98 protein-coding genes, 3 tRNA genes and 1 pseudogene (1 of these 102 cut by a window edge) are annotated in these 89,749 nt (G+C 58.4%); 68 read left to right on the plus strand and 34 right to left on the minus strand.

All coding sequences use genetic code 11. The annotated features are described in order from the left end of the window. Positions 1-160 precede the first annotated feature (160 nt). Together A3H92_07305 and A3H92_07310 are read right to left on the minus strand one after the other, a co-directional pair. Positions 161-403, minus strand: a complete 243-nt coding sequence (locus A3H92_07305) for a hypothetical protein (GenBank protein OHC75852.1) — start codon at positions 401-403, stop codon at positions 161-163. Next, positions 400-1,224 carry a hypothetical protein gene (locus A3H92_07310; protein ID OHC75853.1) on the minus strand — a complete coding sequence of 275 codons (825 nt, stop codon included), beginning with the start codon at positions 1,222-1,224 and terminating at the stop codon, positions 400-402. The genes A3H92_07305 and A3H92_07310 overlap by 4 nt, the downstream gene beginning before the upstream one ends. Positions 1,225-1,324: 100 nt before the next feature. Here A3H92_07310 and A3H92_07315 point away from each other — a divergent pair, with 100 nt between their 5' ends. Both A3H92_07315 and A3H92_07320 read left to right on the plus strand, forming a co-directional pair. Beyond that, positions 1,325-1,699, plus strand: a complete 375-nt coding sequence (locus A3H92_07315) for a hypothetical protein (protein OHC75854.1) — start codon at positions 1,325-1,327, stop codon at positions 1,697-1,699. Positions 1,700-1,796: 97 nt separating this feature from the next. Continuing rightward, complete coding sequence (locus A3H92_07320) at positions 1,797-2,222, plus strand: hypothetical protein (protein ID OHC75855.1); 426 nt, start codon at positions 1,797-1,799, stop codon at positions 2,220-2,222. A 27-nt stretch (positions 2,223-2,249) separates the two neighbouring features. Here the strand turns inward: A3H92_07320 and A3H92_07325 are convergent, their stop codons facing one another. The 3 genes from A3H92_07325 to A3H92_07335 form a co-directional block, all read right to left on the minus strand. After that, entirely contained in the window at positions 2,250-3,032 is a 783-nt protein-coding gene (locus tag A3H92_07325) for a hypothetical protein (protein ID OHC75856.1), read from the minus strand. Positions 3,033-3,105: 73 nt separating this feature from the next. Then, a complete protein-coding gene (locus A3H92_07330; protein OHC75857.1) occupies positions 3,106-3,501 on the minus strand; it encodes a phosphoribosyl-AMP cyclohydrolase in 396 nt (131 codons plus the stop codon). A gap of 54 nt (positions 3,502-3,555) precedes the next feature. Next, entirely contained in the window at positions 3,556-4,437 is an 882-nt protein-coding gene (locus A3H92_07335; GenBank protein ID OHC75858.1) for a hypothetical protein, read from the minus strand. A gap of 68 nt (positions 4,438-4,505) precedes the next feature. Here A3H92_07335 and A3H92_07340 point away from each other — a divergent pair, with 68 nt between their 5' ends. Together A3H92_07340 and A3H92_07345 are read left to right on the plus strand one after the other, a co-directional pair. After that, on the plus strand, positions 4,506-5,297 hold the full coding sequence (locus tag A3H92_07340; protein OHC75859.1) for a zinc ABC transporter ATP-binding protein: 792 nt from the start codon (positions 4,506-4,508) through the stop codon (positions 5,295-5,297). Beyond that, positions 5,290-6,075, plus strand: a complete 786-nt coding sequence (locus A3H92_07345; GenBank protein ID OHC75860.1) for a hypothetical protein — start codon at positions 5,290-5,292, stop codon at positions 6,073-6,075. The genes A3H92_07340 and A3H92_07345 overlap by 8 nt, the downstream gene beginning before the upstream one ends. Positions 6,076-6,093: 18 nt before the next feature. Here A3H92_07345 and A3H92_07350 read toward each other — a convergent pair whose 3' ends face one another. From A3H92_07350 to A3H92_07360, 3 genes are read right to left on the minus strand one after another with little or no spacing between them, the layout of a single operon-like run. After that, positions 6,094-6,393: an addiction module antidote protein, HigA family gene (locus A3H92_07350; GenBank protein ID OHC75861.1), complete on the minus strand. Its 300-nt coding sequence runs from the start codon at positions 6,391-6,393 to the stop codon at positions 6,094-6,096. 60 nt (positions 6,394-6,453) lie between these two features. After that, the gene (locus A3H92_07355) at positions 6,454-7,620 is read right to left on the minus strand and encodes a cystathionine beta-lyase (protein OHC75862.1); all 1,167 of its coding nucleotides are present in this window, start codon (positions 7,618-7,620) and stop codon (positions 6,454-6,456) included. A gap of 11 nt (positions 7,621-7,631) precedes the next feature. Next, positions 7,632-8,750 (minus strand): branched chain amino acid ABC transporter substrate-binding protein, encoded by a 1,119-nt coding sequence (locus tag A3H92_07360; protein ID OHC75863.1) that lies wholly within the window; start codon positions 8,748-8,750, stop codon positions 7,632-7,634. Between the two features lie 151 nt (positions 8,751-8,901). Here A3H92_07360 and A3H92_07365 point away from each other — a divergent pair, with 151 nt between their 5' ends. After that, positions 8,902-9,513 carry a carbonic anhydrase gene (locus A3H92_07365; GenBank protein OHC75864.1) on the plus strand — a complete coding sequence of 204 codons (612 nt, stop codon included), beginning with the start codon at positions 8,902-8,904 and terminating at the stop codon, positions 9,511-9,513. Positions 9,514-9,534: 21 nt separating this feature from the next. On the opposite strand, the gene A3H92_07370 is transcribed toward A3H92_07365, so the two are convergent. The 9 genes from A3H92_07370 to A3H92_07410 all read right to left on the minus strand — a co-directional run bounded on the left by A3H92_07370 (position 9,535) and on the right by A3H92_07410 (position 18,041). Continuing rightward, positions 9,535-10,245, minus strand: coding sequence for an ABC transporter ATP-binding protein (locus A3H92_07370; GenBank protein OHC75865.1), 711 nt, complete (start codon positions 10,243-10,245; stop codon positions 9,535-9,537). Continuing rightward, positions 10,238-11,044, minus strand: a complete 807-nt coding sequence (locus tag A3H92_07375) for an ABC transporter ATP-binding protein (GenBank protein ID OHC75866.1) — start codon at positions 11,042-11,044, stop codon at positions 10,238-10,240. Before A3H92_07375 ends, A3H92_07370 begins: the two co-directional genes overlap by 8 nt. Next, positions 11,041-12,480: a hypothetical protein gene (locus A3H92_07380; protein OHC75867.1), complete on the minus strand. Its 1,440-nt coding sequence runs from the start codon at positions 12,478-12,480 to the stop codon at positions 11,041-11,043. The genes A3H92_07375 and A3H92_07380 overlap by 4 nt, the downstream gene beginning before the upstream one ends. A gap of 4 nt (positions 12,481-12,484) precedes the next feature. Next, complete coding sequence (locus tag A3H92_07385; GenBank protein ID OHC75868.1) at positions 12,485-13,399, minus strand: branched-chain amino acid ABC transporter permease LivH; 915 nt, start codon at positions 13,397-13,399, stop codon at positions 12,485-12,487. 595 nt (positions 13,400-13,994) lie between these two features. Beyond that, the gene (locus A3H92_07390; protein OHC75869.1) at positions 13,995-14,300 is read right to left on the minus strand and encodes a plasmid stabilization protein; all 306 of its coding nucleotides are present in this window, start codon (positions 14,298-14,300) and stop codon (positions 13,995-13,997) included. A gap of 71 nt (positions 14,301-14,371) precedes the next feature. After that, positions 14,372-14,824: a hypothetical protein gene (locus A3H92_07395; GenBank protein ID OHC75870.1), complete on the minus strand. Its 453-nt coding sequence runs from the start codon at positions 14,822-14,824 to the stop codon at positions 14,372-14,374. 110 nt (positions 14,825-14,934) lie between these two features. Continuing rightward, complete coding sequence (locus tag A3H92_07400; GenBank protein OHC75985.1) at positions 14,935-15,936, minus strand: cysteine synthase A; 1,002 nt, start codon at positions 15,934-15,936, stop codon at positions 14,935-14,937. A 234-nt stretch (positions 15,937-16,170) separates the two neighbouring features. Next, complete coding sequence (nudF, locus tag A3H92_07405) at positions 16,171-16,803, minus strand: ADP-ribose diphosphatase (protein ID OHC75871.1); 633 nt, start codon at positions 16,801-16,803, stop codon at positions 16,171-16,173. Further along, positions 16,800-18,041 (minus strand): amino acid dehydrogenase, encoded by a 1,242-nt coding sequence (locus A3H92_07410; GenBank protein ID OHC75986.1) that lies wholly within the window; start codon positions 18,039-18,041, stop codon positions 16,800-16,802. Before A3H92_07410 ends, nudF begins: the two co-directional genes overlap by 4 nt. A 315-nt stretch (positions 18,042-18,356) precedes the next feature. Between A3H92_07410 and A3H92_07415 the strand changes: the two genes are divergently transcribed. The 5 genes from A3H92_07415 (at position 18,357) to A3H92_07435 (ending at position 23,861) form a co-directional block, all read left to right on the plus strand. Beyond that, positions 18,357-18,890 carry a hypothetical protein gene (locus tag A3H92_07415; protein ID OHC75872.1) on the plus strand — a complete coding sequence of 178 codons (534 nt, stop codon included), beginning with the start codon at positions 18,357-18,359 and terminating at the stop codon, positions 18,888-18,890. 265 nt (positions 18,891-19,155) lie between these two features. Next, a complete protein-coding gene (locus A3H92_07420; protein ID OHC75987.1) occupies positions 19,156-19,761 on the plus strand; it encodes a (4Fe-4S)-binding protein in 606 nt (201 codons plus the stop codon). Positions 19,762-19,763: 2 nt separating this feature from the next. Continuing rightward, positions 19,764-20,726 carry a hypothetical protein gene (locus A3H92_07425; protein OHC75873.1) on the plus strand — a complete coding sequence of 321 codons (963 nt, stop codon included), beginning with the start codon at positions 19,764-19,766 and terminating at the stop codon, positions 20,724-20,726. A gap of 9 nt (positions 20,727-20,735) precedes the next feature. Next, a complete protein-coding gene (locus A3H92_07430) occupies positions 20,736-23,267 on the plus strand; it encodes a DMSO reductase (protein ID OHC75874.1) in 2,532 nt (843 codons plus the stop codon). 9 nt (positions 23,268-23,276) lie between these two features. Continuing rightward, on the plus strand, positions 23,277-23,861 hold the full coding sequence (locus A3H92_07435; protein OHC75875.1) for a hypothetical protein: 585 nt from the start codon (positions 23,277-23,279) through the stop codon (positions 23,859-23,861). An 11-nt stretch (positions 23,862-23,872) separates the two neighbouring features. Here A3H92_07435 and A3H92_07440 read toward each other — a convergent pair whose 3' ends face one another. Continuing rightward, positions 23,873-24,313: a hypothetical protein gene (locus A3H92_07440; GenBank protein ID OHC75876.1), complete on the minus strand. Its 441-nt coding sequence runs from the start codon at positions 24,311-24,313 to the stop codon at positions 23,873-23,875. A 119-nt stretch (positions 24,314-24,432) separates the two neighbouring features. On the opposite strand from A3H92_07440, the gene A3H92_07445 reads away from it, so the two are divergent. From A3H92_07445 to A3H92_07495, 11 genes are all read left to right on the plus strand, one after another. Continuing rightward, positions 24,433-25,863, plus strand: a complete 1,431-nt coding sequence (locus A3H92_07445) for a bifunctional ADP-dependent (S)-NAD(P)H-hydrate dehydratase/NAD(P)H-hydrate epimerase (protein OHC75988.1) — start codon at positions 24,433-24,435, stop codon at positions 25,861-25,863. Next, a complete protein-coding gene (locus tag A3H92_07450) occupies positions 25,860-26,690 on the plus strand; it encodes a hypothetical protein (GenBank protein OHC75877.1) in 831 nt (276 codons plus the stop codon). Before A3H92_07445 ends, A3H92_07450 begins: the two co-directional genes overlap by 4 nt. A gap of 52 nt (positions 26,691-26,742) precedes the next feature. Continuing rightward, entirely contained in the window at positions 26,743-27,030 is a 288-nt protein-coding gene (locus A3H92_07455; protein OHC75878.1) for a hypothetical protein, read from the plus strand. Continuing rightward, positions 26,999-27,331, plus strand: coding sequence for a transcriptional regulator (locus tag A3H92_07460; GenBank protein OHC75879.1), 333 nt, complete (start codon positions 26,999-27,001; stop codon positions 27,329-27,331). Before A3H92_07455 ends, A3H92_07460 begins: the two co-directional genes overlap by 32 nt. Positions 27,332-27,420: 89 nt before the next feature. Beyond that, positions 27,421-27,505 (plus strand) — tRNA-Leu (locus tag A3H92_07465). A gap of 41 nt (positions 27,506-27,546) precedes the next feature. Then, the gene (locus tag A3H92_07470) at positions 27,547-28,935 is read left to right on the plus strand and encodes a trigger factor (protein ID OHC75880.1); all 1,389 of its coding nucleotides are present in this window, start codon (positions 27,547-27,549) and stop codon (positions 28,933-28,935) included. 20 nt (positions 28,936-28,955) lie between these two features. After that, on the plus strand, positions 28,956-29,588 hold the full coding sequence (locus A3H92_07475) for an ATP-dependent Clp endopeptidase, proteolytic subunit ClpP (protein ID OHC75989.1): 633 nt from the start codon (positions 28,956-28,958) through the stop codon (positions 29,586-29,588). A gap of 141 nt (positions 29,589-29,729) precedes the next feature. Continuing rightward, on the plus strand, positions 29,730-30,995 hold the full coding sequence (locus A3H92_07480; GenBank protein OHC75881.1) for an ATP-dependent protease ATP-binding subunit ClpX: 1,266 nt from the start codon (positions 29,730-29,732) through the stop codon (positions 30,993-30,995). A 27-nt stretch (positions 30,996-31,022) separates the two neighbouring features. Then, a complete protein-coding gene (locus A3H92_07485) occupies positions 31,023-33,440 on the plus strand; it encodes an endopeptidase La (protein OHC75882.1) in 2,418 nt (805 codons plus the stop codon). 130 nt (positions 33,441-33,570) lie between these two features. After that, complete coding sequence (locus A3H92_07490; protein ID OHC75883.1) at positions 33,571-33,843, plus strand: DNA-binding protein HU; 273 nt, start codon at positions 33,571-33,573, stop codon at positions 33,841-33,843. 77 nt (positions 33,844-33,920) lie between these two features. Beyond that, positions 33,921-33,996, plus strand: a tRNA-Val gene (locus A3H92_07495). A gap of 34 nt (positions 33,997-34,030) precedes the next feature. Here A3H92_07495 and A3H92_07500 read toward each other — a convergent pair. After that, complete coding sequence (locus tag A3H92_07500) at positions 34,031-34,321, minus strand: hypothetical protein (protein ID OHC75884.1); 291 nt, start codon at positions 34,319-34,321, stop codon at positions 34,031-34,033. After that, on the minus strand, positions 34,281-34,556 hold the full coding sequence (locus tag A3H92_07505; protein ID OHC75885.1) for a hypothetical protein: 276 nt from the start codon (positions 34,554-34,556) through the stop codon (positions 34,281-34,283). The genes A3H92_07500 and A3H92_07505 overlap by 41 nt, the downstream gene beginning before the upstream one ends. Positions 34,557-34,691: 135 nt before the next feature. Between A3H92_07505 and A3H92_07510 the strand changes: the two genes are divergently transcribed. From A3H92_07510 to A3H92_07700, 39 genes are all read left to right on the plus strand, one after another. Further along, positions 34,692-34,768 (plus strand) — tRNA-Asp (locus A3H92_07510). 44 nt (positions 34,769-34,812) lie between these two features. Next, positions 34,813-35,178, plus strand: coding sequence for an NADH-quinone oxidoreductase subunit A (locus tag A3H92_07515; protein OHC75886.1), 366 nt, complete (start codon positions 34,813-34,815; stop codon positions 35,176-35,178). Then, positions 35,148-35,711, plus strand: a complete 564-nt coding sequence (locus A3H92_07520) for an NADH dehydrogenase (GenBank protein OHC75887.1) — start codon at positions 35,148-35,150, stop codon at positions 35,709-35,711. Before A3H92_07515 ends, A3H92_07520 begins: the two co-directional genes overlap by 31 nt. A gap of 46 nt (positions 35,712-35,757) precedes the next feature. Further along, positions 35,758-36,366 carry an NADH-quinone oxidoreductase subunit C gene (locus A3H92_07525; protein ID OHC75888.1) on the plus strand — a complete coding sequence of 203 codons (609 nt, stop codon included), beginning with the start codon at positions 35,758-35,760 and terminating at the stop codon, positions 36,364-36,366. Then, positions 36,366-37,544, plus strand: a complete 1,179-nt coding sequence (locus A3H92_07530) for an NADH dehydrogenase (protein OHC75889.1) — start codon at positions 36,366-36,368, stop codon at positions 37,542-37,544. The genes A3H92_07525 and A3H92_07530 overlap by 1 nt, the downstream gene beginning before the upstream one ends. Then, positions 37,541-38,119 (plus strand): NADH dehydrogenase, encoded by a 579-nt coding sequence (locus tag A3H92_07535; protein OHC75890.1) that lies wholly within the window; start codon positions 37,541-37,543, stop codon positions 38,117-38,119. The genes A3H92_07530 and A3H92_07535 overlap by 4 nt, the downstream gene beginning before the upstream one ends. Positions 38,120-38,123: 4 nt before the next feature. Further along, complete coding sequence (locus A3H92_07540) at positions 38,124-39,413, plus strand: NADH-quinone oxidoreductase subunit F (GenBank protein ID OHC75891.1); 1,290 nt, start codon at positions 38,124-38,126, stop codon at positions 39,411-39,413. Between the two features lie 11 nt (positions 39,414-39,424). Next, entirely contained in the window at positions 39,425-41,485 is a 2,061-nt protein-coding gene (locus A3H92_07545) for an NADH-quinone oxidoreductase subunit G (GenBank protein ID OHC75892.1), read from the plus strand. Further along, the gene (locus A3H92_07550; protein OHC75893.1) at positions 41,478-42,506 is read left to right on the plus strand and encodes an NADH-quinone oxidoreductase subunit H; all 1,029 of its coding nucleotides are present in this window, start codon (positions 41,478-41,480) and stop codon (positions 42,504-42,506) included. Before A3H92_07545 ends, A3H92_07550 begins: the two co-directional genes overlap by 8 nt. Next, positions 42,503-42,979: an NADH-quinone oxidoreductase subunit I gene (locus A3H92_07555; GenBank protein ID OHC75894.1), complete on the plus strand. Its 477-nt coding sequence runs from the start codon at positions 42,503-42,505 to the stop codon at positions 42,977-42,979. The genes A3H92_07550 and A3H92_07555 overlap by 4 nt, the downstream gene beginning before the upstream one ends. 13 nt (positions 42,980-42,992) lie before the next feature. Beyond that, positions 42,993-43,604 (plus strand): NADH:ubiquinone oxidoreductase subunit J, encoded by a 612-nt coding sequence (locus A3H92_07560; GenBank protein ID OHC75895.1) that lies wholly within the window; start codon positions 42,993-42,995, stop codon positions 43,602-43,604. Continuing rightward, positions 43,604-43,915 (plus strand): NADH-quinone oxidoreductase subunit K, encoded by a 312-nt coding sequence (locus A3H92_07565; protein ID OHC75896.1) that lies wholly within the window; start codon positions 43,604-43,606, stop codon positions 43,913-43,915. Before A3H92_07560 ends, A3H92_07565 begins: the two co-directional genes overlap by 1 nt. Before the next feature lie 88 nt (positions 43,916-44,003). Then, positions 44,004-44,582 carry a hypothetical protein gene (locus A3H92_07570; GenBank protein OHC75897.1) on the plus strand — a complete coding sequence of 193 codons (579 nt, stop codon included), beginning with the start codon at positions 44,004-44,006 and terminating at the stop codon, positions 44,580-44,582. Positions 44,583-44,810: 228 nt separating this feature from the next. Continuing rightward, a complete protein-coding gene (locus A3H92_07575; protein ID OHC75898.1) occupies positions 44,811-46,769 on the plus strand; it encodes an NADH-quinone oxidoreductase subunit L in 1,959 nt (652 codons plus the stop codon). A gap of 7 nt (positions 46,770-46,776) precedes the next feature. After that, positions 46,777-48,291, plus strand: coding sequence for an NADH-quinone oxidoreductase subunit M (locus A3H92_07580; GenBank protein ID OHC75899.1), 1,515 nt, complete (start codon positions 46,777-46,779; stop codon positions 48,289-48,291). A gap of 66 nt (positions 48,292-48,357) precedes the next feature. Further along, positions 48,358-49,785: an NADH-quinone oxidoreductase subunit N gene (locus A3H92_07585; protein ID OHC75990.1), complete on the plus strand. Its 1,428-nt coding sequence runs from the start codon at positions 48,358-48,360 to the stop codon at positions 49,783-49,785. 18 nt (positions 49,786-49,803) lie between these two features. Continuing rightward, positions 49,804-50,574, plus strand: a complete 771-nt coding sequence (locus A3H92_07590) for a biotin--[acetyl-CoA-carboxylase] ligase (protein ID OHC75900.1) — start codon at positions 49,804-49,806, stop codon at positions 50,572-50,574. Beyond that, positions 50,558-51,331 carry a pantothenate kinase gene (locus A3H92_07595; GenBank protein OHC75901.1) on the plus strand — a complete coding sequence of 258 codons (774 nt, stop codon included), beginning with the start codon at positions 50,558-50,560 and terminating at the stop codon, positions 51,329-51,331. The genes A3H92_07590 and A3H92_07595 overlap by 17 nt, the downstream gene beginning before the upstream one ends. 114 nt (positions 51,332-51,445) lie before the next feature. Next, positions 51,446-53,122 (plus strand): hypothetical protein, encoded by a 1,677-nt coding sequence (locus A3H92_07600; GenBank protein ID OHC75902.1) that lies wholly within the window; start codon positions 51,446-51,448, stop codon positions 53,120-53,122. 8 nt (positions 53,123-53,130) lie between these two features. After that, on the plus strand, positions 53,131-53,697 hold the full coding sequence (locus A3H92_07605) for a DNA-3-methyladenine glycosylase (GenBank protein OHC75903.1): 567 nt from the start codon (positions 53,131-53,133) through the stop codon (positions 53,695-53,697). Positions 53,698-53,804: 107 nt separating this feature from the next. Next, positions 53,805-55,001 (plus strand): AAA family ATPase, encoded by a 1,197-nt coding sequence (locus A3H92_07610; protein ID OHC75904.1) that lies wholly within the window; start codon positions 53,805-53,807, stop codon positions 54,999-55,001. Between the two features lie 92 nt (positions 55,002-55,093). Then, positions 55,094-55,537 (plus strand): ribose 5-phosphate isomerase B, encoded by a 444-nt coding sequence (locus tag A3H92_07615; GenBank protein OHC75905.1) that lies wholly within the window; start codon positions 55,094-55,096, stop codon positions 55,535-55,537. Between the two features lie 13 nt (positions 55,538-55,550). Beyond that, positions 55,551-56,849 (plus strand): serine hydroxymethyltransferase, encoded by a 1,299-nt coding sequence (gene glyA, locus A3H92_07620; GenBank protein ID OHC75906.1) that lies wholly within the window; start codon positions 55,551-55,553, stop codon positions 56,847-56,849. A 20-nt stretch (positions 56,850-56,869) separates the two neighbouring features. Next, positions 56,870-57,331 carry a transcriptional regulator NrdR gene (locus tag A3H92_07625; protein OHC75907.1) on the plus strand — a complete coding sequence of 154 codons (462 nt, stop codon included), beginning with the start codon at positions 56,870-56,872 and terminating at the stop codon, positions 57,329-57,331. A 19-nt stretch (positions 57,332-57,350) separates the two neighbouring features. Continuing rightward, a complete protein-coding gene (locus A3H92_07630; GenBank protein ID OHC75991.1) occupies positions 57,351-58,427 on the plus strand; it encodes a riboflavin biosynthesis protein RibD in 1,077 nt (358 codons plus the stop codon). Between the two features lie 345 nt (positions 58,428-58,772). Further along, the gene (locus A3H92_07635) at positions 58,773-60,419 is read left to right on the plus strand and encodes a modification methylase PaeR7I (protein OHC75992.1); all 1,647 of its coding nucleotides are present in this window, start codon (positions 58,773-58,775) and stop codon (positions 60,417-60,419) included. A gap of 7 nt (positions 60,420-60,426) precedes the next feature. Next, complete coding sequence (locus A3H92_07640; GenBank protein OHC75993.1) at positions 60,427-61,152, plus strand: restriction endonuclease; 726 nt, start codon at positions 60,427-60,429, stop codon at positions 61,150-61,152. A gap of 92 nt (positions 61,153-61,244) precedes the next feature. Beyond that, positions 61,245-61,832 (plus strand): riboflavin synthase subunit alpha, encoded by a 588-nt coding sequence (locus A3H92_07645; protein OHC75908.1) that lies wholly within the window; start codon positions 61,245-61,247, stop codon positions 61,830-61,832. A gap of 3 nt (positions 61,833-61,835) precedes the next feature. Next, positions 61,836-62,960, plus strand: coding sequence for a 3,4-dihydroxy-2-butanone-4-phosphate synthase (locus A3H92_07650; protein OHC75909.1), 1,125 nt, complete (start codon positions 61,836-61,838; stop codon positions 62,958-62,960). Beyond that, the gene (locus A3H92_07655; protein OHC75910.1) at positions 62,953-63,411 is read left to right on the plus strand and encodes a 6,7-dimethyl-8-ribityllumazine synthase; all 459 of its coding nucleotides are present in this window, start codon (positions 62,953-62,955) and stop codon (positions 63,409-63,411) included. Before A3H92_07650 ends, A3H92_07655 begins: the two co-directional genes overlap by 8 nt. Then, on the plus strand, positions 63,408-63,941 hold the full coding sequence (locus A3H92_07660) for a transcription antitermination factor NusB (GenBank protein OHC75911.1): 534 nt from the start codon (positions 63,408-63,410) through the stop codon (positions 63,939-63,941). The genes A3H92_07655 and A3H92_07660 overlap by 4 nt, the downstream gene beginning before the upstream one ends. Continuing rightward, positions 63,916-64,917, plus strand: a complete 1,002-nt coding sequence (locus A3H92_07665; protein OHC75912.1) for a thiamine-phosphate kinase — start codon at positions 63,916-63,918, stop codon at positions 64,915-64,917. The genes A3H92_07660 and A3H92_07665 overlap by 26 nt, the downstream gene beginning before the upstream one ends. A 456-nt stretch (positions 64,918-65,373) precedes the next feature. Then, positions 65,374-66,477, plus strand: coding sequence for a cobyrinic acid a,c-diamide synthase (locus A3H92_07670; GenBank protein ID OHC75913.1), 1,104 nt, complete (start codon positions 65,374-65,376; stop codon positions 66,475-66,477). 12 nt (positions 66,478-66,489) lie between these two features. Beyond that, positions 66,490-67,197, plus strand: coding sequence for a (p)ppGpp synthetase (locus A3H92_07675; protein OHC75914.1), 708 nt, complete (start codon positions 66,490-66,492; stop codon positions 67,195-67,197). Positions 67,198-67,230: 33 nt separating this feature from the next. Further along, positions 67,231-67,494 carry a DUF1640 domain-containing protein gene (locus tag A3H92_07680; GenBank protein ID OHC75915.1) on the plus strand — a complete coding sequence of 88 codons (264 nt, stop codon included), beginning with the start codon at positions 67,231-67,233 and terminating at the stop codon, positions 67,492-67,494. Positions 67,495-67,590: 96 nt separating this feature from the next. Continuing rightward, a complete protein-coding gene (locus tag A3H92_07685; protein OHC75916.1) occupies positions 67,591-68,040 on the plus strand; it encodes a hypothetical protein in 450 nt (149 codons plus the stop codon). Between the two features lie 8 nt (positions 68,041-68,048). Beyond that, on the plus strand, positions 68,049-68,894 hold the full coding sequence (locus A3H92_07690; protein ID OHC75917.1) for a methyltransferase FkbM: 846 nt from the start codon (positions 68,049-68,051) through the stop codon (positions 68,892-68,894). Between the two features lie 145 nt (positions 68,895-69,039). After that, positions 69,040-71,130, plus strand: a complete 2,091-nt coding sequence (gene hppA / locus A3H92_07695) for a sodium-translocating pyrophosphatase (GenBank protein OHC75918.1) — start codon at positions 69,040-69,042, stop codon at positions 71,128-71,130. A 139-nt stretch (positions 71,131-71,269) separates the two neighbouring features. After that, on the plus strand, positions 71,270-72,166 hold the full coding sequence (locus tag A3H92_07700; protein OHC75919.1) for a hypothetical protein: 897 nt from the start codon (positions 71,270-71,272) through the stop codon (positions 72,164-72,166). On the opposite strand, the gene A3H92_07705 is transcribed toward A3H92_07700, so the two are convergent. After that, positions 72,163-72,759, minus strand: coding sequence for a hypothetical protein (locus A3H92_07705; protein OHC75920.1), 597 nt, complete (start codon positions 72,757-72,759; stop codon positions 72,163-72,165). The two genes, A3H92_07700 and A3H92_07705, sit on opposite strands and share 4 nt — an antisense overlap. Before the next feature lie 216 nt (positions 72,760-72,975). Here A3H92_07705 and A3H92_07710 point away from each other — a divergent pair, with 216 nt between their 5' ends. Both A3H92_07710 and A3H92_07715 read left to right on the plus strand, forming a co-directional pair. Beyond that, positions 72,976-73,182, plus strand: coding sequence for a hypothetical protein (locus A3H92_07710; GenBank protein OHC75921.1), 207 nt, complete (start codon positions 72,976-72,978; stop codon positions 73,180-73,182). Positions 73,183-73,482: 300 nt separating this feature from the next. Further along, a complete protein-coding gene (locus tag A3H92_07715; protein OHC75922.1) occupies positions 73,483-74,304 on the plus strand; it encodes a hypothetical protein in 822 nt (273 codons plus the stop codon). A 4-nt stretch (positions 74,305-74,308) separates the two neighbouring features. On the opposite strand, the gene A3H92_07720 is transcribed toward A3H92_07715, so the two are convergent. From A3H92_07720 to A3H92_07735, 4 genes are read right to left on the minus strand one after another with little or no spacing between them, the layout of a single operon-like run. Beyond that, positions 74,309-75,055 (minus strand): hypothetical protein, encoded by a 747-nt coding sequence (locus A3H92_07720; GenBank protein ID OHC75923.1) that lies wholly within the window; start codon positions 75,053-75,055, stop codon positions 74,309-74,311. Positions 75,056-75,072: 17 nt separating this feature from the next. Further along, on the minus strand, positions 75,073-75,723 hold the full coding sequence (locus tag A3H92_07725) for a ribulose-phosphate 3-epimerase (protein ID OHC75924.1): 651 nt from the start codon (positions 75,721-75,723) through the stop codon (positions 75,073-75,075). A gap of 20 nt (positions 75,724-75,743) precedes the next feature. Continuing rightward, entirely contained in the window at positions 75,744-76,643 is a 900-nt protein-coding gene (locus tag A3H92_07730; protein OHC75925.1) for a phosphoribulokinase, read from the minus strand. Between the two features lie 23 nt (positions 76,644-76,666). Beyond that, on the minus strand, positions 76,667-78,043 hold the full coding sequence (locus A3H92_07735; protein OHC75926.1) for a ribulose 1,5-bisphosphate carboxylase: 1,377 nt from the start codon (positions 78,041-78,043) through the stop codon (positions 76,667-76,669). 118 nt (positions 78,044-78,161) lie between these two features. On the opposite strand from A3H92_07735, the gene A3H92_07740 reads away from it, so the two are divergent. Continuing rightward, positions 78,162-79,055, plus strand: coding sequence for a transcriptional regulator (locus A3H92_07740; GenBank protein OHC75927.1), 894 nt, complete (start codon positions 78,162-78,164; stop codon positions 79,053-79,055). Between the two features lie 101 nt (positions 79,056-79,156). Here A3H92_07740 and A3H92_07745 read toward each other — a convergent pair whose 3' ends face one another. From A3H92_07745 to A3H92_07785, 9 genes are all read right to left on the minus strand, one after another. Next, complete coding sequence (locus tag A3H92_07745) at positions 79,157-79,480, minus strand: growth inhibitor PemK (protein ID OHC75928.1); 324 nt, start codon at positions 79,478-79,480, stop codon at positions 79,157-79,159. Further along, the gene (locus A3H92_07750) at positions 79,477-79,704 is read right to left on the minus strand and encodes a homoserine O-succinyltransferase (protein ID OHC75929.1); all 228 of its coding nucleotides are present in this window, start codon (positions 79,702-79,704) and stop codon (positions 79,477-79,479) included. Before A3H92_07750 ends, A3H92_07745 begins: the two co-directional genes overlap by 4 nt. Before the next feature lie 76 nt (positions 79,705-79,780). Continuing rightward, on the minus strand, positions 79,781-80,941 hold the full coding sequence (locus A3H92_07755) for a hypothetical protein (GenBank protein OHC75930.1): 1,161 nt from the start codon (positions 80,939-80,941) through the stop codon (positions 79,781-79,783). 258 nt (positions 80,942-81,199) lie between these two features. Further along, positions 81,200-81,676 (minus strand): molybdenum cofactor biosynthesis protein C, encoded by a 477-nt coding sequence (locus A3H92_07760; GenBank protein ID OHC75994.1) that lies wholly within the window; start codon positions 81,674-81,676, stop codon positions 81,200-81,202. Positions 81,677-81,680: 4 nt separating this feature from the next. Continuing rightward, positions 81,681-82,481: an indole-3-glycerol phosphate synthase gene (locus A3H92_07765; GenBank protein ID OHC75931.1), complete on the minus strand. Its 801-nt coding sequence runs from the start codon at positions 82,479-82,481 to the stop codon at positions 81,681-81,683. Further along, positions 82,478-83,491: an anthranilate phosphoribosyltransferase gene (locus A3H92_07770; GenBank protein ID OHC75932.1), complete on the minus strand. Its 1,014-nt coding sequence runs from the start codon at positions 83,489-83,491 to the stop codon at positions 82,478-82,480. Before A3H92_07770 ends, A3H92_07765 begins: the two co-directional genes overlap by 4 nt. Further along, complete coding sequence (locus tag A3H92_07775) at positions 83,488-84,060, minus strand: aminodeoxychorismate/anthranilate synthase component II (GenBank protein ID OHC75933.1); 573 nt, start codon at positions 84,058-84,060, stop codon at positions 83,488-83,490. Before A3H92_07775 ends, A3H92_07770 begins: the two co-directional genes overlap by 4 nt. Before the next feature lie 169 nt (positions 84,061-84,229). Next, entirely contained in the window at positions 84,230-84,439 is a 210-nt protein-coding gene (locus A3H92_07780; GenBank protein ID OHC75934.1) for a hypothetical protein, read from the minus strand. Positions 84,440-84,451: 12 nt separating this feature from the next. Further along, positions 84,452-84,679: a hypothetical protein gene (locus A3H92_07785; protein OHC75935.1), complete on the minus strand. Its 228-nt coding sequence runs from the start codon at positions 84,677-84,679 to the stop codon at positions 84,452-84,454. Between the two features lie 151 nt (positions 84,680-84,830). Here A3H92_07785 and A3H92_07790 point away from each other — a divergent pair, with 151 nt between their 5' ends. The 5 genes and pseudogenes from A3H92_07790 to A3H92_07810 all read left to right on the plus strand — a co-directional run. Further along, complete coding sequence (locus tag A3H92_07790) at positions 84,831-87,035, plus strand: copper-translocating P-type ATPase (protein OHC75936.1); 2,205 nt, start codon at positions 84,831-84,833, stop codon at positions 87,033-87,035. After that, entirely contained in the window at positions 87,032-87,424 is a 393-nt protein-coding gene (locus A3H92_07795) for a Cu(I)-responsive transcriptional regulator (GenBank protein OHC75937.1), read from the plus strand. Before A3H92_07790 ends, A3H92_07795 begins: the two co-directional genes overlap by 4 nt. Further along, positions 87,424-88,443, plus strand: coding sequence for a hypothetical protein (locus A3H92_07800; GenBank protein OHC75938.1), 1,020 nt, complete (start codon positions 87,424-87,426; stop codon positions 88,441-88,443). The genes A3H92_07795 and A3H92_07800 overlap by 1 nt, the downstream gene beginning before the upstream one ends. A gap of 1 nt (position 88,444) precedes the next feature. Further along, the gene (locus A3H92_07805) at positions 88,445-88,891 is read left to right on the plus strand and encodes a hypothetical protein (protein ID OHC75939.1); all 447 of its coding nucleotides are present in this window, start codon (positions 88,445-88,447) and stop codon (positions 88,889-88,891) included. 30 nt (positions 88,892-88,921) lie between these two features. Then, positions 88,922-89,749 (plus strand): annotated as a pseudogene (locus A3H92_07810) (hypothetical protein); it runs 267 nt beyond the window's last position.

The raw sequence follows: 89,749 nt of genomic DNA on the forward strand, positions 1-89,749 counted from the left end.
GTGGCTGAGGGAACTTTTGTACAAAATCATCGCCGCCATATGGGTCGTAATAATGCCTCAATCAGCACTCAACCCGGCTTATTAACGGTCGACGAGATATGCCTGACGCCGGTCGAGGAACTTTCGCCCGACGAGACAGGAATGGCCCACGGTGAAATTTTTAAGCAATAAGCCAGCGGTAGATGCCCAGTATGTCAACGGCTATGTAGGCGACGCACAGGAGCGCCAGCGCCGTGTCGCGCTGGATAGTCGCCGCCGCCAGCCACGCGCCGGAGGATACCAGGAAGGCGATGAACCCCCATCCCGATACGGGCAGGTTGAGGGCAATGATCAGCGCTCCCGCTATGCCGGTGATACTGCCGATCCATTTGAGCCATGGAAGCATGGGGGAAACGTGGTTCATTGCTTTTCCCGCTCCATGTCCCTGATCAGTTCGCGGGCGATTTTAACCGCTTGCCGGCGCGGCGTTCCGGCCGGCATACGCTTGTCATAAAGGACACGCAGAAGAATCTCGTCGTTGGCCGATAATGTCCGCCGCACGCTTTTGTTGTTGAAAACGGACGGCTCGACCAGATCGCTGTCGTTGGGCAGTCCGAGGGCCTGGGTCATTTCTTCAAGAAGGCAGGCGTCAACCTGATTATCGTCAAGCTGGTTGTTGACGACGATCACCGCCAGAATAATGTCGCCGGCGCCGTCGGCGGCGGTCAGGAAATAACAAACTCCCGGCGTCGCCAGTCCGGTGAGCATTTCAGGGGTAACGCCGGTGAAGCCCTTGAACAGGAAAGGCCCGGCCATGGCCATTCTGGGCACGAACTTGATCAGGAAATTGTGGCTTTCCCCGGTCTTCTTGCCGTCTTCGGTCTTGACTCCGGTCAGCTTGACCAGCGTGTTCAGGTGCTTTTGGATGCTCTGCACATGCTCGGGCCGGGGTTTTTGTTGCTCCAGCTTTAATTCCTTGCCGCCGCCCGGCTTGTCGATCATTTCACCGCCGAAGGCCGAGACGTTGATCCGCAGGGCCGAGCGCCATTTCTTGACCATCGTCGATGATTTGGCGATATCCTCATACTCCGCTCCGAAGACTACGGATTCAAAAAATGCGGCAAGGGTGTTCGCGCTCGCCCGCTCATCCCCCGCTACGGCGGCAACAATCCGCAGGCCGAGGACAACCGCCGACAACATAACGACTCTGCAACTGAAGCCGACCCATTTGCGCCATACAATCATGCCTGAGACGATACACCGGACTGTCGCGAATAAAAACCATAGAGAAATTATTGAACTATAATTTTATGATATTAAACTCATCAAAGACATGGCATTTACAATGAATAAAGTCTTTCGGATTTTATTGATCGCCGCGTCGGCGGCATGGATTCCCGGCGCCGTCTTGGCGGGGGATTTCGGTTTTAAGAGCGATGTCTTTCCCGTCCTCAGGATGAAGTGTCTGGAATGTCATCAACCGGGCGGCGCCGGACATGAAAAGAGCGGCCTGGACATGACCACTTATGAAAGCCTCATGAAGGGGACCAAAAACGGGCCGGCGGTCATTCCCGGCGATCCGCTCACCAGCACCCTGATGATGGTTCTCGACAAGCGCACCCATAAGGAAATCAGAATGCCCTTCAAAAGGCTGCCCTTAACCAAGGAGGAAAGAGGCGTGATCCGAAAATGGATTGCGCGGGGCGCAAAGAACGATTGAACGCGCACGGGCCGGAACCGGGCGCTTCTGGCTTTTATGACGACGATGTGGGATAATAAAGGACGTTCCGGCTCCATGATGGAAAAGAGGAGGTTCGATGAAACGTCCAACTCTCGAATGGTCGGACAAGTTCCTGATCGGCATCGAGGAACTCGACTATGAACACCACTGCCTGGTTGACGACATCAACAAGCTGCATCGGGAGTTGGCCGGGCGTAAGGGCGCGGACAAAGATATTGAGCTGATCAAGGATACCCTCGGCGAAATCCACGCCCGCATGCAGGCCCACTTTGCTCTTGAGGAACATGTCATGGAGGCCGACGCCTATCCTCACTATTGGGAGCACAAGGCGGAACACGAAAAACTTCTCGACGACTATACGGAATTCATGACCAAATTCGAGAGAGACCCCAACATGGACGATCAGGAAGCCATGGAAGACACCCTGCGCCTGTGGATCGTTGATCACATCATCGCCAGCGATAAAAAGATGAGCCGAATGATCAAGGATGCAAACAAGTAGGAAAACGCCGCCGCCGGAGGGAATCCGTTATTGCAGGGCTTTTCCGATGGCGCCTTCGAGCGCTTCCCGGGTGAAGGGCTTTTTGAGGGTGGCGTCGGCGCCGACGATGCCGGCGGCCTTCAGCGTCTGCTCCCCGGCCATTGCGTCCGACCATCCTCCGGACATGGCGATAACGCGGATGTTGGGCCAAATGTTGCGAATTTTCCCTATGCCTACCAGACCGCCTTCGCCGGGCATGAAAATATCCGTCACCAGGAGATCGACGCCGATGATGTCGGAAGATTCGAGAGCCGCCTCCATGGTTTCCGCGTCGTAAACCTCATAGCCGCAAGACTCGATCATGCGGGAAATCACCTTGCGCTGTACGCCGCTGTCCTCAACGACCAGCACGCGCAATCTTTGACCTTGCGCGGCGCTTCGCTTTTGCAGCAGGTAGTTGATTTTTTCCACCAGCCGCTCGATCTTGAAAGGTTTCTGAAGGACCACGTCGGCGCCGCACCTGCGGGCCTTGATCAGCGTGTCGTCGCGTCCGACGCCGTTAAAGCCTCCGGACATGGCGATAACCGAGACGTTCTTCCAGCGGCGACGAATCTCGGCTATCCCCTCGAACCCGTCCATGTCGGGCATGAAGATATCCGTCAGAACGACATGAATCTGGTCGCCGTTAAGAAGCAGGGCGTCCTTCATGCTGAGAGCGTTAATGGCTTGAAATCCCTCGTCCGACAGCCCCGCTGAAATGAAATTGCAGACGGTCGAGCTGTCGTCGACGACGAGGATTCGCTTGATGCCGCCTGATGGTCCTACCAACACAATCCCCCCGGATGCCGTTTGGTAACGTCCGCAGGTATAAGCCTTTTACCGAAAGGGCGCAATACCCGCGAGTTTAGCGATAAAGGTCGTCGGGGTTGATCTTGACATCGGCGATGACTGTCGCCTTGCCGTCCCTGACGGCGTTGTAAAAGCAGTTGTTGCGTCCGGTGTGGCAGGCCACGCCTTTTTGATCGACCATGACGAGAATTGTGTCGGCGTCGCAGTCCCAGCGGAAGTCCTTCAAGGTCTGCACCTGACCGGATTCCTCGCCCTTGCGCCACAGCTTGCTGCGGGAGCGCGACCAATAGCAGACCCTGCCGGTTTTGAGGGTTTCGGCGACCGAGTCCCGGTTCATCCAGGCCATCATCAACACCTCTTTGCTGTCGTATTGCTGGGCGATGGCTGGGACCAGACCGTCCGCGTTGTATTTAAGGGCGTCAAGCACCGCGTTTATTGCATCGTCATTCATTAAATCGTCTCCGTGAAACTGTGCGCCCTGTATTCGGACTTCACGGCGATTCTGTCAAGGGGGGCCGAGGCATTCGGAGAGAGATTCGGCGTTCGCCGACATCATCTTGAAATAGAGATCGGGGCCGGCTTCCATGTCGCTGCCGAGGGGATCAAGGACGCCGATCCTGACCGCCGACCCCTCGGCCAGCGTCGCCGTCAGCCTGGAGTCAAATTGCGGTTCGCGGAATATGCAGCGCACGCCGAGCCGGCTGATCCTGTGGCGCAACTCGGCGAGTTTGCGTGGTCCCGGATTCACTTCAGGGTTAAAGGCGACAACCCCGGCGACGTTTAGCTCGTAGGCCGCCGCCAGATGACTGTAGGCGTTGTGAAAAACGATAAAGGGGATGTTTGTCAACTTGTCCAGCTTGAGCCTCATCTCCGCGTCAAGGTTGTCGAGGCGTTGCGAAACGCGCAGGCCGTTGGCGCGGTAATGAAATATGTTCGGCGGGTCGGCGGCGCTCAACGCGGCGACGGCGACGGCGACCATGGCGCGGGCCTTGCCGGGATCGAGCCAAAGGTGGAGGTCCGGTTCTTCCGCTTCGTGTTCATGCCCCGACGCCGTGACATTGATGGGGATATCGGCGGCGAGTTCAATGATGCGGGCATTTTCCGCCAGGGCTTGCAACGGCTTGGTCAGGAAGGCTTCCATAGCCGGGCCGATCCAGAACACCAGTTGCGCCTGACCAAGCTGTCGGCTGTCCGACGGCTTGAGGGCGTAGGTGTGGGGCGAGTCGCCTCCCTTGACGATCAGGTAGGGAACGCCGACGCCTTCCATGACGCCGGCGATCAGGGAATGGACGGGCTTGATGCTGACGGCGACCCTGGGCGTTTCCGCCGAAGCGGGAAGCGCCGCAAACAGGGCGATGACGATTAAAAGCGTAACCCGCTCGAACAAGGCGTTGTCTCCGAATTATCTGTGTTTCGGCAATAGCGGCATTATAATAACCGTTTTTGATTGGAAGTATGATCTTGGATAATTCCCTGCTGATAGAGGCGTCCGGCATCGGCGTAGCTTTCGGCGGCAGGGCGGTGCTGAACGATGTCGGCATTGCCGTTCCCTCGGGCGGGATCGTTACCCTGATCGGCCCCAACGGCGCCGGCAAGACGACGCTGGTGCGGGTGATGTTGGGGCTACAGAGGCCCGACCGGGGAAAGGTTGCGCGCCGCCCCGGACTCACCGTCGGCTACATGCCGCAAAGCCTGGAGCCGAACCCGTCCCTGCCGATGACGGTGGGGCGGTTCATGGCGATCAGCGTGCCCCGCGTCCATGCCGAAAAGGGAAAGCGCATGGCCGCCCTTGACGAGGTGGGGGCCGCTCACATCCATGACAGCCCTCTTGCCGGGATATCGGGCGGAGAACTGCGCCGGGTGATGCTGGCCCGCGCCCTGCTGCGCAATCCCGACCTTCTGGTGCTGGACGAACCGGCGCAAGGCGTTGACATCGGCGGCCAGGCCGACCTCTACCGCCTGATCGGGCGTATCCGCGACGACAGGGGGTGCGGGGTGCTGATGGTGTCTCATGACCTGCATCTGGTGATGGCGGCCACCGATCATGTGATTTGCCTCAACCACCATGTCTGTTGCGCCGGACACCCGGAAACGGTGTCCCGCGATCCCGCTTTTATTACTATCTTCGGGGAACGCGCCGCCGTTAATTTTGCCGTCTACCATCACCATCACGATCACGGCCACGACGCCGACGGAAAGGTGGTTTCTCTGAATGAGGCGGCGGGCGGGGAGGGGGAGCATGGATGATTTCCTGATCCGCGCCCTGATCGGCGGTTTCGGCGTCGCCGCCGTCGCCGGCCCGTTCGGCGTCTTCATGGTGTGGCGGCGGCTGGCCTATTTCGGCGACACCCTCGCTCACGCCGCGTTGCTGGGGGTGGCGCTGGGGTTCCTGCTGGGCATCGGCCCCGATATCGGCGTGGCCGTCGTCTGCCTGATCGTCGCCGCGCTGCTGACTCAATTACAGCGTATGCGAAGCCTGGCCGGCGACACCCTGCTCGGCATACTTTCCCACGGGGCGCTGGCCTTCGGGGTGATCGCCCTGTCGCTGATCGAAGGCCCCCGCGCCGGCCTGATGTCTTATTTGTTCGGCGACATTCTGGCGGTGAGCGGCGGCGACATCGCCCGGATTTACGGCGGCGGAGCCGTAGCGGCGGCGTCCCTGTTTTTCCTGTGGAGGCCGCTGTTGGCCGCCGCCGTCCACGAGGAACTGGCCATTGTCGAAGGAGCGCCGGTGGCCGGAGCGCGTCTGGCCTTTATGCTGCTGCTGGCGGTGGTGGTGGCCCTGGCGATGAAGGTTGTCGGCATCCTGCTGGTGACGGCGTTGCTGATTATTCCCGCCGCCGCCGCCCGCTCATTGGCCTCATCGCCCGAGCAGATGGCGGCGCTGGCCTCCGTCGCCGGTTGCGTCGCCGTCGCTTCCGGTCTGTGGGGATCGTTCGTCTTCGACGCGCCGAGCGGGCCGTCGATCATCGTCGCGGCGCTGGGACTGTTCGCGCTGAGTCTGATGTTTACTAAAAAGCGCTGAAACTTGCGCCTCGCCAGATCAAGCCGTCCTCGGATGGACGCCGGCCTCGATCTCGGCTCCTGACCGGTCGCGGGCCAGTTCTAGATCGTAGGTCGCCTGCATGCCGATCCAGAACTCGGCTGAAGCGCCGAAATAGCGGGCCAGTCTGAGCGCCGTGTCCGGCGTCACCGCCCGCTTGGCATTGACGATCTCGCTGATGCGTATCTGCGGCACGCTGATCGCCTTGGCCAGCGCATACTGGCTCAAGCCCAACGGCTTGAGAAAGTCCTCCCGCAGCACTTCGCCGGGATGGGTTGGAGCAAAATCGGCCATGGTCAAAGACTCCTCAACGGTAATTGCATCTCGTTAGCTAACGCAAAGGATAAGTAATCGCGGCGTTCAAAAAGCGTTGAGTCGCTCAAGGCCCTGTTCCAGATCGCTGATCAGATCGTCCTGGTCTTCCAGTCCGGCGTGGATGCGGAGGTAACGGCCCTTGTGCGGCCATGCGGCAGCGGTGCGGGACCGGGCCGGGTCGAGGGGCAGGATCAGGCTCTCGAAGCCGCCCCAACTGAAGCCCATGGCGTATAGCTTCAGGCCGTCCAGCATGGCCGCCACCGCCTGTTCGGCGTAGCCCTCCTTGAGAACCACCCCGAACAAGCCGGAGGCGCCGGTGAAATCCCGTCGCCACAGGTCATGACCGGGACATCCCGCCAGCGCCGGGTGCAGCACCAGACCGACTTCCGGGCGCTCGGCCAGCCAACGGGCCAGCGCCAGCGCCGTCTGCTGGTGACGGGCGAGGCGAACGCTCAACGAGCGCAGGCCGCGCAGCCCCAGGTAGCAGTCATCGGGACCGGCGCATGAGCCGATGGCGACAGCCGCCGTCTTGACCTTCTTGTACAGCTCATGGGTGGTGGTGACGATACCCAGCATGGCGTCGGCATGACCGACGATATACTTGGTGGCCGCTTGAACCGATACATCAACGCCGTGTCCGAAGGCGTTGAAATATAACCCTGAACTCCAGGTGTTGTCCATGATAACAACGGCCCCGCAGGCGTGGGCGGCCAAGGCTATGGCCGGGATGTCCTGGACCTCGAAGCCGAGCGAGCCGGGGGATTCGACGAACACCGCCCTGGTGTCGGGCCTGATCAATTCGGCGATGCCGCCGCCGATCATCGGATCGTAGTAGGTGGTCTCGACGCCGAAGCCCCTCAACATGCCGTCGCACAGCTTGCGGGTGGGATTGTAGACGCTGTCGGTCATCAGAAGATGGTCGCCGGCTTCGAGGAAGGCCATCAGCGCGACGGTGACGGCTCCCAGCCCCGACGGCAGGGAGATCGCCCGGTCGCCGCCTTCCAGCGCCGCCACCGCTTCTTCGAGGGCGAACGTGGTCGGCGTGCCGAAACGTCCGTAGTAGACCTGGTCGAACGGCGTCCTTATCGCCGCTTCCAGCGCCGCCACGGTGGGAAAGGTGACGGTGGACGCATGGTAGACCGGCGGATTGACGATGCCGTGGTTGTCTTCGGGGCGGCGTCCGGCGTTAGCGAGGATAGTGTCTTTTTTCATGTTATTTCATCTTACTCGGCGTAGTCGTATTTGCCCTTGCTCCACTTGTAAAACACATAGCCCGGCGCCGTTATATCGCCTTTTTTGTCGAAGCCGAAGGTTCCGATCACGGTGTCGAACCGTCCTGAATGCAGGGCGGGAATAACCTTGGCGGGGGCGGCGGAGCCGGCGGTTTCCGCCGCTTGCGCCCAGGCCTGGATGGCGGCGTAGGTGTAAAGCGTATAGCCCTCCGGCTCGTAGCCGCCCTTGCGCAGCTTCTCGACCACGGGAACGGCGGCAGGGTTGCGGCGCGGATCGGGGCCGAAGGTCATCAGCGTTCCCTCGCCGGCGTCGCCGGATATCTGCCAGTACTCGCTGACGATCAGGGCGTCGCCGGAAACCAGTTGCGGCTTGTAGCCCTGCTCATGGGCCTGGCGGATGATCAGCCCGGCCTCGGTATGGTAGCCGCCGATGTACAAAACATCAATAGCCGCCGCTTTCAGTTTGGTGACGATGGCCGAGTAATCCTTTTCGCCGGCGGCGTAGGCCTCGTACATGGCCTCTTTTACGCCGCGTTTCGCCAACTGTTTTCCGGTCTCGTCGGCCAGTCCCTTGCCGTAGGTGGTCTTGTCGTGAAGGATGGCGATCTTTTTGCCGGGAAACTTGTCGGCCAGATAGTCGCCGGCGACGGCGCCTTGCCGGTCGTCGCGGCCGCAGGTGCGAAAGACGTTGGGGTTGCCTTCATCGGTCAGCGCCGGGTTGGTCGAGGCCGGGGATATCTGCAAAATGCCTTCCTCGGCGTAGACCTTGGACGCCGGTATCGACGAGCCGGAGCAGAAATGACCGGCGACGAAGACAACGCCGTCGCTGGCCATCTTGTTGGCGACGGCCACCGCCTGTTTCGGATCGCAGGCGTCATCGCCGACGATCAGCTTCAGTTGTCGGCCCAGCACCCCGCCCTTGGCGTTGAGGTCGGCGACCGCCGTTTCGGCGCCCTTGTACATCTGTTCGCCGAACGAGGCGTACTGGCCGGTTATCGGGCCGGCGACGGCGATGGCGATATCCGCCTCCGCCTTGGCCGGGGAAAAGCCGGTTACGGCGCCGGCGACGGCAATAGCGGCGGCGATAAGCCGGCGGCGCCTTTTGTTCATGTCACCCTCCGCACAGATTCATTCGTCATCATTTATCGCCACCACCTCCTTGCGAAGGAGGGGGCAGGGGGAGGTTAGCTCATAATCGGATATGCCTCCACATCTGATTAAATTATGGCGCACCGGCAGGGTTTGGACCATAAGGAACCGCATGGAGGAACTGATCGAAGGGTATCGTCGTTTCCGCGCCGAGGTGTGGCCGCGTGAGCGTGAGCGTTTCCGCTCCCTGAGCCGGCAAGGCCAGCAACCGCGCACCCTCGTCATCGCCTGTTCGGACAGCCGCGTTGACCCGCAGATGATTTTCAGCGCGGCGCCGGGAACGTTGTTCGTCATCCGCAATGTGGCTAATCTGGTTCCGCCCTACGTTCCCGACGCGGCTTACCACGGCACCAGCGCGGCGCTGGAATTCGGGGTGCGGGTGCTCGGCGTCAGGCGAATCATCGTCATGGGCCACGCGCTTTGCGGCGGCGTACATGCGCTGCTGGACGGAACGCCGTCTCACATTCACGACTTCGTCAGGCCGTGGGTTCAAATCGCCGAGACGGCGCGACTGCGCGCGCTCCGGCACGAAACGGCGGAGGCGCGTCAGGAAGCCTGCGAGCATGAGACGGTGCGGCTGTCGCTTGATAACCTGAGGACGTTTCCGTGGATCATGGAGGCCGTCGCCGCCCGCCGCCTTGCCCTGCACGGTTGTTATTTCGATATCCGCACCGGAGAACTTTCGCAGATAGGGGCGGACGGAGCCTTCGCGCCGGTTGCCTGACCGGGAATTACAGGGATGCGCTCATCGTCCGCCTTCCAGGTACGAGGCGCGGATTTCCGGGTCGGCCAGCAGTTCCTCGCCGCTTCCGCTTAGGGCAATCCTGCCGTTGACCATGACATAGCCCCGGTGGGCCAATTTCAGGGCGTGGCAGGCGTTCTGCTCGACCATGAAGATGGTGACGTTCTCGTGTCGGTTGATCTCTTTTATCACCCGGAATATCTGCTTCACCAGCATCGGCGCCAGCCCCAGCGACGGCTCGTCCAGCAGCAGTAGCTTGGGGCGGCTCATCAGGGCGCGGCCGATGGCCAGCATCTGCTGCTCGCCGCCCGACAGGTTGCCGCCGTTCTGGCTCTGGCGCTGCATGAGGATGGGGAACAGGCAAAACACCCTGTCCAGGTCCTTGTCGAAATGCTCCGGATCGCCGGCGACGGCGCCCATTTGCAGGTTTTCCAGCACCGTCATGCGGGGAAATATCCGCCGCCCCTCCGGCGCCTGGGCCAGGCCCAAGCGGGCGATTTCGAAGGTGGGCAGCGCCGTGATGTCCTTGCCTGCGAAGGTTATGCGCCCGTGTTTGGCGCGGGGGCTGCCGAAGATGGTCATCAGCAGCGTCGATTTGCCGGCGCCGTTGGCCCCGATCAGGGTGACGATCTCGCCCTCGTTGACCTTCACATCGACGCCGCGCAGGGCCTCGATGTTGCCGTAGAAGGCGTGAACCCGCGAGACGTCAAGCATCGTCGGCGTCCTCGCCCAGGTAAGCGCGGATGACGGCGGGGTTGTTGCGGATGTAATGAGGCGCGCCCTCGGCGATCTTTCGACCATAGTCGAGCACCACGATGTGGTCGGAAATCTCCATGACCACGCTCATGTCGTGCTCGATCAGCAGCACGCCGATGCCGCGCTCGTCGCGGATGAAGGCGATCAATCGGTTGAGGTCGGCGGATTCCCTGGGGTTCAGACCCGCCGCCGGCTCGTCCAGGCACAGCAGCACCGGGTCAATGCACATGGCGCGGGCGATTTCGAGGCGGCGTCCGCCGCCGTAGGGCAGGGCGCCGGCCATGATGTCGGCGTGCGCGGTCAGTCCCACCTTGTCCAGCCAGTAGCGGGCGGCGTCGATAGCCTGCTTCTCGGCGTGATCATAACGCGCCGGCCGGAACAGCCCGCCCAGCGTGTAGGCCGAGGCCTTCATCAGGGCGTTGTGCTGGGCGACGATCAGGTTTTCGAGAACCGTCATGTTGGGGAACAGGCGAATGTTCTGGAAGGTGCGCGCCACCCCGGCCTGCCGGGCGATGCGAAAGCTCTCCATCCCTTCCAGACGCATGTCGCCGTGGCGCGGATGGTTCAGTCGCAGACTGCCGGCGCTCGGCGCGTAGAAGCCGGTCAGGCAGTTGAACAGCGTGGTTTTGCCGGCGCCGTTGGGGCCGATGACGGCGGTGATCTTTTTGCCGGCGGCCTTAAAGGAGACATCATCGACAGCCGTCAGGCCGCCGAAACGCATGGTCAGGCCCTCCACCGACAGCAGGGGGGCGTTCATCGCTTTTTGCCCGGCAGGCGGGGGTGCAGGCGGATGGTCGGCTCGCGGTGAGCGAGAAGCCCCGACGGCCGCAAGACCATGATCAGCATCATGGCGCCGCCGAAAACCAACATGCGGTACTGTTGAAGCTCCCGAAAGAACTCAGGCACGCCGATCAGCAGGATGGCGGCGATCGCCACCCCGATCTGGCTGCCCATGCCGCCGAGGACGACAATCGCCAGAATGATCGCCGATTCCAGGAAGGTAAAGCTCTCCGGGCTGATGAACCCCTGGCGGGTGGCGAAGAACGAGCCGCCGAACCCGGCGAACATGGCGCCGACGGCGAACGCCGTCAGCTTGGCGTTGCGCGGGTTGATGCCCAGCGAGCGGCAGGCGATTTCGTCCTCGCGCAGCGCCTCCCAGGCGCGTCCCACCGGCAGTTTGCGGACGCGCATGGTGAAAGCGTTGGCGGTCAGCGCCAGCGCCAGAATTACATAGTAAAGAAAAATAATCCGGTCGATGGGCGAATAACTCAGTCCGAAGAAGCTATGGAAGGTCTGTTCGCCTTCCGCCGGATACTGCTTGAACGGCAGTCCGAAGAAGCCGGGCCGAGGAATGCCGGAGATGCCGTTGGGGCCGTTGGTGAGTTGCTGCCAGTTGAGCAGCAAGACATGCACCATCTCGCCGAAGCCGAGGGTGACGATGGCGAGATAATCCCCTCTCAGCCTCAGCACCGGAAAGCCGAGAAGAATGCCGGCGAAGGCGGCCATGATCCCGGCCAGCGGCAGGCAGACCCAGAATCCCCAGCCGAAATTCTGGGCCAGCAGGGCGTAGCTGTAAGCGCCTACCGCGTAGAAGGCGACATAGCCGAGGTCGAGCAGGCCGGCCAGCCCGACCACGATGTTGAGGCCCCAGCCGAGCATGACGTAGGTGATCACCAGGGTGGCGATATCGATCAGGCGGCGATCGGCGAACGGCAGCAGGGGCAGGATCAGGGCGACGGCGATCAACAGGGGACCTAGATAGACGGTAACTTGGTGTATCCCGGCAAAAGCGTCGGCGCTAAACTTGGCGCGGCGGATCGTCAACGCGGCGCGTAAAGCCATGATCAGGCCGCAAACGGCGACAAGGGCGTCGATAACCGGAACGCCGAACGGTTGCAACGACTCAACTCCGCCGACGACTCCGATCAAGGCGGCAAGGGCGACGGCGGCGCTGATGAACAACGCCGGCCAACCTCTGTTCCGGCGCAGCAGAGCCGCCGCTAGGCGTCCGATAAAGGCGAGGGCGACGGCCATGGCCACGGCATCGAAGCGGGTGGCTATTTCCAGGCCGCCGGGCCTGTCCTTGGTCTCAAAACCGACCAGTATGAAGGTAAGGCCGAGAACTACCATGGCAGTAAGCGCCGCCTCTTTGATTACGGCTGAGACATTGAAGTTTTGCGTTTTGGCGGTCATCGCCTCACACCTTTTCGAGGTCGGGTTTGCCGAGCAGTCCGGTGGGCCGGAAGATCAGCGCCATGACCAGAATTGAAAAGACGGCGACATCCTTGTAGGCGACTGAAAAATAGCCCGACCACAGGACTTCGATAAGGCCGATCAGCACTCCGCCCAGCATCGCTCCCGGCAGCGAACCGATGCCGCCGAGAACCGCCGCCGTGAACGCCTTGATGCCGGCCGTGAAGCCGATATAGAAGTCGATCACTCCATAGTGCAGAAGGAAAACCAGACCGGACACCGAAGCCAGCGCCGCGCCCATGATGAATGTCAGCGAGATGGTCCTGTTGACATTAACCCCCAGCAGGGCGGCCATGGCCATATCCTGTTCGCAGGCGCGTTGGGCGCGACCCAGCGGCGTGCGGGCGATAATCAGCGAAAGCGCCGCCATCAGCGCCGTCGTCAGCGCGACAATAATGATTTGCAGATAACTGACGGTGACGCCGAAGTCGCCCGCTCTCATGATCTCGAAGCCACCGCTGATCATCGGCGGCAGGGGCTTGACCCTGGCGCCCTGAAGAAGCTGGGCGTAGTTCTGGAGGAAAATGGACATGCCGATGGCGGTAATCAGGGCGGCCAGCCGGGGCGCTCCCCGCAACGGGCGGTAGGCTATCCGCTCCAGCGCCCAGCCGTAGACGGCGGTCAACGCCATGGTGACCAACAGCGCAATGAGCAGGGCCGCAGGCGCCCAGGCGATGCCCAGACTCGTTAAAACCAGGATGGTAATCAACGAAATGAAGGCGCCGATCATGAATATCTCGCCGTGGGCGAAATTGATCATGCCGATAATGCCGTAGACCATGGTGTAGCCGATGGCGATCAGGCCGTAGACGGCCCCCAGCGTCAGTCCGTTAAGCAACTGCTGAACGAAATACTCCATCCGTCCGGCTTACCTTAGAGCACTATCTGACCAAATTGAACCGCCTGCGCCGGAGGTATTTTTCGACGCAGGCAGGAAAAGGGCGCGGCTCGTAGCGTACACTACGGGCAAGCCCTTTGACAAACCCGCGTCGGAAAAGACCCCGGCCCTTCGGGTTGCGCCTTGGCGGACGCCCGCTTCGTTGCGCCGTTTGACCGATGCTTTTGCATCGCTCTTCGCGTCGCGTCTTGCGGATCGCCTCGCCAATGCGCAACGCAGATGATTCAATTTGGTCGGATAGTGCTCTAGAAATCATGTTTTCGTAAGTTGTTCTTTTCTCAAAGACCAAAATAGGTTACCCTTCGGGTGAGTTTCATGGCGGTTACGTTTAGGCGCCTGGATTGATTCTTTTGTAAAAGAAGGGGAAGTCGATGACTGAAGCCACGCATGAAAAGCCGACTGTTTCCAACATCGCCGGCATCGCCGTTGCGGTAATTCTTATCGGCATGACGACCGTTATAGTCTCGCAACAAAACGATTTGAAAGACGCGGTGAAAGCATTGGCGATTGTTTCCGCCAAGTGCTCAAAATAAGATTGTCGAGAGCAAAAACGGTTCTAGGAACGGGCTGGTTTGCGCTTTGCTTGCGCCAAGGTTGGTTTTGCTGACGACATTTGTTGTGTCGCGTGTTTCATTCTTAAAATCTGCACTGTGCGGCCCTCGTCCGGCACACGATAAAAAACGATGTAGTTAGGATGTGCAACAAGCTCTCGGACGCCGGGCAGGCGACCGGGTCGGCCAAGCTCGGGATGCCGGGTCAGCAGTTTCGTCTTGTCGCGTAGTTCCTTGCCGAAGTTCTTGGCGCGCGTCGGGTTGTCCTTGCCGATGTATTGAATGATGGAGCGTAAGTCTTCGCGGGCCATAGGTCGCCATTCAACGCGGTAGGTCTTGGTTGTCACTCTTCGTTTCCATCACGCATGTGATCTGTGGTGACTCATGCGTGTTTTCTCTTGGCGACCGGCAAGGCGGCAATGTCGGCGTCCATCTCGGCCATGACTTCATCATGGGGAATGTTTGACCGGGGGTCGTCGATGGATTCCTGAATCTCGGCGGCCAGCCGCTTGTTATAGGCGGCGGCCTCATGCGCCTCGCGCATGGCTTGGGCGCGTTTTTGCCGGCTCCGGCTCATGTCTTTTTGGCCGGGATTCCAGTGGGTTGCGTCGAGTCGGGCAACGGCGATGCCGATATTATGCAGCACGACAAGCGCGGACGTGGGATTGCCGAAGCGGCGCGGCTCAACGCTGCGTGCTTTGGATAAAACGGCGTTTTGGCCGCTGCGGGTGGCGATTTCCAAAAAGAAACCGGCGCCTTCCCCTTTCAGGGTGACGCCGACAACGCCGCCGGCGCTGACAGCAGCGCGTAACTGCTCCATGGTCATGCTTTGCATGGGTCGTTCCTCTATCGGTTAAGTTACAAGATGCATCATAATTGTGTATGACCTATAGAAAACATGCAAGTTTTCCATGGATTTGCTTGACCGGGGCGCAGTCCATCAAATCACGCCATCCACTCCGGGAACGGCAGGTTTTTGCCGCGCAGGAAGGCCGGGTTGAACAGCTTGCTTTGGTAGCGGTTGCCGAAGTCGCCGAGGATGGTGACGATAGTGTGGCCGGGGCCGAGGGTTTTCGCCAGCCGGATGGCTCCGGCGACGTTGACGCCGCTTGATCCTCCCAGACACAGCCCTTCGTGTTTTAACAGGTCGAAGATGATCGGCAGCGCTTCCTCGTCGGGGATTTGATAAGGCTCGTCGATTTTGAGGCCTTCCAGATTTTTGGTAATGCGGCCTTGGCCGATGCCTTCGGTAATCGACGAGCCTTCGGCCTTCAACTCGCCGTGCTTGTAGTAATGGTAGAGCGCCGCTCCCATCGGGTCGGCAAGTCCGATAACCACGTCCTTGTTGCGTTCGCGCAGAGCCATGGCGACTCCGGCCAGCGTTCCCCCGGTGCCGACGGAACAAATAAAGCCGTCAACCGCGCCTTCGGTCTGCCTCCAGATTTCCGGGCCGGTGGTTTCGTAGTGGGCGCGGCGGTTGGCGATATTGTCGAACTGGTTGGCCCAGACGGCGCCGTTAGGTTCGCTTTTTGCCATTTCCTCGGCCAGCCGAGCGGAGTAACGCACATAGTTGTCGGGGTTCTTGTAGGGCACGGCGGGCACCTGGCGCAGATCGGCGCCGCACAGACGCAGCATGTCCTTCTTTTCCTGACTCTGGGTATCGGGGATGACGATGACGCTGCGGTAGCCCAGCGCGTTGCCGACCAGGGCGAGGCCGATGCCGGTGTTGCCGGCGGTGCCTTCGACGATCACGCCGCCGGGCCTGAGTTCGCCGCGCTCCTCGGCGTCGCGCACGATGTACAGGGCGGCGCGGTCCTTGACCGAACTGCCGGGATTGGCGAACTCGGCCTTGCCCAGAATGTTGCAGCCGGTAACTTCGGAAGCCCGGCGCAGACGGATCAGCGGGGTATTGCCGATGGCTTCGAGGAAACCGTCGCGGATGTCCATAGGGGAGAACCTTGTGGCAAGAAAAAACGCAAGACTAACGACGGCCCCGGCCCCGATCAAGCATCCTTAACCTCCCCCAACCCCTCCTTGGTAAGGAGGGGAGGTTGCCGCCCGCTAAACGCGAAGCAAAGATTTCAAACATGGATAGACATGTGTATTCGGGATTTTTACTTCATTTTTATCCTGTCCATCCTGTTCATCCATGTGAATAAATGAATCGCCTGTTGCCGGCGATCAAGCATCCTTGCGCCATTGTTTGCGGACTTTTTGGCGGTTGATCCTGAACCATTGCAGGGCGATGATGGTCATGGCGTTGCAGATTTTCCCGCTGTCCAGCCACTGGTAGGCCTCGCTCGGCGTGGCTGCTATGACCCGCAGGTTTTCGTGTTCGTCGCCCAGGCCGTGGATGCCGCCGGCGGCGGCGGCGTCTATCCGGCCGCAGAAGATGAAAACCGACTCGGAGGAGCCGCCGGGGCTGACCAGATAGCGGCAGACCGGAATGATCTCCCTGATTTCGCAGTTTGATTCTTCCATCGCCTCGCGCCGGGCGACGCCTTCGGGAGTTTCGCCGTCCTCGATGATGCCGGCGATGATTTCGATCAGCCACGGCGATCCGTCGTCGCCGAACCGGGGCGATAAAAAGGCGGCGAAGGCGCCGGGGCGGAATTGCTCGATGAACGCCAGCTTGTCGAGGTCGGGGTCATAAAGGATGGCGGCGGCGGCGTGGCCCCGCTCGAATACCTCGCGCACCATCTCGCCGCTCCACCCGCCCTCGAACAGGCGGTGCCTCAGCCGGTAGCGGTCAACGCGGAAATAGCCGGTGAAAGGGGTTTGTTTCTCAATGATTTCAACGTCGTCCATATTCATCGTTCTAATCCTAAGCCGCTGATGTCGATTTCGGGTCGCCGGCCGCTTACCAGGTCGGCCAGCACCCGGCCGGAGCCGCAGGCCAGGGTCCAGCCGAGGGCGCCGTGGCCGGTGTTGAAAAACAGGTTGGGATACTTCGCCGGTCCGATGATGGGCGCGCCGTCCGGGGTGGCGGGGCGCAGCCCGGCCCAGAACTCCGCCTGGGCGGCGTCGCCGCAGCCGGGGAACAGCTCCAGCGCCGCGTCAAGGATAGAGCGGGCGCGGGTTTTGTTGACGGATGTATCGTAACCGGCGAACTCCGCCGTTCCCGCCGCCCGCAGACGGTCTCCGAGACGGCTGTAGACCAGTTTCAGTTCGTCATGGGTGATGCTGAGCATGGGCGCTCTGCTCCGGTCGTTAACGGGGATGGTGACCGAGTAGCCTTTGACCGGATAGACGGGAAGGCGGATGCCCAGCGGCCTGACCAACAAGGCGCCGTAGCTGCCAATGGCCAAAACGAAGACATCGGCCCGGTACATTCCCTTGTCGGTCTCGACGCCGGAGATTCTGCCGCCGTCGGCATGGATGCGCTTTACCGTGACGCCGTGCAGGAAGTTGACGCCGAGTCCGGCGCTGATTTCGGCCAGCCTCGCCGTGAACTTGTAGGCGTCGCCGCTTTCGTCGCCGGGGATATGGATGCCGCCGGCAAGGGCGGGGGCGACGGCCAACGCCGGCTCCAACGCTACGCAGCCGGCGGCGTCCACCGGAAGGCGTTCACATCCCGCCCCGCTCATCAGTTCCGCCTGCTTCAGGGCGCGACGATATTCACGCGCCTCCCGATAGACATGCAGGATGCCGCCCGTCAGTTGATCATAGGCGATGGCGGTCTCCGCCCTCAGTTCGGCCAGCGCCTTGCGGCTGTAAAGGGCGAGGCGCAACGTGCGGGCGGCGTTGAGGCGCGTCCTGCCGGGCAGGCACTCGGCGAGAAAGCGCAGACTCCACGACCACAGGGCCGGATCGGCGTGCAGACGGTAAAGCAGCGGCGCATCGTCCCGCCCCAGCCATTTCAGCGCCTTCAAAGGAGTCGATGGATTTGCCCAAGGCTCGTGGCCGGTCGAAATCTGGCCGCCGTTGGCGAAACTGGTTTCCAGGCCGACGCCCTCCTGACGGTCGATTACCGTGACCTGATGGCCGCGACGAGCGAGGTAATAGGCGGCGGCGACGCCGACCACGCCGGCGCCCAGCACCAGGATTTCTATTTTATTTTTGTTCTCGGCAACAGACATGACAAACCATATACAAGACTATCGGCGTAAAAACAGCTACACTGGAAGGCATGATCTTGTTTTCATGGTCGTGGAGCATAACGGGCAATGGTCAAGGAAAAGAATACAGAACCCCGCGTGAGTTGCTTCACCTGCCAAATGAGGAATCATTCCGAGTGGAGCGTTTTGACTCTACGGGAGCTTGAGTTTCTCGACTCGAAGAAAGTCTGTCGACAGTACGCCCGTGGCGAGTTTGTTTTTCACGAAGGCGATCCCTGCCGGGGAATTTACTGCGTTGAGAGAGGCCTGGTGGGAATTCGCAAGGCTGACGCCGAAGGCAATTCCGTTCTGTTGGGGCAGTTGGCCGAGTCGGGCAGCACGCTCGGCTACCGACCCCTCCTTGCCGGAGAGAACCACCGGGCCGGCGCCGAGGTTCTGAAAGAAAGCACGATCTGCTTTATAGACAAATCATCGGTATGGGAGCTTATCGGCCACAATCCGAACCTGGGAGTTCAGTTCCTGCGCGTCGCCTCAAAGGCTCTCGGCGAGGCCGAGGAGGAAATCCTTAAGTTGATCACGCTCGATCTGCGCACCCGACTCGTTCACCTGCTGCTGATCTTCATCAAGCATTACGGAACGATCCTGGAAAGCGGCGCCGTGATGCTGGAGCTTCCTTTGTCGCGCCCGGATATGGCGGCGATGGTCGGCGCCCGCCCCGAATCCGTCTCACGCATTATTCGCAAAATGGAGAATGACGGCGTCGCCGTCTTTTCAGGCCGCATGGTAAACATTCCCGAGATCGAAAGGCTCCGGCGGGAAATTTGGCGCGATCACCATATTTGATTCGTTATCAGCCGGGAGTTAATTTTCAAAAATTAACCCAGGTCATTGTCCCGGTTCGGATAAAGCCCCAAACTCGCGAACCGGTAGTTCTGTAAGTGCATCCGTTTAACCACTGCGAAAAGGGGGGTCCGTCATGAATGGTTCCCAACTCGACCTGACCCGCAGGGATATCGTGAAGAGTCTGGGCGCGGGAGCGGTGGCGGTAGCGGCGGCTCTGCCGTCGTCCGCCGGAGCGGCGACGGCGGCCAAGTCTCCCCGTTACGGCATGGTCATCGACACCCGGCGCTGCTCCGGGTGTCATGCCTGCTCCGTCGCCTGCAAGAGCGAGTTTAATGTCCCTCTGGGTTTAACCCGATCCTGGGTCGAATATATCGAAAAGGGCGATTTCCCCAATGTCAGCGTCAGCTTCCTGCCGCGTCTGTGCAACCAGTGTCGGCATGCGGCCTGCGCCGATGTCTGTCCTACCGGGGCGACGTACAAGCGCCAAGACGGCATCGTCGCCATCGATCCCGACATCTGCATAGGCTGCAAATACTGCCTTCAGGCCTGCCCCTATGACGCCCGTTTCATCAACCCGGTCACCGGGGCGGCGGATAAATGTGACTTCTGCCTGCACAGGATAGAGAAAGGCATTGAGCCGTCTTGCGTCAACACCTGCCCCGGCAGGGCGCGTATCTTCGGCGATCTCAACGATCCCGGCAGCGAGATATCGAAGGTGATCAGTAGAAATCCGGTGACGGTGCTGCGCAAGGGCATGGGGACGGAGCCTTTTGTTTTCTACATCGCCGCCGATCATGCCGACGAGCATGACCGCAAGCGCGGCTGGAACATGCGCGTGACGACCCATCGTCGCCAAAAAGAGAGGAGGTAGTCATGACCGAATATCTGAATTGGGGACTACCTATTATCGGCTATTTTTTTCTGGCGGGAACGGGGGCGGGCGCGGCGACGGTCAGCGCCTCGGTGTTGCTCCGGGGCGGCGGCGGCGGGTTCGGCGGTCAACACTTCAGGCTGGCGCGTTACGGCGCCATGATCGCGCCGCTTCCGGTAATGATCGGTTCGGCGCTGCTGATTCTGGAACTCGGGTCTTTTGAGGCGGGGAGCTACTTCAAATTTCTCTATCTTTTCTCTACCATCAACCTGTCGCCGATGTCGGTCGGCTCATGGCTGCTGATGGCGTTCATCGCCGTCAGCCTTGCCTATGCTTATACTTTCCTCGACAATGACGCCTCCCCGAATGACAGGATGGCGGGCCGGAGGAGGGCCTTGGCCTGGATTACCGTTCCCTTCGGCATTGCGGTGGCGATCTATACCGGCGTCCTGCTCGGCGCCATGCCGGCAAGGCCGTTCTGGAACTCGCCGATCATAGCCATGTTATTCATGATTTCGTCCCTATCGACGGGCGTAGCGGCGATTCTTCTCGCCAGGGCGTTGCTCCATGCGGAGGCGCCGGCTTCCGAAGCCAAGAATATTCAGTTCGGTGGTTATCTGCTGACCGCTTCCGATCTCATGCTGATCGGGTTCGAGGCGGCGATTGTCTTCCTGTTCGTCATGTTCGGCTACCTTACGGTCGGCGATGTCGGCTACGCGGTGGACGTGATCATGCCGGGGGGTAGTCTGGCCGCCCTGTTCTGGGTCGGTTTCGTACTTATCGGTCTGCTGCTGCCGGCGCTGGTCGAGCTGAGGTACGTTCTTCCGAAACTTCTTTACCACAAGGATTTCTCACCGTCGCGCAGCACGGAGATGCTGGTGTCGACGGTGGTTCTGCTCGGCGGCTTCATGCTCCGCTATGTGGTGGTGATTGCGGGTCAGATCACCGGCCCGGTTGGAATATAGGAGGGTGCGATGCTTAACCGTCGGAAATTCCTGGAACTGGGCGCCGCCGTCGCCGCCGCAGCGACGGTTTTATCCGGTGGAACGGCCCTCGCCGCGCCGCAAGGCGTGACGTTCAAGGGCGGCAAGGATTTTTCGCCGAAAACAGGGAAAGAACGCACCGCCATACCCTCCGCCTGCTGGGGCTGCGTAACCCGTTGTCCGATGATCGGCTATGTGGAGGACGGCAAGATAGTCAAGATCGAAGGCCAGCCCAAATCTATCCGTACCGAGGGCGTCATGTGCGCCAAGGGGCAGGCAGGCGTCAATCAGGCCAACGATCCTGATCGCATCCTCTACCCCATGAAGCGCGTCGGCAAGCGCGGCGAGGGGCAATGGAAGAGAATATCCTGGGACGAGGCCATGGGTGAGTTGACGGCGCGTTTGAAGAAGCTCAGGGATGAAGGAACGCCGGAAAAATTCGCCTTCCATTACGGACGGATGAAGTCCTCGTCCGGCAAGCTGATCAAGGATGTCTTTCTGGCCGCCTACGGAACGGGCACTATCGGCGACCACACCAGCATCTGCGAGGGCGGTAAATGGACGGCCCAGGAGCTGACCTGGGGCGTCTCGTATGATAACTGGGACTTCGACAATGCCCGCTATATCCTCAACTTCGGTTCCAATGTTCTGGAAGCCCATACCAACCACACCCCGACGGCGCACCGCCTGTTGCGGGCGATGGCGGACAGAAAAATCAAGATGGTGACTTTTGACGTGCGCATGTCCAATACCGCCGCCAAATCGACAGAGTGGATGCCGATCAGGCCGGGAACCGACATGGCCGTGGCCCTGGCCATGTGCAGCGTGGTCATGGAAAAAGACCTTTACAAAGGCGAGGGCGAGGAGCTTTTCAAGTTCTGCAAGGTTGCTTCCGGCTTCGGCGCCTCCACCGAGGAAAAGGTGGCGGCGCTGAAAGCGCATCTGGCTCCCTATACGCCGGAATGGGCGGAGAAAATCAGCGGCGTTCCCGCCGTCAAGATCAGGGAAATCGCCGTCGCCTTCGCCGCCGCCAAGCCGGCGTGCGTCATCAGCTATCGCGGGGCCGTTGCTCACTATAACGGCAATGATACCGAACGGGCGATCCAGATGCTGGCCACGATCACCGGCAACATCGACAACCCCGGCGGTCGCTGCAAAGCCGTTGACGCCAAATGGAAATACCATAAGGGACCGAAAGACAAGCCGAAGGCCAGGAAACTGAATATCCTGGACGGCTTCAAGGGCGACGCGGCGCTGCCCACGCACCATGTAAGCCACCGCCTGCTCAAGATGATCAAGGACGGCAAAGCCGGACGGCCCGACGTTTATATGTGGTACTGCTATACGCCGGTGTACGCCAACGGCGAGGTTCAGGAGAATATAGACATCCTGAAAGACGAAACCTTGATCCCGTATACGGTATGCGTCAACCCGTTCTATGATGAGTCGGCGGCGCTGGCCGACCTTATCCTTCCCGACGCCACTTACCTTGAAAGGTGGGATACCGAGGACATGGTGTCCCCTAATCAGATCGCCGAATACGCCATCCGTCAGCCTTTGATCAAGCCGATGGGCGAAGCCAGGAACTTCGCCGATGTCTGCTGCGAAATGGCCGAGAGGATGGGGTTCCCGCTCGGCTTTGCTTCGATGGAGGAGTTCGTCAAGATCGCCTGCAACGAGACGCCGGGCGTCAAGGAAGCCGGCGGATTCGAGTATATGAAACAGCAGGGCGTCTGGCATGACCCGGAGGCCAAGCCTAAATACTTCTCGTACAAAAAGGCGATCAAGCCGGAAGAGTATGAGGCCGAGGGCGTTATCCTTGACGAGGCTACGGGGGTCTATTGGGAGTGGAAGAAGGCCGAGGCGGAAAGCGCCGAAGAGGCCCGCGCCAAGGGTTACTCCCACACCAAGAAATCCTATTCCGGGTACGTCGGCCAGAAGATCGGCGGCGCCGTCTACTATGGCTTCAAGCCCGACAAACTCAACAAGTCTGGATATATGGAACTCTACTCAACCATCATGGAGGAAAACGGGTTCCCGCCGCTGCCGACATGGACCGCCATTCCCGAACACGGCAAGATGAAAGCGGGCGATATGATCCTCACCACCTACAAGGCGGCGCCGCAGACTCAATCGCGATCACAGAACTGCAAGTGGCTGACCGAGATTTATCACGACAATCCGGCCCTGATCAACCCGGCCACGGCCAAGGAAAAGAACATCGCCGACGGTGACCGCATCAAGGTCAAGTCAAAGATCGGCGAGATCGTAACCATGGCCAGAGTGACCGCCTGCGTAGTCCCCGGCGTGGTTGCCATCGCGCATCACTGCGGGCATTGGGAATATGGCCGTTACGCCAGCGGCAAGAAGGCGCCGGAAGGAGTCGACGATGCTGATTTTGCCGGGATGTGGTGGAAGGGGAGTCATGGCGTCCACCCCAACTGGATCATCCCCAACGACCCTGATCCGGTCAATGGACAGATCACGGTCATGGATACGGTTGTCTCCGTTACCAAGGCTTGAGGAGCGTTGATGGGCTTTCCCTTGCGGCTGCTGATTTTGTCAGCGTCGGCGTTGGCGCTTTACTCGCTCGTTACGGCTTCCTCCCGCCCCGCCAATCCTTGCGGGTGGTGGGGCGACGGCGAGGTGGACCTGACCGGACGGGAAATCACCTACGGCAATCCGGAAGATGCCTCTCCTGCTTCGTCTTACTCGTCGGCGGCCATGACGGGCCACGGCATCGCCATTTTCCGCCCGGATCACGCGGTGCCGTATTTACGCGCCGTAGCCGGACGAAATATCTCCGGCATTAACCGGCTTAAGCCCGCCGGGTTTGTTTTTGTCATTGATCTCGGCATGCCGACGGCGACAGCCGCGCTGCACAGGGCCGAGGCCGAGGGAGCGGGCATGGGCTATATCGGCATGGCGGTGGAGGGAGAAACGCCGTCGGCGGAACAAGTAAAGCAATTCTCGGCGGCGGTTGACGATCCAGCCAATCGGCCGATGGTTGTCTTCGCCCCGACATCCGAACTGCTGGGGACGATATGGACGCTCCATCGCCTGGGCCAGGGAGAACTTCAGGGTACCGCCGTCGGCGAAGGTCGGGCGTTACAATAGGGTGAGCAATATCATGCTTCGTCGTAATCGACGGTCAGGCCGGCCTCACGGAACATAGTGTCGGAGATTCTTGCCTGCTCGCCCCACTTTATCTGCTCGAAGTCGGGCTTGGGCGCCACCACCCGGACGATTCCGGCCTGGATAATGATCACCGCGCAGCGGGCGCAGGGGGCCAGAGGGGTGACATAGAGGGTGCATCCGTCGGCCTGTCGTCCGGCGAAGAGAATGGCGTTCTGCTCGGCGTGAACCACCATCTCGTACTTGACGGCGCGGTCTCCCAGACGCTCCTCGCTGTCCTCGATGCCGGCGGGAAAGCCGTTGAAGCCCACCGAGATGACGCGCCGCTTCTCAGTGTGGGTGAGAACCGCCCCGACCTTGGTCGAGGGGTCCTTGGACCAGGTGGAGATATGTTCGGCGAGGTCCAGGAATCTGCGGTCCCAGCGGTCAATCATTGCGTTTCCCTTCGTTAATTCAGGTATCTTGGCATGATAATTTAGAACATATTAGTGTTGATTGAGAATTAAGGAAAGCCGCGCCCGTGACCGATAGCGTCCTGCTGACCGTGGAAGAGATGGCTGAGGCCGATAAGATCGCCGTGGCTACCGGCGTTCCGAGTCTTGAGTTGATGGAAGCGGCGGGAACCGCCGTCGCCGATGAAATTTGCCGCCGTTGGCAACCTCGTCCGGTGACCGTGCTTTGCGGTCCCGGCAACAACGGCGGCGACGGGTTCGTAGCGGCGCGGCTATTGTCCGAGGCGGGATGGCCGGTGAAATTAGCTCTGTCCGGTGAACGTGACCGCTTGCGGGGGGACGCCGCCGTCAATGCCGGTCGGTGGACGGGCGCGGCGGAGCCTCTTGACGTGAACGTCCTTGACGGGTGCGAATTGGTTATCGACGCCCTGTTCGGCGCCGGATTGGCGAGGCCGTTGTCGGGCGCCGCCCTAAAAGTCGTCGAGGCGGTCAATGAAAGATCATTGCCGTGCGTCGCCGTGGACATTCCCAGCGGCGTTGACGGCAACAGCGGGCAGGTTCTCGGCGCCGCCGTTCATGCCTGCCTGACCGTTACTTTTTTTCGCCGCAAGCCGGGGCATTTGCTTTTTCCCGGCGGCGGGCCGGCCGGGGAGGTCGTGGTCGCCGATATCGGCATTCCCGAATCCGTATTGCTGAAAATCAAGCCGCTGACTTTCGCCAACGCTCCCCTCTTGTGGCTGGATCGCTATCCGTGGCCCGAAGCGGCCTCCAACAAGTACGCCCGTGGTCACGGTGTAGTGGTCGGCGGCGGCGAAATGACCGGCGCGGCGCGGCTGGCGTCAACGGCGGCGCGGCGCGTGGGGGCCGGTCTGGTGACCATCGCCGCCCCCGCCGAGGCCATGGTCGTCTATGCGGCGGGAGCGCCGGGAACCCTGTTCAGGCCGGCAGCCGACGACAAGGAGTTGGCCGTCCTGCTGTCTGACCCGCGCAAGAACGCCGTCCTGATCGGGCCGGGGAGCGGCGTTTCCGAGACGACGCGGCTGATGACGCTCGAAGCCCTCAGGACGGGAAGGCCGTGCGTTCTCGACGCCGACGCCCTGACCGTCTTTCAGGATGACCCGCAGTCATTGTTTTCCGCTATTGCCGGGCCTTGCGTGCTGACTCCTCACGAGGGGGAATACGCCCGCCTGTTCGGCTGCTCCGGCGACAAGTTGTTCCGCGCCCGCGCCGCCGCCCGGCAAAGCGGCGCGACGGTTCTTATAAAAGGAGCGGACACGGTGATCGCCTCGCCCGACGGCCGCGCCGCAATCAGCGTCAACGGGCCGCCCGAACTGGCGACGGCCGGAACCGGCGACGTGCTGGCCGGGTTTATTCTCGGCTTGCTGGCCCAGGGCATGGACGCTTTTGACGCCGCTTGCGCCGCTTCCTGGCTGCATGGCGCGGCGGCGGCGCAGTTCGGCCCCGGCCTGATCGCCGAGGATATCGCAAAAACCCTGCCGACGGTCCTGCGCGACCTTAAAAGAATGCCATGAAAATCGAGGTATCTCTCCCCGAGGCGGCGATGACGTTGAGTCCGCTGATTGTTACGGCGCCGGTCGAGCGTTCGGGGACGACCCTGATCCAGCGCCTGATCTGCTCGTCAAACAACGGCATTTGTTACGGCGAGAATCTGTTCGTCGAGTTTCTCGACATGCTCGCCTATACCGTTTCCAAGATTCAATACCACTCAAACAACAAGGTTTCCGAAGAGGAGGGGTTGAAAAGCGTCCTCGAAGGCAGGGCCGACAGGTGGATTCCCGATCTTTCTCCGGGACACGGCGATTACCTGTACGCGATCATCAATATTTTCTATGTGCTGCCCCGTTTTGCCGACCAATACTCGAACAGCGTCGGCCGGCCGGTTTGGGGGGTGAAAAGGCCGGCGCTCAGTCACGGCGCCGTTGTTCAGTTGTTGTCGCTGCTGCCCAAGGCCAAGGTTGTTTACGTTTATCGTGATATTTTTGCCTGTGCGCGTTCCGCCAAGGCCAGGAAGTTCATCGAGAACGAAGACGGCGCCGCCAAAATGGCCGAAGAATGGCGCCGCAACCTGTCGGAAATCATCAATAAGCCGGACCACGGCGGAATATGCCTGATCAAGTACGAAGACTTGGTTGCCGACCCCGGACGGGAAATAGCCCGCCTGGAGGAGGCGACCGGCGTCCGGGGGATCAATCCGGCGGTGATGAAGGTCAGGGTGAACGCCTGGGAGGGCGAAGGCGACGCCGTGAACCAGTATATCCCGCCGTCCGACCTCAGCGGCGGCGAGCGGGAGGTTATCAGGAAAATCGCCGGCGACCTGATCGACAGACTCTATCCGTGAGGGGGATCAAGATGGTCTTGGAAAATGTCATTCTCCGGCCTATACTGGCGGCATGGAGTTCGTGTGGGACGAAGCTAAGAGCGAGGCCTGTTACTTGGAGCGCGGCTTTGACTTCGCCCATGTGGTCCGGGTTTTTCTCGATGCGGATCGTCTCATCGAACCCGATAACCGCCTCGATTACGGCGAGCCGCGCTACCGCGTTCTGGGGCGCATAGATGGTCGCGTTTTCGTTGTCATATACACGCCGCGCGGCAAGCGGTTTCGTCTCATTTCGGCTCGTAAGGCAAACAAAAGGGAGACCCAGCGATATGTCGCAAGTCCATGTGACAACGACGCCTGACGGCAAATCGCCTACGGGACGGATCAATACGGCGAAGGTCGATGCGACGACCGAGGCCGAGATCAATCGTCAAGCCGCCGACGACGAGGCCGAGGCGAGGCGCGATGCGGCGGCCTATGCGCGGCGCGTACGCAAACGCACCGGCTTGACGCAAGCCGCATTTGCCGCACGGATCGGCGTGTCTCTCGACACGATCCATAACTGGGAACAGGGCAAGCGCTCGCCCGCCGGTCCCGCAAAGGCGCTCCTGAAGGTGCTCGACCGCGCCCCGGAGACGGCTCTCGCAGCCCTTAAGGCGTGAGCGGCCTCGAATCTGATCCCTTGACGTGATTGACAGGTTCTATCAATCGTATAAAGTCGCGCACCCGCCCGGAAAAGCCGGGTTTGGCGGCGGGCGTGGTGGAACTGGTAGACACGCTTGGTTTAGGTCCAAGTGCCGAAAGGTTTGGGGGTTCGAGTCCCTTCGCCCGCACCAGCTCATCTTGCAACTTTGTCAACGATATTACTGGGTTTCCAATGCAGGTTAATGAAACAAAAGCCGAGGGACTGAAGCGGGAATTCGCGATTGCCGTTCCCGGCGCCGAAATCGAGGAAAGCGTCACCAACCGCCTCAAGGAATTGGCGCGAACCGCCCATTTGCCGGGCTTTCGTCCCGGAAAGGCCCCGGTGTCGCTGTTGCGCAAGAAATACGGCTCAGCGGTTATCGGCGAGGTGCTGGAAAGCACTCTCAACGAGGCGTCAAAGAAGATCATGGCCGAGCGCGATCTGCGTCCCGCCGTGCGGCCGAAAATCGAGATCACCAAATTCGAGGAAGGCTCGGACCTGGAGTACACCATGGCTATCGAGGTGTTGCCCAAGATTGAGCCGCTCGACGCCTCCAGGATCACGCTGGAGCGTCTGGTCGCCGATCCCGAAGAGACCGAAATCGAAAAGGTGCTTGCGCGTCTGGCCGAGGCCAACACGACCTCCAAGCCGGTAGTCGGCGATCGCAGGTCCAAGAACGGCGATGTGTTGGTTATCGATTTTGCCGGCAAGCTGGACGGAGTGGAATTCCCCGGCGGCAAGGCTGACGGCTATTCGCTGGAGTTGGGGTCCGGCAGCTTCATTCCCGGCTTCGAGGACCAGCTTGTCGGGGCCAAGGCCGGCGATCATGTGACGGTCAAGGTCTCCTTCCCGGAAAAGTATCAGGCCGCCGGTCTCGCCGGCAAGGACGCGGTTTTCGAGGTCGATGTCAAGGAACTGCGCGAGACGGCGCCGGCTCAGGTTGATGAAGAACTGGCCAAGGCCCTGGGCGTGAAAAGCCTTGACGTTCTCAAGGAAAATATCCGCGAGGAGCATCGCAAGGAGTTCAGGGAACATTCACGCCGTCGCCTCAAGCGCTCTCTTCTGGATGCCCTGTCCGACGATCACGATTTTGAAGTACCCGAGAGCTTGCTGGAAGGCGAGTTTGAAAGCATTTGGGATCAGTTCGAAAAATTCCGCAAATCTTCCCCGCAGGAGTTCGAGAACGAGGACAAGTCCAAAAGCGATGATGACTACAAGGCCGAATTCCGCGTAATCGCCGAGCGCCGCGTTCGTCTGGCCCTGTTGATGGCCGACGTCGGTCGCCTCAATAACATCAAGGTAAACCCGGAAGACGTCCGCAAGGCGATGATGGCCGAAGCCAAACGCTTTCCCGGCCAGGAAAAAAGCATAGTCGAGTATTTCGAGAAAACTCCCGGCGCCAGGGAGGGGCTTTCCGCGACCGTTCACGAGGACAAGGTCGTCGATTTCATCATCGAAATGGCCAAGGTCACCGACAAAAAGGTTTCCGTCGAAGAACTGATGAAAGAACCCGACGAAGCGGAAGCCTCCAAGGCTAAGGGCGAGGCCAAGAAAAAAGGCAAGAAGGCGGCAAAGAAATGAAAGGCCCGGTAGAGACAAACATGAGTTATCTTATCCCCATGGTCGTGGAAACGACCAACCGTGGCGAGCGTTCCTATGACATCTATTCCCGGCTGCTCAGGGAGCGCATTATTTTCATTACCGGCGCTATTGACGATTCCGTTTCCAGCGTTGTTTGCGCGCAGTTATTGTTCCTGGAGTCCGAGAATCCCAACAAGGACATCTCGTTTTACATCAATTCGCCGGGCGGCATCGTCACTTCCGGCCTCGCTATTTATGACACCATGCGCTACATCCGGCCCGAAGTCTCCACGGTGTGCCTGGGTCAGGCGGCGTCGATGGGATCGTTGTTGCTGGCCGCCGGAAGCAAGGGCAAGCGCTACGCTCTTCCCAATTCGCGGATCATGATTCACCAGCCTTCCGGCGGCGCCCACGGTCAAGCCACCGATATCGAAATCCAGGCCAGGGAAATCCTCGCCCTGAGAAGCCGGCTGAACGCCATCTATGCGGAACATACCGGCCAACCCATTGATGTTATTGAGACGGCTCTTGAACGTGACCGTTACATGACTCCCGATGACGCCCTGAAATTCGGCCTCATTGATGAAGTCGTCACCAGCCGCCCGATGCCGGAAGATGAGGACAACGGCAAGGATGGGGTGAAAAATAACTAACGGCGCACCATATAAATGATTGGTTAAGGTTTGCCGGGTAGTTTTGCCGTCTGAGGCTTTGCTGATAAGGGGTTGTGCGCCATGCCCCCATGCAGGTAGAGTAATATCATTGAGTGAGCCGGCCACTTTAACGGTGTATCCATGAGCAAATCATCCGGCAGCGATTCGAAGAATACCCTTTACTGCTCCTTCTGCGGAAAGAGTCAGCATGAGGTCCGCAAACTGATTGCCGGGCCGACCGTGTTCATCTGTGATGAATGCGTCGAACTTTGCATGGACATTATCCGCGAGGAACACAAGGGCAGCCTGACCAAGGCAAGCGACGGCGTTCCCGCTCCGCGTGAAATTTATTCCGTTCTTGATGATTATGTAATCGGTCAGGACCACGCCAAGCGGGTGCTGGCCGTCGCCGTCCATAATCACTACAAGCGGATCAGCCACAGCACCAAGAAAAACGACGTGGAGCTGGCCAAGTCCAATATCCTGCTTATCGGGCCGACCGGCTGCGGCAAGACATTGCTGGCGCAGACCTTGGCCCGCATCCTTGATGTTCCCTTTACCATGGCCGACGCCACGACCCTTACCGAGGCCGGTTATGTAGGCGAGGACGTGGAAAACATCATCCTCAAACTGCTTCAGTCGGCGGATTACAACGTCGAGAGGACCCAGCGCGGCATCGTTTATATCGACGAAGTGGACAAAATATCGCGCAAGTCCGACAACCCGTCGATCACGCGGGACGTTTCCGGTGAGGGCGTCCAGCAGGCCTTGTTGAAAATCATGGAAGGCACGGTGGCCAGCGTGCCGCCCCAGGGCGGACGCAAACATCCTCAACAGGAATTCCTGCAAGTAGACACCACCAATATCCTGTTTATTTGCGGCGGCGCCTTTTCCGGCCTGGACAAGATCATCACGGCGCGGGGCAAGGGCACCACCATCGGTTTCGGCGCGGATGTCCGCGCCGCCGACGAGCGCAGCACCGGCGATATCCTTTGCGATGTGGAACCCGAAGACCTTTTGAAGTTCGGGCTTATTCCCGAATTTGTCGGGCGCCTGCCGATCCTTGCCACCCTTGAAGACCTTGATGAAGAGGCGCTTGTGGAAATTCTGACCAAGCCCAAGAACGCGCTGGTAAAGCAGTATCAGCGCCTGTTCGAGATGGAGGATGTGCGCCTTACTTTCTCCGACGGCGCGTTGGACACTATCGCCAGAAAGGCCGTCGTAAGAAAGACCGGCGCTCGCGGCCTGCGCTCGATCATGGAAAACATTTTGCTGGACACCATGTTCGATCTTCCGGCGTTCAAGGGCGTGGAAGAGGTCGTCATCAACCAGGAAGTTGCCGAAGATAACGCCAAGCCGCTCTATATCTATTCGGATCGGCGCGACAGCATGGAAACCAGCGCGTAGCGTCATCACTGAAGAACAAGAGGTTTTATGACTTTAATTCCCGGCGGCGAGCTTTACCCAGTTCTTCCATTGCGCGACATCGTGGTGTTCCCGCACATGATCGTTCCCTTGTTCGTCGGGCGCGAGAAGTCGGTCAGCGCCCTTGAAGACGTAATGAAGGAAGACAAGCAAATCCTGCTGCTGGCCCAGAAAAACGCCGCCCAGGACGATCCCTCCACGGATGATATTTATTCCGTCGGCACTGTTTCCACGGTGTTGCAACTGCTCAAGCTGCCTGACGGCACCGTCAAGGTGCTGGTCGAGGGCGGGCGGCGCGCCCGCGTCAATCATTACACCGACAACGAGGCTTTCTTCCAGGCCACGGCGACGCTGATCGAGGAAAAGGAAGCCGACCACCGTGAACTGGTCGCCCTGTCCCGTTCCGTGGTCGCGCAGTTCGAGCAGTATATAAAGCTCAACAAGAAAATCCCTCCCGAGGCGCTGGTTTCAATCAACCAGATCGAAGACGCAAGCAAGCTTGCCGATACGGTGGCTTCCCATTTGGCGCTGAAGATTTCGGAAAAACAGGAAGTTCTTGAAATCGAGTCAATCGTTGCGCGCCTTGAGAAAGTCTATTCCTATATGGAATCCGAAATCGGCGTTCTCCAGGTGGAAAAGAAGATACGCAACCGGGTCAAGCGGCAGATGGAAAAGACCCAGCGCGAGTATTACCTGAATGAGCAACTCAAGGCGATTCAGAAGGAACTGGGCGAGACCGAAGACGGTCGTGACGAAACCCAGGAATTCGAAGATCGCATCAAGGGAACCAAATTCAGCGCCGAGGCCCGCGATAAAGCCATGGCCGAACTGAAAAAGCTGCGTTCGATGAGTCCTATGTCAGCCGAATCAACGGTCGTTCGGAATTATCTGGAATGGATTCTCAGCATCCCCTGGAAGAAACGGAGCAGGGTCAACAAGGACATCAAACATGCCCATGAGATACTGGACGCCGACCATTACGGCCTGGATAAGGTTAAGGAACGGATACTTGAATATTTAGCCGTTCAGCAGCGCACCAACAAGATCAAGGGACCGATACTCTGTCTGGTCGGACCTCCCGGCGTCGGCAAAACATCTCTCGGCAAGTCGATCGCCCGAGCGACGGGGCGCAACTTCGTGCGGATGTCGCTCGGCGGAGTGCGTGATGAGTCCGAAATTCGCGGCCACCGGCGCACCTATATCGGCTCCATGCCCGGCAAGGTCATTCAAAGCATGAAGAAGGCCAAGGCTTCCAACCCGCTGTTTCTTCTCGACGAGGTGGACAAGATCGGCCAGGACTGGCGCGGAGACCCGGCCTCGGCGCTGCTGGAGGTTCTCGATCCGGAGCAGAATTCCGCCTTCAACGATCATTACCTGGAAGTGGATTACGACCTCTCCGACGTGATGTTTGTCACCACCGCCAACACCATGAATATCCCGATGCCCTTGCTTGACCGCATGGAGATCATCCGCATTTCCGGCTATACCGAGGATGAAAAGATCGAAATCGCCAAGCGCCATCTGATCAGCAAGCAGATGAAGCAGCACGGGCTGAAGGACAGCGAATGGTCGATCTCGGATTCCGCCTTGCGCGACATCATTCGCTATTACACCCGCGAGGCCGGCGTCAGAAATCTGGAGCGCGAAATCGCCGGTCTGACCCGCAAGGCAATCCGGCAGATACTGATGGGCGAGTGTAAAAGCATCGCGGTCACGCGGCGCAACCTGGGGAAATTCGCCGGCGTGCGCCGCTATCGTTTCGGCGAGATCGAGTTGGAAGACATGGTCGGCGTCACCACCGGGCTGGCGTGGACGGAAGTCGGCGGCGAACTGTTGTCAATCGAGGCGTTAATGGTGCCCGGCAAGGGCAAGATGACCATCACCGGCAAGCTCGGCGACGTTATGCAGGAGTCTATCCAGGCCGCCAAGTCCTTCGTGCAGTCGCGTTCGCTGGCGTTCGGCGTCAAGCCGACGGTGTATCAAACCAATGACATCCACGTCCATGTTCCCGAAGGGGCGACCCCGAAAGACGGCCCTTCGGCCGGGGTCGGCATGGTGACCTCGATCGTTTCCGTCCTCACCGGCATTGCGGTTCGCCGGGATGTGGCGATGACCGGCGAGATCACCCTGCGGGGCAGGGTGCTTCCCATCGGAGGACTTAAGGAAAAAATGCTGGCGGCCCTGCGCGGCGGCATCAAAACGGTGTTGATCCCCAAGGATAATGAAAAGGACTTGGCCGAGATACCCGACAATGTGAAACGGGGCCTGGAAATCATCACGGTTTCCAATGTGCAGGAAGTCCTTGAAAACGCGCTTGTTTCTCCTTTGGCGCCGATTGAGTGGGACGAAAAGGAAGAACTCAAGGCCGCTACCCTCGCCAAATCCCAGTCCGAAGAAGAAGACGCCGGCGGCATAATAAAACACTAAGGCTATGATCGGATCGCTATCAAAATCCCCTAAATAATTGTGGATAACAGGAGTTCTCCGATTGACGCTCTTGCCGGCGGCGATTTAGACTTCGCGCCATAACTTAATAAATCAGAGGGGGGACCAAGACTTGAATAAAAGCGATCTCGTTGCCGCCGTCGCCGACAGCGCCGGCCTGTCGAAGTCCGATGCAGCGAAGGCCGTTGATGGTGTTTTTGACGCCATCACCAAATCTCTCAAGCATGGAAAAAAAGCCTGCTTTGTAGGTTTCGGCACTTTCAGCGTGACGAAACGCGCCGCAAGCAAGGGGCGTAATCCGCGCACCGGCGCCGCCATCAACATCCCGGCCAGGAAACAGCCTAAGTTCAAGGCGGGCAAGGGATTGAAGGACGCCGTAAACTAAGTTGCCGTTCTACAATCGGCGTCAATAGCCTTTCCGGGGGGCGGCGTTTGTTCGGGCGCCGTCCGTTCGGGATTCCGGGGCGGTTAGCTCAGCTGGAAGAGCGTCACGTTTACACCGTGAATGTCGGCGGTTCGATCCCGTCACCGCCCACCATTCCTTGCTGCTTGATCATGCTTGTGACCCCATCTTATGCTGCGTCGTGCAGGGCCTCAGACACCGTATCGGGCATACGGGCAATAACACGCAGATAGCTTTGTGTGGCGGCGTCCGGCGCCCGTCGCCCCTGCTCCCAATCCCGAAGCGTGGCAGCAGGAATGCCGAAGCGCTTGGCGAAGGCGTTTTGCGACAAGCCGGTGACGGCGCGGGCGCGGCGCGCCAACATGGCCCCATGACCGCGCTCGAACTCGGCATCGGTCAGGGGGAAATCCGCATTCGGATCATCGCGGCGTTTTATTGTAGCGGTGCTTTTCTTTGTCATTGGCTTTCCTTACGCTGATTATGCGGCACACCCTGTCGCGCTGGGTAAATACGCAGACCCAAACCCGGCCATCGACCATCCCGTAGGAAACGAATCGCTCTTCGGAATAGTCGAACCGCACATCCAGAATGTCCAATCGCCGAGTGTCGGCCAGAATCCTGGCGCCGAAGGTCAGAGAAATCCCGTGCCTTCCCCGGTTGACCGCATCCTTGCTGGGGTCAAAATCGATCTGCATAGCATGGATTATACGGCAATACCGTATAGCACTGCAAGCGCCAACTCGCTCCTTGTCGATTGCCTTGGGGCGGATGTCTTGACACCTGTCATGGCACTAGATTACATCATCCCGAGAATCAGACCGGATTTCGATGGGGGTGTAGCTCAGTTGGTTAGAGCGCCGGCCTGTCACGCCGGAGGCCGCGGGTTCGAGTCCCGTCACTCCCGCCATCTTCTCCGCGCCAGACAAGGGATTCAGAACCGGGAACGGCCTTATGGATGTGATGCTTCAGCAATATTTCCCGATATTGGTATTTCTCGGCATCGCCGTCGCCATCGCCATAGCGGCGGTGGGAGCGTCTTATCTGATTGCCCGCCAGCTTCCGGACATCGAGAAGAACTCGGCCTATGAGTGCGGTTTCGAGCCGTTCGAGGATTCCCGGCAGAAGTTTGATGTACGGTTTTATCTGGTGGCTATTTTGTTTATTATCTTTGATCTTGAAGTGGCTTTCCTGTTTCCGTGGGCGATATCGCTGGGGAAAATAGGCGTTTTCGGCTTCTGGTCGATGATGATTTTCCTTGGGGTTCTCACCATCGGCTTCATCTACGAATGGAAAAAGGGAGCCTTGGAGTGGGAGTAATATCCGAAGCCGCCGCGCCGCTTTCTTCCGGGAGCGACCAGGACCTCTTGTTGAACAGGATCGCCGGTGAATTAGGCGACAAGGGGTTTGTCACCGCAAGTCTGGATGGCCTGGTCAACTGGGTGCGCACCGGATCGTTGTGGCCGATGACCTTCGGCCTCGCTTGCTGCGCTGTGGAAATGATGCACGCCGCCGTCAGCCGTTATGACATGGATCGCTTCGGGGTCGTCTTCAGGCCCAGTCCGCGCCAGTCGGATGTCATCATTGTCGCCGGCACGCTGACCAACAAGATGGCGCCGGCCTTACGCAAGGTCTATGACCAGATGGCCGAGCCGCGCTATGTGATTTCCATGGGTTCGTGCGCCAACGGCGGCGGCTATTACCATTACTCATATTCCGTGGTCAGGGGTTGCGACCGGATCGTGCCGGTGGATGTCTATGTTCCCGGCTGTCCGCCGACGGCGGAAGCGTTGATTTACGGGATCATGCAGTTGCAGAAGAAAATAAAAGGGACCGGCGCGCTTTTTCGCTGACAAATAACAATAACTATAATAATGCCGACCCGAGACAGGGGGGGGGATGGATCAGGCACTCAAGGATCTCGATGAATTTATCGCAGGCGCGCTTTCCAAGGAAGTGGTGCGCTCCGAGATCGTCAACAACGAACTGATCGTGCTGGTGCGCGCAGAGAAGATCGTCAAAGTCCTGACTTTCCTGCGCGATGACGTCAACTGCCAATTCAAGCAGTTGATGGACCTTTGCGGCGTCGATTATCCTGAACGCGAGGAACGCTTCGAGGTGGTCTATAATCTGCTCAGCCTGACCCATAACCGCCGCCTGCGCATCAAGATTCAAATCGCCGACGGCGTCCCGGCGCCTTCGGTCAGCGGCGTGTTCAGCTCCGCCAATTGGTTTGAGCGCGAGGCGTGGGATCTCTTCGGCATCTATTTCTCCGAGCATCCTGATCTTCGCCGCATCCTTACCGACTACGGCTTTGAGGGTCATCCGTTACGCAAGGATTTCCCCCTCAGCGGCTATGTGGAGGTGCGCTACGACGACGAGAAGAAGCGGGTGGCGTACGAGCCGGTCAAGATGACCCAGGAATTACGCAATTTTGATTTCCTCAGTCCCTGGGAGGGGGCCAAGGCGGAGCTTCCCGTCGGCAAGAAGGCGGAAGGGCAAGCCTGATGGCCGGCGTCGATATCAAGAACTATACCCTTAACTTCGGGCCGCAGCATCCGGCGGCCCATGGAGTTCTGCGGTTGGTGCTGGAGATGGACGGCGAGGTCGTTGAGCGGGCCGACCCTCATATCGGCCTTCTGCATCGCGGCACCGAGAAACTTATCGAGAGCAAGACCTACGTTCGGGCGGTTCCTTATTTCGACCGCCTTGATTATGTCTCGCCGCAAAATCAGGAACACGCCTACGCCCTGGCCGTCGAGAAGCTGCTGGGCATCGAGGCGCCGCCCAGGGGACAGTACATCCGGGTGCTTTACGCCGAGATCGGACGCCTGCTCAATCACATCTTCACCGTTTGCGCCTACGCCATGGATATCGGCGCCATGACGCCGATGCTCTGGGGCTTCGAGGAGCGCGAGCGCCTGATGGAGTTCTGCGAACGGGTAAGCGGCGCCCGCATGCATATGGCCTATTTCCGGCCCGGCGGCGTCGCTTTCGACATGCCTGACGGGCTGGCCGAGGATATCGCTGCCTGGTGTGAGCGCTTCCCTAAAGTGATGGATGATATTGAATCCCTGCTTACCGAAAACCGCATCTTCAAGCAGCGCTCCGTTGATATCGGCGCCGTCACCGCCGAGCAGGCTCTTGATTGGGGATTCAGCGGCCCCAATCTGCGCGCCGCCGGCGTTCCCTGGGACTTGCGTAAGTCTCAGCCCTACGACGTATATGAAAAGATGGATTTTGACATCGCCGTCGGAACTCACGGCGACTGCTATGATCGTTATCTGGTGCGCCTTCTGGAAATCCGCGAGAGCATCAAGATCGTCAAGCAGTGCCTGGAAAAGATGCCGTCCGGGCCGGTCAAGACGGATAACCGCAAGATTTCGCCGCCGCCGCGCGCCGAGATGAAAACCTCCATGGAATCGATGATCCATCACTTCAAGCTGTCCTCTGAGGGCTATCATGTGCAAAAAGGCGAAACCTATACCGCCGTCGAGGCGCCCAAGGGCGAGTTCGCCGTTTATCTGATTTCCGACGGCTCCAACCGCCCGTACCGCTGTAAAATACGCACTCCGGGGTTCGCCCACTTGCAGAGCATGGATATGCTTTCAAAAGGCCATATGCTGGCCGATGTGGTCGCCAACCTCGGCTCGCTTGACATTGTTTTCGGCGAGGTTGACCGATGAGAGATATCAAACAGCCCGCCGGCTTCGCCTTCACCGAGGAAAACGTCAAAAAGGCCGACGAGTATGTAGCCAAGTACCCGAAAGGCCGTCAGGCCAGCGCGGTCATGCCGCTGCTTTACCTTGCACAGCGCCAGAACGATAACTGGTTGCCGCCGGCGGCTATGGATTACGTCGCCGAATTCCTCGGCATGGAGCCGATCCGCGTCTACGAGATCGCCAACTTCTACACCATGTACAATCTCAAGCCGGTGGGCCGTTACCATATTCAGGTATGCACCAGCATCTGCTGCATGTTGCGCGGCTCCGACGATATTGTCGCCTCGTGCAAAAAGGTGACGGGGGTTGAATTCGGCGGAACCTCCGACGACGGCATGTTCACCTTGAGCGAGATGGAATGCCTCGGCGCCTGCGTCAACGCGCCGATGATGCAGATCAACGATGATTGCTACGAGGATTTGGACCAGGGCAGCGCCGAGTCCGTTCTCAATACGCTGAGAATCGGCGGCGCTCCGAAGGTCGGGCCGCAGAGCGCCCGCAAGGGAAGCGAACCCGGCCCCCTGAAGGGGAAGGGGTGATTTGATGCTGAAAGACAAGGATCGCATCTTCACCAATATCTACGGCTTCGAGGACATCGGCCTGACCGGCGCCCGCTCTCGCGGAACTTGGGACGGAACCAGGGAGATCATGGCCAAGGGCCGCGACTGGATGGTCAATGAGGTCAAGGTGTCCGGCCTTCGCGGTCGCGGCGGCGCCGGTTTCAGCACAGGCATGAAATGGTCGTTCATGCCCAAGGAAATCGGCGAGCGCCCCCATTACCTTGTGATCAACGCCGATGAGAGCGAACCCGGCACCTGCAAGGACCGGGAAATCCTTCGTCATGAGCCTCACAAGCTGGTGGAAGGCGCTCTACTGGCCGCTTTCGCCATGGGCGCTCACGTTGCCTACATCTATGTGCGCGGCGAGTTTTGCCGTGAAGCCGAAGTCTTGCAGCGGGCTATTGACGAAGCCCGCGAGGCCGGTCTTATCGGCAACAACGCCTGCGGGTCGGGTTGGGATTTCGAGCTGCATATCCATCGCGGCATGGGCGCCTATGTTTGCGGCGAAGAGGGGGCGCTTCTTCAGAGCCTGGAAGGCAAAAAAGGCCAGCCCCGGATGAAGCCGCCGTTCCCCGCCAATGTCGGCGTCTACGGCTGTCCGACTACGGTCAACAACGTCGAGTCGATCGCCGTTACCCCTGATATAATGCGTCGGGGCGCCGCCTGGTTCGCCGCGCTGGGGCGTCCCAACAACACCGGCATCAAGCTGTTTTGCATCTCCGGTCACGTCAATAATCCGTGTACCGTCGAAGAAGAGATGAGCATTCCCTTGAAGGAACTGATTGAAAGACACTGCGGCGGGGTGCGCGGCGGCTGGAATAACCTGATGGCGGTAATCCCCGGCGGCAGCTCGACGCCGAATATCACCAAGGAGGTGTGCGACACCGTGCTGATGGACTTTGATTCGCTGAAAGAGGCCAAGACCGGCCTCGGCACGGCGGCGGTGATCGTCATGGACAAGTCCACCGATATTTGCCGCGTAATCGCCCGTCTCTCCAAGTTCTACGCTCATGAAAGCTGCGGCCAATGCACGCCGTGCCGCGAGGGAACCGGATGGATGGCGCGAATGATGGCGCGGATAGCCGTGGGCAACGCCGCCATCGACGAAATCGATCTGCTTGAGAAGGTCTCCCGCCAGATTGAGGGACACACCATCTGCGCCCTCGGCGATGCGTCGGCGTGGCCGATTCAAGGGCTGATCCGCAATTTCCGTCCTGAAATCGAGAAACGCATAAAAGAATACCAGGCGGCGCAAGCCGTCCAGGCGGCCTAGAGGTTTTACAGATGCCTAAACTGACTATTGACGGCAGGGAAATCGAAGTCGCGGCCGGCCTGACGGTGATGCAGGCCTGCGACCAGATCGGCATTGAGCTTCCCCGCTTCTGCTACCATGAGCGCCTGTCGATCTCCGGCAACTGCCGCATGTGTCTGGTGGAGATGGAGAGGGCGCCGAGGGCGATTGCCGCCTGCGCCATGCCTGTGGGCGACGGCATGGTGATTCATACCAACACCGAGAAGGTCAAGAATATGCGCCGGGCGGTGCTGGAGTTCCTGCTTATCAACCACCCCCTTGACTGCCCGGTCTGTGATCAGGGCGGCGAGTGCGATCTTCAGGATATTACCGTCAATTACGGCATGGATCGCGGTCGCTTCCGGGAGAAAAAGCGGGCGGTGCGGGAAAAGAACTACGGCCCGCTGATCAAGCCGACGATGACCCGCTGCATCCATTGCACCCGCTGTATCCGTTTCTGTAGGGAAGTGGCCGGGGTTCCCGAACTGGGAGGGATCGGTCGCGGCGAACGCATGGAAGTGGGAACATATGTGGAAAAGGTGCTTAGTTCCGAGCTTTCCGGCAATATTATCGACCTGTGTCCGGTCGGGGCGCTGACCTCCAGACCCTATTCCTTCGCCGCCCGCCCCTGGGAGTTGAAGAAGACCGAATCTGTTGACGTGATGGACGCCGTCGGCAGCAATATCCGCGTTGACAGTCGTGGTCCGGCGGTGATGCGGGTGCTGCCCAGGATCAATGAGGATATCAACGAGGAATGGATTTCCGACAAGACCCGCTTTGCTTATGACGGCCTCAAGCGTCAACGTCTCGACACCCCTTATGTCCGGAAAAACGGCAAGCTGACGCCCGCGACCTGGGACGAGGCCCTCGCCGCCGTCGCCAAGGGCCTCAAGGGCCTCAAGGCCGGGGAGATCGCCGCCATCGCCGGCGACATGGCCGATGGCGAGTCAATGACGGCGCTGAAGGATTTGCTGGACTCGCCCAACATTGACTGCCGTCAGGACGGTGCCGCCCTGGATGGATCGAGGCGCGTCGGCTATATCTTCAACACCACCATCGCCGGCATCGAACAGGCCGGCGCCTGCCTGCTTATCGGAACCAATCCCCGCCTTGAAGCGCCGATCATCAACGCCCGCATCAGAAAACGCTCCAGGAAGGGCGGATTCGCCATTGCATCGGTTGGGCCTGATGTTGATTTAACGTATAAATACAAACACTTGGGCAACGACACTAATGTTTTGAATGAGATTGCCTCCGGTTCTCACCTCTTTGCCGAAGCGCTGAAAAAAGCCGTCCGCCCGATGCTGATCGTCGGCATGGGGGCGCTGACCAGGCCCGACGGCGGGGCCGTCCTGTCGGCGGCGCGCAAGATCGCCGAGGATTGCGGCATGATCCGCGACAACGGCGGCTGGAACGGCTTCAACATTCTGCACACGGCGGCGGCGCGGGTCGGCGGCCTTGATCTCGGCTTCCTGCCGGGCAAGGGCGGACTGGATGCCGCCGGCATTATCGACGGCGCCGCCAACGGCGTGGTGAAGGCGGTCTATCTGCTGGGCGCCGATGAAATCGACATGAGCCGTCTGGGCGACGCTTTCGTTATTTATCAGGGGCATCACGGCGACGCCGGAGCCTCGCGGGCCGATGTAATTCTTCCCGGCGCCGCCTACACCGAGAAGAACGCCACCTACGTCAACACCGAGGGCAGGGTGCAGCGGACGAGCCTTGCCGTTTTCCCGCCCGGCGAAGCGCGTGAAGACTGGAAAATCATCCGGGCGCTGTCCGAAGTTCTCGGCAAAACGCTTCCCTTTGACACCCTTTCGCAGGTGCGCGAGCGGATGGCCGAGGTAAATCCCGTCTTTGCCGCCCTGAATGAGACCAAGCCGGCGGCCTGGGGCGCTTTCGGCGGGGACGGCAAGCTTGACGCCGCGCCTTTCGTATCGCCCATTGTCAATTTTTACATGACCGATCCCATAAGCAGAGCGTCAGCCACCATGGCCGCCTGCACCGATGTGTTCGCAGCGTCTAAACGCGGAAAGACCGGAACCGATGGCTGAACTTTGGGACGGATATATCTGGCCGACGCTGTGGATCGTCATCAAGATCCTCGCCATCGTCGTGCCTCTGCTGATCGGGGTGGCTTATCTTACCTACGCCGAGCGCAAGGTGATCGGCGCCATGCAGCTTCGCCGGGGGCCGAACGTGGTCGGGCCGTTCGGCCTTCTTCAGCCGCTGGCCGACGGCGTCAAGCTGCTGCTGAAAGAGACCATAATTCCGTCCCGGTCCAACCCCGCCATCTTTATTCTGGCCCCGGCCATAACCTTTGTTTTGTCGCTGGTGGCGTGGGCGGTGGTTCCTTTCGGCGAGGGGATGGTGCTGGCCGATATCAATGTCGGCATTCTCTATCTTTTCGCCATTTCGTCGCTCAGCGTTTACGGCATTATGATGGCCGGTTGGGCCAGTAACTCACGCTATGCTTTCCTTGGGGCGCTGCGTTCGGCGGCGCAGATGGTTTCCTACGAGGTCGCCATGGGCTTCGTCATCGTTACCGTGCTGCTGTGCGCCGGTTCCATGAATCTCAGCGATATAGTCATGGCCCAGAAGGGTATGTGGTTCGTGATTCCGCTGTTTCCGATGGCGGTGATTTTCCTGATCTCGATCCTGGCCGAGACCAACCGTCACCCCTTTGATTTGCCGGAGGCCGAGGCCGAGTTGGTGGCCGGCTATAACGTCGAGTATTCGGCGATGACCTTCGCCCTGTTCTTCCTCGGCGAATATGCCTTCATGATCCTGATGTCGGCGATGACCGCCATTCTCTTCCTCGGCGGCTGGCTGCCGCCGTTTGACATGGCGCCGTTCACCTGGATACCCGGCCCGGCGTGGTTCGCCTTGAAGATCGCCTTTGTGCTGTTCGTTTTCCTGTGGGTGCGGGCCACCTTCCCGCGTTACCGCTATGACCAGTTGATGCGGCTGGGCTGGAAAGTCTTTCTGCCGCTGTCGCTGGCGGGAGTGGTGATCGTCGCCGGCGTTCTCGTCGCCTTCGGGTTGACGCCGGTGGCGGGTCAGGGGGGTATATGAGCTTTATTCGCACCGTATTCCTGACGGAGTTGGTCTCGGGCATGGCGCTGACCCTGCGTTATTTTTTCCGCGCCAAGATAACCATCAACTATCCTTATGAGAAAGGTCCGCTCAGCCCGCGCTTTCGCGGCGAACACGCGCTTCGCCGCTATGCGAACGGCGAGGAGCGTTGTATCGCCTGCAAACTGTGCGAAGCGGCGTGTCCGGCCCAGGCCATCACTATCGAGGCCGAGCCTCGCAATGACGGCAGCCGCCGCACCACGCGCTACGACATCGACATGACCAAGTGCATTTTCTGCGGCTATTGCCAGGAAGCCTGCCCGGTTGACGCTATCGTCGAAGGGCCGAATTTTGAATATGCCACCGAAAGCCGCGAGGAACTGATATACGACAAGGCTAAACTGCTGGCTAACGGCGAACGGTGGGAAACGGAACTGGCCGACCGCATCGCGGTCGAAGCCCGATACCGTTAAGGATAATGGAACGATGATCGAAGCACTGGTGTTTTACATGTTCGCCTTTGTAACCGTGGCCTCCGGGGTCATGGTTATCTCTTCGCGCAATCCGGTGCATTCGGTGTTGTTTCTAATTCTCGCTTTCTTCAATGCGGCCGGACTGTTCCTGTTGCTGGGCGCCGAGTTTCTGGCGATGATCCTGGTTATCGTCTACGTCGGAGCGGTAGCGGTGCTGTTCCTGTTCGTGGTGATGATGCTGGATATCAATTTTGTCGAAATACGCCAGGGGTTCCTTCATTATCTGCCGATAGGCGGCTTGATCGGAGTGGTGCTGATCGCCGAACTGCTGACCGTCATCGGCAGTCGGGTCATGGTTCCTGATGCTGCGGAAAAAGGAGCGGCGCCGATGCCGTCTCTTGAGGCTACTGCCAATACCAATGCGTTGGGCGAATTGATCTACACCCATTACATTTATTTATTCCAGGCGGCGGGACTCATTCTGCTGGTGGCGATGATCGGCGCCATTGTCCTCTCTCACCGCAGCCGCAAGGGCGTCCGCAGGCAGAATATTTCAGACCAGATAGCGCGTCGCGCCGAGGAATCGGTCAAAACCCGCAAGGTCGAGTCGGGGAGGGGCATCTGATGTCGGTAATCGGCCTGTCCCATTACCTGAGCGTCGCCGCCATCCTGTTTGTGCTGGGGATTTTCGGGATTTTTCTCAATCGCAAAAACGTAGTCATCATCCTGATGTCAATCGAGTTGATGCTGTTGGCGGTCAATATCAATCTGGTGGCCTTCTCCGCCGAGATGCACGACCTTGTCGGTCAGGTTTTCGCCATGTTCATTCTGACCGTCGCCGCCGCCGAGACCGCCATCGGGCTGGCTATTCTGATGGCCTTTTTCCGTAATCGCGGCACCATCGCCGTCGAAGACATCAACTCGATGAAGGGCTGAGAAATTGCCGACAACCCTTGAAGCGATAATAATTCTGGTTCTTCTGGTTGTTCCGGGCTTTTTGTGCTGGCAGTTAATTTCATCCAGGATGCCGAGTACGTTTGTATCCGATGCGCATTCAGTATTAACTTTTTTGTTTTTCAGCACGTTAATCCATGTCTTGGCCTCGCCGGTTACTATTTGTTTATCAAGTCAAATCGTGGCGTTCAGCAGCTCCTTGAAAAGCATAGACGCAAATAATCAAGTTTTTTGGGATTGGGCTGTTTTTGCCTGGGTAATATTTGTTTTATTTGTTATGCCCATAGTGGTGGCTTGGTTTGTTTCTTGGTTATGGAAAAAGAATCGGCTTCAATGGATTCTTGGTAAATTTGGCCTTTCCCTTGTTCAAAAAACGCCAAAGGCTTGGGATTGGTTTTTTCTCACTCATAACAAAGAAGGGTATTGGGTTGTTGCTGAAATGGACGATGGCGCATTGGTCGGCGGAGAGTTCGGCGGGGAATCATTTTCATCACTTTCTCCACATAAAGAAGACCTATATCTAGAAAGCGCTTACTATGTGGATGAAAATCATATTTTTCTTGGCCTGATACCAAATAATGCCGGCGTCTGGATAAACGGAGACAAGGTTAAGGCATTATTTTTCTACAGTGTTAGCAAAGGAGATTAAAAATGAGTCAGCATCGAATTATTGATTTATCAGGCAATAATGTCGGCAGGGGAGTCAGGCCATCTTCGGATGCCGGCCCAATGCCGGAAATGAAACCTCACCCATCCGGTGTCAAGCCTGTGACCATGAGAGGCCTATCCGCAACCCGTTGGGCTTCTGTCCGTCCCGGTGATCAGAAACCGCAAGCGGCGCCCACGCCGGACAAAAAAAAGAAATAAGTAGAATTCCGTGTACACAGCTATCGTCTTCCTGCCGCTTTTCGGAGCGATGATCGCCGGGGCCATGGCCTTTTCCTCGCCCGAGGACGAGAAGGCCATGGCGCGTATCGACAAGACGGCGCAGTGGGTCGCCTGCGGCGCCATGATGCTGTCCGCCCTGCTGGCGATAAATATGTTTGCGGACGTGGCCTTCGGCGGCAAAGCCGGCGTCATTCATTTGCTTGCCTGGATCGATTCCGGAACCCTGGAGGTTTCGTGGGCGCTCAGACTGGATACGCTGTCGGCGGTGATGCTGCTGACCGTTTCCATCACCTCGACGGTAATCCACGTTTATTCAATCGGTTACATGGGCCATGATTCGTCGGTTCCGCGCTTTATGTCGTATCTCAGCCTGTTCACTTTCTGCATGTATATGCTGGTGACTTCGGACAATCTGGTACAGCTTTTCTTCGGCTGGGAGGGCGTCGGCCTGATGTCCTACCTGCTGATCGGCTTCTGGTATGACAAGCCCTCGGCCAATGCCGCCGCCATCAAGGCTTTCGTCGTCAACCGGGTCGGCGATTTCGGCTTCGCATTGGGCATTTTCGCCACCTTCGTGTTGTTTGACTCGGTGAACTTCGACACCATTTTCGCCGTGGCTCCCGGCAAGGCCGCCGCCGTGATGAACGTCTTTGGAATCGAGTTCCACGCCCTGACCGTGATCTGTCTGCTGCTGTTCGTCGGCGCCATGGGCAAGTCGGCTCAATTAGGGCTGCACACATGGCTTCCCGACGCTATGGAAGGCCCGACGCCGGTTTCCGCCCTGATTCACGCCGCCACCATGGTCACCGCCGGCGTTTTCATGGTGGCGCGACTGTCGCCGCTGTTTGAGTACTCGGACACGGCGTTAGCGGTGGTCACCGTCGTCGGCGGCTCGACCGCCATCTTCGCCGCCACCATCGGCTGCGTGCAGAATGACATCAAGCGGGTAATCGCCTATTCCACCTGCTCGCAGTTGGGTTATATGTTTTTCGCCATCGGCGTTTCGGCCTATTCGGCGGGCGTATTCCATCTGATGACCCACGCCTATTTCAAGGCGCTGTTGTTCCTCGGCTCCGGGTCGGTAATTCACGCCATGTCGGACGAGCAGGATATGCGCCGGATGGGAGGCATCTGGAAGTCGATCCCCGTCACCTACGCCATGATGTGGATCGGCAGTCTGGCGCTGGTGGGCATCCCGCCGTTCGCCGGCTTCTATTCCAAGGATATCGTTCTTGAGGCGGCCTACGCCGCCCATACCGGCGTCGGCGCTTATGCCTTCTGGATGGGGATCGCCGCCGCTACCTTAACCGCGTTTTATTCGGGACGGCTGTTGTTCATGACCTTCCACGGCAAACCCAGGGCCGATGCCGAGACAATGTCTCATATTCACGAATCGCCCAAGGTGATGCTGATCCCGCTGCTGGTGCTTTCGGTGGGCGCCATGTTCGCCGGAAAGATCGGCTATGATTACTTCGTCGGCCACAACGCGGCCGATTTCTGGGGCGCTTCAATCCTGATCCTGCCCGTCCATGACGCTCTTGAGGCGGCTCACCATGTGCCGACATGGGTGAAATACCTGCCGCTGGCAGTCGGCGGCGGCGGCATTTTTGCGGCCTTCGTCATGTATGTGGTCGCGCCGGGCATTCCGGGGGCTTTGGCCGGAACTTTCAGCGGCGTGTACAAATTCCTGCTCAACAAGTGGTACTTTGACGAGCTTTACGACTTCCTGTTCGTGCGGCCGGCGTTCATGCTGGGCAGGGGCTTCTGGAAGTCGGGCGACGGCGCCCTGATCGACGGCGTCGGTCCCGACGGCGTTGCCGCCGCGACCTTGAATTTGGCCAAAAGGGCGTCGCAATTTCAGTCCGGCTACCTTTATCACTACGCCTTCGCCATGTTGGCCGGGGTCGTCGTGTTGATAACCTGGTATCTGTTCATGGCGATGGGGTGAGGGGAGCATGAGCGATTTTCCACTCCTCTCGGTGGTGGCCTTCCTGCCTTTGGTCGGGGCGGCCTTCATTTTGTTCATACGCGGCAGCGACGAGATCGTGGCGCGTAATTGCCGGAACGTGGCGTTGTTAACGTCTATGTTCACTTTCCTGGTGTCGCTGGCCGTCTGGATCAACTTCGACAACACGACGGCCGACTTCCAGTTCGTCGAGAAACTGGCGTGGATGCCCTACTACAAGATTTCCTATTACCTCGGCGTCGATGGTATTTCGATGCTGTTCGTCATGCTGACCACTGTGTTGACGCCGATAGCGGTGGGGGTCAGTTGGCAATCCGTCACCAGCCGCGTCAAGGAATACATGATCGCCTTCCTGGCCCTGGAAACGATGATGATCGGCATGTTTTGCGCTCTTGACATCGTTCTCTTCTACATTTTCTTCGAGGCGGTGCTGATTCCCATGTTTCTGATCATTGGCGTATGGGGCGGACCTCGTCGCGTCTATGCCGCCTTCAAGTTCTTTTTGTATACGCTACTCGGCTCGGTGCTGATGCTGCTGGCGTTGCTGGTTATGTATTATACGGCCGGCACCGCCGAGATTCCGCTGCTGATGCAGTACAAGTTCCCGGTTCACCTGCAGGTCTGGCTGTGGCTGGCTTTCTTCGCCTCCTTCGCCGTCAAGGTGCCGATGTGGCCGGTGCATACCTGGCTGCCCGACGCCCATGTCGAGGCGCCGACGGCCGGCTCGGTAATTCTGGCGGCGGTATTGTTGAAGTTCGGCGGCTATGGATTCCTGCGTTTTTCGCTGCCCATGTTCCCCGACGCTACGATTGAATTCGCGCCGCTGATCTTCACCCTCAGCATTATCGCCGTGATCTACACCTCGCTGGTGGCGCTGGTCCAGGAGGACATGAAAAAGCTGATCGCCTATTCCTCGGTGGCTCACATGGGGTTTGTCACGGCGGGAACCTTCTCCCTGACCCTGCACGGCATCGAGGGCGCCATCTACACCATGCTCAGTCACGGCGTCGTCTCCGCCGCCTTGTTCATGATCGTCGGCGTCGTCTATGACCGCATACATTCACGCGATATCGCCGCCTACGGCGGTCTGGTGCATCGCATGCCGATCTATGCGTGGACTTTCATGCTGTTCATGCTGGCGTCGGTCGGGCTTCCGGGGACCGGAGGCTTTGTCGGTGAATTCCTGGTGCTGCTGGGAGTCTTCGAGGTCAATACCGTGGTGGCGGCGCTGGCTTCCACCGGCGTCGTTCTGGGCGTCGCTTATATGCTGTACCTTTACCGACGGGTCGTTTTCGGCAAGCTGACCAAGGAAGACCTTATGAACATCGCCGACATGAACGGTCGTGAAATCCTGGTTTTCGCGCCGCTGGTAGCGCTGGTCCTGTGGATGGGCGTCTATCCGACGCCGTTCCTCGACGTTATGCATGTTTCGGTGAGCAATCTGGTCAATCATGTCAATGAGACGCGAGCGTTGACCGGCTTCGCCGAAATGATTGGACATTAGGAGAGGACTGAAGTGACGCCTTTAGCGGAAATTCCGAACCTGATCCCGGCCTTGCCGGAAATTTTCATGGCCTTGGCGGCGATGGCGCTGCTGATGCTCGGCGTCTCCCACAAGGAGGACGCCGTTGACGCCGTCGCCGCCCTCAAACACACCCGCCTTATTTCGTATTTGGCGGTTATCACCTTGTTTTTGGCTTTGCTGCTGGTGACGACCGTGGCCGGCGGCGGACGCATGACTTCGTTCAACGGCATGTTTATCGGCGATCCCTTTGCCGCCTTCTTCAAGGTTTTGGTATTGATCGCCTCGGCGCTGGCTATCGTCATCTCCCAAAGTTATCTGGAGCGCCAAGGCTCCGTCCGCTTCGAGTTCGCCGTGCTGGTCCTGTTCGCCACCATCGGCATGATGATGATGATTTCGGCCAACGATCTTATCTCGCTTTATGTGGGGCTTGAGATGCAGAGTTTGTCGCTTTATGTGCTGGCGGCTTTCCAGCGCGATGACGGGCGCTCGACGGAGGCCGGGCTTAAATATTTTGTTCTCGGCGCGCTGGCCTCGGGAATGCTGCTGTACGGATCATCGCTGATCTACGGCTTCACCGGGACCACCAATTTCGAGACGCTGGCCGGGTTGTTGCACAGTGGGCATGGGACCGTGTCGTCGGGCGTCGTCTTCGGCATCGTGTTTATTCTCGCCGGCTTGGCCTTTAAGGTCTCGGCGGTTCCGTTCCATATGTGGACGCCCGACGTCTACGAGGGCGCGCCGACGCCGGTCACCGCCTTCTTTTCGGTGGGACCGAAACTGGCGGCGATGGCGTTGTTCATCCGGGTGATGATCGGCCCCTTCGGCGATCTGGTGAGCGAATGGCAACAGATCGTGGTGCTGGTTTCCATGGCGTCGATGGTCCTCGGAGCCTTTGCCGCCGTCAATCAGACCAATATCAAAAGGCTGATGGCGTACAGCTCCATCGGTCACGTCGGATACGCGCTGATCGGTCTGGCGGTCGGCAACGAAGCGGGAATTCGCGGAATTCTGATCTATCTGGCTATCTATCTGTTCATGAATATCGGCGCCTTTGCCTGTATTTTGTGCATGCGCCGGGGTGATCGCATGGTCGAGAACATCTCAGACCTCGCCGGACTGTCCAAGAGCCACCCGATGGTGGCGCTGGCCTTCACCATTTTCATGTTCTCAATGGCGGGAATTCCGCCGTTGGCCGGGTTCTTCGGCAAATTCTATATCTTCCTGGCGGCGATGGAGGCGGAGCTTTACGCGCTGGCCGTCATCGGCGTGCTGGCCAGCGTGGTCTCCGCCTTCTATTACCTGAGGATCGTCAAGATCATGTACTTTGACGATCTCGGCGAGACCCTTGAAAAATCCATCGGCGCGGATATCTCCGTGGTATTGCTGGGGGCCGGTCTGCTGATTATGTTCTTTATCCTTTACCCTTCTCCCGTTCTTTCCGCCGCCGCCGCCGCCACCGCCGCGCTGTTTTGATCGTTGCCGTTGTTGACTATGGCCGGCCTTCCCGATTTCTTCCGTTTGACGGCGTTGGACCGCGTTGACGGAACCAACGCCGAGGCCAAGCGCATGGCGGAGTCCGGCGCCGCCGAAGGCGCGGTCGTAATGGCCATGGAGCAAAGCGCCGGGCGCGGCAGACAGGGCCGGTCATGGCAGTCTCCGCCCGGCAATCTTTATTGTTCCATACTGCTGCGTCCCGACTATCCGGCATCCATGGCCATGCAGTTGACCTTCGTCGCCGCCGTCAGTCTGGCCGAGGCGGTGGCGGCGGCGTTGCCCCAGGGGACGGTGGTGACCTGCAAGTGGCCCAACGACATTCTGGTAGAGGGCCGCAAGGTCGCCGGCATCCTGCTGGAAACGTCGTCCGTCGGCATTACCGGCATGCTTGAGTGGCTGGTGGTGGGAGTCGGCGTTAATATCGCCCGGCATCCGGCGGATGTTGAGTTCCCGGCGACCTCGTTGTGCGCCGAAGGAGCTGCGGACATCGCCCCGGCGGCGCTTCTCGCCGGTTTCTGCCGTTGTTTTCTGTCGTCCATGACGACATGGCGGAGCCTTGGATTCGCCGCCGTCCGCGCCGCCTGGCTCAAGCGCGCTTATGGGCTGGGGGAAGCGATAGAGGTGCGGCTGGCGGGCGAAACCTTGCGCGGATCATTCCAAACTATCGACAAGAACGGAGCGCTGGTGTTGCGCCGGAACGGCCAAGAGCGCAGGATTACTGCCGGAGATGTGTTTATGAGCGGAGAAACCGATGCTGCTGGCTATTGATTCCGGCAACACCAATATCGTCTTTGCCGTTTTCGGCGACGAAGGGGCGCTCCTTGGCGAGTGGCGTTCTTCGTCCGCCGCTGATCGCACCGCCGACGAACATGGGGTGTGGCTCAAGCAGTTGTTCGAGATGAAGGGGATCGACGCTGCGGGCATCGACGCGGCCATTATCGCCACCGTGGTGCCGGCCACGCTTTTTGACCTCAAGACCTTGTGCCGCAGGTATTTCGATTGTGAACCCATGGTGGTCGGCGAAGCCGACGTCAAACTGGGGCTGAAAATCCTCATGAACCATCCGGAGGAGGTGGGCGCCGACCGCCTGCTCAACGCCATCGCCGCCCACAAGCGTTACCACGGCCCGCTGATCGTTGTCGATTTCGGCACCGCCACCACCTTCGACGTGGTTGACGGCGACGGCAACTACTGCGGCGGCGCCATCTCGCCGGGCATCAACTTGTCGCTGGAGGCCCTGCATCTGGCCGCCGCCAAGCTTCCGCGCGTCGCCATCGAGCGTCCCGACAAGGTAATCGGCAAGGGCACCATCAGCGCCATGCAGTCCGGCATCTTCTGGGGCTATGTCGGCATGATCGAGGGACTGACGGCGCGCATCAGCGAGGAATTCGGCGCCGACATGACCGTCATCGCCACCGGCGGGCTGGCGACGCTATTCGCCCCGTCCGTAAAGTGCATCGGGCATGTTGACCCGCACCTTACCCTGGATGGCCTTTTCGCCGTTCACCGGCTTAATACAAAATGAAAAAACCACGGATGAACGCATGGCGGTCCTTGCGCTTTCCCCTCCTTACCAAGGAGGGGTCAACCCCCTCTAACTCCCCCTTGAAGCAAGGGGGAGGATTTTTCAGAACAGATCATGACGAATAACCCCGGCGACGAATTGCTGTTCGTCCCTCTCGGCGGAGCGGGGGAGATCGGCATGAACTTCACCCTCTACGGCTTCGGTGCGCCTGACCGCCATCGCTGGCTGGCGGTCGATCTGGGGATCACCTTCGCCAACGGCACAATCCCCGGCGTTGACGTGATCATGCCCGACCCCGCTTTCATCGTTGAGCGCCGCCACAGCCTTGACGGACTGGTGCTGACCCACGGCCACGAGGACCATATGGGGGCTGTCGCCTACCTGTGGGACAGGCTCAAGTGTCCCCTCTACGCGACGCCGTTCACCGCCTCTCTCCTTAGGCGCAAGCTGCGCGAGGCGGGGCTGGAGGACAGGGCGCCGATAACCGAAGTCCCCCTCGGCAAGCGCTTCCGGGTAGGACCGTTCGACCTGCAATTGATCGCCATTACCCATTCCATACCCGAAGCCGGCTCGCTCGCCGTCCGTACCCCATTGGGAACGGTTCTGCACAGCGGCGACTGGAAGTTTGACTCCGGCCCGGTAATCGGCCCCACCACCGACGAGGAAGCCTTTCGCCGCCTCGGCGACGAGGGGGTGCTGGCCATGGTCAGTGATTCAACCAACGCTTTTTCTCCGGGCAGTTCCGGTTCCGAAGCCGACCTGCTGAAAAGTTTCACCGCTTTGATCAGAGCCTGTAAAAAGCGCGTCGTCATTACCTGCTTCGCCACCAATGTCGCACGGCTGCAAACCATTGCCGCCGCCGCCCGCGCCAATAAGCGCGACGTAGTGCTGGTCGGACGCTCTCTCGTGCGCATCAACGAGGCGGCGCGTGAGAACGGCTACCTCGCCGCCACGCCGGCGTTCCTGGACGAAGACGACGCCGGTTACATGCCCCGCGACAAGGTGTTGATTATCTGTACGGGTAGCCAGGGAGAAGTACGCTCGGCGCTGGTCCGCATAGCCGAACGCAATCACAGAAATATCGTTCTTGAACAAGGTGATACGGTAATCTTCTCATCTAAAATCATACCCGGCAATGATATCGCCATCGGTCGTCTGCAAAACCAGTTGGTGCGCCAGGGGATCGAGGTGATGACCGAGAGGGATCATTTTGTCCATGTCTCCGGCCATCCCGCCCGCGACGAGTTGGCCCGCATGTACGGGCATATACGCCCGACCGTTTGCCTCCCGGTCCATGGCGAGCTGCGCCACATGGAGACGAACGCCGGTCTGGCCCGCGCCTGCGGCGTCGGCAAAACGCTGATTGCCGAAAACGGGTCGATAGTGCGTCTGGCGCCGGGTGAAATCACTATCACCGGCGAGGCGCCGTCCGGTCGCCTGGTGGTGGAGGGAAGGCGGGTCGTCTCCCTGAACGGCGCTCTGGTGCGCGGACGCAACAAGGCCGTCTATAACGGCTCGGCGGTGATCACGGTGGTTGTTGACTACGAGGGCAACCTGTTTGACGATCCGCAAATGGTCACCATGGGCCTGATCGACGGCGAAAACGGGGAGGAAGAGGCAATGGACGACCTGATCTATGACGCCATCGCCGATGCTCTTGAGGGCATGACGAAAAGCAAGCGCCGCGACGATGACAAGGTGCGCCATGACTTGCGGATTGCCGCCCGCCGCGTTTTCAATCATGCCTTGGGCAAGAAGCCGGTGACCACCATCCATCTGGTAAGGGTGTAACCCCGCTGATGTCGTGGTATTGCGCCTACGCCGCCGCCCGCCCCCACCACCACGCCTACCACGACAACGAATACGGTTTGCCGCTGAATGACGAGCGGGCGCTGTTTGAGCTTCTGTCGATAGAGATATTCCAGGCCGGGCTGTCGTGGGACCTGATCCTCAAAAAACGGGCTTCCACCGTCGCCGCCTTTGACGGCTTTGACGTGGATGCCGTGGCCGCCTACGGGGAACATGACGTAGTCCGGCTGCTGGCCGACCCCGGCATTATCCGCAATCGCCTGAAGGTGGAATCGATCATCAATAACGCCAATACGGTAATCGCCCTGCGCGAATCCGACGGCGGGTTCGCCGCCTGGATCGCCGCCCGTCACCCGCAAAACCGCGCCGGATGGACCAAGTCGTTCAAGCGGACTTTCAAGTTCATGGGGCCGGAGATCGTCAACGAGTTCCTGATGTGCATAGGCTATCTTCCCGGCGCTCACCACCGGCAATGCGAGGCCTATAACCGCATCGCAAAAATCGGCCCGCCGTGGATGAAAGCGGACCCCAAGGTGTACGAAGACGGGGAAGAGTAGAGAGGCTTCGCTTGTTGAAACCGCAAATATAATTGCGTTTATACTGATTTATTATCCATATCGTGTATAAATGGATATAAATGGATATAAACAGATATAGCCAGACCATGGATCCTATCAAAAATCCTTTTTCTCCCGGTGCCGGTTCGCCGCCCCCTGAGTTGGTGGGGCGAGACCCCGTTCTTGAACAGGCGCGAATTTTGTTGGGCAGAGTAAAGCAGAAAAAATCCGAAAAAAGCATGCTGTTGACCGGTTTGCGGGGGGTGGGCAAGACGGTGCTGTTAAACGAAATCAAACGCATGGCGGACAGCGCCGGATACCGCACCATTTCTATCGAAGCGCACGAAGGCAAAGCATTGGCCCCGCTGATTGCTCCGCACTTGCGGAGCCTTCTCTATGATCTGGACCGGATTGCCGGAACCGGAAACAAGGTCAAGCGCGGTCTGGCTGTACTTCGCAGCTTTATCGGCGCTCTCAAGCTTACGATGGGCGATGTCAGCATCGGATTGGACATTGACCCGGAAAGGGGGTCGGCTGACAGCGGCGATTTGGAAATTGACCTGCCCAATCTCTTCATCGCAATCGGCGAAGCGGCGGAGGATCGCAAGAGCGCAGTGGCTATCTTTATTGATGAGATTCAATACTTCAGCAAGAATGAATTGAGCGCATTGATCATGGCGATGCACAAGATTCAACAGCTTCAACTGCCCCTGGTATTGCTGGGCGCAGGGCTACCTATCCTTCCCGGTCTGGCGGGCGAATCAAAATCGTATGCCGAGCATCTCTTCAGCTTCCCGAATATTGGCGCACTCTCGCAAGACGATAGTGCGAAAGCGTTGCAGGAGCCTGCACAAAAAGTTGGGGTTACTTTTGAGAATGCAGTGTTGGATGAGGTTTTTAATCTGACGAAGGGGTATCCGTATTTTCTTCAGGAATGGGGCTACATAGCTTGGAACTTAGCAACAGCGAGTCCGATTACCTTGCAGGTTGTTCGTGATGCAAAAAATACAGTTATTGCACGTCTCGACGAGAACTTTTTTCGGGTGCGTTATGATCGACTAACGCCAAGTGAAAAGAATTTTCTACGAGCAACAGCAGAGCTTGGGCCGAGGGCGCATCGCACCGGTGATATCGCTGAGATTCTGGTGGTTAAGATTACCAGTCTCGGCCCCGTTCGCGCCAAGTTGATCAACAAAGGGATGATCTATAGCCCTGCGCACGGTGACTTGGATTTCACGGTCCCTCTCTTTGATGATTTCATGATCCGCACGATACCCACATTCAAACGGCAGTCAGCAGCTTGATAATACCGTATGTTGTCATAGCGATTCAATATATGGTATCTAACCGATATTGGTTTTACGTTCCCGCAACTTCAGTGAATAGCCGTTAGATAATGACTTCTCATATCATTGCCATCGCCGGCGACCACGGCGGCTTCCAATTAAAAGCCGATCTGAAAGTCTTTATCGGCGAGATGGGCCACGAGGTTATCGACCTCGGCTGCGACGGCCCCGAGTCGGTCGATTACCCTGATTTCAGCTATGCCCTAGCTGCCGCCATCAGGGAGGGCCGGGCCGGGCGCGGCGTTCTGATCTGCGGAAGCGGCATCGGCGTCAGCATCGCCGCCAACCGTTATCCTGAAATCCGGGCGGCGCTGATTCATGACGCTCTGGGCGCCCGCCTGTGCCGCCTCCATAACGACGCCAACGTCATCTGCTTCGGCGGACGGATGATCGGCGTCGATTTGGCGCGTGATTGCCTAAAGATTTTCCTTGAAACCGGGTTTGAAGGCGGACGTCACGCCCGCCGCGTCGAAAAACTTTCCCATCCTCAGTGAAGGTGTTTTTTTAATGTCCGTAAACTCTACCGAATACAACAGCCGCTTCTTCGGCGAATCCCTGGCGGAAAGGGACCATGACATCTACCGCGCCATCCGTGACGAACTTTCGCGCCAGCAAAATCAAATCGAGTTGATCGCCTCCGAAAACATCGTTTCCCGCGCCGTGCTTGAAGCCATGGGGTCGGTGATGACTAACAAGTACGCCGAAGGTTATCCCGGCCGCCGCTATTACGGAGGCTGCGAGTATGTCGATGTGGCCGAGGCGCTGGCTATTGAGCGGGCCAGGAAACTTTTTAACTGCGAGTTCGCCAACGTCCAGCCTCATTCCGGCGCCCAGGCCAACGGCGCGGTTTATCAGGCGCTGCTGAAACCCGGCGCGACTTTAATGGGCATGTCGCTGGCGGCGGGCGGGCATCTTACCCATGGCGCCGCCCCGGCCCAGTCGGGGAAATGGTTCAACGCCGTGCAATACGGCGTTCGGCGCGAAGACGCCCGCATTGATTTTGATGAAGTCGAACGGCTCGCCATGGAAAACAAGCCGGAGTTGATCGTCGCCGGCGGTTCGGCCTATCCGCGAATCATTGATTTTGAGCGTTTCCGCGCCATCGCCGACAAGGTAGGGGCCTATCTGATGGTCGATATGGCCCACTTCGCCGGACTGGTCGCCGCCGGTGTCCATCCCAGCCCGCTGCCCCACGCCCATATAGTGACCACCACCACTCACAAGACCCTGCGCGGCCCTCGCGGCGGCATGATCCTGTCCAATGATCCCGAGTTAGGAAAAAAGATCAATTCCGCCGTCTTTCCCGGACTCCAGGGAGGGCCGCTGATGCACATCATCGCCGCCAAGGCGGTGGCCTTCGGCGAGGCCCTGCAACCGGAGTTCAAGACCTATGCCGCCAATGTCGTCGACAACGCCAAGGTTCTCGCCGCGACTCTTGTCGAGCGCGGTCTCGATATCGTTTCCGGCGGCACCGACACCCACTTGATGTTGGTCGATCTCAGGCCGATGAAGCTGACCGGAAGGGACGCCGAAGTCAGTCTGGAGCGCGCCCATATGACCTGTAACAAAAACGGCATTCCCTTTGACCCCGAAAAACCGATGGTGACCTCCGGGGTGCGGCTGGGAACGCCGGTGGGGACCACGCGGGGCTTCGGGCCGAAGGAATTTCGTCGGGTCGGCGAACTGATCGGCGATGTGCTGGCCGGTCTTTGCCGTAATCACGATGACAACGGCGCCGCCGAGGGCAAGGCGCGCGCCGAGGTTGCCGAATTATGCAACAGATTTCCGGTTTATTCAGGTTTATAACTAGGGGGAGGGGATAATTCATGCGCTGTCCGTTTTGCGGTCATGGAGATACGCAGGTCAAGGATTCACGTCCGACCGAGGAAAACGCAACCATTCGCCGGCGGCGTTTTTGTCCCTCGTGCGGATCGCGGTTTACCACTTTCGAGCGGGTTCAGCTTCGTGAACTGTCGGTGGTCAAGAAAGACGGCGCCAAAGCGCCGTTCGACCGCGACAAAGTGTTGCGTTCGCTCAAAATCGCCTTGCGCAAGAGGCCGGTTGAAGACGACCAGATCGAGCGCATCGTCAACGGCATCCAAAGACGTCTGGAAACTCTCGGCGAGAGCGAAATTCCCACCAAGGTCATCGGCGAGATGATTATGGAAAACCTCGCCAATATGGATCAGGTGGCCTATGTGCGCTTTGCTTCGGTCTACCGTAACTTCCACGAGGCCAAGGACTTCAAGGACTTCGTCGGAACGCTGGATGGCTACGAAAAAGACTGAGAACAGCGACGCCGACAACATGCGCGCCGCTTTGGCGCTGGCGCGTCGGGGCTTGGGAAACGCATGGCCCAACCCGGCGGTCGGTTGCGTGCTGGTGCGCGAGGACTTGCAGGGAATGGTGGTCGGGCGGGGCTGGACCCGACCGGGAGGCCGTCCTCACGCCGAGGCCGAGGCGCTCCGCCGCGCCGGCGACAAGGCCCGTGGCGCCGCCGCCTACGTCAGTCTGGAGCCGTGCGATCATCATGGGCAAACCCCTCCCTGTTCCCAGGCACTGATCGACGCCGGCATTGTCCGCGCCGTAATCGCCATAGAAGACCCCGATCCGCGAGTCTCGGGAAAGGGAATCGCCCGCCTGCGGGCCGCCGGCGTCAAGGTTGTAGAAGGCGTATTGGAAGACGAGGCGCGGCAAGCCAACCTGGGATTTATCCTTAAGATAACAAAGCAACGCCCGCTGTTCGCCCTCAAACTGGCGACCGACGGCGTTGGGCGCATTCCGGCGCCGGGCGACGCGGAAAAAGGGATCACCGGGTCTCTCGCCCGTCAACGGGGACACCTGCTGCGCGCTTGCCATGACGGGGTTCTGTTCGGCGTCGGCACCGTGCTGGATGACGATCCTGAATACACTTGCCGTTTGCCGGGGATGAGTGAACACTCGCCTGTCCGGGTGCTTTTGGACCCGCAATTACGTCTGCCGGTTAATGCCAAGCTGTTGCAAACGCTGGATAAAGCTCCGTTATGGGTGATCGTCGGGACAAAACCGGCGATCAACCGCGACATCTATCCCGACTCGAAAAATCTGGAATTTATCGTCGCCGGGGAGGTGGATGAGAATGACCGTCCGACGCCGCGCTGGGTGGCAGGCGAACTTGCCCGTCGCGGCTTGACCCGGATACTGATCGAGGCAGGCCCCAAGGTGACGGCGGCGTTTTTGCGCGATGATCTGGTTGACCGGATTTTTTGGTTCAAGACGAAGCAGCCGCTGAAAGACGCCGGCGTCGCCGCCTTCGACGCCTTGACCGCCGCCCGGCAATTCGTCAAAACAGCGGTCCACGATCTGGGCGACGATATTCTCGAAATCTATCAGCGGACGGGTTAGTAGAGCGGGTTGCGACCGGATGGACAGCGGAAAATCGGCTCGGCCCAGGGCCGATAAGTCCGCTTTTGCCGATTCTCCTTGCTCCTCAGTCATTTTGATGGCACAGAATTTCATGAGTTTAATGAGTCCTGACCATGGGCTATAGTGTCTCTGCTCAGAGTTGCAATGAGGTCCAGGGAACGGCAATGCCCCCGCCATCGCGAATCGAACGGCTGTACAATCAAAAGAAGATGAAGATGACGGGCCGGCAAAACGCACGTCAAACTGATTATGGCTGAAACCGTTCGTGTTTATCGGCAGATATCTCTGCCCGGACTCTGCCCTGTCGAGACGGCTGTACAAGCATTGTCCGAAGGCGGCGCTGAGAAACGGGGAGCGATCTCTACTCGGCGTGAAGTGGTTGACTTCATTCTCGATTTGATCGGCTACACGGCTGACCGTCCTCTTTATGAGAAAAAGCTGCTCGAACCATCATTCGGCAATGGTGATTTTCTCTTGGCGGCAATCGAAAGGCTAATTGCGGCATACCAATACGGAAGAAAACAGAAACCACTTGAAGTCGCCTCCCTCATGTCGTGCATATGCAGCGTGGAACTTCATCGCGACACATTTATCGCAACGGGCAATCGCATTGATGCATTACTCGATACAAGCGGATTCAAGAAAAATGACCGTCGCGCTCTTCTTGACGCATGGCTCACGCATGGAGATTTTCTCCTTACGTCCTTACCCGGCGATTTTGACTATGTAGCAGGCAACCCTCCATACATTAGACAAGAACTCATCCCCGATGCCTTGATGGCTGAGTACCGGCGCCGTTTCCGGACAATATATGACCGCGCCGATATCTATGTGCCATTCATCGAAAAATCGCTTTCGCTGCTTCGCGAAAGAGGTACGCTGGGGTTTATTTGTGCTGATCGCTGGATGAAGAATCGTTATGGGGGGCCATTGCGACGCCTCGTGGCAGAGAAATATCACCTTAAATTCTTTATCGACATGGTGGATACGCCGGCCTTCCACTCTGACGTGATTGCTTATCCGGCGATCACAATAATTGCAAACGAACCGCCGGGACCGACGCGACTGGCCCATCGCCCGGAAATTAATGAAAAGGCGCTTTCCTCGCTTGCCGAGACGATGTTAAACGGCAGTGGAACGCTGAACGGGACAGTGGAGGTAATAGAGCAGGTCAGCGCCGGGAAAGAACCTTGGATACTCGAATCTTTCGACCGACTTGCCGTCGTGCGACGGCTTGAACGTGAGTTTCCAACGCTGAAAGAAGCCGGGTGTAAAGTCGGAATTGGCGTCGCCACGGGCGCCGACCAAGTGTTCATCGCGCCCTTTGACGCCCTTGATGTAGAGTCTGATCGCAAGCTGCCGCTGGTTATGACGCGGGATATTCTATCCGGCGCGGTACAGTGGCGAGGTTTCGGTGTGATAAATCCGTTTAATGACGAGGGTGGCCTCGTCGCCCTGGATAAGTATCCGAGGCTCTACGCTTATCTCAAAGAGCATGACGAAAAGATCAAGAAGCGCCACGTTTCACAGAAAAACCCGAACAATTGGTATAGAACCATTGACCGCATTTATCCGGCATTGGCGAGACGACCAAAATTGTTGATCCCTGACATTAAGGGTGAAGCGCATGTCGTCTATGAAGACGGACACTTCTACCCTCACCATAACCTGTACTTCATCACATCCGACGAATGGGACTTACGGGCGTTACAAGCGGTATTGCTGTCGGGCATTGCCAAGTTGTTTGTGGCCATATACTCGACCAAAATGCGTGGTGGCTACCTGCGCTTCCAGGCGCAGCATCTCCGGCGCATCCGTGTGCCGCTCTGGCAGAACGTTCCCGGCGACTTAAAGTTCGATCTGGCCGCCGCAGCCGGAAGCGGCGATATCGCAAGCTGCAACGAAGCTACGTTCAGGCTATACCGCATGAGCAAAGCCGAGCGCACCATTCTTGCCGGCAATGGAAGTTGAATCGCCGATGGCGCTTGACCTTGCAAATTACGAAGCTAAAGCGCGAAACGCCGTAAGATTATTCTGGGGCAAACGAGAAGCCGCCCGGCAGAAGCAGCTCAAATCAGGCAAGGCTGATCAGGGCGAACGATCCGGTGTCACCGGCGGCAAGAATATGAACGGCTTCCCGGATTTGGTTGTCGATCTGGTTAAAGCAAACGGATTGGCGGACGCAGCTATTCTACAAGATGGTCGGGTGCTGACGTTGCCGGGATATTTCCGGCCCACAAAACTTTGGGATTTGCTGATCCTTCGGAAGGGCTGCTTGATTGCGGCGTTGGAATTCAAGTCCCAGGTCGGACCATCATTCGGCAACAACTTCAACAACCGCGCCGAGGAAGCCATAGGCACAGCAGTTGATCTTTGGACTGCCTACCGTGAAGGCGCCTTCGGCGAGCAACCTCGCCCGTTTATCGGCTGGTTGATGCTGCTGGAGGATGCTCCTGCTTCTTGTTCGCCGGTGCGGGATAGGTCACCGCATTTCCCCGTATTTCCCGACTTCCATAACGCCTCCTATGCAGAACGTTATAATGCCCTCTGCAAGAAGCTCGTTCAAGAGCAGATGTACACTGCGGCGTGCATTCTTACCTCGCCGCGAAATACGGGCAATTACTCGGAAATGAGCGATATGACCGGCCTGAAGACTTTTGTAACGGCATTTGCCGGACACATTGCGGTCGAAGCTGCGCGGTAGCCTCATAATTAAAGCAAGGAAATTCCCAAATGGACAACGAACTACAGTTTGACTTGTCGAATTTAGCTCCAGGTGTTGATTAGGTAAAAACCATGTTCACAGGAATCATCACCGATATCGGTCAAGTCCGATCCGTCCTGCGCGGCGGCGACGCCCGCATCGAAATAGCAACCTCCTATGACGCCGGGACAATCGCCGTCGGCGCCTCCATCTGTTGTTCGGGGGCCTGCATGACGGTGATCGACAAGGGCAGGGGCTGGTTCGCCGTCTCCGCCTCGGAAGAAACCCTGTCCTGCACCACCATGGGCGGCTGGGCGCAAGGTAGTAGAATTAATCTTGAACGATCCCTGAAAGTGGGAGACGAATTAGGCGGCCATATCGTTTCCGGGCATGTTGACGGCGTTGCCCGCCTTGAAAGCGTAACGCCGCAAGGGGATTCGTTGCGTCTCGTTTTTCAGGCTCCGGAAACCTTGAAATTATTCATCGCCGCCAAAGGGTCAGTCGCCGTTGACGGCGTATCGCTGACCATAAATGAAGTTGACGGGAGAAACTTCGGCGTCAACATTATCCCCCACACTCGCGAACACACTACGCTCGGCCGTTTGGCGGCGGGCGACAAGGTGAACCTGGAAATCGACATGCTGGCGCGTTATGTTGCGCGTCTTCTTGATAGGAAATAACCGGTGCCTCACAGCAAGAATCTGTCCTCGATCGAGGAAATCATCAACGACGCCCGCAACGGACGCATGTTCATCCTCATTGACGACGAGGACCGGGAAAACGAAGGCGATCTGGTGGTCCCCGCTCAGATGGCGACGCCTGACGCCGTCAACTTCATGGCCAAATACGGGCGCGGCCTGATCTGTCTGGCGCTTACGTCAAGGCGGGTGGAAGAACTGGAACTGCCGCTGATGGCGCGGAAAAACGCCTCGCGCCACGACACCGCCTTCACCGTCTCGATTGAGGCGCGTGAGGGAGTAAGCACAGGCATATCGGCATCGGACAGGGCGCGGACCATCGCCGTCGCCATTGACCCGACAATCGACAAAGGCGATATCGTCAGCCCCGGTCACGTCTTTCCGCTGGCGGCGCGGGAAGGCGGCGTTCTGGTTCGCGCCGGCCATACCGAAGCGGCGGTGGATATTGCCCGTCTGGCCGGGCTGAACCCATCGGGCGTGATTTGCGAGATCATGAACGACGACGGCGCCATGTCGCGGACGCCGGAGCTGATCGAGTTCGCCAAAACCCACGGCATCAGGATCGCCACCATCTCCGATCTTATCGCCTACCGCCTGCGCCATGACCGGATTGTCGAGCGCGTCATGGAAACGACTTTCGACAGCCTTTACGGCGGCGAGTTCCAGATGTTCGTCTACATTAACCGCATCGCCTATGCCGAGCATGTCGCCCTGGTGAAAGGCGACATCTCATCGTGCGGGGGGCCGGTTCCGGTGCGGATGCATTCCCTTAACGTGCTTGAAGACGTTCTCGGCGACAAAAGCGCGGGCAGGGAGGAAGAGCTTCATCAGGCGATGCGGATGATCGGCGATTTAGGGCGCGGCATAGCGGTTCTTATCCGCGAACCGTACCGCTCCGGTCTTTCCGACCGCGTGCGCTCGAAACTTGATGACGGGGGAAAACGACCGGAACAATTGCGTGATTACGGCGTCGGCGCCCAGATTCTGCTTGATCTCGGCATCAGCGAAATGATCTTGCTATCCAATACCAAGCACACCATCATCGGCCTTGAAGGATACGGCCTGACCGTGACCGAGCAACGTCCCATAAAAGGCCCGCTGAATGTCTGAAAAGCCGCGAGTCCTCATCATTGAGGCAAGATTTTACGAGGACATCGCCGATGAATTGGCGAAGGGCGCCGCAGCCGTTCTGGATGAAGCCGGAATAGCCTATGAGCGCCACGCCGTTCCCGGCGTTTTCGAGACTCCGGCGGCGGTCCATTTCGCCATCCGTTCGATGGAGATGGGAGCGGTGAAATATTCCGGCGTCATCGTCCTCGGCTGTGTCATTCGCGGCGAGACCGATCACTACGAATACATCAGCAGCAGCGCCGTTCAGGCGTTGATGAACCTGACCGTCTCCTACAGCATCGCGCTGGGGTTCGGCGTGCTTACCTGCGAAAACTACGAACAGGCCCGGGAACGCGCCGCCGTTGACCGCAAAAACATCGGCGCCAGGGCCGCTATGACATGTCTCAGGATGATGGACCTCAAAAAAGATTTTCATCTGGTGATTCGATGAACGCCGAAACCGGGACAGCAACCAAAAAACGCAAGGCGGGACCGCGCCGTCGCACCGCCCGCCTGTCCGCCGTGCAAGCCCTCTATGAGATGGAGGTAAGCGGCGCGGCGGTCGATTCGGTGCTTGAGGAGTTCCTCAAAAACCGCTGGAAAGAAGCGGAGAGGGAGGGAGGCGCCGAAAACGCCTTGGCCAAACCAAGTCCGGCGCTGCTTTCCGAGCTTGTTCACAGCGTGGCGGAACGCGGGCCGGAACTGGACGAGGCGATCAAGCCCGCTCTTTCCGGGGATTTATGCATTGAGCGGATAGAACCTCTGCTGAAGGTAATCATGAGGGCCGCCGTCCACGAGCTGATGAACCCATGTCATGATGTCTCGGCCGCCGTCATCATCAGCGAGTATGTTGACATCACTCACGCCTTTTTTTCCGGTAATGAAATAAATCTGGTCAACGGCGTGCTCGGCAATCTGGCCCGCCGGTTGCGTCCCGGAGAAAAGGAAGCTAAAAGTGGGGAGAAGCAGGAAAAGCTCTGAATTCGGGATTATCTCCCGTTTCTTCGCCCCCCTGGCCGAGGGCGAGCCGGGAGCTTTCGGGCTTACCGACGACGCCGCGCTGATCCCCGCCGGACCGGGTCGTCTGGTCATCACCACCGACGCCATAGTCGCCGGTATCCATTTCCCGGAAGCGACGGCGGCGGATTTGATCGCCGCCAAGATGCTGGGGGTGAATCTCTCCGATATGGCGGCCATGGGCGCAACGCCGGAGGTCTATACGCTTTCGTTGGCCCTGTCCGAAGACGTTGACGACGATTGGCTGGAGTTGTTTTCGTCCTCCCTGGCGGCGGAACAGGAGATTTACCGGATAACCTTGATCGGCGGCGACACGGTGGCGACGACCGGGCCGCTTACCTTCGCCGTAAGCATGGTGGGCAGGGTGGAGGAGGGGAGAGAATTGCGGCGTTCGGGCGCTCGTCCCGGCGACATTATTTATGTTTCGGGAGCAATCGGCGACGCCGCCCTCGGCCTGAAAGTAATTAACGGCGAACTTCCGTGGTTGGCCGACGGCTTTGGCGAAGACCTGGCGGATCGCTACTACAGACCGCAGCCGCGAGTGGAATTGGGACGGCGGCTTGCCGGACTCGCTCATGCCGCCATCGACGTTTCGGACGGGTTGGCGGCTGACCTCAGACATGTATGCGCGGCGTCGGGCGTTGCCGCTACTTTAGCGGCGCATAAAGTCCCTTTATCGCCGGCGGGCCGGGCGGCGGTTGAACACGCCCCGGAATTGATTTCAAGCGTCCTCGGCGGGGGAGACGATTACGAACTCCTCTTTACCGCTCCCCCCGAAGCCGCCGATGCGCTTGCTCGTTTGTCGCGGGACCTGAACCTGCCCCTGACCGCCGTTGGAAGCATTGCCGGAATGACCGGGGAAACGCACGGAGTCACAATCATTGATAAAAACGGCGATGAAATCAAACTGACCGCCGACGGCTACCTGCATTTTGCGTGAAAGGCGGAACTTGGCGATGGGCGCGGTGCGCCACAGATAACCAAAAAGTTACTGCTATATTTGACAGGGGAGGGAGCGGAAAAGGCTTATCCCGTTGTCCCAGGTGACGAGGATGAACTTAGCAAAGCCGTTGGCGCAGATGGACGCCATAGTCAAAACTCTTCCCAACTCATCCTCAATCACGGTATTCCGCACCCCAAACAGAGCAAAAATGGCCCAGAATTACCAAGGCTCTCACCATCGTTCGGGTATGCCGGGCCGAACCTGGGACAACGAGATAAGCCTTGAGCGGAACCTCAGGTAGTGTAGGAAATGATGAGAAAAATATTCTTATTAATTTCCGTGTGCGGCTGGATGATGTAGCTACAATGCAGCAAACATAGTAGTATCAGTTCTTATATCTTGGAAATGTGTATTGCATGTCTCGGTAGGTCTGGCTACTCCATTAGGTGAACAATGAAAACCATATCAATATTTAACAATAAGGGCGGTGTTGGTAAAACAACGCTGACTTTTCACTTGGCACATGCTTTAGCTGAAATGAAGCACAAAACGCTTGTCGTCGATTTAGATCCCCAATGTAACCTAACTATTCTCGGTATGGATGAAGAAGAACTTCATGAAATATGGTCTGTTGAGGATTCATTTATTGATGATTTCCAAGGGGCAAGAGAAAAATGTACGCCCGTTGATTTTGATAAGATAATTTCTGAACCTAGATCGGTTCACTTCCTTTTAAAGCCAGCTGAGGATGGTGCTGCAGAAATAGGAAAGTTGCCACCACCATATAAATTAGCAACTAATTTGGACCTTATCCCAGGTCGTCTCACCATGCATTTATATGAAGATAAGATTGCTGGTCGTTGGAGCGACGTATATCAGGGAGACCCCCTCGCGATCCGTACTGTTACCAAACCACGAGAACTTGCCGAGTCTTATGCCAAACAGCATGGGTATGAATATATTATTATGGATACATCGCCAAGCCTAGGCACTTTGAACAAGGTAATTATTTCTACAGCAGACGGCTTTCTCATTCCATGTATGCCCGACATGTTTTCTCTATATGGGGTTCAGAACATTGGGAATGCATTAAGTGTCTGGAAAAAACAATTTGATACAATTTACCATTTACTTTCCTCTGAGAAACGTAAATCCTTTCCGGCCAATTATGTGAGACTTCTTGGTTTTACTATTTATAATGCTAAAAAATATTCTGGTAAAGAAAAGCCGTGGAATCTCGCAACAGCGCATTACAATTACGCAAAAAAGATTCCTGATGCGATCAATCAATTTATACCATCAGGTGTTAGGGATAGGTTGGAAGAAAAAGCGTTATCGTCCCCTGTAGGCGAAACCGCAATTATGCACACTCACAATACCCTCCCCAGTATGGCACAACGCTATCATTTGCCAATGTGGAAAGTCCCATCATGTGATAGTTTGGATAATACCGATGTCTCCACGATAAAAGGAAACAGAGGTATTTATGAGGATACAAAAAGTAAATACGCCGTGTTTGCGACGGCTCTTTTAACGCGCCTCAAAACTTTAGAATAGGGCGTATGCCCAATGAAACAGGAAGATTCGAAAGCGATTAGTGCCGTTGCTGCTTTTATTGAGAAGAGGCACGAATTCCAGATTTTCATGGATGGCATCAGCCAGTGGTTTTTAACTCATCCAAAACTACGACATCCAGATTTTCCCTTTGTTCATTCGGTTAAGGCGCGTCTCAAAAACAATGAACACTTAAAGGAAAAAATTATCCGCAAATCTAAGGAGAATATCGAAATTACCAAGGATAATATTTTCGATGAGATTACGGATTTAGCTGGTGTACGGGTTCTTCACTTATATCAAGATCAATTTCGAACAATCCATGAAGAATTTCTCGTTAAGGTAAATAAACTGCATGACTGGTATCTACCTGAACATCCAAAGGCGTACACTTGGGATCCAGAGTCGATACAATTTTTTGAGAACCAAAATATAAAGGTTGAGATTAAGGAAAGTTTCTACACGAGCGTTCATTACCTCGTGAAACCGAGAGAAGATTCGCTCATATGCTGTGAAATTCAGGTGCGTACATTGTTTGAAGAAATTTGGGGCGAAATTGATCATGTCCTGAACTACCCTCGACAATCACTCAACTTATCATGCCGTGAACAGCTGTTGGTTTTGGCAAAACTTGTGGGTGCGGGAAGCCGCCTTGCTGATTCTATTTTCAGAAGCTCTACGGAAAACAACAATTCAAAACATTGGGGCGACCCCGCCTCTTGACGCCGGGAGTCAACCGGCGTTACCCTCTCCTTCATGACGGCAATCACCTTTGATACCCTGAAGTTCGTGGAGCGGCTGAAGGCGGCGGGCATTCCCGAAGCTCACGCTAAAGCCGAGGCTGAGGCGCTAATCGAGGCCCTGTCCGAGTCGGCGACTAATTCTCTGGCCACCAAACGGGATGTCAGCCGCATCGAAGTAAAGCTTGTGGAACACGACGGCGAGTTCAAACTCATCAAGTGGATGCTGGGCATCCTCATGGCGGGCGTGATGTCGCTGATCATTAAGTCCTTTTTCTAGAATATCCGTCATAGATTCGGAATCTTTGCAGACGATGCTTGATCATCGGCCCATTCAACCGTGATAATGAGCGGGTAGCGGACACATGGGAATCCGATGAAAAGCCTCGTCATTGCCTTTGCCATCCTGATGATGATCGCCGGCGGTACGGTAAGCGTACTGAAATGGCTTAAAATCGGCCCGTTCGCAGTCCAGGAGGAAGTGGTCGAGCAGGCGCCTCCCGAGCCGCCGGTTTTTATCGATATCGACCCGCTGACCATTCCCGTTTTTCAGGGAGACAAGGTAGCGGTCACTTTCCAGGTGCAAATCAAGCTTGAAACCGTGGGCGCCGCCAATGACGCCGTCATCCGCAGGCAGATTCCCCGCATCAGCGACGCTTTTTTGCGTGAACTTTATTCTTTTATCCCGGTCCACCTCAAAAAAAATGAGCAGCTCGATTTCGAGGCCATCAGGCAGCGCCTGCTGAGAGTCAGCGACAAGGTGGCGGGGAAAGGAGTAATCACCAACGTCCTCATTCAATCGGCAACCGCCACCCCCGGCCGCTGATATGCTCCATGAACCGTAAACGTTTTTCGCTCGTAAAAACCATCGGATTCAAAAGCTGTCTGGATGTCGTTGACATCGGGGCCAATCCCATAGACGGCGAGGCTCCTTACAAGCGGCTTCTTGATTCGGGACATGCGCTGGTCGTCGGCTTTGAGCCGAATCCTGACGCCATGAAGATACTGAACGAAAAGAAGGGCCGGAACGAAACCTATCTGCCTTATGCCGTATTTGACGGAAACGTACATCAGTTCCGTGTTTGCCAATCGCCCGGAATGTCGTCGTTGCTGGAGCCTGACCGGGATATTCTCCGGTATTTCCACGGATTTCCCGATTGGGGGACCGTAAATGAACGTCGTGAAATTAAAACCGTGCGCCTTGACGACATCAAAGAAATAAAGAGCATTGATTACCTGAAAATTGATATTCAAGGCGGAGAACTGGAGGTTTTCAGGAACGGCGTCGGGCAATTGGCGAATTGTCTGGTTATCCATGCCGAGGTCGAATTCCTTCCCATGTACGAAAACCAGCCGCTTTTCTCGGAGGTTGAGATATTCCTTCGCGGACAAGGATTTCTATTCCACCGCTTCGCGCCGTTGGCAAGTCGGGCGGTTCAACCGATGCTCGTAGATAACGATATCCATAAGGGATTGGGCCAAATATTCTGGGCGGACGCTGTTTTTATCCGTGATTTCACCAAGCTGGACGCGCTAAGTCCGTTACGGCTCAAAAAAATGGCGCTAATTCTCCATGATATCTACGGCTCCTGCGATCTGGCGCTTCGCTGCCTCATGGCTTGCGACGGCAAGATGCAAAACGGACTTGCGGAAAAATATATGAAAGCTTTGTCCGATTAATCCTGATGCGTTTAACATATATTGCTTTATCATAACGGTTCTGGCATTTTCCCCGCTGCTTTTAGCGGCAATATGAGGATATTTTGCCGTCTTTCCCGGTCGCCGATTCTCGGCGAAATACCCCAAAAGTAAAAGGTTTATAGACATGTCGATTTTGTTTTTAGTTATTGGCTGTAGCTTGTTGGCGCTTCTCTACGGCGCTTATGCGACTAATTCCGTATTATCGGCGCCGGCCGGCAATGATCGTATGCAGCAGATTTCCGCCGCCATCCAGGAAGGCGCGCGCGCCTACCTTAACCGTCAGTACAGCACCATCGCCATGGTCGGCGTCGGCGTCGGCATTCTTCTCGGCCTCACCCTCGGAGTAACGGCGGCCGGCGGCTTCTTCATCGGCGCCGTTCTTTCGGGAGCCACCGGATATATCGGCATGAACGTCTCCGTCCGCGCCAATGTCCGCACCGCCGAAGCGTCCCGCATCGTCGGCCTCGCCGGAGGGCTGGAGATCGCCTTCAAATCGGGCGCCATCACCGGCATGCTGGTCGTCGGCCTGGCCCTGTTCGGGGTGGCCGGATACTACGCGATCCTGCTCAATATCTTTGACAGCGACACGCCGGAAGGCCTGCGCCACATTCTTGAAGCCTTGCTGGCTCTCGGCTTCGGCGGCTCCCTGATTTCAATCTTTGCCCGTCTCGGCGGCGGCATCTTCACCAAGGGCGCCGACGTCGGCACCGATCTGGTCGGCAAGATCGAAGCCGGAATTCCTGAAGACGACCCCCGCAATCCCGGCGTCATCGCCGACAACGTCGGCGACAACGTCGGCGACTGCGCCGGCATGGCCGCCGACTTGTTCGAGACCTACGCGGTGACGATTGTCGCCACCATGCTGCTCGGCGCCATTTTCTTTACCGGCGACGCCCAAAAGACTCTGATGATGCTGCCGCTGCTTATCGGCGGCGTGTGCATCATCGGCTCGGTGATCGCCACCTTTTTCGTCAAGCTCGGGCCTTCCAACAACATCATGGGGGCGCTGTACAAGGGCTTTATCGCCAGCGCCGTGATCTCGGCCATCCTGATTACCGGCGTGGTCGCCTCATTCCTCGGCTACCACACGACATTCAAAGCCGATGGAATATCCTTCACCGGCATCGACCTGCTGATCTGCGCCTTTACCGGGCTGGTCGTGACCGGCCTGATCGTCTGGATCACCGAATACTACACCGGCACCCATCACCGCCCGGTGCAGAGCCTGGCCGCCGCCTCAAGGACCGGCGACGCCACCAACATCATCCAGGGATTGGCTATCTCCATGGAATCGACGGCGCTGCCGGTGCTGGTGATCAGCGGCGGCATTATAATTTCCCATCTTACCGCCGGCCTTTACGGCATTTCCATCGCCGCCACCACCATGCTGGCCCTGGCCGGCATAGTCGTTGCGCTTGACGCCTTCGGGCCGGTGACCGACAACGCCGGCGGCATCGCCGAGATGGCGAACCTGCCGGAAGAGGTGCGCAAAGTAACCGACGCCCTGGACGCAGTCGGCAACACCACCAAAGCGGTCACCAAGGGCTACGCCATCGGTTCCGCCGGCCTTGCCGCCCTGGTCCTGTTCGCCGCCTATACCGAGGACCTGAAGCACTATTTCCCGAATCTGGAAGTGACCTTCAAACTTCAAGACCCGTTCGTCGTCGTCGGTCTTTTCATCGGCGGCATGTTGCCCTTCCTGTTCGGCTCCATGGGTATGATGGCCGTGGGCCGCGCCGGCGGGGAACTGGTGGTTGAAATCCGTCGCCAGTTCAAGGAAATACCGGGCATCATGGAAGGCACAGGAAAGCCCGAATACGGGACTTGCGTCGATATGCTGACCAGGACGGCGATCAGGGAGATGATCGTTCCCTCCCTGCTGCCGGTTCTGGCCCCCGTGGCGATGTACTTCGTGGTCAACCTCATCGCCGGTCAGGCGGCGGCTTTTTCGGCCTTGGGCGCGATGCTTCTCGGAACCATCGTCACCGGCCTGTTCGTCGCCATCTCGATGACGTCCGGCGGCGGCGCCTGGGATAACGCCAAGAAATACATCGAAGACGGCAACTACGGCGGCAAAGGCTCCGCCGCCCACAAGGCGGCAGTTACCGGCGACACCGTCGGCGACCCTTACAAGGACACCGCCGGTCCCGCCATCAACCCGATGATCAAGATCATCAACATCGTCGCCATTCTGCTGCTGGCCATCCTCGCCTGAGCATGACTTGCCGAACGGCTGAAAACCCCGGAAGACAGGTTCTTCCGGGGTTTTTTATACACAGTCAATTCAATTCCTGTTGAGCGCCGGGCCGAAATAGAACAAACTTGACGGGTCAAGCCGAACCCGCACGGGAAACATGAGAAAGATGCAGGCCCAGGCCGCGATATCAATGAGGCGTTTTGTCGCCGTCGTGGCGGTTGCTTCGGCGTTTATCCACGTTGCCTCCGGCGCACGGGCCGGCTCGGCGCCGGAAAGAAGCTCAATCGTCAGTTCCATACACAAGCTCTTATCCGACCGGGGCGGCGAAGAGGCCGTAAGGCTGAACAGGGAAACCGCCAGATCATACTATCTGGAGGGATTGAATCAGCGCAAAGGAACGGACGGCTCCGTCCTGTGCATCAATGACGGCAAGGATTTGCTGGTCCCGGAAACCTCCGTTCCCGTTACTTCGTACAAGGGCATTCCCATTCTGGGCAGCCCGTACCCGGCAAGCGCCCCCCGCAAGGAGGCGGCCAACATCAACGACGCCTACCTGAAGGAGACCATAAAGGCCTTGAAGGTCATCGAAACCCATACCCCGAAAATATTTGAAGACATATCGGCGGTCTTCAAAAATTCCGGCGGATACATAACTTTTCAGAATTTTTGCACCAGTGACGGCCTGACCCTGGCGAGATTCAACGCCCTGTCCGACGGCAAGAACAAGTTCTTCACGGTAATGCTGTCGTCGTCGCTGATTTTTTTTCCGGAATTTTTCAATGAATTCGATATCGCCTCGGCGCTGGTCCATGAGGCCTATGGCCATGCCTGGGAATACTACGAAACAGGATCGACCAACGAGGACAAGGCGTTCACCGCCCAGATGAGGTTCGCCGAATTGGTCGGCGACGACAAATTTCTGGACACCCGCCACACTTCCGAGAACCTGAAGTACAAGATCAAAATGTCTTTGACCACATCCGGCAATTATGTGAACAAGCCCGACAAGTCCCTCAACCAATCAAGAAACTACTCGGGCAACGGCGCTCGCTAATGGGCAACGGCGCCGCTTTCAACGGCCATGCCGTCTTTATCGACGACCCGAAGATCAAGGTTCCAGCCGGCTTTTGACGTTACCTCCACCAGCAGATGGCAAAAGGCGTGAAACAGCTTTTCATCGAGAAAAAGATGAAACGATTTTCCGTTCTGCAAATTAAACACCAGCCCCAGCCTGCCGTCCTTATGCATGCCGCCGGATACTCCGATAATAAGATTGATCGTCGCATCGTCGTGCGCGACTTCGGCGGCGGGGCTGTTTTCACGCGGCGGCGAAGGGGTTTGCCGGGCGGGGCCGGGGGCATCGGCAGGGGGAGCCGCCGTTTTCAGCAATTCCTCCTTGAATGATTCGGTCGAGAACGCGCTCTTTTCCAGAGCATCCTGATGGCGCATGGAGAGAACGGCTTTCCTGATCTGGCCGTCCAGGTGTTTTCTTATGTCGGGGAAATTTTCGAGGTTTACGACCAGCGGCTTCCATATAATCCGGACAAAACGACGGGTCATCCAGAAACGATGTTTTCCCTGCGCGGTGAAAACGATCAACAGCACCCGATCATCGATCTGCGAATAAACCATCGAGATCTTCTGCATGGCGATCTGCTGTTGTTTCGGGTGTAACTGTGTCAAGGCGATCCCTTTACGTTGCCGGTCCCAAGCTTCTCCTGCGCCGCGTCTCCATAGTATCAAAACATCATAAAAGGTCAAAAAAGCTTATGCCGCGAAAGACATTATCGACTTGTTCGGCAACCGTAAACGACCTACGATCTTTTCTACCTTCTTGATGATGCCGATGTAGTGGAGGCGCGGATGAAATGGCTGCTGGTAATCGTCCTTGCTTCATCGGCGGGAGATATCGGGCACGAGCCGGTCTTGTTCAAAACCCGATCCGAGTGCGTTGCCGCCGCCGAGGCGTTTGTAGGGAAATATCCCGCTTTTGAATTGCGTGATAATCAAACGGTGGAAGCCCCCGTTATTCGCTCGTATGTAGAATGCGTCCCTGAAACTTCCGACTAGATCGCATCAGGATTGATTGGAATCGCCGCTGTGGGCCACGCCTAACCGTCTTTGCGAGGATTGCAAGAAGCGAAGCGACGAAGCAAGACGAAGCAATCCAGAGAGCATCCACCACCACTGGATTGCTTCCCGCGTCGCTGATGCTCGCGGTCGCAATGACGCCGATATGCACCGCAGGTGATCCTGATCAATCCTGACGCGCTCTAAGTTCCGTGTATGAGAAGCAGGATTTTACCTGCTATGCTATTGTCAGGTTGTTCGGCATTTTGTCATCAATTGATGCAATGGAGTGCGACCGCGATGGGGACGTTGGTTGATGACAAGGACGGGCTTCCGGCTGCGGAAGTCGGAGAATGGGCCAAACAAAAGCACGATTACCTGTGCCGCTACCTGAACATCTCTCGTTATACCCGCACCATGTTCCTCAAAGGCCATTCAAAGTCGGCGACGTTCATCGACTTGTTCTGTGGCCCCGGCAGGGCCATGGTAAAAGAGACCGGCGAGTGGATCGACGGTAGCGCCGTCGCCGCCTGGAAGGTCAGCCAGAAAGGTAGTGCGCCGTTTTCGGATATCTACGTCGCCGACATCGACGATGAACGGCGTGCGGCCACGGTCGAGCGTCTTAAGCGGCTCAAGGCACCTGTACGGGAACTCAAGGGATCAGCCGTCGATGCCGCAGCCGAAGTGGCGGGAACCATCAATCCTTATGGCCTACATTTCGCCTTCATTGATCCATTCAGCCTGGGTGCTCTGGATTTCAAGATCATCCAATCGCTCGCGCTCTTGAAACGCATCGACATGCTGATCCATGTGAACGCCATGGACCTTCAGCGAAACTGGAAAATTAATCTTGGGCCGGACGGGTCAGCCTTTGACATCTTTGCACCGGGATGGCGCAAGAAGGTTGACCTTGCCCGCCCGCCAAAAGAAATCCGTCGCCAGTTGATTGAATATTGGAGGGACTTGGTCGCCGACCTCGGCAAACGTCCATCAACCCGTATGAAACTGATTACGGGAAGCAACGAACAGCGCCTGTATTGGCTACTGCTCGCGGCAGAAAACGATCTGGCGCACAAGTTCTGGAATGTCGCCACAGACAACGGCCAGGGATCGTTGTTCTAACCGGTCAACAAGCGGAGTGAGTCTCCGGATAGGCGTTCCACGTCCGTCCCTTGAATACCCGGCCATTCGCCTTTTTGTGTCGCTTGACGCCATCGACTCCCCAGCCGCCCCACTGCTTGAAAAAGAAGGCGACGCCGGCCTTGTCGGCTTGGCGCTTGACGTTTTCGACCCAAGCTTCCTCCATCGGTCGGGCCTTGTGGCCGGATTCTCCGCCGACGATCACCCAATGCATGCCGGCAAGATCGAAATAGCCGAGGTCTTCCAACTGCGGCTCGATTGAAAGAAATCTGACCTTTGCATCGACCCGGCGCAAATGATTGATGCGCGGTAGCCCATAGGCGCGGTCTTCCACCGATACGCCCAACCAGACGTTCGGCGGACAACGGCGATCAGCAAAATACTCAGGTAGCCGCTCCGCTCGCTTGGTCAGAATCTGGTAGGTGTGCTGGGGGGTCTGGCCGATCACCGCGAACACTTCATCCAGAAACGCATCCGGGATATCGCAGTGGAACAGGTCGCTCATCGAATTAACGAAATAGACTGTCGGCTTGCGGCGCGCCAATGGCTGAGCTATGCGCTTAGGGTGCAGCGCGAGATTAAAACCGTTTTCATAACCGGCGGCCCCCATGACATGAAGACGGCGCGCCATTGTTTCAGCGTAGCAGTGTTTACAACCGGGAGAAATCTTCGTGCAGCCGGTCGTCGGGTTCCACGTCTGTTCCGTCCATTCGATCTTCGAGTTCGCGCTCACATGCTTTCTCCGCCCGGCTACTTCAGCGCGTTGCGCAGTTCGCCGATGGTCGCCTTGTAGTCGTCGCCGCGAAAGACGGCGCTGCCGGCGACCACCGCGTCGGCGCCGGCGTCAACCACCGACTTGATGTTCTTGGCGTTGATGCCGCCGTCAACCATCAAATCAATGTTGCGCCGCCCGATCATCGAGCGGATACGTTGGATTTTCGCTAATTGGGACTCGATGAAACTCTGGCCGCCGAAGCCGGGGTTGACCGACATCACCAGGATCAGGTCCAGCCTGTCGATGACGTACTCGATCACTGATTCCGGCGTCGAGGGGTTGAGGGATACTCCCGCCTTCTTGCCGATCGATTTGATCAACTGGAGGCTGCGGTCTAAATGCACGTCGGCCTCGGCGTGGACGGTGATGATGTCGGCGCCGGCGTCGGCATAGCTCTGAATGAACGGCTGGGCCGGGTTGATCATCAAATGGACATCGAAAACCTTGTCGGTGCAATGCCTTATGCACTTGATCACCGGCGGGCCGAAGGTCAGGTTGGGAACGAAATGGCCGTCCATGACGTCGATGTGGATATAGTCGCACCCGGCAGCATCGACGGCGCGCACTTCCTCGCCCAGCCGGGAAAAATCCGATGACAGAATGGAAGGGGCGATCTTGACGTGCATAGGTTCCTCCGGGATGGAATTTAAGCCTTGAGCCTTTTGCTCTCTTTCAGCAAAAGGCGGAGAATGGGGGTCAGGATCAACTCCATGGCCAGGCCCATCTTGCCGGCGGGAACGACGATGGAGTTGCGGCGCGACATCCAGGAATTATGCAGCATGCGCAGCAGGTAGGGGAAGTCCACCTCGAACTTCTCGGGATCGCTGAAGCGGATCACCACCAGACTCTCGTCGGCGGTGGGGATGTCGCGGGCGATGATCGGGTCGGAAGTATCGACCACAGGCACCCGCTGGAAGTTGATGTCGCTGTGCTTGAACTGGGGCATGATGTAGTGAACGTAGTCGTGCATGCGCCTCAGTATCGTTTCCATCACCGCTTCTTCCGAGTAGCCGCGCTGGCTGGTGTCGCGGTGGATTTTCTGTATCCATTCCAGATTGATTACCGGCACCACGCCGATCTTCAGGTCCACATAGCGGGATATGTCGATATTTTCGTTCTTCACCGTTATGCAGCCGTGCAGACCCTCGTAGAACAGCAGGTCGGTGCCCGCCGCGAACTCCTCCCACGGGGTGAACTGACCGGAACCGAGACCGAGGGCGGCGTAAGGCTCGGCCTCCTCGGCGTTGTGCAGGTACAGGCGGCGCTTGCCTTTCCCGGTCTCGCCGTAGGTTTTGAACAGGGTTTCAAGTTCCTTGAACAGGTTGGCCTCGGGGCCGAAGTGGCTGAAATTGGGGTTACCCTTGCCCGCCGCCTCCGCCACCGCCTGTTTCATGGCGACCCGGTCATAGCGGTGGAAGCTGTCGCCCTCGATCACCACCGGAGTCAGGCCCTCGCGGCGGAACATATGCTCGAAGGCCACCTTGACCGTGCTGGTGCCGGCGCCCGACGAGCCGGTAACGGCGATGACGGGATGCTTGATCGACAAATCGGCTCCCTCCCTGAATCACTTTAACCGATGTTGAACGCCTTGCGCCAGCCGGGATAGAACTTGTCGGCGTCGGCGGGAAAACTTGTGAAGGCGCGGGCCAGTTCCTTGTGATCCCCGGCGTAATCAATCAGGTTCACGCCCGCCTTCCACGCCTCATGGCTTTGGCGCAGCGAAAGGGCGCCGGCGACCGCTCCGTCGATATGGCCGAAAGCGCCGCCGCCGGAGGTCTGGATAACGTTGGAATGACCAAGATTAGTGAAAAAACCGGGAAGGCGCAGCGCGTTCATGCCGCCGGAAATGATCGGCGTCGTCGCCTTCATGCCTCCCCATTCCTGACGATAGAAGGGACCGTCAGCAGCGTCCCGCTCCAGCATGTAGGCGATCTTTTTGTCGGACGGATCGCCTTCCATCTTGCCGAAGCCCATGGTGCCGGTGTGGATGCCGGACGCCCCCAGCAGGCGCGACATCTTGCAGTGGACAAAGGCGGTGTAGCCGCGCCTGGACTGAGGCGAGGTGACGGCGCCGTGGCCGGCCCGGTGATAATGCAGGAACTGTCCGGGGAAGTTGCGCCGGCAGGTGGTCACCGCCGTCGATCCGGCGACATAGCCGTCAACCAGAAAGGCCACATGCGAGGCGTTGTCGCCGAAGGTCTTGAGAATGTACTCGCCCCGGGCGATCATCTCCGCCGGGTCGTCGGCGGTGATATTGGCGGAAAACAGCTTGGCGGCGCCGGTTTCCTGTTGCGCCCGCTCCATGGCGTCGGCGACCAGGGCGATGGTCTCCTTGAGGGGCGCAAACACCTGATTGCCCTGGGGTTCGTCGTTCTTGATGAAGTCGCCGCCCAGCCAGAACTGGTGACAGGCGTCGGCAAAAGGCCGGGGCCGAAGGCCGAGCTTGGGCTTGATGATGGTGCCGGCGATCATGCCGCCGTCCTTGAGGGGACGGCCCAGCACCCGCCACATGTCCTCGATGTTCATCGCCGGGCCGTCGAACAGGGCCAAATAATCAGGCGGAAAGTAAAAATCATGCATCTTGGCGTATTCGATGTCGCTCATGCCCTGGTTGTTGCCGATGGTCAGCGTCAGAAACGACGCCATCATCGCCCGGCCGTCGATGATGTTGAGATCGAACAAAGCGACGGGGTAGGCGATCTTCATGATCTCCTCGGCCTCGTTGATCTCATAGACCAGGGCATCGACGCCTCTGGTGAAGTCGTCGGTGGTGCAGACCTCGACGTTGGTGCCTGTGGAGGACTCCGCCGAAAAATGAGCCGCCGCCGCAAGATAGCCGTGTCCGGCCTTGGGCTTCATGATGTAGGCGCAAAGAACATGCTTGCCGCCCGCAATCAGCTCCGCCTCCTTAAGGCTCAGGTCCGCGTAGCGTTCCGATTGGTCCATCCCGATAAACTCCCCGACTGACGAAAAAATAAGACTGGAAGCATAGAGGCGTTACATATATAAGATAATTAACGATTATTGATTGTTTGCATAACTAATGCTTATGGTGTTGCCGCCAATGAATATCACCCTGCGCCAACTCAAGATATTCGCCGCCGTCGCCAAAAACAACAGTTTCACCCGCGCCGCCGAGGAGCTTAACTTGACCCAGCCGGCGGTCTCCATGCAGGTAAAACAGCTTGAAGACCAAGCCGGGATACCCCTGTTTGAACAGGTCGGCAAGAAAATTTTTCTCACCGAGGCGGGAGAGGAAGTCCTCCATTACAGCCGCGCCGTCGCCGGTCAACTGGACGAGATGGCGTCAACGCTGAACAGCCTCAAGGGACTGGCCGGCGGTCGGCTGCGCATCGCTATCGTCGCCACCGCCAACTATTTCGCGCCCCGGCTGCTCGGCGCTTTCGGCAAGCTGTTTCCCGGCATCGGCATCAGCCTGGACGTTCACAACCGTCAATCCCTGCTCGACAGACTCAAGGATAACGACGTGGATATGGCGATCATGGGGCGGGCGCCCGCCGATCTGGAGCTGGAGGCGGAAAGCTTTATGGAAAACCCCCTGGTGATTATCGCCCCGCCTGACCATCGGTTAGCCGGCGAGGCCGACATTCCCCTGAAACGGCTGGAGGAAGAAGTGTTCCTGGCGCGTGAGAGCGGTTCGGGAACCCGCAAGGCGATGGAGGAGTTTTTTGACCAGCACGGGATAACCATCGCCAACGGCATGGAGGTAAGCAGCGTCGAGGCCATCAAGCAATGCGTTCAGGCCGGTCTGGGGCTGGGCCTGATGTCCCGCGACGCGATACGGATGGAGTTGACGCTGGGCAGTCTGGTGGTTCTTGACGTAAGCCGCTTTCCGATCATGCGTCACTGGTTCCTGGTTCACCGCAAGAGCAAGCGGCTGTCGGCGCCGGCGGAGGCCTTCAAGCGCTTCGTGCTTGCGAATACTACCCCCTCCTGACCTCCCCCTTGAAGCAAGGGGGAGGAATTTTTTCCCCCTCCTTACCAAGGAGGGGGCAGAGGGAGGTTGCCGCACGGGCGTTGAAAGCCCCCAATGTTTTCCTACGCCAACCCGAGAAAGACCATGATCGCACGGTCCATCCGCACCACGTCCGCGTCGTCGAGGCATCCGATCCGCTCACCCAGCCGTTCCCTGGAAACCGTCGTGAGCTTATCGACCATCAACCGCGACGCGGAGCGCAGGCCATTGCTTTCGCTCGGCGTAACCGATATGCGAAACAAGGGAGCATCCGTATCATCTGTGGTGAATACGCAGATCGTGACGGAAGCGGTGACGTCAAACCGATTGTCCTGAACAATGACGGCGGGACGGGGCTTGCCGGCATAGCCGGAACCTGAAACCGTCCATATCTCTCCACGGTTCATGCCTTGTCGTGGTCCGTGACGGCGTCAATGAAGGCTTGATCCTTGCGCTCACATGCGCTTTTCGCCACGGCGAGAGACTGACGATGGGCTTCCTTGGCGAAATTCGCCGTGCGGGTGTCAGGAACCCAAATCTGAACAGGCCTCAATCCGCGAGCGCGCATGCGTTCGCGATAGTTACACACCTTCTTACGCGAACTTTGTTTCCGGTCTGACGTTGCCGCCATCCGCCCGCCTCCTCAAAAAGGTTACATGTAACCTATCGGAATAAAGGCCCGAATGCAAGGCTTTCGCAAGGAGAGATTATTTCAGTTCCACGGACCAGCAGTCGAAACCGTGGCGTTTCAGGCTGCCGCACATCAGTTGGGCAGACTTGAAGCGGTCGAATTCACCGACAATGACTCTGATGAACTTGGTTTGTCCGCCCTTGGGGAAGTACTCCTGGTAGAGCGGATTGAAGCCGCCCAGTTGATCGGGTGATCGGTTGACAAATTCTCCCCACGCCGACTTGGCGCCGTTGCGGGAGCTGAAAGCCCCCAACTGGACGCCGTACATGGCCTGCCCGGAGCCTTCTTTTCCCCATGTTCCGGTTTCGGTCTTGAATTTTTCCGCCTGCAAACTAACGCGCCGCAGCAATTCTTTTTTATCTACGGCGACCGTGGGCGCCGCCTTGGGAGGGGGCATGTTTCTCATCGCGGCCGGCGACGCCTTGATTTTTTCCGCCGGAACGGCCTGCTTGGCTTCCTTCAGCGGAGTCTTCTTTTCCGCCGCCGCCGTTTGCCGTTCGGCCTTGTTGACGGCGACAGGCTCGTCCGGCGTCTCTTGTGTTTTTTCTTCGGGAGCGGGTTCAGGGAAGGAGGCGGCGTCACCCTTGAAAGAAACCAGCTCCTTGATTTTCTTGTTAAAAAGGCCGCCGCTGATGCGAAGGACGGTATGATGGACTTTCGGCGAGTAATAGAAGGTTTCAAAGCTGCCTTTAGTGGCGCAATGGGTTTCAAAAGTATCAAACGTTCCCGCCCGCACATATACATCGACCTCCGAGACTACCTCGCATTCGATGTCGTTCTTGGCGATATCGTCGATTCCCGCAGTCCTTTCCGAAACGGAAAATCTGATGCGCTTGCCCACCATCAGGGGAAAGAACTCGGCGGCGGCCTTGGAGAACTGCCGTTCGATTTTCAGCGCCCCGGAATGGGCGGAATAATCATTCGGCTTAAGGAAAGGATTGGAAGTTGATGTCCAGGCGGCGCCCTCGCCGTCGGTCCATGACACCTTTTCGGGGGAGGCGCTGACCACCGCTTCGGTAAGACTATGTCCGTCTTCATCGAAAACGTAGGTGTCGCCGTCGCTGTAAACCGGCGAAGGCACCGGCACGATGGGGCTTTTCTCTTTCCAGTAGGCGAAGTCGCCGGCTTTATCGCAGGCGGCAAGGCTTGCCGCCGATACAATCACCGCCGCCATCATTATCCGTTTTAAGGCGATTCTCTCTCTCATTTTATTTTTGTAGCATTTTCGGATAAGCCGCAGTGAAAAAAATATGGGCGTTTTTCCCAATGTTATCCACAGGTTATCACCAACAGGGAGGTATTATTCCATACCCCCTCCTGACCTCCCCCTTGTTAAGGGGGAGGAATAACAGGAAGACCTCCCCCTTGAAGCAAGGGGGAGGAATTTTTCTTCTTTTCCCCTCCTTGCTTCAAGGAGGGGGCAGGGGGAGGTTTTCTATTCCCCCTCGAAGACGCCGGATTTGCCGCCGGACTTATGGACCAGACGGATGTTCTCGATGCGCATGCCTCGATCCACCGCCTTGCACATGTCGTAGACGGTGAGCGCCGCCACCGCCACCGCCGTCAACGCCTCCATCTCGACGCCGGTGCGGCCGTCAAGGCTGCATACGGCGCTGATATCGACGGCGCTGCGCTCTTTGTCGCAGGTCAGGTTCACCTTGACCGAGGTCAGTTCAAGAGGATGGCACAGCGGAATAAGATCGGGTGTGCGCTTGGCCCCCATGATCCCGGCCAGTTGGGCGACGCTCAACACGTCGCCCTTTTTCACCCCGCCTTTTATGATCAGGTCCATGGTTTCAGGCTTCATGATTACCGAACCCTTGGCGGCGGCGGTGCGCGTGGTGGCGTCCTTGCCGGAGACGTCCACCATTACGGCGTTGCCTTCGGCGTCAAAGTGAGTGAATTCGGCCATGGTTTTAGCGTCCAAACTCCGAGAGAAGGTTGCGAAGGGCGGCCTGCGCGTCGTTTCGGCTCATAATTGCCTCGCCGATGAGAAAGCAATTAACGCCGCATCTTGACATGCGGGCCAGATCGGCGGAGGTAGAAAGCCCGCTTTCGCTGACAACAATGCGGTCCTTGGGAACCAGCGGGGCCAGGCGTTCGGTGACGGCGAGGTCGGTCTTGAAGGTATCAAGGTCGCGATTGTTGATGCCGATCAGGCGGGCGTCAAGACGGAGCGCCCGCTCCAGTTCGGCTTCGTCGTGGACTTCGACCAGGACATCCATGCCCGATTTCACGGCGACGGCCGCCAGTTCCCCGGCCTTTGCGTCATCAAGGACAGCCATGATCAGCAGCACGCAGTCGGCGCCGAGGGCGCGGGATTCAACGATCTGGTAGGGGTCGATCATGAAGTCCTTGCGTAACGCCGGAAGGTTGCCGGCCGTTTGCGCTTTTACCAGGAAATCATCCGATCCCTGAAAATAGGGAACGTCGGTAAGCACGGACAGGCAGGCGGCGCCCCCGGCTTCCAGGGCTACGGCCAGTTCTGCCGGGTTGAAATCAGCGCGGATCACCCCCCTGGACGGCGAAGCGCGTTTGATTTCGGCGATCAGGCCATAGCCGCCGCCGCGAACGGCTTTGTCAAGGGCGGCGGCAAATCCACGAGCCGGGGCCATGGCCTCGGCGGCGGCGTAAAGATCGTCAAGGCTGCGCTCTTTCTTGCAACGCGCAACGTGTTCGGCCTTATCGGCGCAAATTCCGGTCAAAATGCCGGTCATCGGTTGGTGATTTCCACCAGCTCGGCAAGCGCCGCCTTGGCCTTGCCGCTATCAATAGCGCTGGCCGCCAGCGCCGCTCCGCTTCGCAAATTATCCGCCTTGCCGGCGACGATCAGGGCGGCGGCGGCGTTATAGATCACGATATCGCGGTATGCTCCCGCCTTGCCGTCCAGCATAACCCTGACGGCTTGAGCATTGATTTCAGGAGAGCCGCCCTTGAGGTCGGCGGGGTCGGCCCTCGGCAGACCGGCGTCCTCGGGGTTTACCGTAAAGCAGTTGACCCGACCATCCTTGAGTTCGGCGACGAAGGAGGGGCCGGTAGTGGTCAACTCGTCAAGGCCGTCCGCGCCGTGCGCCACCCAGGCCCGCTCGCAGCCCAGATTTCCCAATGCCTTGGCTATCGGCTCTATCCAGTCGCGGGAATAAACGCCGGTGAACTGGCGTTTGACCCCGGCCGGGTTGGACAGCGGCCCCAGCAGGTTGAAAATGGTGCGCACTCCCAATTCGAGGCGCGACGGGCCGACATGACGCATGGCGTCGTGGTAACGAGTAGCCATCAGGAAGCCGATGCCGGCTTCGGCAATGGCCCGCTCCACCAGCGTCAAATCGGCGTCAAGGTTGACCCCCAACGCCGCCAGCACATCCGCCGCCCCCGATCTGGACGACAGCGCCCGGTTGCCGTGCTTGGCCACCGGAACGCCGCAGCCGGCGACGACCAGGGCCGCGCCGGTGGAAATGTTGAAGGCGCCCAAGCCGTCGCCGCCGGTGCCGACGATGTCGATAGCGTTATCCGGGGCCTTGACCGGCAAGGCCTTGGCCCGCATGGCCCTGACGGCGCCGGTTATTTCCTCGACGGTCTCGCCGCGCACCCTCAGGCCCATCAGGAAAGCGCCGATCTGGCTCGGCGTCGCCTCCCCCGACATGATAATATTAAAGGCGGCTTCGGCCTCGTCCTCGCTGAGGGATCGGGCGTCGGCGATCTTCGCCAGCAGGGGCTTGATGCCGCTCATTTAACAGACATCTCCAGGAAGTTGCGCAGCAGGCGATGGCCGTGTTCGGAGGCAATGCTTTCCGGGTGGAACTGCACTCCGTGGACGGGAAGGGCGCGATGGACCAGCCCCTGGATAACGCCGTCGTCGCTGTCCGCCGTCGCCTCCAGGCAGTCGGGAAGGGACTCCCGCTCCACCGCCAGCGAGTGATAGCGGGCCGAGATGAAGGGCGAGGGAATGCCAGCGAAAACGCCGGAGCCGTTGTGGCGAATGGCGCTGACCTTGCCGTGCATGGGCTTGGGCGCCCGCACGATCCTGCCGCCGAAGGCCTGGCCGATGCACTGGTGGCCCAGGCATACCCCGAGGATGGGGACCGCGCCCGCCGCCTTGCCGATCAACTCCAGGCAGACGCCGGCCTTGTCGGGGTCGCACGGTCCCGGAGAAATAACGATGCCCTGCGGCTTGAGGGCCAGAGCCTGCTCGGCGCTCAGCGTATCGTTGCGCCGCACCTCAACCTCCGCCCCCAGCTCCCCCAGATAGTGGAGCAGATTGTAGGTAAAGCTGTCATAGTTGTCGATTAATAAATACATATCAATAGGTTATGTTGGTTTTCTAATGTTTGACACAAGGAAACAATAAGGCTTCCGGCAATCCCGACGCAACAATGCCTCCGGCTCTCGCCACGGTCAAGCGCGGGAGAGTTTGACGATTACCGCTTAATCGTACGTTTGAAAGTCGGCGTCTGAAGGATGCGCACCGTCATTCAAAGACGTACTCTTCCTTCGCGTTCTCCTTGCGAGCGATCATAATGTCCTTGATCATGAAAAACGTCAGATCCGGATTTTCCTCGGCAATCTTCCCCATGCAGGACCAGTACTCGATCTGTTTGGGCAGTGAGCGATGATAAATGCCGCCGTAACGCTTCGCTTCAGCAACCAGTTCTTCAGACAGTTTAACATTCACGGCCATGAGTGGCTGATTTCATTCTTCAGGGGCGTCGGACGGATCGTAAGGCAAGGTTTCTCCACGAGCGATTTGCCCGCGCACCTTCGCCGCAATCGCATCGAGCCTGTCTGCGTCGCGTGCGAACTTCTGCTGCCACAAGGCTTCATCGTGTAATTCATCAAGCACGATGCCGGCAATAAGCGTCTGTTCGTCGTCAGGACGACCGGCGGCTTCCGCAAACGCTTTTTCGAGTAGTTTATTCATCTGTTCCCACCTCAGTCGGCGACTTCCCCGGCACCTTCGCCGTTATTCTAATCCTTTCTCCCGCCGAATTCCATTCCCTAAAGCTGTCGCCCCTTGACCTTCCAGTCTCTGGAACCTTTATATATGGTTACAGCGTACTGAAAGGTTGGTCATGAACACCGTCATTTTGCGCATCAAGGGGATGACCTGCGCCACCTGCTCGGGAAGGGTGGAAAAGGTGCTGGGCAAGGTTCCGGGGGTCGTTGCCGCCGAGGTCAACCTCGCCAGCGAGCGGGCTTTAATAAGCGTCCGGGAAGGAACCGCCGGCCTCGCCGATCTGATCGCGGCGGTGGAAGGGGCCGGTTACGGCGCCCGGGCCGTTGACGACTCCTCCTCCGCCGGCGCCGACGAGGAAGAAGAATTGGCCCGCAAAGGCCGCGCCGATTTCAGGACATTCGCCGTCGCCGCCGCCTTTACCCTGCCCCTGGCGGCGCAGATGGCGTGGCAAGTAGCGGGGGTGGAATGGATGATTCCGGCGTTGGCCCAGCTTGCCTTGGCGACGCCGGTGCAGTTGTGGGCGGGGCGGCGCTTTTACCGCGCCGCCTGGGGGGCGCTCAAGGCGTTTTCCGGCAACATGGATTTGCTGGTGGCCATCGGCACCTCGGCGGCCTACGGGATCAGCCTGTTTAACACCCTGGCGCCCGAGATCGGCGGCGGCGTCCTGTATTACGAGGCCGGAGCCGTCGTCGTCACCCTGGTGTTGCTGGGTAAATGGTTGGAAAGCCGGGCCAAGCACGGCACCACGGCGGCCATCCGCGCCCTGATGAACCTGCGGCCGGAGACGGCGCGGGTGGAGCGCAAAGACCGCGTGATTGAGATTCCGATCAACGAGGTCGTCAGCGGCGACATGGTCGTCGTCAAACCCGGCGAGCGCCTGCCCGTCGACGGCATTGTAGTCAACGGCGAAAGCCATATCGACGAGTCTCTTATCACCGGCGAGAGTCTGCCGGTAGCGAAGGGAGCGGGGGATACGGTCACCGGCGGCGCCATCAACGGCGAGGGATTGTTGCGCATACGCGCCACCACCGTCGGCGCCGCGTCCGTCCTGTCGCGCATTATCGCCCTGGTGCAGGGCGCCCAGGGGTCCAAGGCGCCGGTGCAGAGGTTGGTTGATCACATCTCCGCTATTTTTGTGCCTGTGGTGATGTCTATCTCAGCCCTGACCTTTACCGGCTGGTGGTTTGCCTCGGGCGACGTTGCGACGGCCATTATCAACGCCGTCGCCGTGCTGGTTATCGCCTGTCCCTGCGCCCTGGGCCTGGCGACGCCGACGGCGATCATGGTCGGCACAGGCTCCGCCGCCTCCGCCGGCATCCTGATCAAGGACGCCGAAGCCCTTGAGCGGGCGCACCGGATAACTACCGTCGTCTTCGACAAGACCGGCACCCTCACCGAAGGCCGCCCCCGGGTCAGCGGCGTGATGTCGGTCGTCGACGGCGGGGAAGGGGAGTTAGTGCGCCTCGCCGCCTCGGCCCAACAGGGCAGCGAGCATCCTCTGGCCCACGCCCTATTGGTTTATGCCGGAGATAAAGCCGTGAAGCTGGCGCCCGTCGGGGGCTTTCGCGCCATGGCCGGACGGGGGCTTATGGCAACGGTGGAGGGCAGGGTTCTGGTTATCGGCAGTCGCCGCCTGATGGACGAGGAGGGCATGATAACCGGCCCCCTTGAAGCGTCGGCGCAAAGTTTTGAGGAGCGCGGCCAGACGGTAATGTGGGCGGCAGAGAAGACTCCATCAAGACGGTTGCTGGGCTTTATCGCCGTCGGCGACGCCATCAAGCCTAACGCCGCCAAGGCGGTGGCCTTGCTTAAAGAGGCCGGCATCGACACCTTCATGCTGACCGGCGACAACGCCCGCAGCGCCCAAGCCATCGCCGCCGAATCCGGCGTCGGCAAGGTGATTGCCGAGGTTCTGCCCGAAGACAAAGCCGATATGGTGAAGCGTCTGAAAGGAGAGAGGCGTTGCGTGGCCATGGTCGGCGACGGCATCAACGACGCGCCGGCCCTGGCCGAGGCCGACATCGGTTTCGCCATGGGTGCCGGCGCCGATGTGGCCATGCATACGGCGGGGATCACCCTGATGCGCGGCGAGCCGACATTGGTTGCCGACGCCATTGATATCTCCCGGGCCACCTACGCCAAGATCAAGCAGAACCTGTTCTGGGCCTTTATTTACAACCTTATCGCCCTGCCGCTGGCGGCGCTGGGCTACCTGAGTCCGGTCATCGCCGGCGCCGCCATGGCGATGAGCAGTCTTTCCGTAGTCTACAATTCGTTGCTGCTCAAGCGCTGGCGGCCCACCACCGGAGGAAAATCATGAATATCAGCGACGTTGCCGAACAGTCGGGCGTTCCTGTCAAAACCATCCGTTACTACGAGGAGATCGGCCTGATTCCGCCGGCCGTGCGCGCCGCGAACGGCTATCGCCGCTACGCCGCGACGGATGCGGAAACCCTGCACTTCATCTATCGCGCCCGCCGTCTGGGATTTCCGGTGAAAGACGTGAGCAATTTACTGACTCTCCGGCATGACAAGAATCGAGCCAGCGCCGATGTCAAGGCCTTGGCGCTACGCCATATCAAGGAGGTGGAAGAGCGTATCGCCGAACTTGAAGCCATCCGTCGCGCTTTGCTTCACCTCACCGACCGCTGCCACGGCGATAACCGGCCCGACTGTCCCATCCTGGAGGGAATGAACAAGGCTGATTAATGCAAACGCAAATTTTACATATCTCCGGCATGCGCTGCGAAGCCTGCGTCACGCTGGTAAAAAGAGAGATGCTGAACATTCCCGGCGTCAGTCACGCAAAGGTATCGCTTAAACATCGCAATATCGAAATCGGCGGGGAGATTGCGAACAATCCGCCCCAAGCCGTAATTCATGCGTTGGAGCCTTGCCTTAAGAAATACGGCTACGACATTTCTCTCAAAAAGCCGCGCCATGTGGTTGCATGGCGGGAATTTCTTGTCGCGGCGCCCGTTGCCCTCGTTTTTCTGGCTTTATACGTCTGGCTGCAAAAACTCGGCATCGTCAGCCTTGTCAACACGGACGGCATCAACTACGCCGTCGCCTTTATCATCGGCCTGATCGCTTCGGTTTCCACCTGCATGGTTATTGTCGGCGGCCTGACGCTGTCGGTCTCCGCCAACTTCGCCAAGGAAGGCGACAAGACAACGCCGCAGCTTCTGTTTCACGGCGGACGGCTGGTCTCGTTTTTTGCGCTGGGGGGCATTATCGGCGCCCTGGGCGTACAATTTGAGTTGGGTCAGACCGGAATGTTGACGCTCACCATTGCCGTCGGCGTAGTGATGTTGGCGCTGGGCATTAATCTGCTTGACATATTTCCTGTCGTCAAAAGTCTGCAACCGACTTTGCCGCAATTCATTTCCCGTCATCTTCTTGAATTCAGGCGGCTCAATCATACCCTGACCCCGGCCTTGCTGGGAGCGATTACCTTTTTCCTGCCGTGCAGCTTCACCCAGTCCATGCAATTCTACGCGCTTTCGGCAGGCGGCTTCATGAAAGGCGGCCTTACCATGCTGATTTTCGCGCTCGGCACCTTGCCGGTGCTGGCGCTGTTGAGCTTTTCCGCGCTCGGCATTCATTCTCCGAAAGCCTCCGGCATCTTTTTCAAAACATCGGGCCTCGTCGTCATCGCTTTTGCCGTGGTTAATTTGATGAATGCCATGGTGATCGCCGGTTTGATTAATCCTGTCATGAGCATATGAGATGGAAAAGAAAGCATTCATCGCCCTTGTCGTCGCGGCAAGTTTAGCCACCATCGGCATTATGATTGTGTTGACCGGGAAGCCTGCCGTCGAACCACGGCAGATGGTTATTGAACCGCAGCAGGATGCCGGGCAACAAGCGTCAACCCTCAGCGGCAATGTCCATATTGAAAACGAACGGCAGACCATTGAAATGAATGTTAACGGCAACTATTCGCCGCAACTGACGATTGCAAAGGCGAACATGCCGACCGTTCTGAAAATAATCACGAAAAACGCCTTCGGTTGCAGCAATGTGCTGGTGATCCCCGGCCTTGATTATCGTGTGCGTCTGCCGCTGAACGGCGTGACGGAGGTGGAGGCGCCGCCTCAGCAATTAAACTCGGAATTAACGGGACAATGCAGTATGGGAATGTACGGCTTCAAAATCAGGTTTATCATGCCCTAAAGATTCGCCCATAATTCAAAGGCATGACGAGTGACCGGCGTTCGCAAAAACCGACCGAAAAAAACAACGCAAACCGCCCGGAAAACAAAGTCCGGTTACGGTCGTCGGGCGGTATATCTTGCCGTGATTTCTATCGGTTTGTTCGGCGGCTATATGCTGGGAGGACTGTTCAAGGGGAAGGAAATCCCGCAAAAATTCGCCGAAACGAATCCGGTTGAGTCAAAGACCGCTCCCGGCCCCTGGTATCGTTCCCAGTCGCCGCCGCCGGCTATGGTCACGGCTTCGGCTCTTCCCCTGTTTCCCGATCCCATGGACGATTATAAAGAACCGCCGCTGGCCTACGAAGAATCCCTGCCCCACGGAATTTATGAAATCCCGACGGTAAGCATGCCGATGCCGCCGCCTCCGGCGCCGGAACCGGAACCGCTTCCTATGGCGACGCCCGAACCGGCCCCGGAGGCGGCGCCCGCCGAGCCTTTATCATGGCGGCGCTTCGCCGTAGCGACGCCGACAAAGACCGGCAAGCCGAAGATTATTCTGGTCATCGACGACATGGGAGTGGATCGCAAACGCACGGCGCAGATTATTGCCATAAAGGGGCCGCTGACTTTGTCTTTCCTGACCTATGCCGACAATCTGGAAGCCCAAACCAGGGCGGCGCGCGCCGCCGGTCACGAGTTGCTTTTGCACGTCACCATGGAGCCGGGGTCCAGGACCATAGACCCCGGCCCCAATGTGCTGCTGACCGAACATGACCCGCAGGAAATCCTCAAGCGGCTCAGGTGGGGGCTTTCGCGCTTTGACTCTTTTATCGGCATCAACAATCACATGGGCAGCAAGTTCACCGCCGATATCGGC

Source organism: Rhodospirillales bacterium RIFCSPLOWO2_02_FULL_58_16 (genome assembly GCA_001830425.1).
Classification (GTDB): domain Bacteria; phylum Pseudomonadota; class Alphaproteobacteria; order Rhodospirillales; family 2-02-FULL-58-16; genus 2-02-FULL-58-16.

Bases quoted from the DNA above. Each gene is read 5' to 3' on its own strand.
- A3H92_07305 (OHC75852.1), bottom strand. From the start codon at position 403: ATGAACCACGTTTCCCCCATGCTTCCATGGCTCAAATGGATCGGCAGT.
- A3H92_07310 (OHC75853.1), bottom strand. From the start codon at position 1,224: ATGATTGTATGGCGCAAATGGGTCGGCTTCAGTTGCAGAGTCGTTATG.
- A3H92_07315 (OHC75854.1), top strand. From the start codon at position 1,325: ATGAATAAAGTCTTTCGGATTTTATTGATCGCCGCGTCGGCGGCATGG.
- A3H92_07320 (OHC75855.1), top strand. From the start codon at position 1,797: ATGAAACGTCCAACTCTCGAATGGTCGGACAAGTTCCTGATCGGCATC.
- A3H92_07330 (OHC75857.1), bottom strand. From the start codon at position 3,501: ATGAATGACGATGCAATAAACGCGGTGCTTGACGCCCTTAAATACAAC.
- A3H92_07340 (OHC75859.1), top strand. From the start codon at position 4,506: ATGATCTTGGATAATTCCCTGCTGATAGAGGCGTCCGGCATCGGCGTA.
- A3H92_07345 (OHC75860.1), top strand. From the start codon at position 5,290: ATGGATGATTTCCTGATCCGCGCCCTGATCGGCGGTTTCGGCGTCGCC.
- A3H92_07355 (OHC75862.1), bottom strand. From the start codon at position 7,620: ATGAAAAAAGACACTATCCTCGCTAACGCCGGACGCCGCCCCGAAGAC.
- A3H92_07360 (OHC75863.1), bottom strand. From the start codon at position 8,750: ATGAACAAAAGGCGCCGCCGGCTTATCGCCGCCGCTATTGCCGTCGCC.
- A3H92_07365 (OHC75864.1), top strand. From the start codon at position 8,902: ATGGAGGAACTGATCGAAGGGTATCGTCGTTTCCGCGCCGAGGTGTGG.
- A3H92_07370 (OHC75865.1), bottom strand. From the start codon at position 10,245: ATGCTTGACGTCTCGCGGGTTCACGCCTTCTACGGCAACATCGAGGCC.
- A3H92_07375 (OHC75866.1), bottom strand. From the start codon at position 11,044: ATGAACGCCCCCCTGCTGTCGGTGGAGGGCCTGACCATGCGTTTCGGC.
- A3H92_07380 (OHC75867.1), bottom strand. From the start codon at position 12,480: ATGACCGCCAAAACGCAAAACTTCAATGTCTCAGCCGTAATCAAAGAG.
- A3H92_07385 (OHC75868.1), bottom strand. From the start codon at position 13,399: ATGGAGTATTTCGTTCAGCAGTTGCTTAACGGACTGACGCTGGGGGCC.
- A3H92_07390 (OHC75869.1), bottom strand. From the start codon at position 14,300: ATGGCCCGCGAAGACTTACGCTCCATCATTCAATACATCGGCAAGGAC.
- A3H92_07395 (OHC75870.1), bottom strand. From the start codon at position 14,824: ATGCAAAGCATGACCATGGAGCAGTTACGCGCTGCTGTCAGCGCCGGC.
- A3H92_07400 (OHC75985.1), bottom strand. From the start codon at position 15,936: ATGGACATCCGCGACGGTTTCCTCGAAGCCATCGGCAATACCCCGCTG.
- nudF (OHC75871.1), bottom strand. From the start codon at position 16,803: ATGAATATGGACGACGTTGAAATCATTGAGAAACAAACCCCTTTCACC.
- A3H92_07420 (OHC75987.1), top strand. From the start codon at position 19,156: ATGGTCATCGACACCCGGCGCTGCTCCGGGTGTCATGCCTGCTCCGTC.
- A3H92_07425 (OHC75873.1), top strand. From the start codon at position 19,764: ATGACCGAATATCTGAATTGGGGACTACCTATTATCGGCTATTTTTTT.
- A3H92_07430 (OHC75874.1), top strand. From the start codon at position 20,736: ATGCTTAACCGTCGGAAATTCCTGGAACTGGGCGCCGCCGTCGCCGCC.
- A3H92_07435 (OHC75875.1), top strand. From the start codon at position 23,277: ATGGGCTTTCCCTTGCGGCTGCTGATTTTGTCAGCGTCGGCGTTGGCG.
- A3H92_07440 (OHC75876.1), bottom strand. From the start codon at position 24,313: ATGATTGACCGCTGGGACCGCAGATTCCTGGACCTCGCCGAACATATC.
- A3H92_07445 (OHC75988.1), top strand. From the start codon at position 24,433: ATGGCTGAGGCCGATAAGATCGCCGTGGCTACCGGCGTTCCGAGTCTT.
- A3H92_07450 (OHC75877.1), top strand. From the start codon at position 25,860: ATGAAAATCGAGGTATCTCTCCCCGAGGCGGCGATGACGTTGAGTCCG.
- A3H92_07455 (OHC75878.1), top strand. From the start codon at position 26,743: ATGGAGTTCGTGTGGGACGAAGCTAAGAGCGAGGCCTGTTACTTGGAG.
- A3H92_07460 (OHC75879.1), top strand. From the start codon at position 26,999: ATGTCGCAAGTCCATGTGACAACGACGCCTGACGGCAAATCGCCTACG.
- A3H92_07470 (OHC75880.1), top strand. From the start codon at position 27,547: ATGCAGGTTAATGAAACAAAAGCCGAGGGACTGAAGCGGGAATTCGCG.
- A3H92_07475 (OHC75989.1), top strand. From the start codon at position 28,956: ATGAGTTATCTTATCCCCATGGTCGTGGAAACGACCAACCGTGGCGAG.
- A3H92_07480 (OHC75881.1), top strand. From the start codon at position 29,730: ATGAGCAAATCATCCGGCAGCGATTCGAAGAATACCCTTTACTGCTCC.
- A3H92_07485 (OHC75882.1), top strand. From the start codon at position 31,023: ATGACTTTAATTCCCGGCGGCGAGCTTTACCCAGTTCTTCCATTGCGC.
- A3H92_07500 (OHC75884.1), bottom strand. From the start codon at position 34,321: ATGACAAAGAAAAGCACCGCTACAATAAAACGCCGCGATGATCCGAAT.
- A3H92_07505 (OHC75885.1), bottom strand. From the start codon at position 34,556: ATGCAGATCGATTTTGACCCCAGCAAGGATGCGGTCAACCGGGGAAGG.
- A3H92_07515 (OHC75886.1), top strand. From the start codon at position 34,813: ATGGATGTGATGCTTCAGCAATATTTCCCGATATTGGTATTTCTCGGC.
- A3H92_07520 (OHC75887.1), top strand. From the start codon at position 35,148: ATGGAAAAAGGGAGCCTTGGAGTGGGAGTAATATCCGAAGCCGCCGCG.
- A3H92_07525 (OHC75888.1), top strand. From the start codon at position 35,758: ATGGATCAGGCACTCAAGGATCTCGATGAATTTATCGCAGGCGCGCTT.
- A3H92_07530 (OHC75889.1), top strand. From the start codon at position 36,366: ATGGCCGGCGTCGATATCAAGAACTATACCCTTAACTTCGGGCCGCAG.
- A3H92_07535 (OHC75890.1), top strand. From the start codon at position 37,541: ATGAGAGATATCAAACAGCCCGCCGGCTTCGCCTTCACCGAGGAAAAC.
- A3H92_07540 (OHC75891.1), top strand. From the start codon at position 38,124: ATGCTGAAAGACAAGGATCGCATCTTCACCAATATCTACGGCTTCGAG.
- A3H92_07545 (OHC75892.1), top strand. From the start codon at position 39,425: ATGCCTAAACTGACTATTGACGGCAGGGAAATCGAAGTCGCGGCCGGC.
- A3H92_07550 (OHC75893.1), top strand. From the start codon at position 41,478: ATGGCTGAACTTTGGGACGGATATATCTGGCCGACGCTGTGGATCGTC.
- A3H92_07555 (OHC75894.1), top strand. From the start codon at position 42,503: ATGAGCTTTATTCGCACCGTATTCCTGACGGAGTTGGTCTCGGGCATG.
- A3H92_07560 (OHC75895.1), top strand. From the start codon at position 42,993: ATGATCGAAGCACTGGTGTTTTACATGTTCGCCTTTGTAACCGTGGCC.
- A3H92_07565 (OHC75896.1), top strand. From the start codon at position 43,604: ATGTCGGTAATCGGCCTGTCCCATTACCTGAGCGTCGCCGCCATCCTG.
- A3H92_07570 (OHC75897.1), top strand. From the start codon at position 44,004: ATGCCGAGTACGTTTGTATCCGATGCGCATTCAGTATTAACTTTTTTG.
- A3H92_07580 (OHC75899.1), top strand. From the start codon at position 46,777: ATGAGCGATTTTCCACTCCTCTCGGTGGTGGCCTTCCTGCCTTTGGTC.
- A3H92_07585 (OHC75990.1), top strand. From the start codon at position 48,358: ATGGCCTTGGCGGCGATGGCGCTGCTGATGCTCGGCGTCTCCCACAAG.
- A3H92_07590 (OHC75900.1), top strand. From the start codon at position 49,804: ATGGCCGGCCTTCCCGATTTCTTCCGTTTGACGGCGTTGGACCGCGTT.
- A3H92_07595 (OHC75901.1), top strand. From the start codon at position 50,558: ATGCTGCTGGCTATTGATTCCGGCAACACCAATATCGTCTTTGCCGTT.
- A3H92_07600 (OHC75902.1), top strand. From the start codon at position 51,446: ATGACGAATAACCCCGGCGACGAATTGCTGTTCGTCCCTCTCGGCGGA.
- A3H92_07605 (OHC75903.1), top strand. From the start codon at position 53,131: ATGTCGTGGTATTGCGCCTACGCCGCCGCCCGCCCCCACCACCACGCC.
- A3H92_07610 (OHC75904.1), top strand. From the start codon at position 53,805: ATGGATCCTATCAAAAATCCTTTTTCTCCCGGTGCCGGTTCGCCGCCC.
- A3H92_07615 (OHC75905.1), top strand. From the start codon at position 55,094: ATGACTTCTCATATCATTGCCATCGCCGGCGACCACGGCGGCTTCCAA.
- glyA (OHC75906.1), top strand. From the start codon at position 55,551: ATGTCCGTAAACTCTACCGAATACAACAGCCGCTTCTTCGGCGAATCC.
- A3H92_07625 (OHC75907.1), top strand. From the start codon at position 56,870: ATGCGCTGTCCGTTTTGCGGTCATGGAGATACGCAGGTCAAGGATTCA.
- A3H92_07630 (OHC75991.1), top strand. From the start codon at position 57,351: ATGCGCGCCGCTTTGGCGCTGGCGCGTCGGGGCTTGGGAAACGCATGG.
- A3H92_07640 (OHC75993.1), top strand. From the start codon at position 60,427: ATGGCGCTTGACCTTGCAAATTACGAAGCTAAAGCGCGAAACGCCGTA.
- A3H92_07645 (OHC75908.1), top strand. From the start codon at position 61,245: ATGTTCACAGGAATCATCACCGATATCGGTCAAGTCCGATCCGTCCTG.
- A3H92_07655 (OHC75910.1), top strand. From the start codon at position 62,953: ATGTCTGAAAAGCCGCGAGTCCTCATCATTGAGGCAAGATTTTACGAG.
- A3H92_07660 (OHC75911.1), top strand. From the start codon at position 63,408: ATGAACGCCGAAACCGGGACAGCAACCAAAAAACGCAAGGCGGGACCG.
- A3H92_07670 (OHC75913.1), top strand. From the start codon at position 65,374: ATGAAAACCATATCAATATTTAACAATAAGGGCGGTGTTGGTAAAACA.
- A3H92_07675 (OHC75914.1), top strand. From the start codon at position 66,490: ATGAAACAGGAAGATTCGAAAGCGATTAGTGCCGTTGCTGCTTTTATT.
- A3H92_07680 (OHC75915.1), top strand. From the start codon at position 67,231: ATGACGGCAATCACCTTTGATACCCTGAAGTTCGTGGAGCGGCTGAAG.
- A3H92_07685 (OHC75916.1), top strand. From the start codon at position 67,591: ATGAAAAGCCTCGTCATTGCCTTTGCCATCCTGATGATGATCGCCGGC.
- A3H92_07690 (OHC75917.1), top strand. From the start codon at position 68,049: ATGAACCGTAAACGTTTTTCGCTCGTAAAAACCATCGGATTCAAAAGC.
- hppA (OHC75918.1), top strand. From the start codon at position 69,040: ATGTCGATTTTGTTTTTAGTTATTGGCTGTAGCTTGTTGGCGCTTCTC.
- A3H92_07700 (OHC75919.1), top strand. From the start codon at position 71,270: ATGAGAAAGATGCAGGCCCAGGCCGCGATATCAATGAGGCGTTTTGTC.
- A3H92_07705 (OHC75920.1), bottom strand. From the start codon at position 72,759: ATGCAGAAGATCTCGATGGTTTATTCGCAGATCGATGATCGGGTGCTG.
- A3H92_07710 (OHC75921.1), top strand. From the start codon at position 72,976: ATGAAATGGCTGCTGGTAATCGTCCTTGCTTCATCGGCGGGAGATATC.
- A3H92_07715 (OHC75922.1), top strand. From the start codon at position 73,483: ATGGGGACGTTGGTTGATGACAAGGACGGGCTTCCGGCTGCGGAAGTC.
- A3H92_07725 (OHC75924.1), bottom strand. From the start codon at position 75,723: ATGCACGTCAAGATCGCCCCTTCCATTCTGTCATCGGATTTTTCCCGG.
- A3H92_07735 (OHC75926.1), bottom strand. From the start codon at position 78,043: ATGGACCAATCGGAACGCTACGCGGACCTGAGCCTTAAGGAGGCGGAG.
- A3H92_07740 (OHC75927.1), top strand. From the start codon at position 78,162: ATGAATATCACCCTGCGCCAACTCAAGATATTCGCCGCCGTCGCCAAA.
- A3H92_07745 (OHC75928.1), bottom strand. From the start codon at position 79,480: ATGAACCGTGGAGAGATATGGACGGTTTCAGGTTCCGGCTATGCCGGC.
- A3H92_07750 (OHC75929.1), bottom strand. From the start codon at position 79,704: ATGGCGGCAACGTCAGACCGGAAACAAAGTTCGCGTAAGAAGGTGTGT.
- A3H92_07755 (OHC75930.1), bottom strand. From the start codon at position 80,941: ATGATGGCGGCGGTGATTGTATCGGCGGCAAGCCTTGCCGCCTGCGAT.
- A3H92_07760 (OHC75994.1), bottom strand. From the start codon at position 81,676: ATGGCCGAATTCACTCACTTTGACGCCGAAGGCAACGCCGTAATGGTG.
- A3H92_07765 (OHC75931.1), bottom strand. From the start codon at position 82,481: ATGACCGGCATTTTGACCGGAATTTGCGCCGATAAGGCCGAACACGTT.
- A3H92_07770 (OHC75932.1), bottom strand. From the start codon at position 83,491: ATGAGCGGCATCAAGCCCCTGCTGGCGAAGATCGCCGACGCCCGATCC.
- A3H92_07775 (OHC75933.1), bottom strand. From the start codon at position 84,060: ATGTATTTATTAATCGACAACTATGACAGCTTTACCTACAATCTGCTC.
- A3H92_07780 (OHC75934.1), bottom strand. From the start codon at position 84,439: ATGGCCGTGAATGTTAAACTGTCTGAAGAACTGGTTGCTGAAGCGAAG.
- A3H92_07785 (OHC75935.1), bottom strand. From the start codon at position 84,679: ATGAATAAACTACTCGAAAAAGCGTTTGCGGAAGCCGCCGGTCGTCCT.
- A3H92_07790 (OHC75936.1), top strand. From the start codon at position 84,831: ATGAACACCGTCATTTTGCGCATCAAGGGGATGACCTGCGCCACCTGC.
- A3H92_07795 (OHC75937.1), top strand. From the start codon at position 87,032: ATGAATATCAGCGACGTTGCCGAACAGTCGGGCGTTCCTGTCAAAACC.
- A3H92_07800 (OHC75938.1), top strand. From the start codon at position 87,424: ATGCAAACGCAAATTTTACATATCTCCGGCATGCGCTGCGAAGCCTGC.
- A3H92_07805 (OHC75939.1), top strand. From the start codon at position 88,445: ATGGAAAAGAAAGCATTCATCGCCCTTGTCGTCGCGGCAAGTTTAGCC.